The organism is Pseudomonas sp. P1_F1_2 (assembly GCF_056405815.1).
Map to the genome: position 1 here is coordinate 1 of NZ_JBFUBK010000007.1, position 115,343 is coordinate 115,343.

General features: G+C 59.8%; 97 protein-coding genes and 3 pseudogenes (1 of these 100 running past the window's edge). 51 read left to right on the forward strand and 49 right to left on the reverse strand.

All coding sequences use genetic code 11. The features are described 5' to 3' along the window. Positions 1-68 precede the first annotated feature (68 nt). The 6 genes from ntrC to glnA form a co-directional block, all read right to left on the reverse strand. Positions 69-1,505, reverse strand: coding sequence for a nitrogen regulation protein NR(I) (gene ntrC, locus AC1D2P_RS03240; RefSeq protein ID WP_046031231.1), 1,437 nt, complete (start codon positions 1,503-1,505; stop codon positions 69-71). Continuing rightward, positions 1,502-2,587 (reverse strand): nitrogen regulation protein NR(II), encoded by a 1,086-nt coding sequence (gene glnL, locus AC1D2P_RS03245; protein ID WP_046031230.1) that lies wholly within the window; start codon positions 2,585-2,587, stop codon positions 1,502-1,504. Before glnL ends, ntrC begins: the two co-directional genes overlap by 4 nt. A 230-nt stretch (positions 2,588-2,817) precedes the next feature. Beyond that, the gene (locus AC1D2P_RS03250; RefSeq protein ID WP_223524251.1) at positions 2,818-3,438 is read right to left on the reverse strand and encodes a DUF4124 domain-containing protein; all 621 of its coding nucleotides are present in this window, start codon (positions 3,436-3,438) and stop codon (positions 2,818-2,820) included. Further along, entirely contained in the window at positions 3,435-3,941 is a 507-nt protein-coding gene (locus tag AC1D2P_RS03255; RefSeq protein WP_109785346.1) for a DUF4124 domain-containing protein, read from the reverse strand. Before AC1D2P_RS03255 ends, AC1D2P_RS03250 begins: the two co-directional genes overlap by 4 nt. 25 nt (positions 3,942-3,966) lie before the next feature. After that, entirely contained in the window at positions 3,967-4,389 is a 423-nt protein-coding gene (locus AC1D2P_RS03260; protein ID WP_109785347.1) for a cupin domain-containing protein, read from the reverse strand. Positions 4,390-4,567: 178 nt separating this feature from the next. Continuing rightward, the gene (gene glnA / locus AC1D2P_RS03265; RefSeq protein WP_046031226.1) at positions 4,568-5,974 is read right to left on the reverse strand and encodes a glutamate--ammonia ligase; all 1,407 of its coding nucleotides are present in this window, start codon (positions 5,972-5,974) and stop codon (positions 4,568-4,570) included. A gap of 330 nt (positions 5,975-6,304) precedes the next feature. Here glnA and thiI point away from each other — a divergent pair, with 330 nt between their 5' ends. Together thiI and typA are read left to right on the forward strand one after the other, a co-directional pair. Further along, a complete protein-coding gene (thiI, locus tag AC1D2P_RS03270) occupies positions 6,305-7,759 on the forward strand; it encodes a tRNA uracil 4-sulfurtransferase ThiI (protein ID WP_046031225.1) in 1,455 nt (484 codons plus the stop codon). 139 nt (positions 7,760-7,898) lie between these two features. After that, entirely contained in the window at positions 7,899-9,719 is a 1,821-nt protein-coding gene (typA, locus tag AC1D2P_RS03275) for a translational GTPase TypA (RefSeq protein ID WP_477811307.1), read from the forward strand. A gap of 338 nt (positions 9,720-10,057) precedes the next feature. On the opposite strand, the gene AC1D2P_RS03280 is transcribed toward typA, so the two are convergent. Beyond that, entirely contained in the window at positions 10,058-10,498 is a 441-nt protein-coding gene (locus AC1D2P_RS03280) for a YkgJ family cysteine cluster protein (protein ID WP_090473876.1), read from the reverse strand. Between the two features lie 259 nt (positions 10,499-10,757). Here AC1D2P_RS03280 and AC1D2P_RS03285 point away from each other — a divergent pair, with 259 nt between their 5' ends. From AC1D2P_RS03285 to AC1D2P_RS03305, 5 genes are all read left to right on the forward strand, one after another. Continuing rightward, positions 10,758-13,208, forward strand: a complete 2,451-nt coding sequence (locus tag AC1D2P_RS03285) for a glycogen/starch/alpha-glucan phosphorylase (protein WP_109785348.1) — start codon at positions 10,758-10,760, stop codon at positions 13,206-13,208. A gap of 102 nt (positions 13,209-13,310) precedes the next feature. Then, positions 13,311-16,913, forward strand: a complete 3,603-nt coding sequence (locus AC1D2P_RS03290) for a DUF2339 domain-containing protein (RefSeq protein WP_109785349.1) — start codon at positions 13,311-13,313, stop codon at positions 16,911-16,913. Beyond that, positions 16,910-18,283, forward strand: coding sequence for a DUF3999 domain-containing protein (locus AC1D2P_RS03295; protein WP_109785350.1), 1,374 nt, complete (start codon positions 16,910-16,912; stop codon positions 18,281-18,283). The genes AC1D2P_RS03290 and AC1D2P_RS03295 overlap by 4 nt, the downstream gene beginning before the upstream one ends. Positions 18,284-18,576: 293 nt before the next feature. Next, entirely contained in the window at positions 18,577-19,587 is a 1,011-nt protein-coding gene (locus AC1D2P_RS03300) for a class 1 fructose-bisphosphatase (protein WP_046031220.1), read from the forward strand. 3 nt (positions 19,588-19,590) lie between these two features. Beyond that, the gene (locus AC1D2P_RS03305; protein ID WP_109785351.1) at positions 19,591-20,193 is read left to right on the forward strand and encodes a DUF924 family protein; all 603 of its coding nucleotides are present in this window, start codon (positions 19,591-19,593) and stop codon (positions 20,191-20,193) included. A 130-nt stretch (positions 20,194-20,323) separates the two neighbouring features. Here AC1D2P_RS03305 and AC1D2P_RS03310 read toward each other — a convergent pair whose 3' ends face one another. Next, positions 20,324-21,088: a methyl-accepting chemotaxis protein gene (locus AC1D2P_RS03310; protein WP_371916744.1), complete on the reverse strand. Its 765-nt coding sequence runs from the start codon at positions 21,086-21,088 to the stop codon at positions 20,324-20,326. Between the two features lie 93 nt (positions 21,089-21,181). After that, positions 21,182-22,225, reverse strand: a pseudogene (locus tag AC1D2P_RS03315) (HAMP domain-containing protein); the annotation flags it as partial. Between the two features lie 274 nt (positions 22,226-22,499). Between AC1D2P_RS03315 and AC1D2P_RS03320 the strand changes: the two are divergent. Continuing rightward, positions 22,500-22,754, forward strand: coding sequence for a lipoprotein (locus AC1D2P_RS03320; RefSeq protein WP_046031217.1), 255 nt, complete (start codon positions 22,500-22,502; stop codon positions 22,752-22,754). A gap of 31 nt (positions 22,755-22,785) precedes the next feature. Further along, the gene (locus AC1D2P_RS03325; RefSeq protein ID WP_477811308.1) at positions 22,786-23,355 is read left to right on the forward strand and encodes a lipocalin family protein; all 570 of its coding nucleotides are present in this window, start codon (positions 22,786-22,788) and stop codon (positions 23,353-23,355) included. Between the two features lie 113 nt (positions 23,356-23,468). Here AC1D2P_RS03325 and AC1D2P_RS03330 read toward each other — a convergent pair whose 3' ends face one another. Beyond that, a complete protein-coding gene (locus AC1D2P_RS03330) occupies positions 23,469-24,833 on the reverse strand; it encodes a formimidoylglutamate deiminase (protein ID WP_109785353.1) in 1,365 nt (454 codons plus the stop codon). 146 nt (positions 24,834-24,979) lie between these two features. Between AC1D2P_RS03330 and hutC the strand changes: the two genes are divergently transcribed. The 21 genes from hutC to AC1D2P_RS03435 all read left to right on the forward strand — a co-directional run bounded on the left by hutC (position 24,980) and on the right by AC1D2P_RS03435 (position 50,981). Further along, on the forward strand, positions 24,980-25,690 hold the full coding sequence (hutC, locus tag AC1D2P_RS03335; RefSeq protein WP_154505298.1) for a histidine utilization repressor: 711 nt from the start codon (positions 24,980-24,982) through the stop codon (positions 25,688-25,690). Then, positions 25,687-26,256: a HutD/Ves family protein gene (locus AC1D2P_RS03340; RefSeq protein ID WP_109785354.1), complete on the forward strand. Its 570-nt coding sequence runs from the start codon at positions 25,687-25,689 to the stop codon at positions 26,254-26,256. The genes hutC and AC1D2P_RS03340 overlap by 4 nt, the downstream gene beginning before the upstream one ends. A 528-nt stretch (positions 26,257-26,784) precedes the next feature. Next, positions 26,785-28,452 carry a urocanate hydratase gene (gene hutU / locus AC1D2P_RS03345; protein WP_046031213.1) on the forward strand — a complete coding sequence of 556 codons (1,668 nt, stop codon included), beginning with the start codon at positions 26,785-26,787 and terminating at the stop codon, positions 28,450-28,452. A gap of 155 nt (positions 28,453-28,607) precedes the next feature. Beyond that, positions 28,608-30,077, forward strand: a complete 1,470-nt coding sequence (locus AC1D2P_RS03350) for a purine-cytosine permease family protein (protein WP_477757265.1) — start codon at positions 28,608-28,610, stop codon at positions 30,075-30,077. A 69-nt stretch (positions 30,078-30,146) separates the two neighbouring features. After that, complete coding sequence (locus tag AC1D2P_RS03355; protein ID WP_046031211.1) at positions 30,147-31,115, forward strand: ABC transporter substrate-binding protein; 969 nt, start codon at positions 30,147-30,149, stop codon at positions 31,113-31,115. A 70-nt stretch (positions 31,116-31,185) separates the two neighbouring features. Continuing rightward, positions 31,186-32,037 carry an ABC transporter permease gene (locus AC1D2P_RS03360; protein WP_109785355.1) on the forward strand — a complete coding sequence of 284 codons (852 nt, stop codon included), beginning with the start codon at positions 31,186-31,188 and terminating at the stop codon, positions 32,035-32,037. Next, complete coding sequence (locus tag AC1D2P_RS03365) at positions 32,034-32,864, forward strand: quaternary amine ABC transporter ATP-binding protein (protein WP_052961897.1); 831 nt, start codon at positions 32,034-32,036, stop codon at positions 32,862-32,864. Before AC1D2P_RS03360 ends, AC1D2P_RS03365 begins: the two co-directional genes overlap by 4 nt. 168 nt (positions 32,865-33,032) lie before the next feature. After that, positions 33,033-34,556, forward strand: coding sequence for a histidine ammonia-lyase (gene hutH / locus AC1D2P_RS03370; RefSeq protein WP_109785356.1), 1,524 nt, complete (start codon positions 33,033-33,035; stop codon positions 34,554-34,556). A 131-nt stretch (positions 34,557-34,687) separates the two neighbouring features. Next, the gene (hutH, locus tag AC1D2P_RS03375; protein ID WP_077432301.1) at positions 34,688-36,220 is read left to right on the forward strand and encodes a histidine ammonia-lyase; all 1,533 of its coding nucleotides are present in this window, start codon (positions 34,688-34,690) and stop codon (positions 36,218-36,220) included. 110 nt (positions 36,221-36,330) lie between these two features. Next, positions 36,331-37,740, forward strand: coding sequence for an amino acid permease (locus AC1D2P_RS03380; RefSeq protein WP_077432302.1), 1,410 nt, complete (start codon positions 36,331-36,333; stop codon positions 37,738-37,740). A 17-nt stretch (positions 37,741-37,757) separates the two neighbouring features. After that, complete coding sequence (gene hutI, locus AC1D2P_RS03385) at positions 37,758-38,963, forward strand: imidazolonepropionase (protein ID WP_109785357.1); 1,206 nt, start codon at positions 37,758-37,760, stop codon at positions 38,961-38,963. A gap of 10 nt (positions 38,964-38,973) precedes the next feature. Next, positions 38,974-39,777, forward strand: coding sequence for an N-formylglutamate deformylase (gene hutG, locus AC1D2P_RS03390; RefSeq protein WP_109785358.1), 804 nt, complete (start codon positions 38,974-38,976; stop codon positions 39,775-39,777). A 265-nt stretch (positions 39,778-40,042) separates the two neighbouring features. Then, entirely contained in the window at positions 40,043-40,990 is a 948-nt protein-coding gene (locus AC1D2P_RS03395; RefSeq protein ID WP_109785359.1) for a choline ABC transporter substrate-binding protein, read from the forward strand. Positions 40,991-41,039: 49 nt separating this feature from the next. Further along, positions 41,040-41,957 (forward strand): alpha/beta hydrolase, encoded by a 918-nt coding sequence (locus AC1D2P_RS03400; protein WP_109785360.1) that lies wholly within the window; start codon positions 41,040-41,042, stop codon positions 41,955-41,957. Between the two features lie 105 nt (positions 41,958-42,062). Beyond that, complete coding sequence (gene pip, locus AC1D2P_RS03405; protein ID WP_046031201.1) at positions 42,063-43,034, forward strand: prolyl aminopeptidase; 972 nt, start codon at positions 42,063-42,065, stop codon at positions 43,032-43,034. Then, complete coding sequence (gene dtd, locus AC1D2P_RS03410; RefSeq protein WP_034148582.1) at positions 43,031-43,468, forward strand: D-aminoacyl-tRNA deacylase; 438 nt, start codon at positions 43,031-43,033, stop codon at positions 43,466-43,468. Before pip ends, dtd begins: the two co-directional genes overlap by 4 nt. Before the next feature lie 321 nt (positions 43,469-43,789). After that, complete coding sequence (locus AC1D2P_RS03415; protein WP_077432304.1) at positions 43,790-45,604, forward strand: glucan biosynthesis protein G; 1,815 nt, start codon at positions 43,790-43,792, stop codon at positions 45,602-45,604. Next, complete coding sequence (mdoH, locus tag AC1D2P_RS03420; RefSeq protein ID WP_077432305.1) at positions 45,597-48,167, forward strand: glucans biosynthesis glucosyltransferase MdoH; 2,571 nt, start codon at positions 45,597-45,599, stop codon at positions 48,165-48,167. The genes AC1D2P_RS03415 and mdoH overlap by 8 nt, the downstream gene beginning before the upstream one ends. A 190-nt stretch (positions 48,168-48,357) precedes the next feature. Next, positions 48,358-49,155 (forward strand): transporter substrate-binding domain-containing protein, encoded by a 798-nt coding sequence (locus AC1D2P_RS03425; protein WP_109785528.1) that lies wholly within the window; start codon positions 48,358-48,360, stop codon positions 49,153-49,155. A 139-nt stretch (positions 49,156-49,294) separates the two neighbouring features. Beyond that, on the forward strand, positions 49,295-50,254 hold the full coding sequence (locus AC1D2P_RS03430; protein ID WP_046031198.1) for an amino acid ABC transporter permease: 960 nt from the start codon (positions 49,295-49,297) through the stop codon (positions 50,252-50,254). Further along, positions 50,247-50,981 carry an amino acid ABC transporter ATP-binding protein gene (locus AC1D2P_RS03435; protein ID WP_046031197.1) on the forward strand — a complete coding sequence of 245 codons (735 nt, stop codon included), beginning with the start codon at positions 50,247-50,249 and terminating at the stop codon, positions 50,979-50,981. The genes AC1D2P_RS03430 and AC1D2P_RS03435 overlap by 8 nt, the downstream gene beginning before the upstream one ends. Before the next feature lie 157 nt (positions 50,982-51,138). On the opposite strand, the gene AC1D2P_RS03440 is transcribed toward AC1D2P_RS03435, so the two are convergent. The 11 genes and pseudogenes from AC1D2P_RS03440 to ubiE all read right to left on the reverse strand — a co-directional run bounded on the left by AC1D2P_RS03440 (position 51,139) and on the right by ubiE (position 59,367). Beyond that, positions 51,139-52,011 carry a methyl-accepting chemotaxis protein gene (locus tag AC1D2P_RS03440; RefSeq protein WP_371916745.1) on the reverse strand — a complete coding sequence of 291 codons (873 nt, stop codon included), beginning with the start codon at positions 52,009-52,011 and terminating at the stop codon, positions 51,139-51,141. Next, positions 51,997-53,055, reverse strand: a pseudogene (locus AC1D2P_RS03445) (methyl-accepting chemotaxis protein); the annotation flags it as partial. The gene AC1D2P_RS03440 and the pseudogene AC1D2P_RS03445, both read right to left, overlap by 15 nt. 247 nt (positions 53,056-53,302) lie before the next feature. Next, on the reverse strand, positions 53,303-54,010 hold the full coding sequence (locus AC1D2P_RS03450) for a 16S rRNA (uracil(1498)-N(3))-methyltransferase (RefSeq protein ID WP_109785362.1): 708 nt from the start codon (positions 54,008-54,010) through the stop codon (positions 53,303-53,305). Next, a complete protein-coding gene (tatC, locus tag AC1D2P_RS03455; protein WP_477811309.1) occupies positions 54,007-54,801 on the reverse strand; it encodes a twin-arginine translocase subunit TatC in 795 nt (264 codons plus the stop codon). The genes AC1D2P_RS03450 and tatC overlap by 4 nt, the downstream gene beginning before the upstream one ends. Then, positions 54,798-55,256: a Sec-independent protein translocase protein TatB gene (gene tatB, locus AC1D2P_RS03460; protein ID WP_109785364.1), complete on the reverse strand. Its 459-nt coding sequence runs from the start codon at positions 55,254-55,256 to the stop codon at positions 54,798-54,800. The genes tatC and tatB overlap by 4 nt, the downstream gene beginning before the upstream one ends. 10 nt (positions 55,257-55,266) lie before the next feature. Beyond that, positions 55,267-55,539, reverse strand: coding sequence for a twin-arginine translocase TatA/TatE family subunit (locus AC1D2P_RS03465; RefSeq protein ID WP_008005062.1), 273 nt, complete (start codon positions 55,537-55,539; stop codon positions 55,267-55,269). Between the two features lie 25 nt (positions 55,540-55,564). Then, positions 55,565-55,897 carry a phosphoribosyl-ATP diphosphatase gene (locus AC1D2P_RS03470; protein ID WP_003220849.1) on the reverse strand — a complete coding sequence of 111 codons (333 nt, stop codon included), beginning with the start codon at positions 55,895-55,897 and terminating at the stop codon, positions 55,565-55,567. Then, the gene (hisI, locus tag AC1D2P_RS03475) at positions 55,890-56,291 is read right to left on the reverse strand and encodes a phosphoribosyl-AMP cyclohydrolase (RefSeq protein WP_109785365.1); all 402 of its coding nucleotides are present in this window, start codon (positions 56,289-56,291) and stop codon (positions 55,890-55,892) included. Before hisI ends, AC1D2P_RS03470 begins: the two co-directional genes overlap by 8 nt. 81 nt (positions 56,292-56,372) lie before the next feature. Continuing rightward, on the reverse strand, positions 56,373-57,977 hold the full coding sequence (gene ubiB, locus AC1D2P_RS03480) for a ubiquinone biosynthesis regulatory protein kinase UbiB (protein ID WP_046031190.1): 1,605 nt from the start codon (positions 57,975-57,977) through the stop codon (positions 56,373-56,375). After that, positions 57,974-58,597 (reverse strand): ubiquinone biosynthesis accessory factor UbiJ, encoded by a 624-nt coding sequence (locus AC1D2P_RS03485; RefSeq protein WP_046031189.1) that lies wholly within the window; start codon positions 58,595-58,597, stop codon positions 57,974-57,976. Before AC1D2P_RS03485 ends, ubiB begins: the two co-directional genes overlap by 4 nt. Then, on the reverse strand, positions 58,597-59,367 hold the full coding sequence (gene ubiE / locus AC1D2P_RS03490; RefSeq protein WP_007948968.1) for a bifunctional demethylmenaquinone methyltransferase/2-methoxy-6-polyprenyl-1,4-benzoquinol methylase UbiE: 771 nt from the start codon (positions 59,365-59,367) through the stop codon (positions 58,597-58,599). The genes AC1D2P_RS03485 and ubiE overlap by 1 nt, the downstream gene beginning before the upstream one ends. A 155-nt stretch (positions 59,368-59,522) precedes the next feature. Here ubiE and AC1D2P_RS03495 point away from each other — a divergent pair, with 155 nt between their 5' ends. From AC1D2P_RS03495 to AC1D2P_RS03505, 3 genes are all read left to right on the forward strand, one after another. Continuing rightward, positions 59,523-59,798 carry a polyhydroxyalkanoic acid system family protein gene (locus AC1D2P_RS03495; RefSeq protein WP_027922116.1) on the forward strand — a complete coding sequence of 92 codons (276 nt, stop codon included), beginning with the start codon at positions 59,523-59,525 and terminating at the stop codon, positions 59,796-59,798. A gap of 250 nt (positions 59,799-60,048) precedes the next feature. Then, positions 60,049-60,471 carry a phasin family protein gene (locus AC1D2P_RS03500; RefSeq protein WP_046031188.1) on the forward strand — a complete coding sequence of 141 codons (423 nt, stop codon included), beginning with the start codon at positions 60,049-60,051 and terminating at the stop codon, positions 60,469-60,471. Positions 60,472-60,481: 10 nt separating this feature from the next. After that, a complete protein-coding gene (locus AC1D2P_RS03505) occupies positions 60,482-61,339 on the forward strand; it encodes a phasin family protein (protein WP_223525460.1) in 858 nt (285 codons plus the stop codon). A gap of 178 nt (positions 61,340-61,517) precedes the next feature. Here the strand turns inward: AC1D2P_RS03505 and AC1D2P_RS03510 are convergent, their stop codons facing one another. From AC1D2P_RS03510 to AC1D2P_RS03555, 10 genes are all read right to left on the reverse strand, one after another. Then, positions 61,518-62,138: a TetR/AcrR family transcriptional regulator gene (locus tag AC1D2P_RS03510; protein ID WP_477811310.1), complete on the reverse strand. Its 621-nt coding sequence runs from the start codon at positions 62,136-62,138 to the stop codon at positions 61,518-61,520. 59 nt (positions 62,139-62,197) lie between these two features. Continuing rightward, positions 62,198-63,880 (reverse strand): class II poly(R)-hydroxyalkanoic acid synthase, encoded by a 1,683-nt coding sequence (phaC, locus tag AC1D2P_RS03515; RefSeq protein WP_046031185.1) that lies wholly within the window; start codon positions 63,878-63,880, stop codon positions 62,198-62,200. A 125-nt stretch (positions 63,881-64,005) separates the two neighbouring features. Continuing rightward, on the reverse strand, positions 64,006-64,860 hold the full coding sequence (gene phaZ / locus AC1D2P_RS03520) for a poly(3-hydroxyalkanoate) depolymerase (protein ID WP_046031184.1): 855 nt from the start codon (positions 64,858-64,860) through the stop codon (positions 64,006-64,008). Positions 64,861-65,007: 147 nt separating this feature from the next. Further along, positions 65,008-66,687 (reverse strand): class II poly(R)-hydroxyalkanoic acid synthase, encoded by a 1,680-nt coding sequence (gene phaC / locus AC1D2P_RS03525; RefSeq protein WP_109785367.1) that lies wholly within the window; start codon positions 66,685-66,687, stop codon positions 65,008-65,010. Between the two features lie 258 nt (positions 66,688-66,945). Then, positions 66,946-67,317 (reverse strand): gamma-butyrobetaine hydroxylase family protein, encoded by a 372-nt coding sequence (locus AC1D2P_RS03530; protein ID WP_046031182.1) that lies wholly within the window; start codon positions 67,315-67,317, stop codon positions 66,946-66,948. A gap of 119 nt (positions 67,318-67,436) precedes the next feature. Next, positions 67,437-68,774 carry an HslU--HslV peptidase ATPase subunit gene (hslU, locus tag AC1D2P_RS03535; RefSeq protein WP_046031181.1) on the reverse strand — a complete coding sequence of 446 codons (1,338 nt, stop codon included), beginning with the start codon at positions 68,772-68,774 and terminating at the stop codon, positions 67,437-67,439. Positions 68,775-68,829: 55 nt separating this feature from the next. Further along, positions 68,830-69,360, reverse strand: a complete 531-nt coding sequence (gene hslV, locus AC1D2P_RS03540; protein WP_046031180.1) for an ATP-dependent protease subunit HslV — start codon at positions 69,358-69,360, stop codon at positions 68,830-68,832. Positions 69,361-69,608: 248 nt separating this feature from the next. Further along, entirely contained in the window at positions 69,609-70,319 is a 711-nt protein-coding gene (locus tag AC1D2P_RS03545; protein ID WP_109785368.1) for an SPOR domain-containing protein, read from the reverse strand. A 1-nt stretch (position 70,320) separates the two neighbouring features. Next, positions 70,321-72,057 (reverse strand): arginine--tRNA ligase, encoded by a 1,737-nt coding sequence (gene argS / locus AC1D2P_RS03550; RefSeq protein ID WP_109785369.1) that lies wholly within the window; start codon positions 72,055-72,057, stop codon positions 70,321-70,323. A 223-nt stretch (positions 72,058-72,280) separates the two neighbouring features. After that, positions 72,281-74,500: a primosomal protein N' gene (locus tag AC1D2P_RS03555; protein ID WP_477811311.1), complete on the reverse strand. Its 2,220-nt coding sequence runs from the start codon at positions 74,498-74,500 to the stop codon at positions 72,281-72,283. A gap of 201 nt (positions 74,501-74,701) precedes the next feature. Between AC1D2P_RS03555 and rpmE the strand changes: the two genes are divergently transcribed. The 3 genes from rpmE to AC1D2P_RS03570 all read left to right on the forward strand — a co-directional run bounded on the left by rpmE (position 74,702) and on the right by AC1D2P_RS03570 (position 77,197). Continuing rightward, on the forward strand, positions 74,702-74,932 hold the full coding sequence (gene rpmE / locus AC1D2P_RS03560; RefSeq protein ID WP_007899231.1) for a 50S ribosomal protein L31: 231 nt from the start codon (positions 74,702-74,704) through the stop codon (positions 74,930-74,932). 14 nt (positions 74,933-74,946) lie between these two features. Then, the gene (locus tag AC1D2P_RS03565; protein WP_477757266.1) at positions 74,947-75,750 is read left to right on the forward strand and encodes a thermonuclease family protein; all 804 of its coding nucleotides are present in this window, start codon (positions 74,947-74,949) and stop codon (positions 75,748-75,750) included. Positions 75,751-75,928: 178 nt separating this feature from the next. Further along, positions 75,929-77,197: a malic enzyme-like NAD(P)-binding protein gene (locus tag AC1D2P_RS03570; protein ID WP_046031175.1), complete on the forward strand. Its 1,269-nt coding sequence runs from the start codon at positions 75,929-75,931 to the stop codon at positions 77,195-77,197. A gap of 244 nt (positions 77,198-77,441) precedes the next feature. On the opposite strand, the gene AC1D2P_RS03575 is transcribed toward AC1D2P_RS03570, so the two are convergent. Further along, on the reverse strand, positions 77,442-79,883 hold the full coding sequence (locus tag AC1D2P_RS03575) for a penicillin-binding protein 1A (RefSeq protein WP_371916746.1): 2,442 nt from the start codon (positions 79,881-79,883) through the stop codon (positions 77,442-77,444). A gap of 216 nt (positions 79,884-80,099) precedes the next feature. On the opposite strand from AC1D2P_RS03575, the gene AC1D2P_RS03580 reads away from it, so the two are divergent. From AC1D2P_RS03580 to hemE, 11 genes are all read left to right on the forward strand, one after another. Continuing rightward, positions 80,100-81,164, forward strand: coding sequence for a pilus assembly protein PilM (locus AC1D2P_RS03580; RefSeq protein WP_109785372.1), 1,065 nt, complete (start codon positions 80,100-80,102; stop codon positions 81,162-81,164). Further along, entirely contained in the window at positions 81,164-81,730 is a 567-nt protein-coding gene (locus AC1D2P_RS03585) for a PilN domain-containing protein (RefSeq protein ID WP_477757267.1), read from the forward strand. The genes AC1D2P_RS03580 and AC1D2P_RS03585 overlap by 1 nt, the downstream gene beginning before the upstream one ends. Continuing rightward, positions 81,727-82,350 (forward strand): type 4a pilus biogenesis protein PilO, encoded by a 624-nt coding sequence (gene pilO, locus AC1D2P_RS03590; protein WP_109785373.1) that lies wholly within the window; start codon positions 81,727-81,729, stop codon positions 82,348-82,350. Before AC1D2P_RS03585 ends, pilO begins: the two co-directional genes overlap by 4 nt. Continuing rightward, on the forward strand, positions 82,347-82,874 hold the full coding sequence (locus AC1D2P_RS03595; RefSeq protein WP_477757268.1) for a pilus assembly protein PilP: 528 nt from the start codon (positions 82,347-82,349) through the stop codon (positions 82,872-82,874). Before pilO ends, AC1D2P_RS03595 begins: the two co-directional genes overlap by 4 nt. A gap of 13 nt (positions 82,875-82,887) precedes the next feature. Further along, positions 82,888-84,951 carry a type IV pilus secretin PilQ gene (locus AC1D2P_RS03600; protein WP_046031169.1) on the forward strand — a complete coding sequence of 688 codons (2,064 nt, stop codon included), beginning with the start codon at positions 82,888-82,890 and terminating at the stop codon, positions 84,949-84,951. Between the two features lie 4 nt (positions 84,952-84,955). Then, complete coding sequence (gene aroK / locus AC1D2P_RS03605) at positions 84,956-85,474, forward strand: shikimate kinase AroK (RefSeq protein ID WP_046031168.1); 519 nt, start codon at positions 84,956-84,958, stop codon at positions 85,472-85,474. A 150-nt stretch (positions 85,475-85,624) separates the two neighbouring features. Then, the gene (aroB, locus tag AC1D2P_RS03610) at positions 85,625-86,725 is read left to right on the forward strand and encodes a 3-dehydroquinate synthase (protein ID WP_046031167.1); all 1,101 of its coding nucleotides are present in this window, start codon (positions 85,625-85,627) and stop codon (positions 86,723-86,725) included. A 10-nt stretch (positions 86,726-86,735) separates the two neighbouring features. Continuing rightward, the gene (locus AC1D2P_RS03615; protein WP_109785374.1) at positions 86,736-88,325 is read left to right on the forward strand and encodes an AAA family ATPase; all 1,590 of its coding nucleotides are present in this window, start codon (positions 86,736-86,738) and stop codon (positions 88,323-88,325) included. 350 nt (positions 88,326-88,675) lie between these two features. Beyond that, positions 88,676-93,121, forward strand: coding sequence for a glutamate synthase large subunit (gene gltB / locus AC1D2P_RS03620; protein ID WP_477811312.1), 4,446 nt, complete (start codon positions 88,676-88,678; stop codon positions 93,119-93,121). A 33-nt stretch (positions 93,122-93,154) separates the two neighbouring features. Further along, positions 93,155-94,573, forward strand: a complete 1,419-nt coding sequence (locus AC1D2P_RS03625; RefSeq protein ID WP_477811313.1) for an FAD-dependent oxidoreductase — start codon at positions 93,155-93,157, stop codon at positions 94,571-94,573. Between the two features lie 244 nt (positions 94,574-94,817). Beyond that, a complete protein-coding gene (gene hemE / locus AC1D2P_RS03630; RefSeq protein ID WP_077432322.1) occupies positions 94,818-95,885 on the forward strand; it encodes a uroporphyrinogen decarboxylase in 1,068 nt (355 codons plus the stop codon). Between the two features lie 124 nt (positions 95,886-96,009). Here the strand turns inward: hemE and AC1D2P_RS03635 are convergent. Then, a pseudogene (locus AC1D2P_RS03635) lies at positions 96,010-97,095 on the reverse strand (MFS transporter); the annotation flags it as partial. Positions 97,096-97,214: 119 nt separating this feature from the next. Here AC1D2P_RS03635 and AC1D2P_RS03640 point away from each other — a divergent pair. Further along, positions 97,215-98,111: a LysR family transcriptional regulator gene (locus tag AC1D2P_RS03640; protein ID WP_109785378.1), complete on the forward strand. Its 897-nt coding sequence runs from the start codon at positions 97,215-97,217 to the stop codon at positions 98,109-98,111. Between the two features lie 305 nt (positions 98,112-98,416). Continuing rightward, positions 98,417-98,860, forward strand: coding sequence for a DUF2846 domain-containing protein (locus tag AC1D2P_RS03645; RefSeq protein ID WP_046031158.1), 444 nt, complete (start codon positions 98,417-98,419; stop codon positions 98,858-98,860). A gap of 81 nt (positions 98,861-98,941) precedes the next feature. Here the strand turns inward: AC1D2P_RS03645 and AC1D2P_RS03650 are convergent, their stop codons facing one another. Both AC1D2P_RS03650 and AC1D2P_RS03655 read right to left on the reverse strand, forming a co-directional pair. After that, positions 98,942-99,232, reverse strand: coding sequence for a hypothetical protein (locus AC1D2P_RS03650; RefSeq protein ID WP_046031157.1), 291 nt, complete (start codon positions 99,230-99,232; stop codon positions 98,942-98,944). Between the two features lie 37 nt (positions 99,233-99,269). Beyond that, positions 99,270-99,644 (reverse strand): DUF6124 family protein, encoded by a 375-nt coding sequence (locus AC1D2P_RS03655; protein WP_109785379.1) that lies wholly within the window; start codon positions 99,642-99,644, stop codon positions 99,270-99,272. Between the two features lie 459 nt (positions 99,645-100,103). On the opposite strand from AC1D2P_RS03655, the gene AC1D2P_RS03660 reads away from it, so the two are divergent. Then, entirely contained in the window at positions 100,104-100,694 is a 591-nt protein-coding gene (locus AC1D2P_RS03660; RefSeq protein WP_109785380.1) for a helix-turn-helix transcriptional regulator, read from the forward strand. Continuing rightward, positions 100,691-101,569 carry a queuosine precursor transporter gene (locus tag AC1D2P_RS03665; RefSeq protein ID WP_477757269.1) on the forward strand — a complete coding sequence of 293 codons (879 nt, stop codon included), beginning with the start codon at positions 100,691-100,693 and terminating at the stop codon, positions 101,567-101,569. Before AC1D2P_RS03660 ends, AC1D2P_RS03665 begins: the two co-directional genes overlap by 4 nt. Positions 101,570-101,616: 47 nt before the next feature. Here the strand turns inward: AC1D2P_RS03665 and queC are convergent, their stop codons facing one another. The 14 genes from queC to AC1D2P_RS03735 form a co-directional block, all read right to left on the reverse strand. Beyond that, positions 101,617-102,312: a 7-cyano-7-deazaguanine synthase QueC gene (queC, locus tag AC1D2P_RS03670; RefSeq protein WP_477811314.1), complete on the reverse strand. Its 696-nt coding sequence runs from the start codon at positions 102,310-102,312 to the stop codon at positions 101,617-101,619. A 160-nt stretch (positions 102,313-102,472) separates the two neighbouring features. After that, a complete protein-coding gene (locus tag AC1D2P_RS03675; protein ID WP_477811315.1) occupies positions 102,473-103,264 on the reverse strand; it encodes a hypothetical protein in 792 nt (263 codons plus the stop codon). A 26-nt stretch (positions 103,265-103,290) separates the two neighbouring features. After that, entirely contained in the window at positions 103,291-104,517 is a 1,227-nt protein-coding gene (locus AC1D2P_RS03680; RefSeq protein ID WP_046031151.1) for a beta-ketoacyl-ACP synthase, read from the reverse strand. Beyond that, on the reverse strand, positions 104,517-105,245 hold the full coding sequence (fabG, locus tag AC1D2P_RS03685; protein WP_046031150.1) for a 3-oxoacyl-ACP reductase FabG: 729 nt from the start codon (positions 105,243-105,245) through the stop codon (positions 104,517-104,519). The genes AC1D2P_RS03680 and fabG overlap by 1 nt, the downstream gene beginning before the upstream one ends. Further along, positions 105,242-105,703 carry a hotdog family protein gene (locus AC1D2P_RS03690; RefSeq protein ID WP_109785383.1) on the reverse strand — a complete coding sequence of 154 codons (462 nt, stop codon included), beginning with the start codon at positions 105,701-105,703 and terminating at the stop codon, positions 105,242-105,244. The genes fabG and AC1D2P_RS03690 overlap by 4 nt, the downstream gene beginning before the upstream one ends. Then, complete coding sequence (locus AC1D2P_RS03695) at positions 105,700-106,896, reverse strand: beta-ketoacyl-[acyl-carrier-protein] synthase family protein (protein WP_477811316.1); 1,197 nt, start codon at positions 106,894-106,896, stop codon at positions 105,700-105,702. Before AC1D2P_RS03695 ends, AC1D2P_RS03690 begins: the two co-directional genes overlap by 4 nt. Further along, positions 106,893-107,375 (reverse strand): hypothetical protein, encoded by a 483-nt coding sequence (locus tag AC1D2P_RS03700; RefSeq protein WP_046031147.1) that lies wholly within the window; start codon positions 107,373-107,375, stop codon positions 106,893-106,895. The genes AC1D2P_RS03695 and AC1D2P_RS03700 overlap by 4 nt, the downstream gene beginning before the upstream one ends. A gap of 49 nt (positions 107,376-107,424) precedes the next feature. Continuing rightward, on the reverse strand, positions 107,425-108,672 hold the full coding sequence (locus AC1D2P_RS03705; RefSeq protein WP_109785385.1) for an NAD(P)/FAD-dependent oxidoreductase: 1,248 nt from the start codon (positions 108,670-108,672) through the stop codon (positions 107,425-107,427). Beyond that, positions 108,659-109,819: a cation:proton antiporter gene (locus AC1D2P_RS03710; protein ID WP_109785386.1), complete on the reverse strand. Its 1,161-nt coding sequence runs from the start codon at positions 109,817-109,819 to the stop codon at positions 108,659-108,661. The genes AC1D2P_RS03705 and AC1D2P_RS03710 overlap by 14 nt, the downstream gene beginning before the upstream one ends. Next, positions 109,816-112,158, reverse strand: a complete 2,343-nt coding sequence (locus tag AC1D2P_RS03715; RefSeq protein ID WP_109785387.1) for an MMPL family transporter — start codon at positions 112,156-112,158, stop codon at positions 109,816-109,818. The genes AC1D2P_RS03710 and AC1D2P_RS03715 overlap by 4 nt, the downstream gene beginning before the upstream one ends. Continuing rightward, positions 112,142-112,720, reverse strand: coding sequence for an outer membrane lipoprotein carrier protein LolA (locus tag AC1D2P_RS03720; protein ID WP_109785530.1), 579 nt, complete (start codon positions 112,718-112,720; stop codon positions 112,142-112,144). The genes AC1D2P_RS03715 and AC1D2P_RS03720 overlap by 17 nt, the downstream gene beginning before the upstream one ends. A 167-nt stretch (positions 112,721-112,887) precedes the next feature. Next, complete coding sequence (locus tag AC1D2P_RS03725; protein WP_109785388.1) at positions 112,888-113,313, reverse strand: acyl-CoA thioesterase; 426 nt, start codon at positions 113,311-113,313, stop codon at positions 112,888-112,890. Beyond that, complete coding sequence (locus tag AC1D2P_RS03730; RefSeq protein WP_046031142.1) at positions 113,306-114,850, reverse strand: HAL/PAL/TAL family ammonia-lyase; 1,545 nt, start codon at positions 114,848-114,850, stop codon at positions 113,306-113,308. Before AC1D2P_RS03730 ends, AC1D2P_RS03725 begins: the two co-directional genes overlap by 8 nt. Beyond that, positions 114,831-115,343: the 3' portion of an LpxL/LpxP family acyltransferase gene (locus AC1D2P_RS03735; protein WP_109785389.1), read on the reverse strand. The gene runs 435 nt beyond the window's last position; only the last 513 of its 948 coding nucleotides appear in the window; its start codon lies beyond the right edge, outside the window — the gene reads right to left on this strand; the stop codon is at positions 114,831-114,833. The genes AC1D2P_RS03730 and AC1D2P_RS03735 overlap by 20 nt, the downstream gene beginning before the upstream one ends.

A 115,343-nucleotide genomic window follows, 5' to 3' on the forward strand; every position in this document is an offset into this window, starting at 1 on the left:
GCGTATGACCGGTAGGAGCAAGGCTTGCCCGCGATTGGATGTAACAGTCAGTGAAAAACTAAAGCTGCTTAGCCCTCATCCCCCTCGTCATCATCCCCGCCATCAACCTTCATTCCCAATTCCTTGATCTTGCGCGTCAGGGTATTGCGACCCCAGCCCAGCAAAACGGCAGCATCGCGGCGGCGGCCGGCGGTGTGTTTGAGCGCGGTTTCGATCATGATCCGTTCGAAGGCCGGCACGGCGCTGTCGAGCAGGCTTGACTGACCACGCGCCAGCGCCTGATCGGCCCACTGGCGAAGCGCTTGCTCCCAGTTGGTCACCGGCGCCGAATCTTGCGGCAGGCTCAGCAATTCCGGCGGCAGGTCGCTGATGTGCACTTCGCGACCGGAGGCCATCACCGTAATCCAGCGGCAGGTGTTCTCCAGCTGGCGCACGTTGCCGCCCCACGGCAGGTTCTTCAGGTATTCCTCGGTTTCGCTTTTCAGCAGCTTCGGCTCGACCGCCAGTTCTTGCGCGGCGCGGCTGAGGAAGTGCTTGGCCAGCGTCGGGATGTCTTCACGACGGTCCGACAGGCGCGGAATGTGGATGCGGATCACGTTGAGGCGATGGAACAAGTCCTCACGGAATTTCCCGGCATGCACCAGGGTTTCCAGATTCTGGTGAGTCGCGGCGATGATTCGCACATCGACCTTCACCGGCACATGACCGCCCACGCGATAGAACTCGCCGTCGGCCAATACACGCAGCAAGCGCGTCTGGGTGTCGGCCGGCATGTCGCCGATTTCATCAAGGAACAGCGTGCCGCCGTCAGCCTGCTCGAAACGGCCGCGACGCAAGTTGGCCGCGCCGGTGAACGCGCCTTTCTCGTGGCCGAACAGCTCTGATTCCATCAAGTCTTTTGGAATGGCCGCCATGTTCAGCGCGATAAACGGCGAGGCGGCCCGTGGGCTGTGGCGGTGCAGCGCGTGGGCTACCAGTTCTTTACCGGTACCGGATTCGCCATTGATCAACACGGTGATGTTGGAGTGGCTCAAGCGCCCGATGGCGCGAAACACTTCCTGCATGGCCGGCGCTTCACCGATGATTTCCGGGGTACGCGTCAGGGTTGGCGCGACTTCCAGGCCTTGCTGTTCCTGGGCGTGCTGATTGGCGCGCTTGACCAGGGAGACGGCTTCATCGACATCGAATGGCTTGGGCAGGTACTCAAAAGCGCCACCCTGATAGGACGCGACAGCGCTGTCCAGATCAGAGTGAGCCGTCATGATGATCACCGGCAGCCGTGGATGTTGCTCGCGGATCCGTGCCAGCAGGTCCAGGCCACTGGCACCCGGCATGCGGATGTCAGAGATGATCACATCCGGCTGCTGGCGCGCCAGGCGACTCATCACGCCATCGGCACTGTCAAAGCTTTGCGTAGTCATGCCTTCCTGTTGCAAGGCTTTTTCCAGGACCCAACGGATAGAACGGTCGTCATCGACGATCCACACGGTTTCACTACGGCTCATGTCGATGTGGCTCCTTGTTCCAGTGGCAGAAAGATCGAGAAAGTGGTGTGGCCTGGGTGGCTGTCACATTCGATCAAGCCCTGGTGCTGGCTGATGATGTTCTGGGTAATGGCCAGCCCCAGCCCGGTACCGTCCGGACGACCGCTGACCATGGGAAAGAAAATGGTTTCCTGAAGTTCCACAGGAATGCCCGGACCGTTGTCGATGATCTCGATCTTGGTCACCAGGCGATGGCGCACATGGCCGATGGTGAACTGGCGCATGGCGCGGGTGCGCAGGCTGATGCGACCCAGGCGCAGTTCGTTCTGGCTGCTGATGGCTTGCATCGCGTTGCGCACGATGTTCAGGACGGCCTGAATCATTTGTTCGCGGTCGATCAACACGTCGGGAATGCTCGGGTCGTAGTCGCGCACCAAGGTGATGCAACCCTGGCTTTCCGCTTCCACCAGATGACACACGCGCTCCAGCACTTCGTGGACGTTGCACATGGCCAGCGAGGGCAGCTTGTTCGAGCCGAGCATGCGGTCGACGAGGTTTCGCAGGCGATCGGCTTCTTCAATGATGACGTTGGTGTAGTCGCGCAGGCTTTCTTCCGGCAGTTCGCGGGCGAGCAATTGCGCCGCGCCGCGAATCCCGCCCAGCGGGTTCTTGATCTCGTGAGCGAGGCCGCGCACTAGCATCTTGCTGGTTTCCTGCTTCGACAACTGCGCCTCTTCCTTGGTGATGCGCAACAAGCGATCACGCGGGTGGACTTCCAGCAGCAGCAGGGTGGCGCCGTTGGCCAGGATCGGCGTTACGGCGTAGTCGACGGTCAATGTCTGGCCGGTGAGGGCGGTGAGCATCGCTTCGCGCTTGGTAAAGGGGTGCGCCTGCTCGACGGCCTGGCGCAGGGAATTCAACGCTTCGGTGGATTCGGTGAACAACTCGCTGATGAACTGCCCATGGCTACGCTGGCCGCTGATGGCCAGCAGCATCTCCGCCGCCGGGTTCATGTACTCAAGGCGCAGTTCGGCGTCGAGCAGGATGGTGGCAGTGGTGAGGTTGTCGAGTAGCAAACGGTGTAGTGCGTCGCTAATGGTCATCGGGACCTCTTCTGGGGCGGAGCGTGCGCACGAAACAAGCGCTGATGCGGGGAAAATGCAAAAACCAAACCAAGGCTCCGAAAAGAAGCGTTTAACCCCTGAAACGGACGTTTTAAGCTCGTTTGCGTGGCGTTCTGCCAGCTTTCGCGGGTACTTTCGAACCAAAATGGGTTGCGATGTGGGAACGGTGCAACCTATTGCACCAATATAGTGCGCAAACCTGAACGGCGTTAGAACAAACGCAAGAACGGATTTTTTTCTTCTGCCGGTTTGTCTTTGAGCGGGCATTCCGGTCGTTGGCCGTAGTCGGTGAGGGTGCAGGGTTTGACCTGGCGTTTTTGCGCGAGGGAGGTTCGCTGCATGTGAAATGGCTGGTTGGCCGTGCGTTCGACAGTGCGGCCTTGCTCATCGAGGATTTCCACGGACAGGTTGTGCGTGCCGCGATCGATATTGCTCAGCGGGAATACAGGGCTGAAGCCGGGTTCGGCAGTGGGTTGGCCATCAAGCAGCAGCCGGTAGCGATGACCCGGTTGCAGGCCGGGTTCGTTGGTGACACTGACGATGATTTCGCCGGCACTGCTACGGATCGTCGCGTCCGGTTCGGGCACCAGTATGCGCAGCATGTCGTAGTGAAACAGCGGCTGTTCTTCGGGCGGGTTCGCCGCCAACAACGGCTGTGCAGCGGTAGGGTGGGCGGCCATGCGGTTGCTGGTTGCCAGCGGCACACGTTTGGCGTTGCCGTGCGTTGGTTGGTCGGTGAAGGTGCGGTTGCCTTGGGCGTCGATGTAAGTGAACACCTCGGCCGACACAGGAAGGGCGATCAGCCAGGCCGCCAGCAGCCACCGACTCATGACTTATGCACCCTTTGTACGGTGAGCGTCACGGTCGGACTTTGCTGAAGCACGGTCTCTCCATTGAGTACCTGCACCGCCAGGCGGTGTTCGCCACGGTCGATGTTCACCAGCTGCAGGATCGGCACGTTGCTGGGTTGGCCGTAGGGTTGACCGTCCAGCAGCAGCCTCAACACATGCGGCGCCTGCAAGCGAGGCTTGATCAACACGGTGACGGTGAACGTGCCGTTGTTGGCGCGCAAGGCCTCGTCGGTGGGCAGGCCGGTCAACTGCAGCACCTCGTAGGCGCTGCGAGGCTGTTCGTCGCGGGTGACGTTCGACGTTGCGGGAGGCGTTTGGCGTTCCACACTATTGAGCGGTGGCAACTCAACCGGCTGCGCCTTGACGCCATCGGGCGGCTGATTGCTGTAAGCGGTGTTGCCGTCGACGTCGGTGTATTTGTAGATCTGGGCCATCACGGGAGAAACGAAAGACAGCAGCAGAAGCATAAAAAATGGCCGCATTCAGACTCCCTGTTAAAGCAAGGACTTACTCCGACAATGGAATACCTTCGCTGCCAGCATAGAACACAATAAGTTCTACCGGTTCATCACCGGTGACCCCTCGATGGGTGATATTGACCATTTCTGCGACGGCTTCGCCTTGTTTGACGCGTCTGGTCTGGCCGCTGTCCTTGCTCTCGATAATCAGCTCGCCGGAGAGGATATAACCCGCATTGGGAATCGCGTGGATGTGCCAGGGCAGTCGGGTGTTGGCCGGTATCTTGAGTTTGAGCACGGTCAGTTCGGGTGCGGCATCCGGGTAACGCATGTAAGGCGAGTTGTCCCACGACTGGCTGCTTTTGAGCAGGATTTCTCGTTCGATTTCTGTCGATTGAGGTTTTGTGGTGCAGCCTAGAAGGGTGAGGGCGGTGAAGGCGGCCAGTAGCGTCTTGAGTGGGAAAGTTTTCATCATTCCATCCATTGATTGCAGGTAGTGAACAGGCTACGAGTCATTCAACTGGGTTGATGCCGGACGATGCTGTGTGTGTGGGAGGAGAAATCGATATTCGTTGTCGGAAGCCGCCCACAAAAAAGGCCTCCCGAAGGAGGCCTCTTTTTGTCACGCTGCGTGCCGCAGCGCTACCGGATCAGCAGCTGTAGTACAGCTCRTATTCCAGTGGGTGTACGAAGGTACGTACCTTGATTTCTTCTTCGCTTTTCAGGGCGATGTAAGCGTCGATGAAGTCGTCGCTGAAAACGCCGCCTTTGGTCAGGAACGCACGACCTTTGTCCAGTTCTTCCAGGGCTTCTTTCAGGCTACCGCAAACTTGTGGGATCTCTTTCGCCTCTTCAGGCGGCAGGTCGTACAGGTTTTTGTCAGCTGCGTCGCCAGGGTGGATCTTGTTCTGGATGCCGTCCAGGCCAGCCATCAGCAGTGCGGCGAAGCACAGGTACGGGTTGGCAGCCGGATCCGGGAAACGTGCTTCGATACGGCGGGCTTTCGGGCTCGACACGTAAGGAATACGGATCGAAGCGGAACGGTTGCGAGCCGAGTAGGCCAGCATCACTGGAGCTTCGAAGCCTGGAACCAGACGCTTGTAGGAGTTGGTAGCCGGGTTGGTGAAGCCGTTCAGGGCCTTACCGTGCTTGATGATACCGCCGATGAAGTACAGGGCGGTGTCGGACAGGCCGGCATAACCTTCGCCAGCGAAGGTGTTCTTGCCATCTTTCCAGATGGACATGTGTACGTGCATACCCGAGCCGTTGTCGCCGTACAGAGGCTTAGGCATGAAGGTCGCGGTGCGGCCGTAGGCATCGGCAACGTTGTGCACGACGTACTTCAGGGTTTGGGTTTCGTCGGCTTTCTTCACCAGGGTGTTGAACTTGACGCCGATTTCGTTCTGGCCGGCAGTCGCCACTTCGTGGTGGTGAACTTCGACGGTCAGGCCCATTTCTTCCAGTGCGTTGCACATGGAGGTACGGATTTCGTGGTCGTGGTCGAACGGCGGAACCGGGAAATAGCCGCCTTTGACGCCTGGACGGTGGCCTTTGTTGCCGCCTTCGATGTCCTGGTCGGACATCCACGAACCTTGTTCAGAGTAGATCTTGAACATGGAGCCGGAAATGTCGGACTTGAATTTGACCTGGTCGAAGATGAAGAACTCTGGCTCTGGACCAGCGAACACGGTGTCACCGATACCGGTGGCTTTCAGGTGTTCTTCGGCGCGGCGGGCGATCGCACGTGGGTCGCGGTCGTAGCCTTGCATGCTCGAAGGTTCGATGATGTCGCAGACCAGGATCAGGGTCGGCTCTTCGGTGAACGGGTCGAGAACAGCGGTGGAGTCGTCCGGCATCAGGATCATGTCGGAGGCTTCGATGCCTTTCCAGCCAGCGATGGAGGAGCCATCGAACATTTTGCCGACTTCGAAGAAGTCGTCATCCAGCGCGTCGCGAGCCGGCATGGTCACGTGGTGCTGAGTGCCTTTGGTGTCTGTGAAGCGCAGATCAATCCACTTGACGTCATGATCTTTGATGAGTTGAACCGACTTCGACATAGTGTCCTCCGGGTGGCTTCGGGCTTAGTAGTGGATGCCCTTAGAATGTTGGTGATGCCGGCGCGAATACTCTGCCAAGGCAACCTGCCTCACAAGGGAGCAAATTGCATGCCAGTGCCCCACCATGGGTTTTTTGCCCCAAATACACGCTTATAAAGGCGCAAAGGCCCTYTAGGTGGGAAATCCCGCCCTACAATGTAGCGCTGAAATTCACAAATGACCCGTTTTGGTGCGCGCAAAACCTTCTGCACATTAATTGGTTAAACCTTGAGCAATTTCCGCTATAATCCGCGCCCCCCTTTTTCGGCAGGCCATGCGCGCGCTGTTTCCATGAAATTAATCGTAAAAGTCTTCCCTGAGATCACCATCAAGAGCCGCCCGGTACGGATGCGTTTCATCCGCCAATTGGCCAAGAACATCCGTGCCGTGCTCCGCGATCTGGACCCGGCCGTGGTGGTGAACGGCGTGTGGGACAACCTCGAGCTGGAAACCCGCGTCAGCGACCCCAAGGCCCTGAAGGAGATGGGCGAGCGCCTGAGCTGCATGCCGGGCGTCGCGCACTTCCTGCAGATCGATGAGTACCCGCTGGGGGATTTCGACGACATCGTTGAAAAATGCAAGCAGCACTACGGTGATGCGCTGGCCGGCAAGATTTTCTCGGTGCGTTGCAAACGCGCCGGCAAGCACCCATTTAGCTCGATAGATATTGAGAAGTACGTCGGCAGCCAGTTGCGCCGTCAGTGCGGTGCCGCCGGGATTGACCTGAAAAAGCCTGAAATCGAAGTCCGAATCGAAGTTCGCGACCAACGGTTGTTCGTGATCCACAGTCAGCACAACGGCATCGGCGGTTATCCGCTGGGTGCACTGGAACAGACACTTGTGTTGATGTCCGGCGGCTTCGACTCCACCGTGGCGGCCTACCAGATCATGCGTCGCGGCCTGATGGCCCACTTCTGCTTCTTCAATCTGGGCGGAAGGGCCCACGAGCTGGGCGTGATGGAAGTCGCGCACTTCATCTGGAAGAAGTACGGCAGCTCCCAGCGCGTGTTATTTGTCAGTGTGCCGTTCGAGGAAGTACTGGGAGAAATTCTCGGGAAAGTCGATAACAGTCATATGGGTGTAGTTTTGAAGCGTATGATGTTGCGCGCTGCTTCCCGTATTGCTGATCGACTGCAAATCGAAGCGCTGGTGACCGGCGAGGCGATCTCCCAGGTGTCGAGCCAGACTTTGCCGAACCTGAACGTGATCGACTGCGTGACCGAGAAGCTGGTGCTGCGTCCGCTGATCGCCAGTCACAAGCAGGACATCATCGACCTGGCCAACGAAATCGGGACGGCCGACTTCGCCAAGCACATGCCGGAATACTGCGGGGTCATCTCGGTTAATCCGAAGACGGCTGCCAAGCGCCACCGGGTGGAGCACGAAGAGAAAGAATTCGACATGGCGGTGCTCGAGCGTGCGCTCGAAAACGCCAAACTGGTGCCGATCGATCGCGTAATCGACGAATTGGGCCAGGACTTGCAGATTGAAGAAGTCAGCGAAGCGCTGGCGGGGCAAATCGTCATCGACATCCGTCACCCGGATGCCGCTGAGGATGACCCGCTGGACCTCGCTGGCATCGAGGTACAAACGATGCCGTTTTATGCATTGAACGCTCGTTTCAAGGAACTGGACCCTACTCGCCAGTACCTGCTGTATTGCGACAAAGGCGTGATGAGTCGCCTGCATGCCCACCATTTGCTCAGTGAGGGGCATGCCAATGTGCGCGTTTATCGACCGAGCTAAGAGCCCGGGGCTGTATGCCTGTGGCCTGCGTCACCGGCCCCCCGACTCTGCCGTCAAGCTGTAACGGCAAGGCCTGACTCTACTGTAAATCGCTGCCAAGACTTGTCAGCACACCGAATCCTCTGATCGAGATACACAAGTGATCGAAAATCTACGCAACATCGCCATCAKTGCTCACGTTGACCATGGTAAAACCACCCTGGTAGACAAACTCTTGCGTCAATCCGGCACCCTGGAGCGCAACGAGCTCAACGACGAGCGCGTGATGGACTCCAACGACCAGGAGAAAGAGCGCGGTATTACCATTCTGGCGAAAAACACCGCCATCAACTGGAACGGCTACCACATCAACATCGTGGACACCCCGGGCCACGCCGACTTCGGCGGTGAAGTTGAACGCGTAATGTCGATGGTTGACTCCGTTCTGCTGCTGGTTGACGCTCAAGACGGCCCTATGCCGCAAACCCGTTTCGTGACCAAGAAGGCTTTCGAAGCCGGCCTGCGTCCAATCGTGGTCATCAACAAGGTTGACCGTCCAGGCGCGCGTCCGGACTGGGTTCTGGACCAGATCTTCGACCTGTTCGACAACCTGGGTGCTACCGAAGAACAGCTGGRCTTCAAAGTCGTCTACGCCTCGGCCCTGAACGGTATTGCTGGTCTTGACCACACCGCCATGGCTGAAGACATGACCCCGCTGTACCAGTCGATCGTCGACGATGTACCAGCACCGAAAGTCGACCGTGACGGTCCGTTCCAGATGCAGATCTCCGCTCTGGACTACAACAGCTTCCTGGGTGTTATCGGCGTTGGCCGTATCGCTCGTGGTCGCGTCAAGCCGAACACCCCGGTTGTGGCAATCGATGCCGACGGCAAGCGCCGTAACGGTCGTATCCTGAAGCTGATGGGTCACCACGGTCTGCACCGCATCGACGTTGAAGAAGCAGCTGCCGGCGACATCGTCTGCGTTAGCGGCTTCGACCAACTGTTCATCTCCGACACTCTGTGCGACCCACTGAACGTCGAAGCGATGAAGCCGCTGACCGTTGACGAGCCAACCGTTTCGATGACCTTCCAGGTTAACGACTCGCCGTTCTGCGGCCGTGAAGGCAAGTTCGTGACCAGCCGTAACATCAAGGAACGTCTGGACAAAGAGCTGCTGTACAACGTTGCTCTGCGCGTTGAAGAAGGCGACTCGGCTGACAAGTTCAAAGTGTCCGGCCGTGGTGAGCTGCACCTCTCGGTACTGATCGAAACCATGCGTCGCGAAGGCTTCGAAATGGGTGTTGGTCGTCCGGAAGTGATCATCCGTATGGTTGACGGCGTTAAGCACGAACCGTACGAAAACGTGACCATCGACCTGCCGGAAGAATCCCAGGGCGCGATCATGGAGCAAATGGGCCTGCGTAAAGGCGACCTGACCAACATGGTTCCGGATGGCAAGGGCCGTGTGCGCCTTGAGTACAACATCCCGGCTCGTGGCTTGATCGGTTTCCGTAACGAGTTCCTGACCCTGACCTCCGGTGGCGGCATCCTGACCTCGATCTTCGACCGTTACGACGTGATGAAGTCCGGCGACATGTCCGGCCGTCAGAACGGTGTACTGGTGTCGGTAGCGACCGGTAAGGCTCTGACTTACTCGCTGGAAACCCTGCAGGCGCGTGGCAAGTTGTTCGTAGAACACGGCCAGGACATCTATGAAGGTCAAATCGTTGGCTTGAACAGCCGCGACAACGACCTGGGTGTTAACCCGACTAAAGGCAAGAAGCTCGACAACATGCGTGCTTCGGGTAAAGACGAAACCATCGCACTGGTTCCGCCTGTCAAGTTCACTCTGGAGCAAGCTCTGGAGTTCGTACAAGAAGACGAACTGTGTGAAGTCACTCCTAAGTCCATCCGTCTTCGCAAGAAGATCCTGGGCGAAAGCGAGCGTACCCGCGCTGCGAAGAAGTCCGGTAACTAAGTCATTTAGTTAGCTGGCAAAAAAACGCCCCCGACCGCAAGGTCGGGGGCGTTTTTGTTTGTCTGGCTGTAGCAGCTGCCGAGCTTGCGAGGCTGCGTTCGGCTGCGCAGCAGTCGTGAAATCAAACGCTGCGGTGCATCATTTCGACCTTGTCCCCGGACTGCGACTGCTGCGCAGCCGAACGCAGCCTCGCTGAGGCTCGACAGCTGCTACGGGGGATTGATCGTTCCCACGCTCTGCGTGGGAATGCCTCTATGGACGCTCCGCGTCCGCTTTAGTGCGGGGAGCATCTCGGGCTACATTCCCACGCCGAGCGTGGGAATGATCATGCGAAGGGGTTAAAACTTCTCGAGGGGCCGGCGACTGCTGCTGGTCTCGCGCGCCACTTCCTTGGGCTTGTAAGCGCAATACCCCGGGCGCGGCCCGATTTTCGGGTGGTTGCGGCACGTGTCAGGGCGCTTTTCATAAATAGTGCACAGACGGCTCTTACGATCCAGGTACAGGCAATCGTTGTTGCTCATGCGCTGGAGGGTAAAGATCTCGGTTTTCTGGCTGTAGCGCTCGACGATCCCTTCCTTCTGCAGGCGCTTGGCGATGTTTTTCGCCGGCTCGCCGCGCTCGAATTCGTCGACGATACCGATGCGGATCAGATCCTTGATCTTGACCTCGACCGGCAGCGTGCAGCAGCTGGACACGCAGGAACCGCACATCGGCGCAGAGTACTTGGCCCAGGTATCGAGGCGATCGATCTCAGCGGCGGCGATCAGGTTGGGCTTCATCATCGGTTGTTACCAGCACGTGCATCAGGGCGCGCGATCATACCGGGACTGGTGGATTTTTGAACAACCTTTCGCCAGATTTTTTTTGTATTGCCCAATCGGCACCGTTAATCCGGCACGGCCCCTGCATTGATTCAGGCACACGACAATGTAATGCCGACCGATCTCGCACTCTCAGGAAAAACTGCCGAACCAGAGCCCCCAGCGTCTGTCAGACCGTCTAGGCTCAACAACTCCACGCTCGCTCGAGGTCCTATCGATGACTCAAGAACCACTTGTTCGCGATGCAGAGGTGGCCGCATTCCGCGACGCCGTCTTGACCAAACTCACTTACGCGGTGGGTAAAGACCCGGATCACGCCTTCGACCACGACTGGTTCGAAGCCATCGCCCTGGCGGCACGAGATCACATGGTCGAGCACTGGATGGACCACACCCGGCAGATCTACCGCAAAGGGCAGAAACGGGTTTATTACCTTTCCCTGGAATTTCTTATTGGCCGGCTGCTCTACGACAGCCTGAGCAACCTTGGCCTGCTCGACGTCGCTCGCGAAGCCCTGACCGAACTCGGTGTCGACCTTGAACGCATCCGCCTGCTGGAACCCGATGCGGCGCTGGGCAACGGCGGCCTCGGTCGTCTGGCCGCGTGCTTTATGGAAAGCATGTCGACCCTCGGCATCGCCGGTCATGGTTATGGCATTCGTTACGAGCACGGTTTGTTTCGCCAGGCCATCGTCGACGGCTGGCAGCAGGAGCAGACCGAACACTGGCTGGACTTCGGCAACCCGTGGGAGTTTGAACGGCCAGAGGTTGTGTACCCGATTGGCTTTGGTGGCAGCGTCGAAACCTTCACCGATGAAAACGGCAAGACCAAGCAGGTCTGGACCCCGGTGGAAACCGTCCGCGCCATTGCGTATGACACGCCGGTGGTCGGTTGGCGCGGGGCGAGCGTCAACACCCTGCGTTTGTGGCGCGCCCGGGCCATGGAAGATTTGCACCTGGAACGTTTCAACGCTGGCGACCACTTGGGTGCGGTGGCCGAAGTGGCCCGGGCCGAAAGTATCTCCCGCGTGCTCTACCCGGCGGACAGCACCGAAGCCGGCCAGGAACTGCGTTTGCGTCAGGAATACTTCTTTGTCGCCGCCTCCCTGCAAGACTTGCTGCGCCGCCATCGCAACATGCACACCTCGGTCCTGACCCTGGGCGATCACGCGGCGATCCAACTCAACGACACCCATCCCTCGATTGCCGTGGCCGAATTGATGCGCCAACTGGTGGATGTCTACGACGTCGCCTGGGATGCGGCGTGGCAGGTTACCGTCGACACGCTTTCCTACACCAACCACACGCTGCTGCCGGAAGCGCTGGAAACCTGGCCGGTCGGTTTGATGGAGCGGATGTTGCCGCGACACATGCAGATCATTTACCTGATCAACGCCCATCACATCGATTCGCTACGCGCCAAAGGCGTGCACGATTTCGACGTGCTGCGTGCTGTGTCGCTGATCGAGGAAGACAACGGTCGGCGTGTGCGCATGGGTAACCTGGCGTTTCTCGGCTCCCACAGCGTCAACGGCGTGTCCGGCCTGCATACGCAATTGATGCGTAAAACGGTGTTCTCCGAACTGCACAAGCTCTACCCGAATAGGATCAATAACAAGACCAACGGCATCACCTTCCGCCGCTGGCTGTACCAGGCCAACCCCGAGCTGACGTCGATGATGGTCGATGCCCTCGGCCCTGATTTGCTGGACAACCCCGAAGGGCGCTTGCTTGATCTGGAACCGTTCGCCGAGAAATCCGCGTTCCGCAAGGCGTTCGCGGAGCAGCGGCTGCACAGCAAGAAAGCCCTGGCGCACCTGATTCACGAGCGGCTGGGGGTGGCGGTCAACCCGGCGGCGATGTTCGATGTGCAGGTCAAGCGGATCCACGAATACAAACGCCAGTTGCTCAACCTCATGCACACCGTGGCGTTGTATCAGGCGATTCGGGCGGAACCTGAAATCGACTGGGTACCGCGGGTGAAGATCTTCGCCGGCAAGGCGGCGGCCAGTTATCACCAGGCCAAGCTGATCATCAAACTGACCAATGACATCGCCCGGGTGGTGAACAACGACCCGACGGTGCGCGGCTTGCTCAAAGTGGTGTTCCTGCCCAACTACAACGTCAGCCTGGCGGAGAGCATTATTCCGGCGGCGGATTTGTCGGAGCAGATTTCCACCGCCGGCTTCGAAGCCTCCGGCACCAGCAACATGAAGTTCGGCCTCAACGGTGCATTGACCATCGGCACCCTTGATGGGGCCAACGTGGAAATGTGCGAGCGCATCGGCTCTGAGCACATGTTCATCTTCGGCCTCAGTGCGCAGCAGGTTGAAGCGCGCAAGCAGAACCATGAATTCAATGCGACGCCGGATATCGCCGCGTCTCATCGACTCAATGACGTGTTGCAAGCAATTCGTGGCGGGGTGTTTTCGCCGGATGATCCGTCCCGTTACACCGGGCTGATCGATTCGCTGGTGGATTACGACCGCTTCCTGGTGTGCGCCGATTTCGATTCTTACTGGAATGCGCAGATGCGCGTCGAAGCCCATTGGCACGACTCCAAGGAATGGTGGCGCTCGGCGGTGCTGAACACGGCGCGGATGGGCTGGTTCTCCTCGGACCGGACCATTCGCGAGTACGCCACGGATATCTGGAAGGCGCTGGAGTAACTTTTAGCAATAATTGCGTGCAAGGCCCGGCGATTGTTGGGCCTGACCGATATACTAAGCGCCAGTTCGCCGGATGGGTGACTGCGCTTAGGGATATCGACCATGCAATGGATTTTCATGCTGATAGGGCTGGTGCTCGGCTGGATACTCGACGAGTCGTTCAGTGATGCACTCTTGGGCGGCTTGCTCGGGTTGGGGATTGGCCAGGCCATTCGCATCGGCCGTCTGGATTCGCAAGCCACCGCGCAACGCCAATTACTGGCCCAGGCGCAGGTGGCGCTTGAGGCGGTGCAGCAACGTCTGGCGTTGCTGGAGGTGTCTGGCGTCCAGGTGCCTGATACCAGCGAGTCGGTTGCCAATGAATCGATTGCTAGTGAGCCGGCCCCGACTGCCGGGTTCTCACTCGACGAAATTGCGCTCCATACCCCGGAGCTGATCTGGGACCTGCCTCCCGAGCTCGAACCCATTACGGCGGCGGCCACTGAAACTAGTCGGCCACTGCCTGCCGATGCCTGGAAACCCGAACCGGTCACCCACGAACCGCAAGAACCCGTCACCCCGCGCGGCCCCAACTTCATCGACCGCGCCATCAGTGGCGCCCGAGCGTGGCTGTTCGGCGGCAACACCGTGCTGCGGGTCGGTGTGGTGCTGCTCTTCCTTGGTCTGGCCTTTCTGCTGCGCTACGCCACCGAAGGCATGGTGGTGCCGATCGAATTGCGTTACGCCGGCGTCGCAGCGGCGGCATTGGGGCTGCTCGGTTTGGGCTGGTGGCTGCGCCATCGCAATGCCAATTATGCGCTGATGCTGCAAGGCACCGGGATCGCCGTGCTGTACCTGACGGTGTTCGCGGCGATGCGTTTGCATCCATTGCTGGATCCGACGGCAGCCCTTGGCCTGTTGGTGGCGGTGACGGTGTTCTCGGCCATTCTGGCCATCACCCAGGACTCACTGGCGCTGGCGTGCGCCGCCGCGCTGGGCGGTTTTGCCGCGCCGATCCTCACGTCTACCGGCGCCGGCAACCACGTCGCGCTGTTCAGCTACTTCGCCTTGCTCAATGCCGGCATCCTCGCCATCGCCTGGTTCAAGGCCTGGCGGCTGCTCAACCTGATTGGCTTTGCCGGCACCTTCGGCATCGGTTTCGCCTGGGGGCTGCGTTCCTACGCGCCAGAATTGCTGTGGAGTACCGAGCCGTTTCTGATCCTGTTCTTCCTGATGTACCTGGCCATCGGCCTGCTGTTTGCCCGGCGCAAGTTGCTGGAAATGAGCGACGCCCCTGACGACGACAGCCGCGAGGCGCTACTGCGCTGGTCGGCGCGCAAGGGTGATTACGTCGACGGCACGATGCTGTTTGGGCCACCGCTGGTGGGCTTCGGCTTACAGTTCGCGCTGGTCCAGCATCTGGAATTCGCCGCTGCGTTCAGTGCGCTGGCGCTGGGCATGATCTACATGGGCCTTGCCCGTTTGCTGATGGGCGGACGGGCGCTGCTGTTGGCGGAAACCTGCCTGGCACTGGGCGTGATCTTCGCCAGCCTCGCGATTCCTTTGGGGCTCGATGCCCGTTGGACCGCCGCTGCCTGGGCCGTCGAAGGCGCCGGAATCTTCTGGCTCGGCCTGCGCCAGCAACGCCCATTGGCCCGAGCCTTTGCCTTGCTGTTGCAACTGGGTTCGGCGCTGGCGTTCCTCAGTGAACTGCGTATCGGTGAAGGCAGCCTGCTCGACGGCTCGCCGCTGGGCGCGATGATGCTCGGCATCGCATTGCTGTTCAGCTTCTATCAATTACGCAAGGCCTTGCCCGAGCTTACCTCGCAGTGGGAACGCCAAGGGCTGCCCGTACTGGCATGTCTCGGCCTGACCTTCCTCTATCTGCTGGCGCCGTTGTTCTTCCTCACCCAGGGCACGGCGATCAGTTGGGCGTTGGCGGGGTTGGCGACGTTGTTTGTCGGTCTGCGCCTGCAATCGCGCACGTTCCTGTTCACCGCGTTTGCCGTGCAGTTGCTCGGTGGCGCGTTGTTTCTGCTGCGGCTGCAAGGGGCGAGCGGCGAGTCGGCTGCGGTGTTCAGCGCCGGCTGGAGCGGATTGCTCAGCGCATCGTTGATCGGCCTGGCGTTGATCGCCGGCATGTTGCTGGCGGCGCGCGATGACATGGTGCGCAGCGACGTGAGATTGCTGCGCGGATTGTCGGTGGTGTTGCTGGCCGGTCTGGTGCTGATCAATCTGGCGGTGTTGTTCGTCTTGCCATGGCAAACCGCGAGTGCGGTGTGGGCGGCCAGCGGTCTGTTGATCATCTGGCTGAGCCTTTACCTGAAGCAGCGCGTGAGTTTTGTCTTCGGTCTGTTGTTGCAAGTGATCGGTGGCGCGGCGTTTCTGTTCGCCGGGCCGCAATTGCTCGGGCCGTTGGCCAGCGAAGGGTTGAAGCCGCTGGCGCACAGCGGTTTCTGGACGCCGCTGGTGCTGGGCCTGGCCGCGCTGGTCGGTGCCTGGCGCTTGCAACTGGGTAACCATGGCTCCGCGTTCGATGTCCTGAGTTTGCGGCGTTTGTCTGAAGTGTTGCTGGTGTGGGGCGCGGGGTGGTGGGCGCTGGCGTGGATCAGCGAAGTGCTGCGTTTTGCGCCGCAGAGTCTGCAAGCAACGTTGCTGTTGGCGGTCGCGGCGGTCAGCGTGGTGCTGTGGAGCGTGTTGGCGCTACGTCTGAACTGGTCGGCGCTGGGTTTGCTCTGCACATTGCTGATGCCTGCTGCCGGCGTCGTGCTGCTCGCGGCCTGGCAGTCGCGTTATCACCCGGCGGCCAGTTTCGGCTGGCTGGCCTGGGCTGCGGTGTTTGGGGTGCATTTCGTTTCACTGAAGCGTCTGGCGCCGATGTTGCCCGCCCGCGCCCTGAGCACCGCGCATGTGCTCGGCTGCTGGCTGTTGATCGGAGTGTTGGCGCTGGAACTGCGTTACGGCTTGCTGCTGTTGTCCGAGCAATACAACGCCTGGCGCTGGTTGGGTTGGGCGATTCTGCCGAGCCTGTATCTGGTGCTGATGGCGGCACCGCGCAACGGGCCGTGGCCGGTGTCGGCTTATCCTCGCGAATATCGCCTGTATGCGGCGGCGCCGCTGGCGTTGCTGATGCTCGGCTGGTTCTGGCTGGCAAACGTCGTCAGTGACGGCACCGCCGAACCACTGCCGTATGTGCCGTTGATCAATCCACTGGAGATGGGCCTGCTGTTTGCACTGTTCGGCGTCTACCTCTGGTCGCGCAGCGCCGTGACGCAACTGGCGATCCGCAAGGACTACGCCGCACACGCCACGCAACTGATCGCCGGGGTTTCGCTGTTCGTGTTCTTCACCGCGCTGGTCATGCGCACGGCTCATCATTGGGGTGGCGTGCCGTTCGAGTTCGACGCGTTGCTTGAATCGATGCTGGTGCAGGCCGGGCTGTCCATCGTCTGGACCCTGATGGCGCTGAGCCTGATGATCGGCGGTCATTTGCGTCATCGCCGCGAAGTCTGGCTGATCGGTGCGGCGTTGATCGGTGTGGTGGTGGCCAAGTTGTTCTTTGTTGAATTGAGTAACCGCGGCGGACTGGCGCGGATCGTCTCGTTTATCGGCGTTGGCGTGTTGCTGTTGGTCGTCGGTTATTTCGCACCGCTGCCGCCCAAGCGCGCCGAGGCAGTGCCGGAATCAGAAAAACCGGCCCCGGAAACCGAAGGAGTGTCGTCTTGAGTCAGAAGCTGAATCTGGGCTGGTTGAGCGTGGTTGCGCTGGGTGTGACGCTGTCGGTTGGCGCACAGGAACAACCCGCGGATTTCACCACTCAAGTGCCGTTGTCCGTGAGCGGCGAAGGCCCGTGGTATCGCCTCGATTTGCCGTTGAGCGTGCAGTTGAATGCGCGCCAAACCGACCTGAGCGATGTACGCGTGTTCAACGCTGCTGGCCAGGTTCAGGCGTATGCCTTGGCCCGAGAATCGGCCCAGACCCGCGAAAGTCGCGCGCTGACCGATGTGAAGTGGTTCCCGTTGTACAGCTCGGCGGATTCCACCGAGCGCGCGCCCAGCGTGCGGGTGCAATCAAGCGCCAACGGCACGTTGGTCGAGGTGCAGCCGTCCAGCCAGTTGGAGGCGGGCGAAGAAGAACTGCGCGGCTGGTTGCTCGATGCCAGTGGCATCAAGGCGCCGTTACAGCAATTGGTCCTCGACTGGACCACCGAGCACGACGGCTTCCAGCGATTCAGCATTGAAGCCAGTGACGACTTGCAGCATTGGCAGTCATGGGGCGACGGGCAGGTGGCGCGGTTGGCGTTTGCCGACGAACGGGTCGAGCAGCATGAGGTCGGCTTGCCGGGGCAATCGGCGCGTTATCTGCGCTTGCTGTGGACTTCACCACAATCGGCGCCAGTGCTGACGTCCGCGCAACTGGAAAGCGCGAGCAGCCGCAGCCTGCCACTGCCGTTGGTCTGGTCACAGGCCTTGGCCGGCAGCAGCTCGAAGGCGGGTGAATACACCTGGCAGTTGCCGATGGGGCTGAATGTCGAACGGGTGCAGATCGACCTGAGCCAACCCAATAGCCTGGCGCCGGTCACCTTGTCGGGTCGCCGGGAGAGCAGCTTGCCGTGGCAGCCACTGGGCAGCGGTTTGCTGTATCGCCTGACCCAGAATGGCCAGGACGTGGTGCAGAACGAATTGCAGTTGCCGGGGCAAACCGTGCAGCAGCTGAAGCTGGTGGTGGATGAGCGCGGCGGTGGCCTGGGCAGCGCCGCGCCGACGCTGAAATTTGCCGTGCGCTCGACGCAACTGGTATTCCTGGCGCGCGGCCCCGGCCCCTACACGCTGGCGCTGGGCAGTGCGACGGCGAAAGCGGTGAGCTTGCCATTGTCGACGCTGATTCCCGATTACAGCGCGCAGAAGGTGGCGACGTTGGGTAAGGCGACGGTGGACGGCGGAGCGGTGGTAACGCCGGTGTCTACATCGGCGGCCCCGGCGACGGGTGACACGAGCTGGAAGAAGCTCGGCCTGTGGGCCGTGTTGTTGCTCAGTGTGGTGTTCCTGGCGGCGATGGCGTTCAGTTTGCTGCGCAAACCACCGGTCAAACCCTGAGAACGGCTGGCGCTGCGCGCCAAATCGCGGGCAAGCCCGCTCCCACAGGTGACCGGGTTTCATTAGAGATACGCGGTCGAATGTGGGAGCGGGCTTGCCCGCGAAGGCGGACTGCCTGGCAAAGAAAATCTCGAATCTGCCCCCTGCCACCGGTCCACATCCGGCCCGTTTCGAACTACGCTCATCCCCGCGCATGAACTCTCTTGGGCGTATCACGTCTGATAGGAGGAAATGCGCCTCGACTCGCGTTAAACTGCGCGGGTTTTTAGCCCCCCATTCCACCGGAGCCTTCCATGTCCCGCGTTACCCTGAGTCGCTATTTGATTGAGCAGACCCGTAGCAACAACACTCCTGCCGATCTGCGTTTCCTGATCGAAGTGGTGGCGCGTGCTTGCAAAGAAATCAACCACGCCGTGTCCAAAGGCGCCCTGGGTGGTGTTCTGGGCAGCATGGGCACTGAAAACGTCCAGGGCGAAGTGCAGAAGAAGCTCGACGTGATCTCCAACGARATCCTGCTCGAAGCCAACGAATGGGGCGGTCACCTGGCCGGCATGGCGTCCGAAGAAATGGACAATGCCTACCAGATCCCGGGCAAATACCCGAAAGGCGCGTACCTGCTGGTATTCGACCCGCTGGACGGTTCGTCGAACATCGACATCAACGCCCCGGTCGGCACCATCTTCTCGGTACTGCGCTGCCCGAACGAATACCTGAGCCAGAACGAGCCCTTGAATGAAAAGGCCTTCCTGCAGCCAGGCACCCAGCAAGTAGCCGCCGGTTACGCGATCTACGGTCCACAGACCATGCTGATCCTGACCCTGGGCGACGGCGTGAAAGGTTTCACCCTGGACCGTGAAATGGGTAGTTTCGTACTGACCCACGAAAACATCACCATTCCTGAGTCCACCCAGGAATTCGCCATCAACGCGTCCAACCAGCGTCACTGGGAAGCACCGGTACAGCGTTACGTCGGCGAATTGCTGGCAGGCGATGAAGGTCCGCTGAAAAAGAACTACAACATGCGCTGGGTCGCCGCGATGGTGGCCGACGTGCACCGTATCCTGACCCGTGGCGGTCTGTTCATGTACCCACGCGACAGCCGCGAGCCGTCCAAGCCGGGCAAACTGCGCCTGATGTACGAAGCCAACCCGATGTCGTTCCTGGTCGAGCAAGCCGGCGGTGCTTCCACCGACGGTCACCAGCGCATTCTCGACATCAAGCCTGATGGCCTGCACCAGCGCGTGGCAGTGTTCCTCGGCTCGAAAGAAGAAGTCGAACGCGTTACGGCTTACCACAAGGCCTGATTCATGACCGCGCCCTGGCAGCCGTTGCTCGATTGGTGGTTTGGTTCTTTCCAATCCGCCAGCGAAATAGCGGCTGACAAGGGCAAGTTGTGGTTCGGCAAGCGCGACAGCCAGGACCTCGAAGCGCGCACGCGTTTCGGGGACTGGGTCGAGCAGGCACTGACCGGCGGTTTGACTGACTGGGCGCAACGCCCCGAAGGTTGGCTGGCTCTGGTGCTGTTGCTCGATCAACTCCCGCGAATGATCTACCGCGACACTCCCAAATCCTATTCCGGCGATCTCAGGGCTCAGGCACTGGTGGCGCAAGGCATTGCTGCGGATTTCGACCGGCAGTTGCGGCCGATTCAGCGGGTGTTCATCTATCTGGTGCTGGAGCACTGCGAACACCTGGTGGTGCAGAACGAGTGCATCTCGCGTTACATCGATTTGCTGGCGCAACAGCCGGAGGCGGATCGAACACTGTTTACCGACTATCTGGACTATGCCGAGAAACATCAGAGGGTGATTGCGCAGTTTGGGCGGTTTCCGCATCGCAATGCGGTGTTGGGGCGGGAGTCGACGGCTGAGGAGTTGGCGTTTCTGTCGAAGCCTGGCTCTCGTTTTTAGCCGATCGATCCCACGCTCTGCGTGGGAATGCAGCCCGGGACGCTCCGCGTCCCTTCCACAGCGGAACGCGGAGCGTCCGTTGAGGCATTCCCACGCGGAGCGTGGGAACGATCAGTAACGATCAAGCGCTTTAGATCCGGAAGCTGCCGACCAACTGCTTCAACCGCGCCGCCTGCTGTTCCAGGTCAGCGCAGGCGCGCAAGGTTGACTGCAGGTTTTCCACGCCTTCCTGGTTCAACGTGTTGATCTCGGTGATGTCGACGTTGATCGATTCCACCACGGCAGTCTGTTCCTCAGTCGCTGTCGCCACCGACTGATTCATCCCGTCGATTTCGCCAATGCGCTGCGTCACGCTGCCCAGGCGTTCGCCAGCCTGGTTGGCGATGCCGACGCTGCTTTCGCTCTGGCGCTGGCTGTCGGTCATGGTGCTCACCGCTTCGCGGGCGCCGACTTGCAATTCCTCGATCATCTTCTGCACTTGCTGCGCCGAATCCTGCGTGCGGTGCGCCAGGTTGCGCACCTCGTCCGCCACCACGGCAAAACCACGACCGGCTTCACCGGCGCGAGCCGCTTCGATGGCCGCGTTCAGGGCCAGCAAGTTGGTCTGCTGGGAGATGCTGGTGATCACTTCCAGAATCTGCCCGATGTTCACGGTGTTGCTGTTGAGCGTTTCAATGTTGCCGCACGAATCACTGATCTTCGCCGACAGCTGCTGCATCGCCGCGATGGTCTTGTCGACGACTTGCTGGCCATCTTCTGCCATGGCGCGGGCATCGCTCGAATGCTGGGAAGCGAGGGCGGCGTTCTGGGCGATTTCCTGGGCGGCGGCACCCAACTCGTTGATCGCCGCGGCCACGCTGCTGGTACGCGAGGCCTGTTGATCGGAGTTGAACATCGACGAGTTGGAAGCGGCCACCACACGCAGGGCGACTTCGTTGACTTGGCCGGTGGCCGACGACACTTCACGAATCGAGGTGTGAATACGCTCTACAAAGCGGTTGAAGGACGTGCCCAGTGCACCAAATTCGTCCTGGCCATGAATGGTCAGGCGCTTGGTCAGGTCACCTTCACCTTCGGCGATGTCATGCATCGCGCGGCCCATGGTCAGCAGCGGCTGCATCAGGACGCTGATCAACACGCCCAGCAACGCGATGATGATCACCACGGCAATCACCATGGCGATGATCGCCGAGGTGCGGAATTCGCTGAGCATCGAGAACGCGGTGTCCTGATCCAGCACCAGTGCCACGTACCAGTCTGCCGACGGCACACCGTTGACGTGGGTGAAGGACATGAACTGTTTCTTGCCGTCGATCTCGACTTCTTTCATGCCCGGGCTGACGTTCGGCGCGCCGTTCGGGTAGGCGTCGGCGAGGCCTTTGAGCACCAGTTTGTTGTCCGGGTGAATCAGGATCTTGCCGTCGGCACTGACGATGAACGCGTGGCCGTGGCCGCCGAAGTTCAGCGAGTTGATGATCGCGCTGACGCTGGACAGGTCAATGTCCGCGCCGGCAACGCCGATCATCTGGCCCTGATACTTCACTGGCGTGGCGACGGTGATCACCAGTTTGCCGGAGGATGCGGCAATGTATGGTTCGGTGACGATGGTCTGTTGTGCGCTGTTGGCCGCCTTGTACCAGCCGCGGGAACGAGGATCGTAGTCGGCGGCGCGATTGCCGGCTGGGACCGAGAACATCACGCCGTCAGTGCCACCGAAATAGCTCAGCTGGAAGTTGCTGGTGTAGGCCGGCAGGTCGATGGCGCGTTTCAGGCTGGCCTGGGCGCTGCCATCCACGGCGATCTGCTGGGACAGCGATTGCAGCAACTGGATGCGACTTTCCAGCCATGTCTGGATGTTGCTGGTGGTCAGGCTGCCGAGTTCCTGCATCGACGATTCGGTACTGCTGCGCAGGGTCTGGCGCTGGCGGTAGTCGTTGAACAGGATAAAGCAGGCGAACGCAACGGCGACCACGAGGGCGGCTGCCAACAGGATCTTGTGGCTGAACTTCATGTTTCTGGTCATTAAATGCATTACCGCGGAGGGGCTGGTCGGCGAGGGGCGTCAAATCGTCACAGTCGAGGGCTTGGCGCTGCCTCTATGTCGACTGGTCAGCGCCAAAGATTAGGCGCGTTTTTGCAAAAACCGACGAAATACTCAATGGCGCGAGAAAGTTACTGATTTTTCGAAAGAAGGCAGACGAGTGGCCCGATAAATAGCACAACAGTCGGGGAACCAGATGGGGGTTTGCTCTTCTAAGCTTCAGCTTGGCAGCCATGCCATTCCCCTTCGTTCCAGGAGTCTCACCATGTCGCTGCGTTCTATCGCCTTGCTCTCGTTCTGCGTGTTGTTGGCCGCATGCAGCAAGGTTAATCAGGAAAACTACTCGAAACTATCGACCGGCATGCCCAAGGCAGAGGTCGAGACGTTGCTGGGTACACCTGCTGATTGCTCGGGCGCGCTCGGCATGTCCAGTTGCACCTGGGGCGACAAAAACAGCTTTATCAGCGTGCAGTACGCCGGTGACAAAGTATTGATGTTTTCCGGCCAAGGCCTGAAGTAAACCGGGGCGCTGCGCCCGCGGGAGAAAAACAATGAAGCGGTTATTACTCGTACTTTTTGCCGGCCTGGTTTTGGCTGGCTGCGCCACTTCTGGCCAAGATCCGTTGGCGCCAAAAACCGTCAACAGCGTCAACCTCAAGCGCTACCAAGGGACCTGGTACGAGTTGGCTCGCATGCCCATGTATTTCCAGCGTGACTGCGCACAATCCGAAGCCCATTACACGCTCAAGCCGGACGGCAACCTGGCGGTCTTGAACCGCTGCCTGACGCCGCAGTGGCAGTGGGAAGAGGTCAAGGGCACGGCTTATCCACAGGTGCCGGGCAAAACCGACAAATTGTGGGTCAAGTTCGATACCTGGTTCTCTCGGTTGATCCCCGGCACGGCGAAGGGCGAATACTGGGTGCTGTACGTCAGCGACGACTACAAGACAGCCATTGTTGGCGACCCGAGCCGCAAGTATTTGTGGCTGCTGGCCCGCACGCCGACCGTCAATGGCGTCGTGCGCGAGGAGCTGCTGAGCAAGGCGCGTCAGCAGGGTTACGACACCTCGCGGMTGATCTGGCGTGCGTCCGAGCAGCAGATGGCCAAGACCTCGGACTAACTGCACATATACCTGTGGGAGCGAGCTCGCTCGCGATGAGGCCATCAGCTTCAACAGAAATGTTGACTGACAGGCCGCCATCGCGAGCAAGCTCGCTCCCACAGGTTTTTTTATCAGCCTAAAAGATCGCGCAGGACCTGGGTGAAAGCGCGGTTGCTTTCTTCCTCATCGGCATGACGCCCGTCACGCACAACCCACTGGCCATTGACCAGCACATCGCGCACCTGGCGATCACCACCGGCAAACAGCCAGCGATTCAAAATCCCGTCGCCACTGGCCGTCGCCAGGTACGGATCATTGCCATCGAGCACCAGCCAATCTGCCCGCTTGCCCACTTCCAGCGCGCCAATCGGCTGCCCCAGTGCCTGTGCGCCGCCGTCCAGTGCGGCGTCGTACAGCGTGCGGCCCACCATTGGCTGATCCGCGCCATACAAGCGGTTACGCCGCTGATCGCGCAGACGCTGGCCATATTCCAGCCAGCGCAATTCCTCCACCACGCTCAACGAGACATGGCTGTCAGAGCCGATGCCCATGCGTCCGCCCTGAGCGAGGAAATCCACCGCCGGGAAGATCCCGTCGCCCAGGTTGGCTTCAGTGGTCAGGCACAAGCCGGCGATGGCGCGACTCTTGGCCATCAGCGTGACCTCTTCGGCGTTGGCGTGGGTGGCGTGAACCAGGCACCAGCGCTGATCGACCTCGGTGTTTTCATACAGCCATTGCAGCGGACGGCGACCACTCCAGGTCAGGCAGTCATCGACTTCTTTCTGCTGCTCGGCGATATGGATGTGCACCGGGCATTGCTTGTCGCTGGCCGCCAGCACTTCGCTGATTTGCTGCGGCGTAACTGCGCGCAATGAGTGGAAACACAGACCCAGCGACTGCGCTGGTTGCTGCGCCAGGAGTGGTTGCAAGCGCGACTGAAGCTTGAGGTAGTTTTCGGTGCTGTTGATGAAGCGGCGCTGACCTTCGTTCGGGGTCTGGCCACCAAAACCGGAGTGGCTGTAGAGCACCGGCAGCAGGGTCAGGCCAATACCGGCGGAACTGGCGGCCTGGCTGACGCGCAGCGCCAACTCGGCCGGGTCCGCGTAAGGCTGGCCGTTGGTGTCGTGATGCACGTAATGAAATTCCGCCACCGATGTGTAACCGGCCTTGAGCATTTCGATGTACAACTGACGGGCGATGACGCCGAGTTGGTCCGGGCTGATTTTTCCGACGAGGCGATACATCAAATCGCGCCAGGTCCAGAAACTGTCGTTCGGATTGCCCGCCACTTCTGCCAGCCCGGCCATTGCTCGCTGGAAGGCATGGGAGTGCAGATTCGGCATTCCCGGCAGCAGTGGACCGCTCAGCCGTTCGGCGCCATCTGCATGGGAATCGGCCTGGATATGGGTCAAAACGCCCTCGGCATTGACCTCAAGACGTACATTGTTGGCCCATCCACTAGGCAGCAGCGCGCGTTCGGCAAAGAAGGCGGACATGGTTCAGCACCCCATCGTGTGTTATTTGTATATACATATACAGACGTTTGCCTGCCCGGTAAACTCCGGCAAGCTAGCGATATTCACTAAACGACCAAGGATTAACCGTGCCGACTCCGCCCCCAGTGTCACCRTTGGCCGCGAACATGGGCGACAGTCCGGCGCCCTTGTACGCCCGCGTCAAACAGATGATTACCCAGCAAATCGACAGTGGAAACTGGCCGCCGCACTACCGCGTTCCGTCGGAAAGCGAGCTGGTCAGCCAACTCGGTTTCAGCCGCATGACCATCAACCGTGCGCTGCGGGAGATGACTGCCGACGGTCTGTTGGTGCGCATGCAAGGCGTCGGCACGTTCGTCGCCGAGCCGAAAAGCCAGTCCGCGCTGTTTGAAGTGCACAACATTGCCGACGAAATCGCCTCCCGTGGTCATCGTCACACCTGCAAAGTGATTACCCTCGAAGAAGAAGCCGCCGGCTCCGAACGCGCTTTGGCGTTGGACATGCGCGAAGGGCAGCGGGTTTTCCACTCGCTGATCGTGCATTTCGAAAACGATATTCCGGTGCAAATCGAAGACCGTTTCGTCAACGCGCTGGTGGCCCCCGACTACCTCAAGCAGGACTTCACCCTGCAAACGCCTTACGCCTACCTGAACCAGGTCGCGCCGCTGACGGAGGGCGAGCATGTGGTCGAGGCGATTCTGGCCGAAGCCAGCGAATGCAAATTGCTGCAGATTGAAAAGGGCGAGCCGTGCCTGCTGATTCGCCGCCGCACCTGGTCGGGCCGTCAGCCAGTGACCGCCGCCCGTTTGATCCACCCCGGTTCCCGTCATCGTCTGGAAGGACGCTTTCATAAATGAATGCTTTGAAGGTTTTGCGCGCCCAGGATTACCCACGCATGCCGTGGAAAAACGGCGGTGGCAGCACAGAAGAAATCACCCGCGATGCAGGCACGGGCCTTGACGGTTTTGGCTGGCGCCTGTCGATTGCCGACATCGGCGAGTCGGGCGGCTTCTCGACGTTCACCGGGTACGAGCGCGTCATCACCGTGCTGCAAGGTGATGGCATGACCTTGCGGGTGGACGGTCAAGATACGCATCCGTTGTTACCGCTGACCCCGTTTGCCTTTAGCGGTGAGAGCGACGTGTCCTGCACATTGCTCGGCGGGCCGATTCGCGATTTCAACCTGATTTATGCGCCGCAGCGTTTTGATGCGCGCTTGCAGTGGCTTTCCGGCGAGCAGCGGTTTTTCAGCTCGGCGAGTACGGTGTTGGTGTTCAGCATCAGCGACACATTGGACGTGCAGACAGGTAACAGCGCTTCGCACCTTGGTCGCCATGATTGCCTGCAACTCGACGGTAACACCGGCCTGCTGGAAGTCTCGACCAACGGCCCCTGCTGTGTGATCGAACTGACGGCTCACTGAGTCAACGCTCACTTTGTAGCAGCTGGCGCAGCCTGCGTTCGGCTGCGCAGCAGTCGTGAAATCAGCCACTGCGGTCTCCAGGGCCATCTCATCTGATAGGCGACTGCTACGCAGCCGAACGCAGCCGAACGCAGGCTTCGCCAGCTGCTACAGATCGCAAGTTGCCCGATACTTCATATCTGTTCCCCAAAGCGCACCAACTTGTTACCGAACGCCCCAGCGTGGCGCAAAACCACGCTCTAGTAACACCATCGCAGCGCTGCAAAATATCCCCCCCCGAAAAATTTCATCTACGCCAGAACCCTTGATTCAGGCGCTCTCCAGCCATGCCAAAAGGTTTTCTTGAACATCCATCCAACAAGTTGGCCGCTTGATTGCATATGCTTGTATGTACAAGTAAAGACGTATGCGTATGAGTCACGAAGACTCAACCGTCGTCCACTGATTCGCCGGTGTGCACTGATGCCCATCGGCTTGCTCGCCCACTGCCTGGGTTGGTTTTGGATTGATTGCTGAGGAGTTTTTTTCGTGACTAAATTTCGTGACGTTGAAATCCGCGCTGCCCGCGGTAACAAGCTGACCGCCAAGAGCTGGCTGACCGAAGCGCCACTGCGCATGCTGATGAACAACCTCGACCCGGAAGTCGCCGAGAACCCTAAAGAACTGGTGGTTTACGGTGGTATCGGTCGTGCGGCACGTAACTGGGAATGCTACGACAAGATCGTTGAAAGCCTGACCAATCTGAACGACGACGAGACCCTGCTGGTGCAATCCGGCAAGCCGGTCGGCGTGTTCAAGACCCACAGCAACGCACCGCGTGTTCTGATCGCCAACTCCAACCTGGTTCCACACTGGGCAAGCTGGGAGCACTTCAACGAACTGGACGCCAAAGGCCTGGCCATGTACGGCCAGATGACCGCCGGCAGCTGGATCTACATCGGTAGCCAGGGCATCGTTCAAGGCACCTACGAAACCTTCGTCGAAGCCGGTCGTCAGCACTACAACGATGACCTGAAAGGTCGTTGGGTCCTGACCGCAGGCCTCGGTGGCATGGGCGGTGCCCAACCGCTGGCCGCGACCCTGGCCGGTGCCTGCTCGCTGAACATCGAATGCCAGCAGGTCAGCATCGATTTTCGCCTGAACAGCCGCTACGTCGACGAGCAAGCCAAAGACCTCGACGACGCGCTGGCCCGCATCGCCAAATACACCAAAGAAGGCAAGGCGATTTCCATCGCGCTGCTGGGTAACGCGGCTGAAATCCTGCCGGAACTGGTTCGTCGTGGCGTACGCCCGGACATGGTTACCGACCAGACCAGCGCCCACGACCCGCTCAACGGTTACCTGCCAGCCGGCTGGACCTGGGAAGAGTACCGCGCTCGCGCCCAGACCGAGCCTGCCGCCGTGGTCAAAGCCGCCAAGCAATCGATGGCCGTGCACGTTAAAGCGATGCTGGATTTCCAGAAAATGGGCATCCCGACCTTCGACTACGGCAACAACATCCGTCAGATGGCGCAGGAAGAAGGCGTGGAAAACGCATTCGACTTCCCAGGCTTCGTACCGGCTTACATCCGTCCACTGTTCTGCCGCGGCATCGGCCCATTCCGTTGGGCTGCACTGTCGGGCAACGCTGAAGACATCTACAAGACCGACGCCAAGGTCAAAGAGCTGATCCCGGACGACGCCCACCTGCACAACTGGCTGGACATGGCCCGCGAGCGCATCAGCTTCCAGGGTCTGCCGGCCCGTATCTGCTGGGTTGGCCTGGGCCTGCGCGCCAAGCTGGGTCTGGCGTTCAACGAAATGGTACGCAGCGGTGAATTGTCCGCGCCTATCGTCATCGGTCGCGACCACCTGGACTCCGGCTCGGTAGCCAGCCCGAACCGCGAAACCGAATCCATGCAGGACGGTTCCGACGCCGTGTCCGACTGGCCACTGCTCAACGCTCTGCTCAACACCGCGAGCGGCGCGACCTGGGTTTCCCTGCACCACGGCGGCGGCGTCGGCATGGGCTTCTCCCAGCACTCGGGCATGGTGATTGTCTGCGACGGTACTGACGAAGCGGCCGAGCGTATTGCTCGCGTCCTGCACAACGACCCGGCTACCGGCGTCATGCGGCACGCCGATGCGGGCTACCAGATCGCCATCGACTGCGCCAAGGAACAAGGGCTGAACCTGCCGATGATCACCGGCAAATAAACAAGCCATGTAGCAGCTGCCGCAGGCTGCGTTAAGGGCCGAAGGACCTTCGTTCCGCGTTGGAATGCCGGGGTCGCTTCGCAACCCGACGCCGCCTTCGGCAGCTGCTACAGAGATTGAGTGAAACCAGAATAACAATCCACAGAGGTTGAACCATGACTGTTAACAGCGAGCGTGCAGGTAACAAACCGTTGATCGAGAAACGCTCGATCGACTACATCCCGGAAGCGGAAAGACACGGTCGTCTGTTGAGTCAGTTCACCCTGTGGATGGGTGCCAACCTGCAAATCACCGCGATTGTCACCGGCGCATTGGCCGTGGTCCTTGGCGGTGACGTGTTCTGGTCGTTGATCGGTCTGTTGATCGGTCAACTGCTCGGCGGTGGTGTGATGGCGCTGCATGCCGCGCAAGGCCCCAAGCTTGGCCTGCCGCAGATGATCTCCAGTCGTGTGCAGTTCGGTGTTTACGGCGCGGCCATCCCGATCGTATTGGTCTGCTTGATGTATCTCGGTTTCACCGCAACGGGAACCGTACTGTCCGGCCAGGCGCTGGGCCAGTTGTTTGGTGTCAGCGATACCGTCGGTATCCTCATTTTCGCCAGCGTCATCGTGCTGGTCACGGTGCTTGGTTATCGGGTGATCCATTGGATCGGCCGTGTCGCCAGTGTCATTGGTGTGATTGCCTTTGTTTATCTGTTCAGCCGTCTGATGAGCCAGACTGACGTCGGCGCGCTGTTGCAAATCCGCCACTTCAGCTGGAGCAGCTTCTTGCTCGCGGTGTCGCTCGCGGCGTCGTGGCAGATCGCCTTCGGTCCGTACGTGGCTGACTATTCGCGCTACCTGCCGAGCAAGACTTCCTCGGTGAAAACCTTTTTCGCCGCAGGCGCCGGTTCGGTGATTGGTGCACAGGTGGCGATGGTCCTCGGCGTGTTCGCCGCCGCTTCGGCCAACGGACAATTCGCCGGCCACGAAGTGGCCTACATCGTGGGTCTGGGTGGTACCGGTGCCACCGCTGCGCTGCTGTACTTCAGCATTGCGTTCGGCAAAGTCACCATCTCCACGCTGAACTCCTACGGCAGCTTCATGTGCATTGCGACCATCATCAGCGGGTTCCGTGGTGACCTGAAGGTATCGCGCTTGCAGCGTCTGGTGTTCGTGCTGGTCATCGTCGGGGCTGCGACCCTGATGGCGTTGCTCGGCCAGCACTCGTTCCTCGGTGCGTTCAAGTCCTTCATCCTGTTCCTGCTGGCGTTCTTTACGCCATGGAGCGCGATCAACCTGGTGGACTACTACTGCATCACCCGCGAGCGCTATGACGTGCCGGCGCTGGCCGATCCGAACGGTCGCTATGGTCGTTGGAACGTCCTCGGTATCAGCATTTATGTCTTCGGTGTGCTGGTTCAACTGCCGTTCATTTCCACCAAGTTCTATACCGGTCCGCTGGTGGCGGCCCTGGGTGATGTGGATATTTCCTGGATCATCGGTCTGGTGATTCCCGCCGCCCTGTATTACGTGTGCGCAAAAAAATGGCACGGCACAGTGCCTGATCGTTTGATCCTGCCGGTCGAGCAGGACGCGATCACTGAACAAAAGCTGAATGTTGGTCGCGCTTCGGCGCAGGCCTGATTGGACGTGGACAGGGCTGGATGCCTCTTGACTGCCGTAAGCCAATTCATGATTAGGAGCGTCACAACAATGAAATCGAACAAGACCCTGCTGACCACATTGCTTTCCATGGGCCTGCTGGCCAGTGCCGGCGCCACTCAGGCAGCCGGTTGGTGCGAGTCGGGCAAACCGGTGAAATTTGCCGGCCTGAACTGGGAAAGCGCCATGCTGCTGACCGACGTGCTGCAAGTCGTGTTGGAGAAAGGCTACGACTGCAAGACCGACAGCCTGCCGGGCAACTCCATCACCATGGAAAACGCCCTGAGCAGCAACGACATTCAAGTGTTTGCCGAAGAGTGGGTCGGCCGCAGCGAAGTCTGGAACAAGGCCGAGAAGGCCGGCAAAGTCGTCGGTGTCGGCGCTCCGGTTGTTGGCGCGGTTGAAGGCTGGTACGTGCCGCGCTACGTGATCGAAGGCGACGCCAAGCGCAAACTGGAACCTAAAGCCCCGGACCTGAAAAACATTGCTGACCTGGGCAAATACTCGGCGATCTTCAAAGACGCTGAAGAGCCGTCCAAAGGCCGTTTCTACAATTGCCCGGCCGGCTGGACCTGTGAGCTGGACAACAGCGAAATGCTGAAAAGCTACGGTCTGGAAAGCACCTACACCAACTTCCGCCCAGGCACCGGCCCGGCGCTGGATGCCGCCGTGCTGTCGAGCTACAAGCGTGGCGAGCCGATCCTGTTCTACTACTGGTCGCCCACCCCGCTGATGGGCCAGGTCGATGTGGTGAAACTCGAAGAGAAGCCAGGCGTGAACAAGACCGTGGATATCAAGGTCGGCCTGTCCAAGACGTTCCACGAACAAGCCCCGGAACTGGTGGCTGTACTGGAAAAAGTCAATGTGCCGATCGACATCCTCAACCAGAACCTGGGGCGCATGACCAAAGAGCGGATCGAGTCGCCAAAACTGGCCAAGATCTTCTTGAAGGAACATCCTGAAGTCTGGCACGCCTGGGTGAGCGAAGACGCAGCCAAGAAAATCGACGCGGCCTTGTAGGTTGGGCCTCTCCGACTGCCGGTAGCGGCAGTCGGACGCTTGATCGCAACCCCTTGATTGAGAGTCTCTTATGTTTCCCGAAAGCTTTACCTTTTCCATCGCCGACTGGGTCAACGGTTGGGTCGACTCGTTGGTCACCAACTACGGCGACGTGTTTCGGCAGATCTCTGACACCCTGCTGTGGGCCATCGTCAATCTTGAAGGGCTGCTGCGCGCGGCGCCCTGGTGGCTGATGTTGGCCATCGTCGCAGGCGTTGCCTGGCACGCGACCCGCAAAGTCGTGACCACGGCCGTGATCGTCGGCTTGTTGTTCCTGGTGGGTGCCGTCGGCCTCTGGGACAAGCTGATGCAAACCCTGGCGTTGATGATGGTGGCGACGATCATTTCGGTGCTGATCGGCATTCCGCTGGGCATTCTCTCGGCGCGCAGCAACCGCCTGCGTTCGATACTGATGCCGCTGCTGGACATCATGCAGACCATGCCGAGTTTCGTGTACCTGATCCCGGTGCTGATGCTGTTCGGCCTGGGCAAGGTCCCGGCGATTTTCGCCACCGTGATTTACGCCGCGCCACCGCTGATCCGCTTGACCGATCTGGGCATTCGCCAGGTCGACGGTGAAGTGATGGAAGCGATCAACGCCTTCGGTGCCAACCGCTGGCAGCAACTGTTTGGCGTGCAACTGCCGCTGGCCCTGCCGAGCATCATGGCCGGGATCAACCAGACCACCATGATGGCGCTGTCGATGGTGGTCATTGCTTCGATGATCGGTGCCCGTGGCTTGGGTGAAGACGTGCTGGTGGGGATTCAGACCCTCAACGTCGGACGTGGCCTGGAAGCCGGTCTGGCGATCGTGATTCTGGCTGTGGTGATCGACCGTATTACTCAGGCGTACGGTCGGGCCCGGCATGAGGTGAGCAAATGAACAACGCGACCGTAAGCAAGATCGAAGTCAAAAACGTCTTCAAGATTTTTGGCAACCGTTCCAAAGATGCACTGGCGATGATTGGCCAGGGCAAAACCAAGGACCAGGTGCTGGCCGAAACCGGCTGCGTGGTCGGCGTGAACGATCTGTCGCTGAGCATCGGCAGCGGCGAGATCTTCGTGATCATGGGCCTGTCGGGCTCCGGCAAGTCGACTTTGGTACGCCACTTCAATCGCCTGATCGACCCGACCAGCGGCGCGATCCTGGTGGATGGCGTGGACATCCTGCAATACGACATGGAAGCCCTGCGCGAATTTCGTCGACGCAAGATCAGCATGGTGTTCCAGAGCTTCGGCCTGTTGCCGCACAAGAGCGTGCTGGACAACGTCGCCTACGGCTTGAAAATTCGTGGCGAGAGCAAAGCCATGTGCGCCGAGCGTGCGCTGCACTGGATCAACACCGTGGGCCTCAAGGGCTACGAAAACAAATACCCGCATCAGCTTTCCGGCGGTATGCGCCAGCGTGTGGGCCTGGCCCGTGCCCTGGCGGCGGACACCGACATCATCCTGATGGACGAAGCGTTCAGCGCCCTCGACCCGCTGATCCGCGCCGAGATGCAGGACCAGTTGCTGGAGCTGCAAAAGACCCTGCACAAGACCATCGTCTTCATCACCCACGACCTCGACGAGGCCGTGCGCATCGGCAACCGCATCGCGATCCTCAAGGACGGCCGCCTGATCCAGGTCGGCACCCCGAGAGAGATCCTGCATTCGCCGGCGGATGAGTATGTCGACCGGTTTGTGCAACGTCGGGCGGCGGTGGTTTAAAGGTCGATCGTTCCCACGCTCTGCGTGGGAATGCATCCCGTGACGCTCCGCGTCACACATGCGCAGGGCTTGAGCCTTGCACTGGCAACGGGACGCGGAGCGTCCCAGGCAGCATTCCCACGCAGAGCGTGGGAACGATCAATTCAGGTTGTACGCACGAGGTTGAAGATGTCCCAGGCTGAAAAAATCGTTATCGCCGATGCCCCCGTGCGTTGGCAGGATGTGGTGGCCGTCGCCCGTGATGGCGCGCAGCTTGAGCTGTCGGCGCAGGTCTGGGCACGGATTGAAAACGCGCAAGGCATCGTCCAGCGTATCGTCACCAGCGGTGAGCGCGCTTACGGCATCAACACCGGGCTGGGGGCGTTGTGCAACGTCTCGCTGGCGGATGAACAACTCAGCCAGTTGTCGCGCAATACCTTGCTCAGCCATGCCTGTGGCGTTGGCGCGCCCCTGACCGACGAGCAGACTCGCTCGATCATGTGCGCTGCTGTCGTCAACTACAGCCATGGCAAATCCGGCCTGCACCGCCAGGTGGTCGAAGCCTTGCTGGCGTTGCTCAACCGTGGCATTACCCCGCAAGTGCCTTCCCAGGGTTCCGTGGGTTACCTGACCCACATGGCGCACATCGGCATTGCGCTGCTGGGTGTCGGCAATGTCAGCTATCGCGGGCAGGTCGTTTCCGCTCAGCAAGCCCTGGCCGAAGAAGGCCTGCAACCGGTCAAGCTCGGCGCCAAGGACGGTTTGTGCCTGGTCAACGGCACGCCGTGCATGACCGGCCTGAGCTGCCTGGCCATTGCCGATGCCACGCGCCTGCTGCAATGGGCCGACGTGATCGGTGCCATGAGTTTCGAGGCCCAGCGCGGTCAGATCGATGCGTTCGATGCCGAGATCATTGCACTCAAGCCGCACCCGGGCATGCAGCAAGTGGGGATCAATCTGCGTGCGGTGCTCGACGGTAGCGAAGTGATCGCCAGCAGCAAGGGCATTCGCACCCAGGATGCCTTGAGCATTCGTTCGATCCCGCAGGTTCACGGCGCGGCGCGCGATCAACTGGTTCACGCGACCCGACAGATCGAAACCGAACTCAACAGCGCCACCGACAACCCGCTGGTGCTGGGCACGCCGGACAACTACCGCGTGGTGTCCCAGGCCAACCCGCACGGTCAGTCCGTGGCATTGGCAGCAGACCTGCTGGCCATCGCCATGGCCGAAATCGGCTCCATCGCCGAGCGTCGCCTGGACCGCTTGATCAACCCTCACGTCAGTGGTCTGCCGGCATTTCTGGTGGCCAACCCGGGGGTGAACTCCGGGATGATGATCGTCCAGTACGTCGCCGCGTCCCTGTGCGCGGAAAACCGCCAATTGGCGCAACCGGCGGTGCTCGACAACTACGTCACGTCGGGCCTTCAGGAAGACCACCTGAGCCTGGGCACCAACGCCGCGCTGAAGCTGCACCGCGCACTGGAAAACTGCACGCAGATCCTCGCCATCGAGTACCTGCTGGCGTCTCAGGCGTTTGAATTCTTGAAAGAGCAACGCTTCGGCGCCGGTACCGATGCGGCCTGGCGTCTGCTGCGTGAGCGCGTTCCTGCCTACGATCAGGACCGCTGGCTGGCACCGGACATTGCCGCCGCTGCCGGTGTATTGAAAGACCCGAACTTGCTGCAAAAGGCTTTACCGAATCTGAACTGATTTCCCAATAAAACCAGCGTGCCAAGGCGCGTCTCCCCAAGAGGCAGACGCGACGGACAACGGACATTTCCGGAGCGTCTGGTCTGCCTCTCTAAATAGAGAGCATTTACAACTCTCAAAAGGAGCACAAAATGACTGCGCTAAACCTGATTCCCGGCCAACTGAGCCTCGCCCAACTGCGTGATGTCTATCAGCAGCCGGTGAAATTGACCCTCGACAACAGCGCCTCGGCACAAATTGAAGCCAGCGTTGCCTGCGTGGAACAGATCCTCGCCGAGAACCGCACCGCCTATGGCATCAACACCGGTTTCGGCCTGCTGGCCTCGACCCGCATCGCCAGCGAAGACCTGGAAAACCTTCAGCGCTCGCTGGTGCTGTCTCACGCCGCCGGTGTCGGCGAGCCGATCAGCGACGCCTTGGTGCGCCTGGTCATGGTGCTCAAGGTCAACAGCCTGAGCCGTGGTTTCTCCGGTATCCGTCGCGTGGTCATCGACGCGCTGATCGCCCTGATCAACGCTGAGGTTTACCCGCACATTCCATTGAAAGGCTCGGTCGGTGCTTCCGGCGATTTGGCGCCGTTGGCCCATATGTCGCTGGTGCTGCTGGGTGAAGGCAAGGCGCGCTACAAGGGCGAGTGGATGGAGGCGACCGAAGCGCTGAAAGTCGCCGGCCTGACGCCGCTGACCCTGGCCGCGAAAGAAGGCCTGGCGCTGCTCAACGGCACTCAAGTGTCGACCGCTTACGCACTGCGCGGTTTGTTCGAAGGCGAAGACCTGTTCGCTGGCGCTGTCGCGCTGGGCGCGCTGACCGTTGAAGCGGTATTGGGCTCGCGCTCGCCGTTCGATGCTCGCATCCATGCCGCCCGTGGCCAGAAAGGCCAGATCGACGCCGCTGCCGCTTACCGCGACCTGCTGGGCGAGCGCAGTGAAGTGTCCGACTCGCACGAAAACTGCGAAAAGGTCCAGGACCCGTACTCCCTGCGCTGCCAGCCACAAGTCATGGGCGCCTGCCTGACTCAGTTCCGTCAGGCCGCTGAAGTGCTCGCTATCGAGGCCAACGCCGTCTCCGATAACCCGCTGGTATTCGCCGCTGAAGGCGATGTGATTTCCGGCGGTAACTTCCACGCCGAACCAGTGGCCATGGCCGCTGACAACATGGCGCTGGCCATCGCTGAAATCGGTTCTCTGAGCGAACGCCGCATCTCGCTGATGATGGACAAGCACATGTCGCAACTGCCGCCATTCCTGGTGGCAAACGGCGGCGTGAACTCTGGCTTCATGATCGCCCAAGTGACCGCTGCCGCATTGGCCAGCGAGAACAAGGCCCTGTCACATCCGCATTCGGTAGACAGCCTGCCGACGTCGGCGAACCAGGAAGACCACGTGTCCATGGCCCCGGCTGCAGGCAAGCGCCTGTGGGAAATGGCGGAAAACACCCGCGGTGTTCTGGCCGTGGAATGGTTGGCGGCGGCTCAAGGCCTGGACTTGCGCGAAGGCCTGAAGAGCTCGGCAAAACTGGAAAAGGCCCGTGCCATCCTGCGTAAGGAAGTGCCGTTCTATGAGAAGGACCGTTTCTTTGCGCCGGACATCAATGCGGCGACTGAGTTGTTGGCCTCGCGTTGCCTGAACGAGCTGGTAATGGCGAAGTTGCTGCCGAGCCTGTAATGGCCTATTCGCGAGCAGGCTCGCTCCCACAGTGGATTGTGTAAACCCTGTGGGAGCGAGCCTGCTCGCGATTCGATTTTGCGTCGAATAAGAATAATTAAGGACGAGAAATGCAACAGCCAGCAAAAGGTTTGAAACGCGGGCTTTCTGCCCGACATATTCGCTTCATGGCGCTGGGGTCGGCGATCGGCACCGGGCTGTTTTACGGTTCTGCCTCGGCCATTCAAATGGCCGGCCCCGCGGTATTGCTCGCCTACCTGATCGGTGGCGCAGCGGTGTTCATGGTCATGCGCGCCCTCGGTGAGATGGCAGTGCACAACCCGGTGGCCGGCTCTTTCGGTCAGTACGCCAGCACCTATCTGGGGCCGATGGCGGGCTTCATCCTCGGTTGGACCTACGCGTTCGAAATGGTCATCGTCGGCATGGCCGACGTCACCGCGTTCGGTATTTACATGGGCTTCTGGTTCCCGGAAGTCTCCCGCTGGATCTGGGTGCTGGGCATCGTTTCGGTGGTCGGCGGCTTGAACCTGTGTAACGTCAAGGTCTTCGGTGAAATGGAGTTCTGGCTGTCACTGCTCAAGGTCGCAGCCATCGTCGCGATGATTCTGGGTGGCTTCGGCATCATGCTGTTCGGCATCAGCACGGCGCCCGGCGCCCAAGCGACCGATATCAGCAACCTCTGGAGCCATGGCGGTTTCATGCCCAATGGCGTGGGTGGCCTGATCGCTTCGTTCGCGGTGGTGATGTTCGCATTCGGCGGGATTGAAATCATCGGCGTGACCGCCGGTGAGGCCAAAGATCCGCAGCATGTGCTGCCTAGAGCGATCAATGCCGTACCGTTGCGTATTTTGCTGTTCTATGTGCTGACCATGTTCGTACTGATGTCGATCTTTCCATGGCAGCAGATCGGCAGCCAAGGCAGTCCGTTCGTGCAGATTTTCGACAATCTGGGCATCAGCTCGGCGGCGACCATCCTCAATATTGTGGTGATCTCGGCGGCGATCTCGGCCATCAACAGCGACATCTTCGGCGCTGGCCGCATGATGTACGGTCTGGCCCAGCAAGGGCACGCACCTAAGGGCTTCGCCCGTTTGTCGCGTAATGGCGTGCCATGGATGACCGTGGTGGTGATGAGTGCCGCRCTGCTGCTGGGTGTGCTGTTGAACTACCTGATTCCGGAAAACGTGTTTCTGTTGATCGCCTCCATCGCGACCTTTGCCACGGTATGGGTCTGGCTGATGATTCTGTGTACCCAGGTGGCCATGCGTCGCTCCATGAGTGCCGAGCAGGTCGCACAACTGAAGTTCCCTGTACCGTTCTGGCCCTATGCGCCGATGGCGGCGATTGCCTTCATGCTGTTCATTTTCGGCGTGCTGGGTTATTTCCCGGACACCCAGGCGGCGCTGATCGTCGGTGTGGTCTGGATCGTGCTGCTGGTGCTGGCCTACCTGACGTGGGTGAAACCGGCGGCGGGCCAGGCGGCACTGGTAGAGCAGGAACCTTCTTTTTCACATCAATAACCTAACGGAGGCCACGGATGAAAACTCTCTGGCAACACTGCCACGTCGCAACCATGGCACAAGGCGTCTACTCGATCATCGAGGACGCGGCCATCGTGACGTCAGGTGCGCTCATTGAGTGGATCGGCCCGCGCGCTGACCTGCCCGCGGGCGAGTACCCGGCCGTCAACGATTTGCAAGGGGCCTGGGTAACGCCGGGTCTGATCGACTGCCACACCCACACGGTGTTTGGCGGTAATCGTAGCGGCGAATTCGAACAGCGCCTGCAAGGCGTCAGCTACGCAGAAATCGCAGCGGCCGGTGGTGGCATCGCCAGCACCGTACGCGCGACCCGCGCAGCCTCTGAAGACGAGCTGTTCGCCAGCGCCGCCAAGCGTCTTAAAAGCCTGATGCGTGATGGCGTGACCACGGTCGAAATGAAATCCGGCTACGGCCTCGACCTGGCCAGCGAGCGCAAGATCCTTCGAGTCATTCGCCGCCTCGGCGCCGAATTGCCGATCAGCGTGCGCAGCACGTGCCTGGCCGCTCACGCGTTGCCGCCGGAATACGCCGACCGCGCCGACGACTACATCGATCACATCTGCGCCGAAATGCTCCCGGCCCTGGCCGCCGAAGGGTTGGTGGATGCGGTGGATGCATTCTGCGAATACCTGGCGTTCTCGCCGGCGCAGGTTGAACGGGTGTTCATCACCGCACAGGAACTCGGTTTGCCGGTGAAGCTGCACGCAGAACAACTGTCGTCGCTGCACGGTTCGAGCCTGGCGGCGCGTTATCACGCACTGTCGGCCGATCATCTGGAATTCATGACCGAGGACGATGCCATCGCCATGGCCAAGTCCGGAACCGTCGCGGTGCTGCTGCCGGGCGCGTTCTACTTCCTGCGGGAAACTCAGTTGCCGCCGATGGACGCGCTGCGCAAGCACGGTGTGAAAATAGCCATCGCCAGCGACCTCAACCCGGGCACCTCGCCTGCGCTGTCGTTGCGCTTGATGCTGAACATGGCCTGCACCTGTTTCCGCATGACCCCGGAAGAGGCGCTGGCGGGCGCGACGATTCATGCCGCCACCGCGCTGGGCATGGCCGATACCCACGGCTCGCTGGAAGCCGGAAAAGTCGCGGATTTTGTCGCCTGGCAAATCGATCGTCCGGCCGATCTGTCGTACTGGCTGGGCGGTGACCTGGAAAAACGCGTCGTGCGTCACGGCGTCGAGACAAGTGTTTAGGAGAACAGCTGTGGATAAGGTTCTGAACTTCAAACAAGGCCGTGTGCCGCTGCTGATCAGCATGCCTCACGCGGGCGTGCGCCTGACCCCGGCGGTCGAAGCCGGGTTGATTCCCGACGCCCGCAGTCTGCCGGATACCGACTGGCACATCCCGAAGCTTTATGAATTTGCCACGGAACTGGGCGCCAGCACCCTGGCCGCCGAGTACTCGCGGTTTGTCATCGACCTGAACCGTCCCTCCGACGACAAGCCTTTGTATGTCGGCGCGACCACGGGCCTGTACCCGGCGACGCTGTTCGATGGCATTCCCTTGTTCCGCGAAGGCCTGGAACCGTCGAAAGAAGAGCGCACGACCTGGCTGGAACAGATCTGGACGCCGTATCACACGACATTGCAAAACGAGCTGGCACGGCTGAAAGCCGAGTTCGGTTTTGCGTTGCTGTTCGACGCGCACTCGATCCGCTCGATCATCCCGCACTTGTTCGACGGCAAGCTGCCGGACTTCAACCTCGGCACCTTCAATGGCGCCAGTTGCGATCCTGAGTTGGCCACTCAACTGGAAGCCATTTGCGCGCGCCACGGCGATTACAGCCATGTGCTGAACGGCCGCTTCAAGGGCGGCCACATCACCCGGCATTACGGCAATCCGGCCGAGAATATCCATGCCGTGCAACTGGAGTTGGGTCAGTGCACATATATGGAAGAGTTCGAACCGTTCCGCTATCGCCCGGATCTGGCTGCGCCGACGCAAGTGGTGCTCAAGGAGCTGCTGCAAGGTTTGCTCGATTGGGGCCAAAACCACTACAAACGCTAGAGCCTGGCGCATAACCCTGTGGGAGCGCGCTTGCTCGCGATGGCGGACTAACAGGCAACATCTATGTTGAATGTTATGGCCTCATCGCGAGCAAGCTCGCTCCCACAGGTTTTTCATTGGCCTTCATAGCTGATTGGAACTGTCGCCTCTGTGCAAAACACAGTCGCCACAGGTCGCTTTTACCCGCTCGACGCTGCGTAATGTGCAGGGCACGGTGCACGAAGACACCGGCCCTCACAATAATCTGCCGCACGAGACTCTCCCGATGAAAAGACTGTTCACCCGCTGTCTCTCAATCCTCTGCGGCACGGCTCTTCTGAGCACCAGCGTCCTGGCCAGCGACGATGCTTCCTGCAAAGCCGTGCGCATGGGCGTGGTCAACTGGACCGATGTGATCGCCACCAGTGGCATGGCCGATGTGTTACTCAATGGCCTGGGCTACGAAAGCAAGCAAACCAGCGCTGTGCAGCAAATCATCTTCGCCGGCATCCGCGACAAGCGCCTGGACATTTTCCTGGGTTACTGGAAACCGGCGATGGACAAAAACATCGCGCCGTTCGTGGCGGCCAACCAAGTGAAAGTCATGGAGAAACCGAGCCTGGCCGATGCTCAGGCCACCCTCGCGGTTCCGGACTACGTGGCCGCCGCCGGTTTGAAAACCTTTGCCGACATCGCCCGATTCAAAGACCAGCTCGGCGGCAAGATCTACGGCATCGAGCCCGGCAGCGGCGCCAACACCACGATCAAAACCATGATCGAGACCAATCACTTTGGCTTGAAGGATTTCAAACTGATTGAATCCGGCGAGGCCGGCATGCTCGCCGCCGTACAGCGTGCAGTGAATCGCAAGGAGTTCGTGGTGTTCGTCGGCTGGACCCCGCACCCGATGAACATCAACATGAAGATCGACTACCTGACCGGCAGTGAAGACGTCTACGGACCGAACGAAGGTGCGGCGACGGTCTCTACGGTCACTTCGCCGGATTACGCTGAACGTTGCCCGAATGTAAATCGCCTGCTGGAGAACCTGACTTTCAGCGCCTCGCAGGAAAGTCAGTTGATGGTGCCGATCATGGAGCGCAAGACGCCGCAGGATGTCGCCAGGCAGTGGTTGCGCGATCACCCGGAAGATATGCAGCGTTGGTTGGCGGGTGTCAGCAGTTTTGATGGTAAGGATGGCGTTGCCACCGTTCAGGCCAGTTTGAAAAACTGAATTCAAATGTTGCTCTCCTTAAACCGCTGAACGGACTGGCACCAGGCTCATGGCTCCTTACCCGCTTTCCGAACAGATGACGGCATTCGTCGAGACAACCGTCAGCTTCAACAGCACCGACAGCAGCCTCGAGGGTTTGCGTCGGGCCTACAGCGAGATGTGCCGGGCGTTTACTCCGCCACGTCCTGAAGGGCTTTATGTGCTTGATGTCGAGCTGGCGGGCGTGGCGATCAGGTCCTACCAGCCGCACGCCTCATCGTCGTCCGAGGCTTGCCCGTGCATTGTGTATCTGCACGGTGGTGGGTGGGTGGTGGGGGATCTGGATTCCCACGACTTCATCTGCGCCGAGCTCGCATCAACCCTCGGTGTATTGGTCATCGCGGTTGATTACCGCCTGGCGCCGGAGCATCCGTTTCCGGCGGCGTTCGATGATTGCATCAAGGTCTGGCGGGCGTTGCGTACGGGGCCATTCCGGCTTGATCCTGCGCGGACGCTGGTGATGGGGGACAGCGCGGGCGGCAACCTGGCCGCTGCATTATGTCTGGCGCTGCGGGATGCTCGCGAGCCATTGCCTGCTGCGCAGATTCTGGTCTATCCGGGACTGGGTGGCGGTGATCAGTTGCCATCGCGCGGCGAATGCATCGACGCGCCGTTGCTCAGCAGCAGCGATGTGGATTGTTATCACGCGCTGTACCTGCATGGCACCCGACATCCGGGGGCCTATGCCATGCCACTGCTCGCCGGACACTTCAGTGGTCTACCACCGGCATTGATCGCCGTTGCGCAGTTCGATCCGCTGCGCGATGACGGCGTGCTCTACGCCGAGCAACTGGAAGCCGCCGGTGTGGACACCACGCTGTACTACGGCGAGGGGCTGGTTCATGGTTGTTTGCGCGCGCGCGCTCAAGTCGCCGAGGTCGATGCGCTCTATGAAACACTGCTCGGGTTTTTGGCTGACAAGTTGTGACGCTGCACGGGGCATGCTCATTGACGTAATTCGGGTTTATGATGCCGGACGGCAGAATAATAGAAGTCCCCCCAGGGATGACCTCGACCCCTTACGGAGCGCGCAATGCAGACTTTGTACCCGCAGATCAAACCCCACGCCCGGCACGATCTGGCCGTCGATGACACCCACACCCTCTACGTCGACGAAAGCGGTTCACCGGAAGGTTTACCGGTGGTGTTTATCCACGGCGGCCCCGGTGCCGGGTGTGATGCCCAAAGCCGTCGGTATTTCGATCCAAACCTGTATCGCATCGTTACCTTTGACCAGCGCGGCTGCGGTCGCTCCACCCCCCACGCCAGCCTCGAAAACAACACCACCTGGGATCTGGTCGCCGACCTTGAGCGAATTCGCCAGCATCTGGGCATCGACAAGTGGGTGCTGTTTGGCGGCTCCTGGGGGTCGACCCTGGCGTTGGCCTACGCGCAAACCCACCCAGAGCGTGTACACGGTCTGATCCTGCGCGGGATTTTTCTCTGCCGCCCACAGGAAATCGAGTGGTTCTACCAGGCGGGCGCCAGCCGTCTGTTCCCGGACTACTGGCAGGACTACGTTGCGCCGATCCCGATGGACGAGCGCGACGATTTGCTCAGCGCTTTCCACAAGCGCCTGACCGGCAATGACCAGATTGCCCAGATGCACGCGGCCAAGGCCTGGTCCCTCTGGGAAGGCCGGACCGCCACCCTGCGTCCGAACCCGCTGGTGGTCGATCGCTTCTCGGAGCCGCAGCGTGCATTGTCGATTGCTCGCATCGAATGTCATTACTTCACCAACAATGCGTTCCTTGAGCCTAACCAGTTGATTCGTGACATGGGCAAGATTGCCCATTTGCCCGGCGTGATCGTTCACGGTCGCTACGATGTGATCTGTCCGTTGGATAACGCTTGGGAATTGCACCAGAATTGGCCGAACAGTGAATTGCAGGTCATCCGGGACGCCGGCCATGCTGCCTCCGAACCGGGTATCACTGATGCGCTGGTGCGAGCCGCCAACCAGATGGCGCGCCGCTTGCTCGACCTGCCGCCTGAAGAAGCATGAAGGGTTTGCTCCAGCGCGTACGGGGTGCGCGAGTCGAGGTCGCGGGCGAGGTGGTGGGAGCGGTCGACCAGGGGTTGCTGGTGCTGGTCGCGGTTGAGCCCGAGGACACTCGGGCCAGCGCCGACAAACTTCTTAATAAGCTGCTTAACTATCGGGTGTTCAGCGACGCCGAGGGCAAGATGAATCTGTCCCTGGCGGATGTCGGCGGCGGGTTGCTGCTGGTCTCACAGTTCACCTTGGCTGCCGACACCAAAAGCGGGTTGCGCCCGAGTTTTTCGACCGCGGCGCCTCCGGCCTTGGGCGAGGAGCTTTTCGACTATCTATTAGGCAAAGCGAAACAGGTGCATGGCACAGTGGCATCAGGTAGATTCGGCGCGGATATGCAGGTGCACCTGGTCAACGATGGCCCGGTCACCTTCCTGTTACAGACCTGAAAGCGCTTGAAACAACTTTTTAAGGGCTTTTCGACTGAAAACAGGCGTTTTACGCGAGAAATACTTTGTTGCGCCTGATGCGTTGTAACGCGGCCTACTAGATAATCGCGCGCTACGGGGATCGGCGTTCGTTGGTCCATTTTGACTTAGGTAGAGACTTGTCCTGGACCGTTTGGGGAATCATTTAGCCCCATCGGAGTCGGAACAATGCTCGCCAACTTGGCAAGAGTGGTTTGCAAGATCGGTTTTTTCAGGCCGTTGATCGTGCAAATCCTTTAACTGGCCGTTGGTTTTTTGATCTGTTTTCGGCGAGGGTTGCTCGTGATTGTTAGTCCCTGTAATGCACCAAAATTGACTGCCAAACGGTTCCGAAGCGCTCTGGTAGCGGGCTCTGCACTGCTCTGCCTGTTCAGCGCCGGCCAGCTTTGGGCATTCAATCTGGATGACGTGTCGGTCAAGGCAAAAGAGTTGGCCGCGCAAAAATACGAAGCTCCGCGCAGTAACCTGCCGAACGAGTTCCGCGATATGAAATTCGCGGACTATCAGAAAATTCGTTTCCTGACCGAAAAAGCCGAATGGGCGGATCAGAAAACCCCGTTCAAGTTGTCGTTCTATCACCAGGGTATGCATTTCGATACGCCGGTGAAAATCAACGAAATCACAGCTAACTCCGTCGAAGAGATCAAGTACGACCCGACTCGTTTCGATTTTGGCGATGTGAAATTCGATCCWAAAGCCACCGAACAACTGGGTTATGCCGGTTTCCGGGTGCTGTACCCGATCAACAAGGCTGACAAGCAAGACGAAATCATGACCATGCTCGGCGCGAGCTACTTCCGCGTCGTCGGCAAGGGTCACGTCTATGGCTTGTCCGCGCGCGGCATGGCGATTGATACCGCATTGCCATCGGGCGAAGAGTTCCCGCGTTTCACCGAATTCTGGATTCAACAGCCGAAGCCGGGCGACAAGCACCTGGTGATTTTCGCCCTGCTGGATTCGCCGCGTGCCACCGGCGCCTATCGCCTGACCCTGCGTCCGGGCAGCGACACCATTGTCGACGTCAAGGCGCAGATGTTCCTGCGTGACAAGGTCGGCAAGCTGGGTATCGCTCCATTGACCAGCATGTATCTGTTCGGCGCCAACCAGCCATCGAAAGTGCTGAACTATCGTCGCGAATTGCACGATTCCAGCGGCCTGGCGATTCATGCCGGCAACGGCGAATGGATCTGGCGTCCATTGAACAACCCCAAGCACCTGTCGGTGAGCAACTTCTCGGTCGAGAACCCGCGTGGCTTCGGTCTGCTGCAGCGTGGCCGCGACTTCAGTCACTACGAAGACCTCGACGACCGCTACGACAAGCGCCCAAGCGCCTGGATCGAGCCGAAGGGTGACTGGGGTAAAGGTACCGTGGATCTGGTTGAGATTCCGACCGCCGACGAAACCAACGACAATATCGTTGCTTTCTGGAACCCGGAAAAACTGCCAGAACCTGGCCAGCCGCTCGATGTTGCCTATCGCCTGCACTGGACCATGGATGAATCCGCAATCCACGCCCCCGACAGCGCCTGGGTCAGCCAGACCCTGCGCTCCACCGGTGACGTTAAACAGTCCAACCTGATTCGTCAGCCGGACGGTAGCGTGGCTTATCTGGTGGACTTCGAAGGCCCGTCCCTGGCGGCATTGCCTCCGGAAGCGGACGTTCGCAGCCAGGTCAGCGTTGGCGACAATGCCGAACTGGTCGAAAACAGCGTGCGTTACAACCCTGAAACCAAGGGCTGGCGCCTGACGCTGCGCATGAAGATCAAGGACCCGGGCAAGGCCACCGAAATGCGTGCGGCCCTGGTCCAGAACATCGTGCCGGCTGACCTGGCCAAAACGTCGCTTCCAGCGTCGAATTCGTCTGTCGCCAAGGCCGACAAGGTTGCCGCCAAGCAACAAGAGAAAGCGGACAAGGAAGCCAAGCAAGCAGAAGCCAAGCAGGCTGATGCCAAGCCAGTTGCAGATGCCAAGGACAAGGCCAACAAAGACGCCAAGCAGCCTGTTGCTGCCGACGCGGCCCCAGCCACACCGGAATCGGCGCCGACTGAAGAAGTCCTGACCGAGACCTGGAGCTACCAGTTGCCTGCCGATGAGTAATTCTCAAGTACAGCCAGAGTCGCTTTCCGAGTATCTGGCGCATTTACCGATGACCGACGAGCAGCGCGCGGAACTTGCGGGCTGCCAGTCCTTCAGCGAGTTGCACCAGCGTCTGTCGTCCTCCACGTTCGACGCACCGACCGAAGCAGCTCAAGCTTCGGTAGGCCGCCGCTTGACTCTGAACACCGCTGAAGAGCTGGAAGAAGCGGAAATGCTGGCGGTCGACGCCAGTGGCCGGGTATGCCTCAAGGCCACCCCGCCGATCCGCCGGACCAAAGTTGTGCCGGAGCCTTGGCGCACCAACATTCTGGTGCGTGGCTGGCGGCGTCTGACCGGTCGCACCAATCCGCCGGCTCCGCCGAAAGATGAGCGCGTGTTGCCGGCTGCCCGCTGGCGGACCGTTGGTTCGATCCGTCGCTACATTCTGCTGGTGCTGATGCTCGGCCAGACCATCGTTGCCGGTTGGTACATGAAAGGCATCATGCCGTACCAGGGCTGGTCGTTCGTCGACCTCAACGAAGTGTTGCATCAACCGCTGCTGCAAACGGCCACGCAAGTGCTGCCGTATGCACTGCAAACCAGCATCCTGATTCTGTTCGGGATTCTGTTCTGCTGGGTATCGGCCGGTTTCTGGACCGCGCTGATGGGTTTCCTCGAGCTGCTCACCGGTCACGACAAATACCGCATTTCCGGCGCCAGCGCCGGCAATGAACCGATTCCGAAGGATGCGCGCACCGCACTGGTGATGCCGATCTGCAACGAAGACGTGCCACGGGTGTTTGCCGGTTTGCGCGCGACGTTCGAGTCGGTCGCGGCCACGGGTGACCTGGATCGCTTCGACTTCTTCGTCCTCAGCGACAGTAACGACGCCGACATTTGCGTCGCCGAGCAGCAAGCCTGGCTGGACGTTTGTCGCGAAGCCAAAGGCTTCGGCAAGATCTTCTATCGTCGCCGTCGCCGTCGCGTCAAACGCAAGAGCGGCAACCTTGACGACTTCTGCCGTCGCTGGGGCGGTGACTACAAGTACATGGTCGTGCTCGACGCTGACTCCGTCATGAGCGGCGAGTGCCTGACCAGTCTGGTGCGCTTGATGGAAGCCACGCCGGACGCCGGGATCATCCAGACCGCGCCGCGTGCGTCGGGCATGGACACCCTGTATGCGCGCATGCAGCAGTTTGCGACTCGCGTGTATGGCCCGTTGTTCACGGCTGGCCTGCACTTCTGGCAGTTGGGCGAATCCCACTACTGGGGTCACAACGCGATCATCCGCATGAAGCCGTTCATCGAGCACTGCGCCTTGGCGCCGTTGCCTGGTAAAGGGGCTTTCGCCGGTGCAATTCTGTCCCACGACTTCGTTGAAGCCGCGCTGATGCGCCGTGCTGGCTGGGGCGTGTGGATTGCCTACGATTTGCCGGGCAGTTACGAAGAGTTGCCACCGAACCTGCTGGACGAACTCAAGCGTGACCGTCGCTGGTGCCACGGTAACCTGATGAACTTCCGTCTGTTCCTGGTCAAAGGCATGCACCCGGTTCACCGGGCGGTATTCCTGACCGGTGTGATGTCTTATCTGTCGGCGCCGTTGTGGTTCTTCTTCCTCGTGCTGTCGACAGCGCTGCTGGCGGTCAACACGTTGATGGAGCCGCAGTACTTCATGGAGCCGCGACAGCTGTATCCGCTGTGGCCGCAATGGCATCCGGACAAGGCCGTGGCGCTGTTCTCCACGACCGTCGTGTTGCTGTTCCTGCCGAAGCTGCTGAGCATCATCCTGATCTGGGCCAAAGGCGCGAAAGAGTTCGGCGGCAAGTTCAAGGTGACCCTGTCGATGCTGCTGGAGATGTTGTTCTCCATGTTGCTGGCGCCGGTGCGGATGATTTTCCACACCCGTTTCGTTCTTGCGGCGTTCCTCGGCTGGGCGGCGACCTGGAACTCGCCACAACGTGACGACGACTCCACGCCGTGGAGCGAAGCGGTCAAGCGCCATGGTCCGCAAACCTTGCTGGGCTTCTTCTGGGCCTTGCTGGTGATCTGGCTGAACCCGAGCTTCCTGTGGTGGCTGGTGCCAATCGTGGGTTCGTTGATGCTGTCGATCCCGGTGTCCGTGATCTCCAGCCGTGTTGGCCTGGGCCTGAAGTCCCGTGACGAGAGCCTGTTCCTGATCCCTGAGGAATACAATCCGCCACAGGCGCTGCTGGCCACAGACCAGTACACCCACGAAAACCGTTATCACGCACTCAAAGACGGCTTCATCCGGTCAGTGGTCGACCCGCAGCAGAACGCCCTGGCGTGCTCGCTGGCGACGTCGCGTCACGGCCAGGCCGAGCCGATCGAGTGGCTGCGGATCGAGCGGGTGCGTCATGCATTGAAAGTCGGGCCTGACGGCCTGAACAACAATGAGCGCGTGCAACTGCTGAGCGACCCGGTGGCATTGGCTCGTCTGCATGAGCAGATCTGGAGTGAAGGTCACGCAGAGTGGTTGCAAGCCTGGCGTACATCGGTGAAATCCGATCCCCATGCGCCGCTGCTGCCGCTCAAGCCGCTGAGCGCACAGCCTCAGTTGGCATAACAAAAAACCCCGCTCATCAAGCGGGGTTTTTTTTGCCTGATCGTTTGCAAGCCCTTGTGCAAACGGACGAGTACGTTAGGATCCGTCCCCGAATTGGTGCGCCCGGATAATTTTTGTCCACATGGCTACGTTTCCTGAGGGAGACGGCCGTTTGCGCGCCTCACACCGCAATGGTTTTGGGGACATGATGATGAAGAAGTATCTCTCGATGCTGCTGGTCGGCGTCACGGCATTGGTTGCAGTCAGCACGGCGCAGGCCGGCGCCATTGATGACGCGGTCAAGCGCGGCACGCTGAAAGTCGGCATGGACCCGACCTACATGCCGTTCGAGATGACCAACAAGCGCGGCGAGATCATCGGTTTCGAAGTCGACATCCTCAAAGCCATGACCAAGGCCATGGGCGTGAAACTGGAGCTGGTGTCCACCGGCTACGACGGCATCATCCCGGCCCTGATGACCGACAAGTTCGACCTGATCGGCAGCGGCATGACGCTGACCCAAGAGCGCAACCTGCGCCTGAACTTCAGCGAACCGTTCATTGTGGTCGGTCAGACGCTGCTGATCCGCAAAGAGCTGGAAGGCACTATCAAGTCCTATAAAGACTTGAACACCGACGAGTACCGCATCACCTCCAAGCTCGGCACCACCGGCGAAATGGTCGCGAAAAAACTGATCTCCAAAGCCAAATACCACGGCTACGACAACGAGCAGGAAGCGGTGCTCGACGTGGTCAACGGCAAGGCGGATGCCTTCATCTACGACGCGCCTTACAACGTGGTGGCGGTGAACAAGGTCGGCGCCGGCAAGCTGGTGTTCCTCGATAAGCCGTTCACCTACGAACCGCTTGCCTTCGGTCTGAAGAAGGGTGACTACGACAGTATCAACTTCATCAACAACTTCCTGCACCAGATCCACGAAGACGGCACCTACGATCGCATCCATGACAAGTGGTTCAAAGACACCGCTTGGCAGAAAGACATGGAATAAGGCTTACCGCTGATCGTTCCCTCGCTCTGCGTGGGAACGCATCCTGTGACGCTCTGCGTCACGCTTGAGAAGGGACGCGGAGCGTCCCGGGCGGCATTCCCACGCAGAGCGTGGGAACGATCAAATTCCGGAACCCGTAATGAAACAAAAAAAATCCCAATGGCCCTGGCACGTATTAACCGTGCTGGTGCTGATCGGCCTGGCTGGTGCGTTGTACTACGCCACCTCGCTGATGTCCTACGAATGGCGCTGGAATCGCGTGCCGCAATACTTCGCCTACCACGCCGAAGAATCCCAGCGCGCCACTGATATCTCCACTGTCAGCGAACTGGTGCGCAAAGGCGATAAAGCTGAAGTCACGCTGCGCAACGACGCAGGCGATGAGCAACGCGTGACCGTCGACGACAACAGCCTGCAAGTCGCCCAAGGCGATGATGTGGCCGAAGGCGATGTGATTGGCGTGACCCGTCATTGGGCCGCCGGGCCGCTGCTTTGGGGGCTGTGGACAACTTTGTGGTTGTCGGTAGTGTCCGGTGTGCTCGGGCTGTTGATTGGTCTCGCCACGGGCCTGTGCCGGCTCTCGAACAACCCGACGCTGCGCGATCTCTCGACGATCTATGTCGAGCTGGTCCGTGGTACGCCGCTGCTGGTGCAGATCTTCATTTTCTACTTCTTCATCGGCACCGTGATGAACCTGTCCCGTGAATTCGCCGGGATCGCTGCACTGTCGTTGTTTACCGGGGCCTACGTCGCGGAAATCATCCGTTCCGGCGTGCAGTCCATCGCCCGGGGGCAAAACGAAGCGGCGCGCTCGTTGGGGCTGAGTGCTGGCCAGTCGATGCGCCACGTGGTGATGCCGCAAGCCTTGAAGCGCGTACTGCCGCCCTTGGCCGGGCAGTTCATCAGCCTGGTCAAGGACACGTCGCTGGTCTCGGTGATTGCGATTACCGAACTGCTCAAAAGTGGTCGTGAAGTTATTACCACCTCGTTTTCGCCGTTCGAAATCCTGTTCTGCGTGGCCGGGTTGTACCTGTTGATCAACCTGCCACTGTCGAAAATCGCCAGTCGGCTTGAACGGAGGCTCGCGCAAAGTGATTGAAGTCCGCGATCTGGTAAAAGTCTTCGACACCCGTGGCCAAGTGGTTCGCGCGGTGGATAACGTCACCACGCAAGTGGCCAAGGGCGAAGTGCTGGTGGTGATCGGTCCGTCCGGTTCCGGCAAGTCGACCTTCTTGCGCTGCCTCAACGGCCTGGAAGAATTCGATTCGGGTTCGGTGAGCATCGATGGCCTGCAACTGGCCGACCCGAAAACCGACGTGAATGCCTACCGCCGCGAAGTCGGCATGGTGTTCCAGCATTTCAACCTGTTCCCGCACATGACCGTGCTGGAAAACCTCTGCCTGGCGCAAAAAGTCGTGCGCAAGCGCGGCAAGAAGGAGCGCGAGGCCAAGGCCTTGGCGCTGCTGGAAAAAGTCGGGATCGCGCAGAAGGCCCACGAGTTTCCATCGCGCTTGTCCGGTGGCCAGCAGCAGCGTGTGGCGATTGCCCGCGCATTGGCCATGGAACCCAAGGTCATGCTGTTCGATGAACCGACGTCGGCCCTGGACCCGGAAATGGTCGGCGAAGTGCTGGATGTGATGAAGACCCTGGCCTTGGAGGGCATGACCATGGTCTGTGTCACCCACGAAATGGGTTTTGCGCGGGAAGTGGCGGATCGGGTGTTGTTCTTCGATCACGGCAAATTGCTGGAAGATGCTTCGCCGGCCGAATTCTTCGATGCGCCGAAGGATCCACGGGCGCAGGCGTTTTTGCGTCAGGTCCTCTGACGGCGGCGACCTTGCGATCGCCATCGCGGGCAAGCCCGCTCCCACAATGGATTGCGCTGTTCATGCTATTTGCGTAACACCGCTTATCCCTGTGGGAGCGGGCTTGCCCGCGATTGCATCACCTCGGTCCTGAGTGAACCGAGGTCAAAACACCCCCTCAAACCTTGAACTTGCCCACCAGCATCTGCAGATGCGTCCCCAGCCGTGCCAGCTCAATGCTGGAGGCCGCGGTCTCTTCGCTGGCGGCCGAGGTTTGTTCGGACACGTCGCGCACGTTAAGCACGCTGCGGTTGATCTCCTCGGCCACGGCGGTTTGCTGCTCGGCAGCGGCGGCAATCTGCTGGTTCATCGTCTGAATGGCCGACACGGTGCGGGTGATGCTTTCCAGTGAGCCGCCGGCGCGGCGGGTCAGTTCGACGCTGCTGTCGGTCAGGGTGCGGCTGTTGTCCATGATGGTCGCGACTTGCTGGGTGCCGGCTTGCAGGCCGACGATCAGCTCTTCGATTTCTTCGGTGGACTTCTGGGTGCGTTGCGCCAGGCTRCGAACTTCATCGGCCACCACCGCAAAACCCCGTCCGGCCTCACCGGCACGGGCAGCTTCGATGGCGGCGTTGAGGGCCAGCAGGTTGGTTTGCTGGGCCACGGATTTGATCACGTCGAGCACGCTGCCGATCTTGTCACTTTCGCGCTTGAGGTCGCCCATCGCGGCAGTGGAGTTGCCGACTTCGAGGGCCAGGCGTTCGATCTGGGCGATGGCTTCGCCGACCACTTTGTCACCTTCGCGGGCTTGCTGATCGGCGGCGACAGCGGCTTCGCTGGCTTCCTCGGCGTTGCGCGCCACTTCTTGCACGGTCGCGGTCATTTCGTTCATGGCGGTGGCCACCTGGTCGGTTTCGACCTTCTGGCTGTTGACCCCGGCACTGGTCTGCTCGGTGACGGCCGACAACTCTTCGGCGGCGCTGGCGATTTGCGTGACGCCGTCGCTGATGCCGCCGATCAGTTCGCGCAGGCCCAGAATCATGCTCTGCATGGCGCGCTGGAGCTGGCCGAGTTCGTCGCGACGTTTGGAGGTCAGGTTGTGAGTCAGGTCGCCTGCTGCGACGCGCTCAGCGACTTTCAGGGTCTGGCTCAGCGGGATAACGATCTGACGGGTGATCGCCCAAGCGGCAATCATGCCAAAGACCAGGGCCAGAGCCGTGGCCAGCAGCAGCATGTTCTTGGCGTGTGCGGCATCGGTATCGCGAACAATGGTTTGCGACACGGTGAGTTTTTTGCTGACGTCGAGCAGGATGTCACCTTGCGCAGCCATGGTTTTGAGCGCGGCAGCGCTGGCGACCTGTGAGTCGCGGTACTGGCTGACGGCGGCGCGGTAGGCCTTGAGCGAGTCGGTGGCCTGTTGCAGGTTGGCGATGTGCTGCTCCGGCAATTTGGACGGCAGGCTTTCGAGGTTTTTCAGGGCGTTGTCGATGGCATCCAGTGCTGGCTGTTCAGCTTCGGCCTTGCCGCTATAGGTGTAGCCGCGGACCTGGAAGCGCGCTTGCTGGATCAGTTTGCTCAGATCAATCACGCTATTGAAGTCGGCAACACTATCGCCCTGTAACAGGGACTTCTCGACTTCAGCGACGCGGGCCACGGCATTATCGGCCGTGGCGCCGAGTTTGCTGCGGGCGTCTTCGCGGTTGGCGCCTGCCTGAGTCATGGCGGCGAACGCTTGTTTGTACTGGCTGACGGCGGCCAGTTGCTGGTCGACCATCGCTGCATCAGCCGGTTGTTCGATCATTTTGCGGGCGCTTTGCAGGCCGGTATCGAGTTGCGCAAGCTTGTCGTTAACCGCCCCCGGGCCTTGTTCTCCGCGGCGCATCTCATAGTCCAGGCGGGCGATGCGCAGGTCTTTGGTCAGGTCATTGAGGCTGGCAATGAACCCAAGCTTGTCGCCGCGGCTCGTCACATCACTCAGGCCGGTCCAGCCGGTGACGGTGATCGATAGGGTAAGCAGCAGCACCAGGCCGAAACCGATTCCCAGTTTGCGATTGACGCTGACGTTTCCCAGATTCTCGGCTAGCCATTGGTACATGCTGCAACTCCCTGGACCACTGATTTTGGTTTTGTGGGAACTGTATCGGCAGGCGAAAGAGAATCTGTAGGGCGGAAAAGGACTTGCGACGATCACAGTCCCTGTAGCAGCTGGCGAAGCCTGCGTTCGGCTGCGAAGCAGTCGTGAAATCAGACACCGCGGTGTTTCAGGTAGTCCGAGTTGTCCGGATTGACGACTGCTTCGCAGCCGAACGCAGGCTTCGCCAGCTGCTACAAGGTAGTCGGGGTTAGAAGAGGCGGGCGAGCAGCGCGGTGACGGCGGTTTCGACACGCAGGATGCGCTCGCCGAGTTGCACCGGTTGCAGGCCGGCCTTGCCCAGCAGGTCGATCTCGTAGGGGATCCAGCCACCTTCGGGGCCGATGGCCAGCGTCACCGGTTCGTCTAGCCCACGGGGGCAGGGCGGGTAATTGCCGGGGTGGCCAACGAGGCCAAGGGTGCCCTCGGTGATTGCCGGCAAACGGTCCTCAACGAACGGCTTGAAGCGCTTTTCGATGACGATTTCCGGCAGCACACTGTCCCGGGCCTGTTCGAGGCCGAGGATCAGTTGCTCACGAATCGCTTCGGGCTCCAGAAACGGGGTTTGCCAGAAGCTCTTCTCGACGCGATAGCTGTTCACCAGGACGATGCGCGGCACACCCATGGCGGCCACGGTCTGAAACACCCTGCGCAGCATTTTCGGGCGTGGCAGGGCCAATACCAGGGTCAACGGCAGCTTGGTCGGGGGCGATTGGTCCAGCGTGACACGCAACTCGGCTTCATTGGCGTCCAGGCGCAGCACTTCGGCTGCCCCCATCAAACCGCCGATCCGTCCGACGCGCATGTTGTCACCGACTTCACAGCGGTGGACTTCCTGCATGTGCGTCAACCGGCGATCACGCAGGATCACCCGGTCGGCCGCAATGAAATCGGCTTCTTCGAGCAGCAGCAGGTTCACGGTTGGGTTGCTGGCGGCTGGTCGTTGTTGTCGTCAGCCGGTTGATCGTCCGGGTGCTCGCCGCGCTTGCTGACCAGGCTGCCAAACAGGATGCCGATCTCGAACAGCAGCCACATCGGAACTGCCAACAGCGTCTGCGAGAAGATGTCCGGCGGCGTCAGGATCATGYCGACCACGAAGCAGCCAATGACCACGTATGGGCGGATTTTCTTCAGGTATTTGACGTCGACCACGCCGATCCACACCAACAGCACCACGGCCACCGGGATTTCGAATGCCACGCCAAAGGCGAAGAACAGCGTCATGACGAAATCGAGGTAACTGGTGATGTCGGTCATCATTTCCACGCCGGCCGGGGTGGCGGCAGCGAAGAACTTGAAGATCAGCGGGAAGACCAGGTAATAGGCGAACGCCATGCCGGTGTAGAACAGCAGGATGCTGGACACCAGCAATGGCACGGCAATGCGCTTTTCATGCTTGTACAGGCCCGGTGCGATGAAGCCCCAGATCTGATGCAGGATCACCGGGATCGCCAGGAACAGCGAGACCATCATGGTCAGCTTCAGCGGCGTCAGGAACGGCGACGACACGTCGGTGGCAATCATCGTCGCGCCAGCAGGCAGGTACGCGCGCAGCGGCGTGGAGACGAAGGTGTAGATCTGCTGGGTGAAGGCAAACAACCCGGCGAAGATGATGAAAATCGCCGCTACGCAACGCAGCAGGCGGGTACGCAACTCGGTGAGGTGCGAAACCAGCGGCATGTGCTGGTCGTTTTCGGGGAGATCGCTCATGGGGCTCGCGGCGGCAGTGTGGGGTCATGAGGGGCCGGCGCTGTCGGCGCGACGGCATGAGCAACCGGTTCAACCGGCGTCGCTGGTGCAGCGGGCGCGGGTTGTGCGGTCGCTACAGCCGGTGCAGGCGCGGGTGTGGGTTCGAGGGCGGCGGCAGGGGCATGAATCGTCTGCTCTCCCACGTGCTCCACCGGCGTCGGCTCCTGCTGGGTCGGCGTGAAGATCTTCCGCGCCTCCTGTTCCAGCGACAGAATGTGCTCGTTGTGCAGTTGCCGACGAATTTCGTCGGCACCGATTTCACGCTCAACTTCCTGTTTGATTGCATTGAAACTGCGCTTCAAGCGCCCAACCCACAGGCCGGCGGTGCGCGCAGCACCCGGCAGGCGCTCAGGACCCAGCACGAGCAGGGCAACGAGGCCGACGAGCAGCAGTTCAGAGAAGCTGATACCAAACATTAGTCTGTGCTCACACGTCTTTGCGGATCGGCTCTTCGACTTTTTGCGCCTGCACATCGATGGTGTGCGGCTGGTTTACCGAGGCCTGTGGCTGCACCGGCGGTACTGGTTGAGACGGCGTGGCGGTCGGATCGGCCGGTTTTTCGTCGTCGTTCATGGCTTTCTTGAAGCCCTTGATCGACTCGCCAACGTCCGTGCCGAGGTTCTTCAGTTTCTTGGTGCCGAATACCAACACGACAACAACCAGGATGACGATCCAGTGTTTCCAGTCAAAAATGCCCATGTTGCAGCTCCTCTCTAATAGTTATTCAGGCGGACGGACGCGAGGCTTTCTCGACGTGTCCGGAGAGACCGAAACGACGGTCCAGTTCATCGAGTACAGCCTGTGGATGCTGCCCCAGTTGGGCGAGCATGACCATGCTGTGGAACCACAAATCGGCGGTCTCGTAGATCACATCGCTGCAGTCACCGCTGATGGCGGCATCCTTGGCGGCAATGATGGTCTCGACCGACTCTTCGCCGACTTTTTCCAGAATCTTGTTCAAGCCCTTGTGGTACAGGCTGGCGACATACGAGCTGTCGGCGGCGGCGCCTTTGCGCTCTTCCAGCACTTGGGCCAGACGGGTCAGAGTGTCACTCATGTGCGTGTCCTGCGGAATAGATGGCGTGCGGATCTTTCAGAACCGGGTCGACGGTTGTCCAGTCGCCGTTTTCGTATACGCGGTAGAAGCAGCTCTGGCGACCGGTGTGGCACGCGATGTCGCCGATCTGCTCGACCATCAGGATGATCACGTCGGCGTCACAGTCCAGACGCATCTCGTGCAGGGTTTGTACGTGGCCGGACTCTTCGCCCTTGCGCCACAGCTTGCCACGCGAGCGCGACCAGTAGATGGCGCGGTTCTCGGCAGCGGTCAGTTCCAGCGCTTCGCGGTTCATCCAGGCCATCATCAGGACGCGCCCGGTCTTGTGATCCTGGGCAATCGCGGGCACCAGGCCGTCGGCGTCCCACTTGATCTCGTCCAGCCAGTTTTTCATCTTCGACTCCGACAGCGGGCTCCACACTTCAATAGTCAAGCCCAGGCGTTGAAACAGTGTGCCAGTGCGTAACACAACTGGCTATCGGCGAACGACCAGATACAAACCGACGGCCATCATGATTCCCGCCGGCCAGTAGGCCAACTGGTTCAGTGGCCCGCCAGCGGCGAGTATCGCGCCACCGGCCAGATGGGCCGTACCGAGCAACCGCAGGAACCAGTCGTCGCGGCGTCGATGCCACGGTGGCGGCGGGTCGTACGCGTGGGGTTGAGACATGCGCTCCAGCAGGTCGCGGGCCATATTGGCCAGGTGCGGCAGCTGTTCAAACTGGCTCTGCACGTTGCCGAGCAAGGCTTTGGGGCTGACGCGCTCGCGCATCCAGCGCTCGAGGAACGGCTGCGCGGTGTTCCACAGATCGAGGTCCGGGTACAACTGGCGGCCCAGGCCTTCGATGTTCAACAGGGTCTTTTGCAGCAGAACGAGTTGCGGCTGCACTTCCATGTTGAAGCGTCGGGCGGTCTGGAACAGGCGCATCAACACCTGACCGAAGGAAATATCCTTTAACGGTTTTTCGAAAATCGGCTCGCACACCGTACGGATCGCYGCTTCGAATTCGTTGAGTTTGGTTTCCGCCGGCACCCAGCCCGAATCGATGTGCAACTGCGCCACGCGCCGGTAATCACGCTTGAAGAAGGCGAACAGGTTGCGCGCCAGGTAATCCTGGTCTTCCGGGGTCAGGCTGCCGACGATGCCGCAGTCGATCGCGATGTATTGCGGGCTCCACGGGTTCACGGTGCTGACGAAGATGTTGCCGGGGTGCATGTCGGCATGGAAGAAACTGTCGCGGAACACTTGCGTGAAGAAGATCTCCACACCGCGTTCGGCGAGCATTTTCATGTCGGTACGCTGGTCGGCCAGGGTCGTCAGGTCGGTGACCTGGATGCCGTAGATGCGCTCCATCACCAACACTTTCGGCCGGCACCAGTCCCAATAGACTTGCGGCACGTACAGCAGCGGCGAGCCTTCGAAGTTGCGCTTCAACTGGCTGGCGTTCGCCGCCTCGCGCAGCAGATCGAGTTCGTCGTAGATGGTTTTTTCGTAGTCCTGGACCACGTCCACCGGGTGCAGCAAACGCGCGTCGGCCGAGAGCTTTTCAGCGGCGCGGGCGAGAATGAACAGCCACGCCAGATCCTGGGCGATGACCGGTTTGAGGCCCGGGCGAATTACCTTGACCACCACTTCTTCGCCGGTTTTCAACTGCGCGGCATGCACCTGCGCCACCGAGGCGGAAGCCAGTGGCTCGACATCGAAGCGGCTGAACACTTCACTGATCTTTTTGCCGAGCTGTTCTTCGATCAGTTTGACCGACACTTGCGAGTCGAACGGCGGCACGCGGTCCTGCAGCTTCATCAGCTCATCGGCGATGTCTTCCGGCAGCAGGTCACGGCGGGTGGACAGAATCTGCCCGAACTTGATGAAAATCGGCCCGAGGTCCTGCAGCGCCAGGCGCAATCGCGCGCCGCGGCTCAAGTCCAGCGTCTTGCGCGGGAACCAGCGCCATGGCAACGCGTAACGCAGCGCCAGCAGGAACCAGGGCAGCGGCAGGGCGAACAGCAGGTCATCGAGACGGTAACGAATCACAACGCGCTGGATGCGCAACAAACGGCGGACGGCAAGCAGCTTCATGCGTTATCGCTTGGGTCGAGGGATCGGGAAAGGCGCTCGAAGCGCGCCTCGAGACGTTCCAGATCGAGTTTGATCTGGTCCAGTTCACTGAAACGGGCTTCGGCTTCGCGCTGACCGACGAGGGTTCGCGATTCTTCAGCCAGGTATTCGCCCAGGTTTTGCCCCAGGCTGATGAACCCTTGCTGATACCAGCGAGCGCGACTGCGCAGGTGACCACCGATCAGTTGCGTCGCCACCGGGCCGAGCCAGCGCGAGAGTTCATACTCCCAATCCAGCTCGAGGTCCTGAAGGATCGCCGCCAGTTCCAGCAGCACGCCGCTGTCTCCGTCGAGTTCGACTTCAGGGCCATGCAGGACCGAGGTCTTGTCCTTGCTCATCGCCAGTTTCAGCAGGCTTGAGGCCGGTGCACGCAAGGTGCAATCAACGCCGGTTTCCCAGTGGGAAGCGAGCATCAGGCCTTCGTCGCTGGGCAGGATGAACAGCTGCAATGCCGGGCTGCGGCAATCGATGGCTATCACCCGGCCGCTCAAATGCGCCAGCCGTGGCAGCGCCGTGCTGTCGAGACGCAGCACCCGGTTCAGGCCGAGTTCAACGCTGGCGAGCAGGCCGGCCAGCAACATCAGGGTTTGATGCCGCGGTGCAGGGCGACGATGCCTGCGGTCATGTTGTGGTAGGTCACGCGGTCGAAACCGGCCTCGACCATCATCGATTTCAGGGTTTCCTGATTCGGGTGCATGCGGATCGATTCGGCCAGGTAGCGATAGCTTTCCGAGTCGTTGGTGATCAGCTTGCCCATCAACGGCATGAAGGCGAACGAGTAAGCATCGTAGGCTTTGGACATCAGCGCGTTGGTCGGTTTGGAGAACTCCAGCACCAACAGGCGACCGCCAGGCTTGAGTACGCGCAGCATCGAACGCAGGGCGTCTTCTTTGTGCGTCACGTTGCGCAGGCCGAAGGCGATGGTCACGCAGTCGAAGTGATTGTCCGGGAACGGCAGTTTTTCAGCGTCGGCCTGAACGAATTCGACGTTGCCGGCGACACCGAGGTCCAGCAGGCGATCACGTCCGACCTTGAGCATCGATTCGTTGATGTCGGCCAGCACGACCTGGCCCGTCGGGCCAACGAGGTGCGAGAATTTTTTGGTCAGGTCGCCTGTGCCGCCGGCGATGTCCAACACGCGATTACCGGTGCGCACGCCCGAAAGCTCGATTGCGAAACGCTTCCACAAGCGGTGCATGCCGCCCGACAGGAGGTCGTTCATCAAGTCGTACTTGGCGGCTACCGAATGGAAAACCTCAGCGACTTTTTCCGCTTTTTGGCTTTCCGGAACGTTTTTGAAACCGAAGTGCGTGGTGGGTTCGGCATCGCTGCCTTTGCGCTGATCAGTCATATCGCTGTCACCAGAAGAGAATGCGGGACATTCTAATCCCCAAGGGATGCTTTGTCTTGGCAAGGCTGAAGGTAAGATGGATCACCCTCGGGACGTTTTGCCGCACCCGCGGTCAGGATTTACCGACCAAGCATTCATAAAGCAGGAGTCATTTGATGGCCCGTATTAGTGTTGAACGCGCCCACGGCCTGGGTAAGGAAGCGGCTCGCGAGAAGGCCGACAAGCTGGCGCAGAAATTGTCCGATCAATATGGCCTGGAGCCGCAGTGGTCGGGTGACACCTTGAACCTCAAGCGCTCCGGCGTGAAAGGCGCGGTGCATGTCAGCGAAGATTCGATCCGCGTCGATGTCGAGCTGGGCCTGATGATGTCGGCCATGAGCGGYATGATTAAATCGGAAATCGAGAAGGCGCTGGATAAAGCGTTGGTGTGACCTGCATCGATTTTTGAAGGCAGTCCCTGTAGGAGCCGAGCTTGCTCGCGATGGCGGTGTGTCAGTCCACATCCATTTTGAATGATGAGGGGCTATCGCGAGCAAGCTCGGCTCCTACAGGTCGAGGTGTGTGGCACCACTGGTTTATGTCAGTTGTTAGGGTGCCGTTTCTAATTTTTCTCCCTACTTTGTGCCTGAGCCCGACACTTATCCGGGCAGTTCCTCAAACCTTCTGCGCGTGAGGTGCACCATGGCCAAAGTTATTCTGAAGAAAAAAATCGACGCATCGACCACTGCTCTGGGCGACGTCAAATCCTATGCCCGCAAGATCTGGCTGGCAGGCCTGGGTGCCTACGCCAAGGTCGGCCAAGAGGGCAGCGATTACTTTCAAGAGTTGATCAAGGCTGGTCAAACTGTTGAAAAGAAAGGCAAAAAAGTAGTGGCTGAGAAACTTGAAGCCGCTAATGCCGAGATCGATGAAGCCAAGAGTGAAGTGAGCACTTTCAAAGGCAAGGTCGAAGTTCAACTCGACAAGGTCGAGAAGGCTTTTGACTCGCGTGTCGCAAGTGCCTTGAATCGTATCGGCATTCCGTCTAAACATGACGTTGAGACACTCTCTGCTAAGCTCGATGAGCTGACGGCATTGCTCGAAAACGTCGCGCGTAAATCTTAAGGAGAACGGGATGGCTGTTAAAAAGAACACCGAAAAAGAAGGCAGCTCGTGGATCGGGAAAGTCGAAGACTACTCCCGCAAAATCTGGCTGGCTGGTTTAGGCGTGTACTCGAAGATTGACACTGACGGCAGCAAGCTCTTCGATACATTGGTCAAAGACGGCGAGAAAGCCGAGAAGCTCACCAAGAGCGCTGTTGGCAAGAAAGTCGACGCCGCCAAGGATTCTGCTTCGTCGGCCAAGTCGCGCATCAGCGGCGTGAAAGATCGTGCGCTGGGCAAGTGGGATGAACTGGAAGGGGCTTTCGACAAGCGTCTGAACAGCGCCATTTCGCGCCTCGGTGTCCCGAGCCGCAACGAAGTCAAAGCACTGCACAGCAAGGTCGACACCCTGACCAAGCAAATCGAAAAACTCACCGGTGCCAAGGTTGCGCCTGTTGCGGCGAAAACCGCGGCGGCCAAACCGGCTGCTAAATCGGCTGCCAAGCCACTGGCCAAAGCTGCCGCTAAACCGGCTGCCAAACCAGCCGCGAAAGCAGCGGCCAAGCCAGCTGCCAAGACTGCCGCCGCCAAACCTGCAGCAGCCAAGCCAGCGGCCAAGCCGGTCGCCGCCAAAGCGGCCGCTAAGCCAGCGGCTAAACCGGCTGTCAAAACCGCAGCCGCCAAACCGGCAGCAAAACCTGCTGCAGCGAAGAAGCCGGCAGTGAAAAAACCGGCCGCACCGAAAGCCGTTGCAAAACCAGCCGTTGCGGCTGCCAAACCGGCAACCCCGACAGCACCGGTCAGCGCATCGAACTCCGCGACTGCGCCAACCCCAGCTGTTACCCCGACTGTCGCGCCAGCTCCATCGACGCCAACCAGTCAGTCCTGATAACCCGGGGCTCAAAAAAACGCCCGGCCTGCCAAGGTCGGGCGTTTTTGTTTGTGCACGGTTCAATGAGCGACGCAGCCCTTGGTAGGAGCCGAGCTTGCTCGCGATGGCGGTGTGTCAGCCCAATTTAATATCGACTGACACGACGCCATCGCGAGCAAGCTCGGCTCCTACAAGGTTAGTCGTGGACTTCGAGATATTGCAGGGCCATCTGCTCCGTCGCGACCTTGATCGGCGGCAGCAAGTGCGGCGCCACCAGCATCATGATCTGGTACACCACCAGCCGCACTTCACCTTCACCCTCCAGAATCCGTTGGTAATCCAGCGAGAACAGCAGCGTCATGGTGATCTGTTCCACCAACTGCCCTAACGCCTGGGTGTCACTGACCAACTGCCCTTGAGCCTTCAACCGCGCCAGCAATGAAGCCAGTGTGCGCTTCAGCGCATTGAGCAAATTGCGTATGCCCTTGGCCAGTTTCGGCAGGCGCCCGGCGAGATTCGACRGGTCCTGGAACAGAAACCGGTAGTGCGCCAGCCGTTCGACGATCAAGTGCAGGAACAGCCAGTAATCGTCTGGTCCCAGTTCCACATCGGCGGGTGGGTCGAGCAGCGGCGCCAGCTCGGTCTGGAAACGCTCGAACAACCCGAGAATCAGCGGTTCCTTGCCGTGAAAGTGGTAGTAGAGATTGCCGGGGCTGATGCCCATCTCGTTGGCAACTTCCATGGTGGAGACGTTCGGTTCGCCTTTGTGATTGAACAACTGCAAGGCACATTCGAGAATCCGGTCGCGGGTTTTCATCCAGTCTTCTTAATGGTCGAGTCAGGCCACGGCCGGCGTCGGCCGTGGTGGGTTGAACGTCAGCGCACACGCACGTAGGTACCGGGTGCTGCCTCCTGCGGGGGGTAGTTCTGATTGCCGAGGGGCATGTGAGTTTCTTTTTGTGCCCCGGAACGTTGCTGAATCCACTCCAGCCACTGCGACCACCAACTGCCGTCGACTTGCTTGGCGTCGTAGTACCAGGCCCGCGGATCGCTGCTCAGTTTTGCGCTCTCGACGTAGTTGGCTTTCGGATTGCTTGGCGGGTTGAGAATGCTCTGTACGTGACCGCTGTTGGACAAGACGAAGCGTCGTTCGCCACCCAGCAGCAGGGTCGAGCGATACACCGCATCCCACGGCGTGATGTGGTCGTTGATGCCCGCGACGCTGAAGCTGTCGACGGTGACTTTCTGCAAATCGATGGGGGTGCCGCACACTTCAAGGCCGCCCGGATGACTCAGCGGGTTGTGCTTGAAGAAGTCCAGCAGATCACCATGAAAGGCTGCCGGCAGCCGAGTGTTGTCGTTGTTCCAGTAGAGGATGTCGAACGCTGGCGGTTCTTTGCCGAGCAGGTAGTTATTGACGAAGTAGCTCCAGATCAAGTCATTGGGACGCATCCAGGCGAACACCTTCGCCATGTCGCGACCTTCCAGCACGCCTTTTTGATACGACTTTCGCTTGGCCGCCTCAAGGGTCTGTTCGTCGGCAAACAGCGTTGCCGGGGAGTCCATTTGACTGTCGAGCAAGCTCACCAGATAGGTCGCGCTGGACACTCGCCGCAGCTGTCGCTTGGCCTGCAAGTGACCTTGCAGCGCGGCGATGGTCAGCCCGCCGGCGCAGGCACCCATCAGGTTCACCTCGCGGGCGCCGGTGATCGCCCGGCAGACATTCATCGCTTCTTCCACGGCTTCAACGTACGTCGACAGCCCCCATTCGCGATGACGCACATCCGGATTGCGCCAACTGATCATGAAGGTTTGCAAGCCATTCTTCAGGGCGTACTGGACGAAACTGTTATGCGGGCTGAGGTCGAAAATGTAGTACTTGTTGATCTGCGGCGGCACCACCAGCAGTGGTTTGGAATACTGTTTTTCACTCATCGGCTTGTACTGGATCAGTTCCAGCAGCTCGTTGCGAAACACCACGGCGCCAGTCGTGGTGGCCACGGTTTTGCCCACTTCGAACGCTTGCTTGGTGACTTGCCGAGGCAGGCCGTCATTGTGCAAGAGGTCGTCGACCAGATGGCTGATACCACGCACCAGGCTGTTGCCGCCGGAATTGAAGATCTCCTTGATCGCCAATGGATTGAGCAACGTGTTGGTTGGCGACACCGCGTCATTGAGCAAGGCAAACGCAAAGTGCGCGCGGGCACGATCGTCAGGCGACATCGCGCTGTCGTCGATCCAGCTTTTCACCTGTTTCTGCCAGCTCAGGTAGGCCTGCAGGCTGCGTCGGTAAAAAGGGTTGAGGCTCCACGCAGGGTCGTTGAAACGACTGTCCTGCGGGTTGGTCGGGTGCAAGGTTTCACCCAGCAATACGCGACCTAGCTGGCCGCCCAGCTTCAAGGCGTGGCGGGCGCTGTGCACCGGGTTGCGCAAGCCATGGGCCGCGACACTGCGCAGGGTCGAAATCAGATCCCGGCCGCGCAGGCCGGTAATCGCACTCTGTGCGTTGATGAACGCGGCGGGAGTGGGCAAAGCGTCTCTCGCTGGTTTTTCGCGCATGTCTCAACACTCCTTCGTCTTCAAGCCAAAAACAAACAAACAGAACCAGATCACCATAGTCGCTGTTGTGGGTTGTTGCGCGGCGTGGCGTCCTGCCTGCCTGTTTGGGTAAACAAATTCCCGAATTAACCGCTCAATGGCGACGGATGTGGGTGCATGACGGCGCGCTGACGTTCCTCTTCGAGGAATTTCATGATGATCGGTGCCACCGCCTCGGCGCGGGTAATCAGGAACAAATGCCCGTCATCGATGATGTGCAACTGGGCGTTGGGAATACGCCAGGCGAGCATGCGCATGTTGATCAACGGGATCAGTGGGTCGTCGTCGCCGGCCAATACCAGGGTCGGCTGGTTGATCTTGTGCAGCCAGTGAATGCTGGTCCAGCCAAGACCGGCAAACAGCTGCCAGTAATACCCGAGCTTGCCTGCCGAACGGACTTTCGCCGCGTGGCTGGCCGCCAGGGTGGGATCGCGACGGAACGAGCCGCCATAGATCATCGGAGCAATGCGGATGACATGAGACGGCTGGATGTAGCGCCGTGGGCTGGCCATCATCCACAGTACTTTCGGTTTGCCCGGCACCATCACCGCGCCGGCCGCCGTGGCCGCCAACACGAGTTTCTTGCAGCGCTCGGGGTAGTCATACGCGAACTGCTGGGCGAGGGCGCCACCCCAGGACACACCGATGACGTTGACTTGTCCGTAGTCAAGATAGTCGAGCATCCGTGCCGTGAGTTTCGCCAGGCCCGGGAAACGATAAGGCCGGTTCGGCGTGGATGAACCGCCGACACCGGGTACGTCGAAAGCAATGACTTCCAGGTCCGGGTCCAGTGCCGCGACGAACGGAAACACCAGCTCCAGGTTGGCGCCGATGCCGTTGAAAATCAGCAAGGGCGTCAAGTGAGGCTTGCCGGGGCGTACTGCCGTGCGGAGGGTCTGGCCATCCAGGTCGACGGTACGAAAGATGAACGGTTGCGGCATGCTTCAAGCCCTGTGGGTTAATTCATCCCCGATCCTCTGTAGGCGTTGAGCTTGCTCACGATAGCGGTGGGGCAGGCTCAGCAATATTGACTGTGCTGCCGCCTTCGCGAGCAAGCTCGGCTCCTACAGGGGCGCGAGGTGTGTCAGTTACCGCTCATGCACATAAGTGCCCGGTGCCGCTTCCGCCGCGACATAGGTTTTGTTGCCCAGAATCGTCGGGGATTTTTTCAGCTTGCCCGAACGTTCGGCTTGCCATGCCTGCCAGTGCAGCCACCAGGAATCGGTGTGTTTGGTGGAGTTTTCTTGCCAGTCTTCGGCCTTGACCGGCATTTCGGTGCTGGTCATGTAGCGCGATTTCGGGTTGCCCGGCGGGTTCAGAATGCTCTGGATATGCCCGCTGCTCGACAGCACGAACTCGACCTTGCCACCGAACAGTTGCGCTGACTTGTAGCAGGACTTCCACGGGGTGATGTGGTCGCTGGTGCCAGCCAGGCAATAGATGTCGGCGGTGACTTGCTTGAGGTCAATCGGCGTACCGCACACTTCCAGTGCATTGGAGCGGATCAGTGGATTACTTTTGAACATCTCGATCAGGTCGCCGTGGAACGCGGCCGGCAATCGTGTGGTGTCGTTGTTCCAGAACAGGATGTCGAACACCGGCGGCTCGTTGCCCAGCAGGTAGTTGTTGACCCAGTAGTTCCAGATCAAATCGTTGGGGCGCATCCAGGCGAAGACTTTCGCCATGTCGCGGCCTTCCAGAACCCCGGCCTGATAGGACTGGCGCTTGGCGGATTCCAGGGTTTGCTCGTCGACGAACAGGGCGACGTCGCTGTCCAGGGTGGTGTCCAGCACGCTGACCAGCAGCGTCAGGGCGTTGACCTTTTTCTCGCCGATTGCCGCGTAATGGCCCAGCAACGCGGTGCAGGTGATGCCTCCGGAGCAGGCGCCGAGCATGTTGATGTCTTTACTGCCGGTGATAGCGCTGACTACGTCGACCGCTTCCTTGAGCGCCTCGATGTAGGTCGACAGACCCCACTCGCGCTGTTCCTTGGTCGGGTTGCGCCAACTGACGATAAAGGTCTGCACATTGCTGCGCAGGCAGTAGCGCGCCAGGCTCTTCTCCGGGCTCAAGTCGAACACGTAGAACTTGTTGATCTGGGGTGGCACCACCAGCAATGGGCGTTCGTGCACCTGCTCGGTGGTGGGCTTGTACTGGATCAGTTCCAGCACGTCATTGCGGAACACCACCGCGCCTTCGGTCACGCCTAGGGTCTTGCCGACTTCGAATGCGCCCATGTTGACCTGGCTCGGCATGCCGCCGTTGTTCACCATGTCCTTGGCCAGGTGCGAGAGGCCGTCGAGCAGGCTCTTGCCACCGGTTTCGAAGAAGCGTTTGACCGCCGCCGGGTTGGCCGCCGTATTGGTCGGGGCCATGGCTTCGGTCATGAGGTTGATCACGAAATGCCCGCGAGCGACATCTTTGGGTGGCAGATTACTGTCATCGATCCAGTCGTGGAGCTCCTTGCGCCACGCCAGGTAAGTTTGCAAATAACGTTTGTAGAGCGGGTTTTGGCTCCAGGCCGGATCGGCAAAACGACGGTCATCGGTGGACGGTTGAAGTTCGGATTTGCCGAACAACACGTTCTTCAGTTCAAGGCCGAAATGGGCGACATGCCTGGCACTGTGAATCGGTTGTTTGATGGCCTGCCTGAGCACCATGCGAGCAGAAGCCAATAGATCTTTTCCACGCAGCCCAATGACAGGATTCAGCCCCAAGGTGTTTTCCGAGGCTTGAGTCTTCAAGTCATCGTTATTTTTGTTACTCATCTACGACGCTCCATTGTCCTGAGACGAGTACCTGATACCAGCGGTGTAGTCACACAGCCAATGCCAGGTACTACTGCTCGGGTGACCGTTAATACTGCATCGCTGCTTTTTAGTTCAGAGAGCACTGCAGGGAACTTGCCAGCTCCATTGGTTACCCGAGTTTAATTTTTTTCGCAAGCAGGCCAATCATTGACCCAGAAGCGGAGCATTCAAACAGATGAAATTAGAAAATGCCCTCTAAAGAGCAAGAGGCCTGACTTAGAGCATCAGCTTGACGACGGATTCATTCGGGTCGCGGGTTTTTCCGGCCGCTTTGAGCTCGGCAAGATAATCCGCCCAAAGTGCGTCATAACGTCGCGCCAATTCATAGAGGTATTCCCAGGTGAACAGGCCGCTGTCGTGGCCGTCATCGAAGGTCAATTTCAGTGCGTACTGACCGGCCGGTTCTACCTTGCTCAGGCCTACGTTGATCTTGCCAAATTGCAGGACAGGTTTGCCGTGGCCCTGGACCTCGGCGGAGGGAGAGTGCACGCGAAGAAATTCGGCGGGCAGGGTGTATTCCTCGCCCGACGCGTATTTCAGCGACAGGGTTTTCGAGGCTTTGTGCAGTTTGATGTCGGTGGGGATCATGACCGGGTATCCGTCTGTAGGCGTGTGGTCAGCCCCCTGTAGGAGCACGGCTTGCCGGCGATGGCGATTTCAAGTGCGCCATCGCCAGCAAGCTGTGCTCCTACAGGAGGTCACATGGCTTACAGGATATAACGGGACAGGTCTTCGTTCTGCGCCAATTCACCCAGGTGGCTGTTGACGTAGTCGGCGTCGATCAGGATCACCTTGTCGTCATGGGCACTGGCCAGATCACCGGCGCTGAACGACACCTCTTCAAGCAGTCGCTCAAGCAAGGTGTGCAGGCGACGGGCACCGATGTTCTCGGTCTTCTCGTTAACCTGCCAGGCGATCTCGGCAATGCGCTTGATGCCGCTCGGCTGGAACTCGATGCCCAGGCCTTCAGTCTTCAGCAGCGCACAATATTGCTCGGTGAGCGAGGCATGCGGCTCGCTGAGAATGCGCTCGAAGTCTTCAGGCGTCAGCGCCTTGAGCTCGACACGAATCGGCAGGCGGCCTTGCAGCTCTGGCACCAGGTCGCTCGGCTTGCTCAGGTGGAACGCACCGGAGGCAATGAACAGGATGTGGTCGGTCTTGACCATGCCCAGCTTGGTATTGACGGTGCAGCCTTCGATCAGCGGCAGCAAATCGCGCTGTACGCCTTCGCGGGACACATCGACACCGCCGGAATTGCCGCGCTTGGCCACCTTGTCGATTTCGTCGATGAACACGATGCCGTGCTGCTCGACCGCTTCCAGTGCCTTGGCTTTCAGCTCTTCATCGTTGACCAGGCGGCTGGCTTCTTCGTCGCGCACCAGTTTCAGCGCTTCCTTGACCTTGAGCTTGCGGCTCTTGCGTTTGCCCTTGCCCATGTTGGCGAACAGGCTTTGCAGCTGGTTGGTCATTTCTTCCATGCCAGGTGGCGCGGAGATGTCGACGCCGGACACTTCGGCGACTTCGATTTCAATTTCCTTGTCGTCCAACTGACCTTCACGCAGACGCTTGCGGAACAGCTGGCGGGTGTTGGAATCGGCCGAGGGTGCTTCGTCGTTGTTGAAACCCATGCGTGCCGGTGGCAGCAGGGCGTCGAGAATGCGCTCTTCGGCAGCGTCTTCGGCGCGGTGGCGCACCTTGGTCATTTCCTGTTCGCGCAGCAGTTTGATGGCTGCGTCAGCCAGGTCACGAATGATCGATTCCACATCGCGGCCGACATAGCCGACTTCGGTGAACTTGGTCGCTTCAACTTTGATGAAGGGCGCGTTGGCGAGTTTGGCCAGGCGACGAGCGATCTCGGTTTTGCCGACACCGGTCGGGCCGATCATCAGGATGTTCTTGGGGGTGACTTCAACGCGCAGCTCTTCAGGCAGCTGCATCCGGCGCCAGCGGTTGCGCAGCGCAATGGCGACGGCGCGCTTGGCATCGTCCTGGCCGATGATATGGCGATTGAGTTCGTGGACGATTTCACGGGGAGTCATGGACATAGTATTTAGCGGACCTCAAGCAAGAATGAGCCGTGGCACGATGGCCAACACGGGCTTACTCGGCGCAGTCCTGCTCCTCAATGGTCTGGGTGTGATTGGTGAATACGCAGATATCGGCAGCGATGCCGAGGGCGGTTTCGACGATTTCCCGGGCCGACAGATCGGTCTTCTTGAGCAGTGCGCTGGCCGCGGCCTGGGCGTAGCCGCCGCCGGAACCCATGGCGATCAAGCCTTCTTCGGGTTCTACGACATCGCCATTGCCGGTAATGATCAGGGAGGCGTCTTTGTTGGCAACGGCGAGCATGGCTTCGAGACGGCTCAGGGAGCGGTCGGTGCGCCATTCTTTGGCGAGCTCGACGGCTGCGCGAACCAGGTGACCTTGATGTTTCTCAAGCTGGCCTTCGAAACGTTCGAAGAGGGTGAAGGCGTCAGCGGTGGCACCGGCGAAACCGGCGATGACCTGGCCGTGGTACAGGCGGCGAACTTTCTTCGCGTTGCCTTTCATCACGGTATTGCCGAGAGAAACCTGGCCGTCGCCGCCCATGACGACTTTGCCGTGGCGGCGAACTGAAACGATGGTGGTCAAGGGAAGAGTCTCCACGCAGCGGGGCGAAAATGCCTTATGCCAACTCATATGGGGGTGGTGGCGCATTTTTCAACTGCGGGGCGGGAGAGGGGACGAGTGGTTTGAGTCAGATGGGATGTGTGGTGTTTATCAGAACGCTTTCGCGGGCAAGCCCGCTCCCACAGGGATAGCGCATATCCTGTGGGAGCGGCGGTGCGACGATTCGACTTGCCCGCGATGAACGATGACGCACAGATCCTGCCGGGAAATCAGCGGCTTTGGCGTTGTTGTAACAACAGGTTGCTAAAGCCTGCGCCGGCCAGTTGTTTCTGCGCGGTGGTCAGTTGTTCGCGGTTGCTGAACGGCCCGACCAGAACGCGATACCAGGTCTCATCCTTCACCGTGCCGGACTCAACCGCCACGGCCTGGCCCAGCAGAATGATCTGCGCACGAACCTTGTCCGCATCAGCCTCTTTGCGGAACGAGCCCGCCTGCAGGAAGAACTTGGTCACCGGCGCGGCTTTGGTGACGGGCGGCGGTGGCGGTGGTGTTATCCCGGCCAGGGCAGCCTGCGCGCGTGCCGTGTCGATCTTCGCCGCTTCCGCCGGTGTCACCGGTGTGGTCGGAATGGCTGGCACCTGTGGCGTCGGCAGGGTTTTTTCCGGCACGGCATCCGGCGGTACGATCACTTCCGATTCCGGCAGCAAGGTGTAGAAGTCGTATTTCGGCTTCACCGGTTGCGTCGGGCTCGGCGGGGTCTTGTTGGCCTCGGCGATCTTGGTGGCTTTCTGTTGCTGCTCCACCTTCTCGCGCTTGACCGTGTCGCTGCCCTTGCCCGGTTCCAGTTTCATCAGGAAAACGATGAACGCGCCGACCGTCAGGCCGATGGCCATCCACAACCAACCCGGGATCGGTTGCTTTGCTGGAGCTTGGTATCGGCTGGCGCCACGCTTGGGTGCAGGTTTTTTCTTGGCAGCCAACTTACATACGCTCCAGAGTTTCCAGACCCAAGAGTTCCAGGCCTTGCTTGAGTGTGCGACCGGTCAGTGCGGCGAGGCGCAGACGGCTTTGCATTTGCGCCGGGGTGTCGGCGCTCAGGATCGGGCAGTTCTCGTAGAAACTGGAGAACAGGCCGGCCACATCGTACAGGTAGGTGCACAGGATGTGCGGCGTCCCTTTGTCGGAAACGTTGTTCAGTACTTCGCCGAACTGCGCCAGTTTGGCGGCCAGTTCGTGTTCGTGCGCGGCTTCCAGCACGATCTGGCCTTCGACTTCGGTGAAGTCCTTGCCCAGCTTGCGGAACACGCCGGCAACGCGGGTGTAGGCGTACAGCAAGTAAGGCGCGGTGTTGCCTTCGAAGTTCAGCATCAGCTCGAAGTTGAAGCTGTAGTCGCTGGTGCGGTGCTTGGACAGGTCGGCGTATTTGACCGCTGCAATGCCCACCACTTTGGCGATATTGCGCAGTTCCTCTTCAGCCAGGTCAGGATTCTTTTCCTTCACCAGCGTATAGGCGCGCTCTTGCGCTTCGACCAGCAGATCGATCAGCTTCACGGTGCCGCCGTCGCGGGTCTTGAACGGCCGGCCGTCCGGGCCGTTCATGGTGCCGAAGCCCATGTGTTCCATTTCCATCGGGTGCGTCACGAAGCCGGCCTTGCGCGCCACGGCGAACACTTGCTGGAAGTGCAGGGCCTGGCGCTGGTCGACGAAGTACAGTGCGCGATCAGCCTTGAGCTTACCGCTGCGGTAACGCACGGCCGCCAGGTCGGTGGTGGCGTAGAGGTAGCCGCCGTCCGCTTTCACGATGATGACTGGCAGCGGATCGCCGTCGGCGTTCTTGAACTCGTCGAGGAACACGCACTGGGCGCCGTTGCTTTCGACCAGCATGCCGGCGGCCTTGAGGTCGTTGACCACGTTGATCAGGTCGTCGTTGTAGGCACTTTCGCCCATGACGTCGGCCATGGTCAGTTTGACGTTCAGCAGTTCGTAGATTTTCTGGCAGTGCGACAGGGAAATGTCTTTGAACTTGGTCCACAGCGCCAGGCAGTCCGGGTCGCCGGCCTGCAGCTTGACCACCAGGCCTCGGGCGCGATCAGCAAACTCTTCGGATTCGTCGAAGCGCTGCTTGGCGGCACGGTAGAAGTTTTCCAGGTCCGACAGCTCGTCGCTGGTGATCGGGTTTTCCTGGAGGTACGCCATCAACATGCCGAACTGAGTGCCCCAGTCGCCCACGTGGTTCTGACGGATCACTTCGTCGCCGAGGAATTCCAGGACTCGCGCGACACCGTCACCGATGATGGTCGAGCGCAAATGGCCGACGTGCATTTCCTTGGCGAGGTTCGGTGCCGACAAGTCGATGACCGTGCGCTGTGCCGGGCCGGCCTTGCGCACGCCAATCTGACTGTCGGCCAGCGCGGCATCCAGGCGCGAGGCCAGGGCCTGGGTGTTCTGGAAGAAGTTCAGGAAGCCCGGGCCGGCGATTTCGGTTTTGGTGATGTTTTCATCAGCCGGCAGCGCGGCGATGATTTTCTCGGCCAGGTCGCGCGGCTTCATGCCGGCCAGTTTGGCCAGCATCATGGCGATGTTGCTGGCGAAGTCGCCGTTCTTCTTGTCGCGGGAGTTTTCCACCTGGATCGCCGGCGACAGGCCTTCAGGCAACACACCTTCGTTGACGAGTTGGGTGATGGCTTGTTGGATCAGCTGGCGAATGGTGTCTTTCATGGTCTTCTCTTTCGACCGCAAGCGCGGCGGCGCTTCGATGCGCTGGTGGAAAAACTGGGCATTATCCGTTGCGAAGGCGGGCTTGCCAACCTTAGCAGGCAGGATGTGGATATGTGGTGACAAATGTCTTCGTTTGTAGGAGCAAGGCTTGCCTGCGATGGCGCCCTTGAGATCGCTATCGCGGGCAAGCCTTGCTCCTACACATTCAACGACGATCTTCAGGTCAATACAAATCGACAGGATCGACATCCAGCGACCAGCGCACCGCCCGTCCGCTCGGCATCTGCTCCAGCACCAGCAACCAACTGGCCAGCAACCGATGCAGCGGCGCCCGCGCCGTGGCCTGCAATAATAGCTGTGCACGATAACGTCCGGCGCGGCGTTCCATCGGCGCAGGCACCGGCCCCAGCAGTTCGATTCCGCCAAGATTCTGTTCGTCCACCAAACGTTCGGCCTCGCTGCATGCTTCATCCAGGAAACTTTCGGCCTGCCCCGGCTTGTGCGCTTCGGCCCGCAGCAGCGCCAGGTGTGCGAAGGGCGGCAGGCCCGCCGAGCGACGTTCGCTCAAGGCCTGTTCGGCGAATGCGAAATAGCCCTGCTCCGTCAACTGCACCAGCAGCGGGTGGTCTGCCAGGTGCGTCTGGATGATGACTTTGCCCGGCTCTTCCGCCCGCCCGGCCCGCCCGGCCACTTGAACAATCAACTGCGCCATGCGTTCGCTGGCGCGGAAGTCACCGGAGTACAACCCGCCGTCGGCGTCGAGAATCGACACCAGCGTCACCCGTGGAAAGTGATGCCCTTTGGCAAGCATTTGCGTGCCGACCAAAATGCACGGCTGGCCCTTTTGGATGGTGGCAAATAGCTGATTCATCGCGTCTTTGCGCGACGTGCTGTCGCGGTCGACCCTCAGCACCGGGTAGTCCGGGAACAGAATCGCCAGGCGTTCCTCGGCGCGCTCGGTGCCAGCACCCACGGGGCGCAAATCGACTTTGCTGCATTTCGGGCAGCGCCGGGGCACGCGTTCGACGTAGCCGCAATGGTGGCAGCGCAACTCACCGGAGCGCTGGTGCACGGTCATCMGCGCATCGCAGCGCTGGCATTCAGACATCCAGCCGCAGTCGTGACACAACAAAGTCGGCGCAAAGCCACGACGGTTGAGGAACACCAATACTTGCTGGCCGGCTGCCAGTGTCTGACCGATGGCTTGCTGCATCGGCCCGGAAATGCCGCTATCCAGCGGGCGACTTTTTACATCCAGGCGCAGGAAACGCGGCTGCTTGGCACCACCCGCCCGCTCGTTCAGGCGTAGGAGGCCGTAACGGCCGGTGTAGGCGTTGTGCAGGCTTTCCAGTGAAGGTGTGGCGGATCCAAGGACAATAGGGATGTTTTCCTGCCGGGCGCGGACCAACGCCAGGTCACGGGCGTGATAACGCAAGCCTTCCTGCTGTTTATAGGAGCCGTCGTGCTCTTCGTCGATGATGATCAGGCCGGGGTTTTTCATCGGCGTGAACAGCGCCGAGCGCGTGCCGATAATAATGTCGGCGTCACCGTCCCGAGCGGCGAGCCAGGCTTCGAGCCGCTCGCGATCATTGACCGCCGAGTGAATCAACGCGATGCGTGCATTGAAGCGCTGCTCGAAGCGCGCCAGGGTCTGCGGGCCGAGGTTGATCTCCGGGATCAGCACCAGCGCTTGTTTACCGGCTTCGAGGGTTTCGCGGATCAGCTGCAAATAGACTTCGGTCTTGCCGCTGCCCGTGACACCGGCGAGCAGAAAGGCGTGATAACTGTCGAAGCCGGCGCGAATGGCTTCATAGGCTGCGCGCTGTTCCGGGTTGAGCGGCAATTCCGGTTGCGCCAGCCAGTGTTCGTGGCGTGCGCCGGGGGCGTGCTTGCGAATCTCCACTTGCACCAGATCCTTGGCCAGCAGCAAGTCCAGACTGTCTTTGCTCAACATCAGTTTGCTCAACAACTGATGGGCGACGCCGTGGGGATGCTGGGCCAGTGTCGCCAAGGCTTCGCGTTGGCGCGGGGCGCGGGCGATGCGAGGGTCATCGAGGCTGGCGCCGGTCGCCGCGGACCAGAAGCGTTCCTGGCGCGCCTCGGCCAATTCACCCTGACGCAACAATACCGGCAACGCCCAGCTCAAGGTGTCGCCGAGGCTGTGCTGGTAATACTGGGACGTCCATAAACACAGTTTGAACAGCGCCGCCGGTAGCGGTGGCGTGGCGTCCAGCAAGGCCAGGGCCGGTTTGAGTTTTTCCACCGGCACTTCGCTGGTGTCGGTAACTTCCACCAGTATCCCGATCATTTCCCGACGACCGAACGGCACCCGCAAGCGCATGCCCGGTTGCAGCTGGGCGCGCAGGACCCCGGCCGGGGCGCGGTAATCGAACAGACGGCGCAGGGGCGAAGGCAGGGCGAGGCGCAAAATGGCATCGGGCACGCGGGGGGATCTCGATCAACTAACAAAAAAGGGCTTGGTACATACATCTGTAGGGGTCGCGTAATGGGTCGGGAGCCTAGCAGACGGTCGGTAGAAGCGACAGCTTGCGCGATTGCAAAGGTCTGGTAGAATCCGCGGCCTAATTACGTGCGGTATTCAACAATAGTGTTGAGTGGCGGCACGCTAGCCTGAGGAATCATCATGAAAGCCGATATCCATCCAACATACGAAATCACCGCAGTTACCTGCAGCTGTGGCAACAAGTTCGAAACTCGTTCGAACCTGGCCAAGCCTCTGGCGATCGACGTATGCAACGAGTGCCACCCGTTCTACACCGGTAAGCAGAAGACTCTGGATACTGGCGGTCGTGTACAGCGCTTCGCAGACCGTTTCGGCGCTTTCGGCAAGAAAGCTCCAGCTGCTGCAGAGTAAGGTTGAAGGGCCCGATGGGCTTTTCCTTGCTGTTGAAAAAGGCGTCCCTCGCGGGCGCCTTTTTTGTGTCCGCGATTTGGCTGTCAGGCGCCCAGGCGTTCTGCCCGGCGCCGATCGAGCTGGAGTCGGTCACCGTACAGCGGGTCGTGGATGGCGACACCTTGCGCCTGAGCGATGGCCGCAGTGTGCGCATGATTGGTTTGAATACGCCTGAGCTGGGCAAACAGGGCCGCTCCGACGAGCCGTTTGCCGTGGTTGCGCGCAAACGCCTTGAAGCGCTGGTGGCTGCCAGCGATGGACGCGTCGGTTTGCTGCCGGGTAAAGAAAGCAAGGACCATTACGGTCGCACGCTGGCCCATGTCTATGGCGCCGACGGTGCCAATCTCGAAGCACAGATGCTCGCCGAAGGCCTCGGTTTTCAAGTGGCGGTGGCACCCAATGTTGATTTGGTCAGCTGTCAGCAAGCTGCTGAACGCAGTGCACGTCAGGCCGGGCTTGGTATATGGCGGCAATCCCCTGTACTGAAAGCGGAGCAGATCGAGGCTTCCGGGTTCGCCGTGCTCAGCGGTCGTGTGAGCAAGGTTCAGCGCAATCGCGGCGGGGTTTGGATCGAGTTGCAGGATTCGGTTGTATTGCGCGTTGCACCCAATATGCTCAACAGGTTCGATGTCGCGGCGCTGGAAACGCTTCAAGGCGCGCAAATTGAGGCGCGTGGCTGGGTCCAGGACCGCTCGCGTCGCGGTGGATTGAAACCCGGGCAAGCACGCTGGCTTCTGCCGCTGACGGATCCTTCGATGCTGCAAGTGACGCCACAATAAAAATTGTAGACATTTTTTCTAGCGATTGTGAACAGTCTACCCCTTGTGTTCCGTGGCTCTTGGCCCAAAGTCTTAGGGCAGGGCGCTTGACAGGGGTGACCGGTCAGTCTTGTGGGGATTTTGCGAGGCGCGTATCCTCGCTGACCAGTCTGTCCAACAGTAAAAGCGGAATGCCAAAATGTCTGATCTGAAAACTGCCGCTCTCGAATATCATGCCCATCCTCGTCCAGGTAAGCTGAGTGTCGAGCTCACCAAGGCCACCGCTACCGCCCGCGACCTGTCGCTGGCCTACAGCCCCGGCGTAGCCGAACCAGTACGCGAAATCGCCCGCGATCCTGAACTGGCCTACAAATACACCGGTAAGGGCAACCTGGTTGCAGTCATTTCCGATGGCACCGCCATTCTTGGCCTGGGTAACCTCGGCCCATTGGCTTCCAAGCCAGTAATGGAAGGTAAAGGCGTGCTGTTCAAGCGCTTCGCCGGCATCGACGTTTTCGACATCGAAGTCGATTCCGAAAGCCCGCAAGCCTTCATCGACACCGTCAAGCGTATCTCCATCACCTTCGGTGGCATCAACCTGGAAGACATCAAGGCACCAGAGTGCTTTGAGATCGAGCGCGCTCTGATCGAGCAGTGCGACATTCCGGTGTTCCACGATGACCAGCACGGCACTGCGATCGTTACCGCAGCCGGCATGATCAACGCCCTGGAAATCGCTGGCAAAACCCTCGCTGACGCCAAGATCGTCTGCCTGGGCGCCGGTGCTGCCGCCATCTCCTGCATGAAATTGCTGGTGAGCATGGGTGCCAACATCGAAAACATCTTCATGGTTGACCGTACCGGCGTGATCCACTCCGGCCGTGACGACCTGAACCAGTACAAGGCTGTCTTCGCTCACGCGACTGACAAGCGCACCCTGGCTGACGCGCTGACCGGTGCTGACGTGTTCGTAGGCCTGTCCGGCCCGAACCTGTTGAGCGCTGAAGGCCTGAAGTCCATGGCGGCCAACCCGATCGTGTTCGCGTGCTCCAACCCGGATCCGGAAATCTCCCCGGAACTGGCCCATGCCACCCGTGACGACGTGATCATGGCGACCGGCCGTTCGGACTACCCGAACCAGGTCAACAACGTACTGGGCTTCCCGTTCATCTTCCGTGGTGCCCTGGACGTTCGCGCCAAGCGCATCAACGAAGAAATGAAAGTGGCTGCCGCCAACGCCCTGCGCGAACTGGCCAAACTGCCAGTGCCTCAGGAAGTGTGCGACGCCTACGGCGGCATCAAGCTGGAATTCGGTCGTGAGTACATCATTCCGAAACCAATGGATGCCCGTCTGATCACCCTGATCTCCGATGCCGTGGCCAAGGCTGCGATCGAGACCGGCGTAGCGACCCTGCCGTATCCGAAGAACTACCCGCTCAAAAGCGTGGATGACGTGTTCAACGGCTAAGCCGTTGTAGCGCTTCAACCGAAAGCCCTGGCTCGTGAGAGTCGGGGCTTTTTTTTGCCTGTAGGTGATCGTGGTGATCGTTCCCACGCTCCGCGTGGGAATGCCTCTACGGACGTTCTGCGTTCGGCTCTGGATGGGACGCGGAGCGTCCTGGGCGGCATTCCCACGCAGAGCATGGGAACGATCAGTGCAACAAAAAGCCCCGCGCTTCTCACGAAGGCGGGGCTTTCTGTTGGCGCTGCGATCAGAACAAATCGATCGGCGCCGCTTCGTCCGCTGGCAGTGGGCTGCCCGGCGCATTGCCGTTACCCAGTTCATTCATCGACGGAGGTGTGTCCTCGGCCTTGAACAGTTCGAAGTAAGCGCCTGGCGTGCCTGGCGTCGCCGCACGACCGCTGATCGGGTCAACCCGCAGGCTCAGGATGCCTTCGGGCTCTGGCTGCGTATGCGGCGGCTTGTCTTTGAGGGCGGCGGCCATGTAGTTCATCCAGATCGGCAGCGCGACAGTGCCCCCGAATTCCTTGCGGCCCAGGCTTTCAGGCTGGTCGAAACCGGTCCAGACCGTGGTCACGTAGTCCGCGTTATAGCCGGAGAACCACGCGTCCTTGGATTCGTTGGTCGTGCCGGTCTTGCCCGCAATATCGCTACGGCCCAGGGCCAGCGCGCGACGGCCGGTCCCGAGTTTGATCACGTCCTCCAGCATGCTGTTGAGGATGAAAGTCGTGCGGCCATCGACGATGCGTTCGGCTACGGCTGGCGCTTGCGGCGCAGTGCCTGGCGCGGCTGGAACCTCACCCGGGGTGGCGTTGACCGTGAAGGTTTGCGCGGCAGGTGCGGCAATACCGTCGGTGGCCGTATCGCCTTTTGGAACGCTCGCCGGGTTGGCGACGAACAGCGTGTCACCGTTGCGGCTTTCGATCTTGTCGATGATGTACGGGGTGATCTTGTAGCCGCCGTTGGCGAACGTGCTCCAGCCGGTGGCGATCTCCATTGGCGTCAGGGTCGCGGTGCCCAGTGCCAGCGACAAGTTGGGCGGCAGGTCCTGCTTGTTGAAGCCAAAGCGGGTGATGTAGTCGATGGTCTTGCCAACGCCCATCGCTTGCAACAGGCGGATCGACACCAGGTTGCGCGACTTGTAGAGCGCCTCGCGCAGTCGGATCGGGCCGAGGAAGGTGTTGGTGTCGTTCTTCGGACGCCAGACCTTGTCCAGGTATTCGTCGACAAACACGATCGGTGCGTCGTTCACCAGGCTGGACGCGGTGTAGCCGCTATCCAGCGCGGCACTGTAGACGAAGGGCTTGAAGCTCGACCCCGGCTGACGCTTGGCCTGCAAGGCGCGGTTGTAGTTGCTCTGTTCGAAGGCGAAACCGCCGACCAGCGAGCGAATGGCGCCATTCTGCGGGTCCAGTGAAACCAGCGCGCCTTGTGCTTGCGGGATTTGGCTGAATTTCAGCGAGTTGTCCGGTTGACGCTGCACGCGAATCAAGTCACCTACCTGAGCCACGTCCGAAGGCTGTTTCGGGTTGGCGCCCATGCTGTTGGTGTTCAGGAATGGGCGCGCCCATTTCATGCTGTCCCAACTGATGTGCCCGTCACCGGTGCGGGTCATCACCTGCAGGCCGTTTTTATCGACCTGAGTGACGATGGCGGGCTCAAGGCCGCTGATGGTGCGTTGTTTGGTCAGCTCGGCGGCCCAGGCTTCGCGCGTCTTGCCCGGCAGGCGTGACTCAGGGCCGCGATAACCGTGGCGCTGGTCATACGTCATCAAGCCTTCGTGGACCGCTGTGTTAGCCATTTCCTGCAGGTTGCTCGGCACGGTCGTGGTAACGCGGAAACCTTCGGTGTAAGCATCGGCGCCATAGCGACCGACCATTTCGGCCCGGGCCATTTCGGCGATGTACGGCGCGTTCACTTCCGGCGTTGGCACGTGATAGCTGGCATTCAGCGGCTCGTTGATCGCCGTGGTGTAGTCCGCTTCGGTGATTTTCCCGAGTTTGTACATACGCCCCAGGATCCAGTCGCGGCGCTCTTTGCTGCGGGCCGGATTGGCCAGCGGATTGAAGCGCGACGGTGCTTTCGGCAGGCCGGCGATCATTGCCATCTGGGCAAGGCTGACATCGCGAATCGATTTTCCGTAATAAACCTGCGCCGCCGCCTCGATACCGTAGGCGCGGTTGCCCAGGTAGATCTTGTTGACGTACAGCTCAAGGATTTCGTCCTTGGTCAGCTGCCGTTCGATTTGCAAGGCCAGGAGAATTTCGGTGGTTTTGCGCGAGAAGCTGCGTTCGCTGGTCAGGAAGAAGTTCTTCGCCACCTGCATGGTGATGGTGCTGCCGCCGGACTGAATGTGCCCGCTTTTGACCAATTGGGTGGCGGCACGCATCAGGCTGCTGGGGTCGACGCCGTAGTGGTTGGCGAAGTTGTCGTCTTCAGCACTTAGTAACGCATTAATGAAATTGGGGGGAATGTCGGCGAAACGGATCGGTGTGCGGCGCATTTCGCCAAATTCTGCGATCAACTTGTTGTCGCTGCTGTAGACCCGCAATGGAATCTGCAACTGGATGCTTCTGAGAGCCTCCACGGACGGTAATCCGGGACTAAGGTAAAGATACGCGCCACTCAGACCCAGAAGCAGTCCGCAGAAAACGGCGACGATGGACCAACCGAAAAATTTCAGCAGACGAATCAAGGCTTTTGGACATCCAGGGCAAAGAATGAATTAGGCATCAGGGTTCAGAAACAGGGAACGACCCGCGCTTGAAGTAAAAACCGGAAAAAAACGCTGGGCATTATAAGCATTTTTCGGCGAGGAGCGTCATTGGCGCTTCTGTCAAGACGGGGTGAATGAACGCAATGGATATTACAGAGTCCGTAAGACACGGATAGTCATAGGGAATTGGTAGTGCTAGGACTCTTCAATAAAAAATCCAACTCGTTGTTGGGGATCGACATCAGCTCGACATCGGTAAAGCTTCTGGAACTCAGCCGCCAGGGCGATCGCTATCGGGTCGAGGCCTACGCGGTAGAGCCGTTGCCTGCCAATGCCGTGGTCGAGAAAAATATCGCCGAACTCGAAGGCGTCGGGTTGGCGCTCTCGCGAGTGCTGCTCAAGGCCCGGACCAGCCTCAAGAGCGTGGCGGTGGCCGTGGCCGGTTCGGCGGTGATCACTAAGACCATCGAGATGGACGGCGGACTTTCCGACGACGAGTTGGAAAACCAGCTGAAGATCGAGGCCGATCAGTACATCCCCTATCCGCTGGATGAAGTCGCCATCGACTTCGAAGTCCAGGGCGTCTCTGCGCGTAACCCCGAGCGCGTCAGTGTATTGCTGGCGGCCTGCCGCAAGGAAAACGTCGAGGTCCGTGAAGCGGCGCTGGCCCTGGCCGGCCTGACTGCGCGCGTAGTCGATGTCGAGGCCTACGCACTGGAGCGTTCTTTCAGTTTGCTGTCGACGCAACTGCCCGCCCCTCGGGAGCACCTGACGGTCGCGGTGGTGGACATCGGCGCGACCATGACCACCCTCAGCGTGTTGTACGACGGGAAGATCATCTATACCCGCGAGCAATTGTTCGGCGGTCGGCAACTGACTGAGGAAATTCAGCGACGTTATGGTCTGACGGTCGAGCAGGCAGGGCTGGCGAAGAAGCAGGGCGGTTTGCCGGACGACTACGTCAGCGAAGTCTTGCAACCGTTTCGCGAGGCGCTGGTGCAACAGGTTTCACGCTCGTTGCAGTTCTTTTTTGCCTCCGGTCAGTACAACGCGGTCGACCACATTCTACTGGCCGGTGGCACGGCGTCGGTGCCGGGGCTTGACCGGTTGATCGAGCAGCGCCTGGGCACTTCCACTCAGGTGGCCAACCCGTTTTTGAACATGACCTTGAGCAGCAAAGTTAACGCCGGTGCCCTGCTCAGTGATGCGCCAGCCCTGATGATTGCGTGCGGGCTCGCCCTCAGGAGTTTCGACTGATGGCGCGGATCAATCTTTTACCCTGGCGCGAAGAACAGCGAGAAGAGCGTCGCAAACGCTTTTTGCTGGCGTTGGTCGGTGTGCTGGTTTACTCCGTAGGGGGGGTACTGGTCGCGGACCAGGTCATTAGCGGCGCCATCGATCGGCAAGCTGCCCGTAATGGGTATATCGCCAAACAGATTGCAGTAGTCGACGAGCGGATCGCCCAGATCAGTGACCTCAAAGCCCGCCGTCAGCAACTGGTCGAACGCATGCGAATCATTCAGGACCTGCAGGGCAACCGACCGATCAGTGGCCGGATCTTCGATCAATTGGCTCGCGCGCTGCCGGACGGCGTGTATTTCACCGAAGTGAAAATGGTCGGCAAAACCTTGTCCATCACCGGCGCTGCCGAGTCAAACAATCGCGTGTCGGATCTGATGCGCAATCTGGATGCGTCCGACTGGTTCGATGCCCCAAGCCTCACCGAGGTCAAAGCGACAACCGCCGGTCAGCTGGATCAGGCCAACGTTTTTCAACTGACCGTTCGTCAGACGCAGCCCGCAGCCGTGGAGGGCGATCAATGAGTCCGTCCCAATGGTTTGCAGGCCTGCGCAATGTTGATCTCAACGATCTGGACACCAGCAACATGGGGTCCTGGCCTCCGGCGATCAAGGTGTTGGTGGGTGTTCTGTTGATGCTGCTGGTGTTGGCACTCGGGTACACCTTTTACCTCAGTGACCTGCAAGACCAGCTCCATCTCAAGCGCGAGGAAGAACTGACCCTCAAGGAGCAGTTCGCCACCAAAGCCCGCATGGCCGCGAATCTGGAACTGTACACCCAGCAAATGAAGGAAATGGAGACCTCCTTCGGGGTGCTGCTGCGGCAATTGCCCAGCGATACCGAGGTCCCGGGTCTGCTGGAGGACATCACCCGCACCGGGCTCGGCAGTGGTCTGGAGTTTGAAGAGATCAAACTGTTGCCGGAAGTCACCCAGCCGTTCTACATCGAGCTGCCGATCCAGATCACGGTGACCGGTGCCTATCACGACCTGGCGACCTTCGTCAGTGGCGTGGCCGGGCTGCCCCGGATCGTTACGCTGCATGATTTCGACCTTGCTCCGGCCAATCCCGAAGGCGGTGCGAAGTTGCGCATGAGCATCCTGGCCAAGACCTATCGCTATAACGACAACGGGGCACAGAAATGAGCCCGGTTCGTTGTTTGTCGATGGTTGTTTTGTTTGCCAGCCTGACCGCATGTGACAACAGCAACGATGTCGGCGACCTGGATGCCTACCTGAACGAAGTGCGTCTGCGGGCTCCGGGCAAGATTGAACCAACGCCGACGTTTCGGTCTTATCCAACGTTCACCTACAGCGCTGCCAACCTGCGCAGTCCGTTTTTCCGGCAGGTCAGAGTGGACCTGGCTGGCCAGAAGCGCGGCTCGCGGAACGTCACGCCCGACCTCAATCGGGTCAAGCAGTACCTCGAAGGCTTCAACATCGAGCAGTTTGAAATGGTCGGCACGATTTCCAATGCCACCGGCTCCTTTGCGCTGTTGCGCGGGGCGGGCGGGGTGCATCGGCTGAAAGTCGGCGATTACCTGGGGCGTAACGATGGACGGATCGTCGCCATCAGCGGCTCCCAAGTCGATGTGATCGAAATCGTTCCCGATGGCGAGGGTGCCTGGCTGGAACGACCTCGGACCCTCCCTTTGAAAGAGCACTCATAGTGGAACTCGAATAATGAACAGGATTTTCTCAACCCTCGGTATTTCGCTATGGATAGCGTTGTTGCCGCCGATGGTGCTTGCGACCAACCTCAAAGCGCTGGATGTCGCCGCGCTACCGGGTGATCGCGTCGAGTTGAAGTTGTCTTTCGACGGGCCGCCACCAGCGCCCCACGGGTATACGACCGAACAACCGGCGCGGATTGCCCTGGACCTGCCCGGYGTGGTCAGTCAGCTGGCGAGCAAGAGTCGTGACCTGGGCGGCGGCAATGCCCGCAGTGCAACGGTGGTGGAGGCCCAGGACCGGACGCGGCTCATCATTAACCTGACGCAGTTGATGCCGTATAGCGCGAAGGTCGAAGGCAACAATCTGTTGGTGGTGGTCGGGCAGGGGGCCAATAGCAAGGCATTGAAACCGGCGGCGAGCGCCCCTCGCGTTGCGATGACAACGCCAGCACCGGCAAAAACCTACGCCCCGGCGAGCAAGGCTATTCGCGGCGTCGACTTCCAGCGCGGCACTCAGGGCGAAGGAAATGTGGTTATCGATCTGTCCGATCCGTCCATCGCACCAGACATCCGGGAACTCGACGGCAAAATTATCCTGGGTTTTGCCAGGACCCAATTGCCCGAGCAATTGCGCGTGCGGTTGGACGTCAAGGATTTCGGCACCCCGGTGCAGTTCGTCAACGCCAGCGCCACCGGCGACCGGGCCACAATCAGCATCGAGCCCGGCGGTACCTTCGACTACTCAACTTATCAGACGGACAACAAGCTGACTGTCAGCATCCGGGCGATGAGCGTCGAGGATCTGCAAAAACGCAACGCCGAGCGCATGGCCTATATCGGTGAAAAACTTTCGCTGAACTTCCAGGACATCGATGTGCGCTCGGTGCTGCAACTGATCGCCGACTTCACCAACCTCAATCTCGTGGCCAGCGATACCGTGCAGGGCGGTATCACCTTGCGGTTGCAGAATGTGCCGTGGGACCAGGCGCTGGATCTGGTGCTGAAAACCAAGGGGCTGGACAAACGCAAGATCGGCAATGTCCTGTTGGTGGCGCCTGCCGATGAAATCGCCGCCCGAGAGCGTCAGGAACTGGAATCGCAGAAGCAGATCGCCGAACTGGCGCCGTTGCGTCGGGAGCTATTGCAGGTCAATTACGCCAAGGCTGCTGATATCGCCAAGCTGTTTCAATCGGTGACCAGCGCCGACGCGAAAGCCGACGAGCGGGGCTCGATCACGGTGGATGAGCGGACCAACAACATCATTGCCTACCAGCCTCAGGATCGCCTCGATGAACTTCGGCGCATTGTTACGCAGCTGGATATCCCGGTGCGCCAGGTCATGATCGAAGCGCGAATCGTCGAAGCCAACGTCGATTACGACAAAAGCCTCGGCGCGCGCTGGGGTGGTTCGGTGCGCAATCAGGGTAACTGGAACACGTCCGGGGTCTCCAATGGTTCGTCGACTACCCCCAGCACCAACTCACCGTTTGTCGACCTGGGCGCGGCTGGCAATACGTCGGGCATCGGCATCGCATTCATCACCGACAATGTGTTGCTGGATCTGGAGCTGACGGCGATGGAGAAAACCGGCAACGGCGAAATTGTCTCGCAGCCCAAGGTTGTTACCTCCGACAAGGAAACCGCCAAAATCCTCAAGGGCACGGAGATTCCCTATCAGGAGGCCAGTTCCAGTGGCGCGACCTCGGTGTCATTCAAGGAGGCCTCGCTGTCTCTGGAAGTGACACCGCAGATCACGCCGGACAACCGGATCATCATGGAGGTCAAGGTCACCAAGGACGAACCGGACTACCTGAACAAAGTGCAGGATGTACCGCCGATCAAGAAAAACGAGGTCAATGCCAAGGTCCTGGTCAACGACGGCGAGACCATCGTTATTGGCGGCGTTTTCTCAAATACTCAAAGCAAGGTAGTAGATAAGGTGCCATTTCTTGGTGATGTGCCGTATCTTGGCCGCCTTTTCCGGCGTGACGTGGTTTCGGAGAAAAAATCCGAGCTGCTGGTATTTCTCACTCCGCGTATCATGAACAATCAGGCGATTGCTGTGAGTCATTGATTCTGTGCGAAATTTGATTCTTGTTGGACCGATGGGCGCTGGTAAAAGCACCATCGGCCGGTTGCTGGCCAAAGAGCTGCGCCTGCCGTTCAAAGATTCCGATAAGGAAATTGAATTGCGCACGGGCGCCAATATCCCGTGGATTTTCGATAAAGAAGGCGAGCCGGGCTTTCGTGACCGCGAGCAGGCGATGATTGCCGAGCTGTGCGGCTGCGACGGCGTGGTGTTGGCGACCGGTGGCGGCGCGGTGATGCGCGAAGCCAATCGTCGGGCGTTGCATGCCGGTGGTCGGGTGGTCTACTTGCATGCTTCTGTCGAGCAGCAAGTGGGTCGTACGGCCCGTGATCGCAATCGACCCTTGTTGCGTACCGCCGATCCAGCCAAGACCCTGCGGGATCTCTTGGCGATCCGCGATCCGCTTTATCGGGAAATCGCCGACCTGGTGATTGAAACCGATGAGCGGCCGCCGCGAATGGTGGTGCTCGACATTCTCGAGCGCTTGCAGCAGCTGCCGCCCCGTTAAAGCAGAGCGCGAAATGCGCTATCCTCGGCGTCCTGTCATGATCGCCCAAGGTTGTGGCGGAGGCTACCGAACGGCGTCGCACCAGCAGACGCCGTGGACATTCGATAACTCAAGGCAGGACGCCTGATTCCATCTTCACTGTGGGGACACATGCAGACACTCAAGGTCGATCTAGGCGAGCGCAGCTACCCGATTCACATTGGCGAAGGTTTGTTGGATCAACCCGAGCTGCTGGTCCCGCATATTCGTGGTCGGCAAGTAGCGATCATCTCCAACGAGACCGTAGCACCGCTCTACCTCGAGCGTCTGACCCGCAGTCTGGCGCAGTTCTCGGTGATTTCCGTGGTGCTGCCCGATGGCGAAGCCTTCAAGACCTGGGAAACCCTGCAACTGATTTTCGACGGTCTGCTGACCGCACGGCACGACCGCCGCACCACGGTGATCGCGCTCGGTGGCGGTGTGATTGGTGACATGGCCGGCTTTGCTGCCGCCTGCTACCAGCGCGGCGTCGATTTCATCCAGGTGCCGACCACGCTGCTGTCGCAAGTCGACTCTTCGGTCGGTGGCAAGACCGGTATCAACCATCCGCTGGGCAAGAACATGGTCGGCGCGTTCTATCAGCCGAACGTGGTGCTGATCGATACCGCGACCCTCAATACCCTGCCGGCCCGCGAACTGTCCGCCGGGCTTGCCGAAGTCATCAAGTACGGGCTGATCTGCGACGAGCCGTTCCTGACCTGGCTCGAAGAAAACGTTGATCGCCTGCGCGCCCTGGATCAAGTCGCCCTGACCTACGCCATCGAGCGCTCTTGCGCGGCCAAGGCGGCGGTGGTCGGTGCCGACGAGAAAGAGACCGGCGTGCGTGCCACATTGAACCTCGGTCATACGTTCGGTCACGCCATCGAAACCCATATGGGCTATGGTGTCTGGCTTCACGGTGAAGCGGTCGCTGCTGGCACCGTAATGGCGTTGGAAATGTCGGCGCGTCTGGGCTGGATCAGCGAGCAAGAGCGTGATCGTGGCATCCGCCTGTTCCAGCGTGCCGGACTGCCGGTCATTCCGCCTGAGGAAATGACCGAAGCCGATTTCCTTGAACACATGGCAATTGACAAGAAAGTGATCGACGGTCGTTTGCGCCTGGTGCTGCTGCGCCACATGGGCGAAGCGGTGGTGACCGACGATTATCCGAAAGAGATTTTACAGGCCACGCTGGGAGCGGATTACCGCGCCCTGGCTCAGCTTAAAGGTTAATAAGATCCCGATGACTAGTTTGCATGCCGACGAGGCTTTCCTCGGCCATTACCAGTTAAGTCATGACCCTTTTGCTCCACGGGTGCCTGGCTTCAAATTTTTCCCGGCCCAGCGCAAACCGGTGCTGGGGCAACTGCATCACCTGGCGCGTTACAGCCAGTTGCTGCTGGTGGTCACCGGTCCGCAAGGCAGTGGCAAGACCCTGTTGCGCCAGGCCCTGGTAGCCAGCACCAATAAGCAGTCGGTGCAGAGTGTTGTGGTTTCCGCTCGCGGTGCTGGCGATTCGGCGGGCATCTTGCGCCAGGTGGCTCAAGCGCTGAACGTCGAGCAAGCCGAGATCGGTGCAATCCTGGCGCAGGTGGTCCAACTGGCGTTGACCGGCCAGGAAGTCTATTTGCTGGTGGATGACGCCGAGCATCTCGACGAGTCCGCGCTGGAGGCCCTGATGGCCCTGGCCGCTGGCGCACCGGAAGGTCGTCCGCACGTTTTCCTGTTTGGCGAGTCGTCGCTGATCGCTCAACTTGAGGCGCTGAGCCTTGAGGAAGAGCGTTTTCACGTCATCGAATTGCAGCCTTACACCGAAGAAGAAACCCGCGAATACCTGGAGCAACGCCTCGAAGGCGCCGGCCGGGGTATCGAACTTTTCACCGCGGATCAGATCTCTGATATTCACGAAAGCTCCGACGGTTGGCCTGGCAACATCAACCAGGTCGCCCGCGATGCAATGATCGAAGCCATGATTGCCAGCCGCTCAGCGGTGAAGCGTCCAAGTATGGGGTTCAACATGCCGAAGAAACACGTGTTGGCGATTTCCGCCGTTGTCGTGGTCGCGGTAGCCGCCGCCTGGTTGATGCCGGGCCGCAGCAAAGCACCGACCACCGGCGCACCTGCCAACGAACAGGCACAACTGCCACTGGGTCAGGGGTCGCCACAACCTGGCGGCGGTGCGCCATCCGTCGAATTCGCCGGTAACTCGCAGCCGATGCCATTGCCGCTGGTCGGCAACTCGCAACCGGTCATGCGCGGTCCGTTGGCCGAAGCGGCCGGGGGCATCACTGAGGGCGACGACGGCGTGCCGGTCGAGGGTTCCAGCGCTACACCGCCAACCGTGACCACCGTCGCCCCGCCAGCGGGCATTCAGCCAGGGCCCGCACCGACGCCAGCCGCCAAACCGGTGCCTGCGCCGACCCAGGTAGCAACGGCCAAGCCTGCGCCAGTGCCTGTTGCCAAGCCTGCCGCGGCATCGGCGCCAGCCAAGCCCGCTGTAGCCGCCAAGCCTGCCGAGAAACCAGCCCCCGCTGCCAAGGCTGCTGGCGGCACGTGGTATGCCGGGCAACCGACGAGCAACTACGTGGTACAGATCCTCGGCACCAGCTCCGAAACGACTGCGCAAAACTTCGTGAAAGAACAGGGTGGCGAGTACCGTTATTTCAAGAAAGTCCTCAACGGCAAGCCGTTGTATGTCATCACCTACGGTAACTTCGCCAACCGCGATGCAGCCGTTACCGCTATCAAGGCCTTGCCAGCGAAGGTTCAGGCTGGTAAACCTTGGCCTCGCACTGTCGCCAGCGTCCAACAGGAACTGGCAACAACTCGCTGAAGATTCGGCGGCCTTACCCAGGCCGCCTCTCCAAGCACCTCAAAATTTCTACAAGTGCGCGCCGTCTCTACAGACTGCGTGCCTTGTGGTGTCTGCGTCACAGTAGTCTTTGAGTCGTTGCAGTCAAAATTAAAAAAGTTTTGACTAGCACAGCAGATCGCTTTAAACCTTTCACAAATGCGACATAGATTTGCGACATTTCGTCGTCAAATTTGTGAGCGTTAGTGTCGGTGTGTACAATGACCTCCCTTTTGCCCCCGCAAAGCTGGCATACGTTCGGCGCGGACGGTAACTGATTGAATTGAAAAGAAATTTGCCTCGGTAAGAGGCAGCCTGGTGAGAAAGTGTCTATGAAAGCAGGTCTGTACCAACCAGATGAATTCAAGGATAACTGCGGTTTCGGCCTGATAGCCCATATGCAGGGCGAGCCCAGTCATACCCTTTTGCAAACGGCCATCGAGGCCCTGACCTGCATGACCCACCGCGGTGGGATCAACGCCGACGGCAAGACCGGTGACGGTTGCGGTCTGCTGATTCAAAAGCCGGACGTGTTCCTGCGAGCGATCGCCCAGGAAACCTTCGGCGTCGAACTGCCCAAGCAATATGCGGTGGGCATGGTCTTCTTCAACCGGGACCCGGTCAAAGCCCAAGCCGCTCGCGAGAACATGAACCGCGAGATCCTGGCCGCTGGCCTGCAGCTCGTCGGCTGGCGCAAAGTGCCGATCGACACCAGCGTCCTCGGCCGCCTGGCCCTCGAGCGCCTGCCGCAGATCGAGCAGGTGTTCATCGGCGGTGAAGGCCTGAGCGATCAGGACATGGCCGTAAAGCTGTTCACGTCCCGTCGTCGCTCGTCCGTGGCCAACGCCGCCGACGTTGATCACTACGTTTGCAGCTTTTCGCACAAGACCATCATTTACAAAGGCCTGATGATGCCGGCGGATTTGACCGCCTTCTATCCAGACCTCAGTGACGAGCGCCTGCAAACCTCGATTTGCGTGTTCCACCAGCGCTTCTCCACCAACACCCTGCCGAAATGGCCGCTGGCTCAACCGTTCCGCTTCCTGGCGCACAACGGCGAGATCAACACCATCACCGGCAACCGCAACTGGGCCGTGGCCCGTCGCACCAAGTTCACCAACGACTTGATGGACCTGGAAGAACTCGGCCCACTGGTCAACCGCGTCGGTTCCGACTCCTCGAGCATGGACAACATGCTGGAGCTGATGGTCACCGGTGGCATCGACCTGTTCCGTGGCGTGCGGATGATCATTCCGCCAGCGTGGCAGAACGTCGAAACCATGGACCCGGACCTGCGTGCGTTCTACGAGTACAACTCGATGCACATGGAGCCGTGGGACGGCCCGGCCGGCGTGGTAATGACCGACGGTCGCTACGCGGTGTGCCTGCTCGACCGTAACGGTCTGCGTCCGGCGCGTTGGGTCACCACCAAGAACGGTTTCATCACCCTGGCCTCGGAAATCGGTGTCTGGAACTACCAGCCTGAAGACGTGATTGCCAAGGGCCGCGTTGGCCCGGGTCAGATCTTTGCCGTGGACACCGAAACCGGTCAGATCCTCGACACCGACGCGATCGACAACCGCTTGAAGTCCCGTCATCCATACAAGCAATGGCTGCGCAAGAATGCCCTGCGCATCCAGGCGACCATGGAAGACAACGACCACGGATCGGCGTTCTATGATGTCGACCAGCTCAAGCAGTACATGAAGATGTATCAGGTCACGTTCGAAGAGCGTGATCAGGTGCTGCGTCCGCTCGGCGAGCAAGGCTACGAAGCCGTGGGCTCGATGGGCGACGATACGCCGATGGCCGTGCTGTCCCAGCGCGTGCGCACGCCGTACGACTATTTCCGCCAGCAGTTCGCGCAGGTCACCAACCCGCCGATCGACCCGCTGCGTGAAGCCATCGTCATGTCGCTGGAGATCTGCCTTGGTGCCGAGCGCAACATCTTCCAGGAGTCGCCGGAACACGCTTCGCGCGTAATCCTCAGCTCGCCGGTCATTTCTCCGGCCAAGTGGCGCTCGCTGATGAACCTCGATCGTCCGGGCTTCGAGCGCGCGATCATTGACCTGAACTACGACGAAAGCGTCGGCCTCGAAGCGGCCATCCGCAACGTCGCCGATCAGGCTGAAGAAGCCGTGCGCTCCGGTCGTACCCAGGTCGTGCTGAGTGATCGTCACATTGCCCCGGGCAAGTTGCCGATCCACGCTTCGCTCGCCACCGGCGCGGTGCACCACCGCTTGACCGAAAAAGGCCTGCGTTGCGACTCCAACATCCTCGTGGAAACCGCGACCGCTCGCGACCCGCATCACTTCGCCGTGTTGATCGGTTTCGGCGCCTCCGCCGTCTATCCGTTCCTGGCCTACGAAGTGCTGGGCGACCTGATCCGTACCGGTGAAGTACTGGGCGACCTCTATGAGGTGTTCAAGAACTACCGTAAAGGCATCACTAAAGGTCTGCTGAAGATCCTGTCGAAGATGGGCATCTCGACCATCACCTCGTACCGCGGTGCGCAGTTGTTCGAGGCCATCGGCCTGTCTGAAGAAGTCTGCGAGCTGAGCTTCCGTGGCGTTCCGAGCCGCATCAAAGGTGCGCGTTTCGTCGACATCGAAGCCGAGCAGAAAGCCCTGGCCACTGAAGCCTGGAGCCCGCGCAAGCCAATCCAGCAAGGCGGCCTGCTGAAGTTCGTCCACGGTGGCGAATATCACGCGTACAACCCAGACGTGGTCAACACCCTGCAAGCCGCTGTGCAGCAAGGCGACTACAGCAAGTTCAAGGAATACACGTCGCTGGTGGACAACCGCCCGGTGTCGATGATCCGTGACATGTTCAAGGTCAAAACCCTGGACACACCGCTGGACATGAGCGAGATCGAACCGCTGGAATCGGTGCTCAAGCGCTTTGACTCCGCGGGCATTTCCCTCGGCGCCTTGTCGCCGGAAGCTCACGAAGCCCTGGCCGAAGCCATGAACCGCCTCGGTGCGCGTTCCAACTCCGGCGAAGGCGGCGAAGACCCGGCGCGCTACGGCACCATCAAGAGCTCGAAAATCAAGCAAGTGGCGACTGGCCGTTTCGGTGTGACCCCGGAATACCTGGTCAACGCTGAAGTGCTGCAGATCAAAGTCGCCCAGGGCGCCAAGCCCGGCGAAGGTGGTCAGTTGCCAGGTGGCAAGGTCAACGGTCTGATCGCCAAGCTGCGTTACGCGGTGCCGGGTGTGACCCTGATCTCGCCGCCACCGCACCACGACATCTATTCGATCGAAGACTTGTCGCAGCTGATTTTCGACCTGAAACAAGTCAACCCGAAGGCGCTGGTCTCGGTGAAGCTGGTGGCAGAAGCGGGCGTCGGCACCATCGCCGCCGGTGTGGCCAAGGCCTACGCGGACTTGATCACCATCTCGGGCTACGACGGCGGCACCGGTGCATCGCCGCTGACGTCGATCAAATACGCGGGCGCTCCGTGGGAACTCGGCCTGGCCGAAACCCACCAGACCCTGCGTGGCAACGACCTGCGTGGCAAAGTCCGGGTGCAGACCGACGGCGGCCTGAAAACCGGCCTCGACGTGATCAAGGCAGCGATCCTCGGCGCTGAAAGCTTCGGTTTCGGCACCGCGCCAATGATCGCGCTGGGTTGCAAATACCTGCGTATTTGCCACCTGAACAACTGCGCCACCGGCGTCGCGACTCAAAACGAGAAGCTGCGTAAAGATCACTACATCGGCACCGTCGACATGGTGGTGAATTTCTTCACCTACGTCGCCGAAGAAACCCGTGAGTGGCTGGCCAAGCTGGGCGTGCGCTCCCTCGAAGAGCTGATCGGTCGTACCGATCTGCTGGAAATCCTCGAAGGCCAGACCGCCAAGCAAAACCATCTGGACCTGACCCCGTTGCTTGGCAGCGATCACATCCCGGCAGACAAGCCACAATTCTGCCAGGTTGACCGCAACCCGCCGTTCGACAAGGGCTTGCTGGCCGAGAAAATGGTCGACCTGGCCACCTCGGCCATCAACGACATGAGCGGCGCCGATTTCGCCCTGGATATCTGCAACTGCGACCGTTCGATCGGCGCGCGGATCTCCGGTGAAATCGCTCGCAAACACGGCAACCAGGGCATGGCGAATGCGCCGATCACCTTCCGCTTCAAAGGGACGGCCGGTCAGAGCTTCGGTGTGTGGAACGCTGGCGGCCTGAACATGTACCTGGAAGGCGACGCCAACGACTACGTCGGCAAAGGCATGACCGGCGGCAAACTGGTCATCGTTCCGCCCAAGGGCAGCGTCTACAAGACTCAGGACAGTGCGATCATCGGTAACACCTGCCTGTACGGCGCCACAGGCGGCAAGCTGTTCGCCGCCGGCACCGCGGGCGAGCGTTTTGCCGTGCGTAACTCCGGTGCCCACACGGTTGTGGAAGGCACTGGCGATCACTGCTGCGAGTACATGACCGGTGGTTTCGTCTGCGTATTGGGCAAGACCGGTTACAACTTCGGCTCTGGCATGACCGGCGGTTTCGCCTACGTGCTCGACCAAGACAACACCTTTGTTGACCGGGTCAACCACGAACTGGTGGAAATCCAGCGGATCAGCGGCGAAGCGATGGAAGCCTATCGCAGCCACCTGCAACGCGTGCTGAACGAGTACGTSGMKGAAACCGACAGYGARTGGGGTCGTAACCTCGCTGAAAACCTCGATGACTACCTGCGTCGTTTCTGGTTGGTCAAGCCTAAGGCTGCCAACCTGAAATCGTTGCTYTCCAGCACTCGTGCCAACCCGCAGTGATATGCGCCTGAAGAGTTTGATGAGGTTTTAACAATGGCTGAACGTCTGAATAACGACTTCCAGTTCATCGATGTCGGGCGCAAAGATCCGAAGAAGAAACTGTTGCGTCAACGCAAGAAAGAGTTCGTGGAGATCTACGAACCGTTCAAACCCCAGCAGTCGGCCGACCAGGCCCACCGCTGCCTGGGTTGCGGTAACCCGTATTGCGAATGGAAGTGCCCGGTGCACAACTTCATTCCCAACTGGCTSAARCTGGTGGCCGAGGGCAAYATCCTCCMGGCCGCSGAGCTGTCSCACCAGACCAACACCCTGCCGGAAGTCTGCGGCCGGGTGTGCCCGCARGATCGYCTGTGCGARGGTGCCTGCACSCTSAACGACGGCTTYGGYGCGGTGACCATCGGTTCGGTCGAGAAGTACATCACCGACACCGCATTCGCCATGGGCTGGCGCCCGGACATGTCCAAGGTCAAACCGACCGGCAAACGTGTTGCCGTCATCGGCGCAGGCCCGGCGGGCCTGGGTTGTGCCGACGTGCTGGTGCGCGGTGGCGTGACCCCGGTGGTGTTCGACAAGAACCCGGAAATCGGCGGCTTGCTGACCTTCGGCATCCCCGAGTTCAAGCTGGAAAAGACCGTGCTGAGCAATCGCCGCGAAGTCTTCACCGGCATGGGCATCGAGTTCCGCCTGAACACCGAAGTGGGCAAGGACGTGACCATCGAGCAACTGCTCGAAGAATACGATGCCGTGTTCATGGGCATGGGCACCTACACCTACATGAAGGGCGGTTTTGCCGGTGAGGACCTGCCGGGCGTGTATGACGCGCTGGACTTCCTGATCGCCAACGTCAACCGCAACCTGGGCTTTGAAAAGTCGCCGGAAGATTTCGTCGACATGAAAGGCAAGAAGGTCGTGGTACTGGGCGGCGGCGACACGGCGATGGACTGCAACCGTACCTCTATCCGTCAGGGCGCCAAGTCGGTGACCTGTGCGTACCGTCGGGACGAAGCGAACATGCCGGGCTCGCGCAAAGAGGTGAAGAACGCCAAGGAAGAAGGCGTGAAATTCCTCTACAACCGCCAGCCGATTGCCATCGTTGGTGAAGACCGCGTAGAAGGTGTGAAAGTGGTCGAGACCCGTCTCGGCGAACCGGACGCCCGTGGCCGTCGCAGCCCTGAGCCGATCCCGGGCTCCGAAGAGATCATCCCGGCCGACGCCGTGGTCATCGCGTTCGGTTTCCGTCCAAGCCCGGCGCCGTGGTTCGAACAGTTCGACATCCAGACCGATAGCCAGGGCCGCGTTGTGGCGCCGGAGCAAGGTAAGTACAAGCACCAGACCAGCAACCCGAAAATCTTCGCCGGTGGCGACATGGTTCGTGGTTCTGACCTGGTGGTGACGGCGATCTTCGAAGGCCGCAATGCGGCTGAAGGGATCCTGGATTACCTGGGCGTCTAACACCGATCGCGGGCAACCTCACTCCTGTAGGAGCTGAGCTTGCTCGCGATAGCATCACCGCAGAAATCAGGTTAACCGAGGCGCCTGCATCGCGAGCAAGCTCAGCTCCTACAGGGATTGAGGTTGTTTCGCGACGTGGTTCCCCCCGCGACAAATTGACCCGATAGACAAAAGGTGCGGCACTTGCCGTGCCTTTTGCGTCCGGCTCTGAGAAAATGCCCGCACTTTTTTTCCGGATGCCGACATGACTGCCCTGAAGAACGACCGTTTCCTTCGCGCCCTGCTCAAGCAACCCGTAGACGTCACCCCTGTGTGGATGATGCGTCAGGCCGGTCGCTACCTGCCTGAATACCGCGCCAGCCGTGCCAAGGCCGGCGACTTCATGAGCCTGTGCATGAACCCGGAGTTCGCTTGCGAAGTCACGCTGCAGCCGCTTGACCGCTATCCACAACTGGACGCGGCGATCCTGTTCTCCGACATCCTGACCATCCCCGATGCTATGGGCCAAGGCCTGTACTTCGAAACCGGTGAAGGTCCACGCTTCAAGAAAGTCGTCAGCACCATGGCCGACATCGAAGCCTTGCCGATTCCTGATCCGCACAAAGACCTCGGCTACGTGATGGACGCGGTCAGCACCATCCGCCGCGAACTCAATGGCCGCGTGCCGCTGATCGGCTTTGCCGGCAGCCCATGGACCCTGGCCACCTATATGGTCGAAGGCGGCTCGTCGAAAGACTACCGCAAGACCAAAACCATGCTCTACGACAACCCGCAAGCCTTGCACCTGCTGCTGGACAAGCTCGCGCAGACGGTCACCAGCTACCTCAACGGCCAGATCATGGCCGGCGCGCAAGCGGTGCAGATCTTCGACAGCTGGGGCGGCAGCCTCTCGGCGGCGGCGTACCAGGAATTCTCCCTGGCCTACATGAAAAAAATCGTCAGCGGCCTGATCCGCGAGCACGAAGGCCGCAAGGTTCCGGTCATCCTGTTCACCAAGAACGGTGGCCTGTGGCTGGAAAGCATCGCCGACGCTGGCGCGGATGCATTGGGCCTGGACTGGACCTGCGACATCGGCAGCGCCCGTGATCGCGTCGGCAGCAAAGTCGCGTTGCAAGGCAACATGGACCCGACCGTGCTCTACGCCAAACCAGAAGCCATCCGCACCGAAGTCGGCCGCATCCTCGCCAGCTACGGCAAAGGCAGTGGCCACGTGTTCAACCTCGGCCATGGCATCACCCCGGAAGTTGATCCGGAGCATGCTGGCGCCTTCCTGCGCGCGGTGCATGAGTTGTCGGCGCAATATCACGAGTGATCGTCGCCCAATAGAAAACGCCCGGCTTATGCCGGGCGTTTTTGTTTTTAATGTAGGAGTGAGCCTGCTCGCGATAGCGGTGAATCAGTCGCCGAATGTATTGGCTGATACTCCGCTATCGCGAGCCCCTGGCCTTGATCGCCCGGCGCCCGATCCAGCTGCTCGCCACCGAATGCGCGCCAAAGAAACCAAAGGTAAAGATCAGCATGCCAATGATCACCAGGGGCAATGGTGTGAACATCGTCAGGGCAAGGCCGGCGAGCATCAGCACAATCGTCGCCCAGAGCACTTTGCGCCGACCCAGCTTGTCAGCCAGCGAACCGATTTTCGCCGAGCTGTAAATCCCCGACAGGTACACCACCGAGAGCAGTCCGACGAAGGCTTGTTCCATGTGGTACGGCTCGGCCAGCAAGCGGTAACCGATGTAGTTGAACAGTGTGACGAACGCGCCCATCAACACAAAGGCTTCAAGGAACAATAACGGCAAACCAGCATCGCGAAAGTGCATGGTGAAACCGTCGAGCAAGCTGCGCGGGTGCAGCGAGCGGGCGCGGAAGTTGCGCGACTCGGGAAGGATTTTCCAGAACACCGCTGCAGCGATCAGGGCCAGGCCGCCGATCACCAGCATCGCCGTGTGCCAGCTGACGAAGTCGATCAACACGCCGGTGATCAAGCGCCCGCACATCCCGCCAATCGCATTGCCGCCGATGTACAAACCCATCGCCAGGCCTAGATGCTGCGGGTGGATCTCTTCGCTCAAGTACGTCATCGCGACTGCCGCCAGGCCACTCAACGACAACCCGATCAGCGCGCGCATCAGCAACACGCCGTGCCAGCTCGGCATCATCGAACTGGCGACGGTGCACAGCGCCGCGGCGAACAGCGCGGTGACCATCACCGACTTGCGGCCGACACGGTCGGAGATGGGCCCGGTGATCAACAGGCCAATGGCGAGCATGCCGGTGGCGACCGACAGGATCAGGCTGCTCTGCGCCGCGTTGATCGAATACTCGTGAGACAGCAGCGGCATCATCGGCTGCACGCAGTAGAGCAGGGCGAAGGTGGCGAAGCCACCGCAAAACAGCGCCAGCACCGTGCGCATGAACGCCGGCGTGCCTTTCTCGATGTAAATCTCTTTGAGCTCGGCGACGACGTCGTCCGCTGCGGCGGGCGGAACTTCATGGGCGAGTGGAGCGACAGCAGTCTTCACGTTGGACCTCGGAGGGGCGCAGTCAGGCAGGCAGTGAAAAAATCATATAGCTGGCTAATGATTCAATCCAATATATTGTTCGACCTGTTTAAGAGGTTTTACGACCTAATGGGGTTTTCATGGAATTGCGTCACTTGCGCTACTTCATTGCCGTCGCCGAAGAACTGCACTTCGGCCGCGCCGCTCAGGTGTTGGGCATCTCGCAGCCACCGCTGAGCCAGCAGATTCAGGCGCTTGAGCAAGAGGTTGGCGCACGGTTGTTCGAACGAACCAATCGTCGGGTCGAGCTCAGCGAAGCGGGGCGGTTGTTCCTGCAAGAAGCGCGGCTGGCGCTGGCGCAGGTCGACAAAGCCGCCGATGTGGCGCGGCGTGCGCAACTGGGTGAGCTCGGAGAACTGAAGATCGGCTTCACCTCATCGGCGCCGTTCAACTCGACCATTCCCCAGGCGATTTTTTCATTCCGCCAGCGCTTCCCGGCGGTGCACCTGAACCTGCGGGAGATGAGCAGCACCCAGGTCGCCGAAGCATTGGTCGACGAGTCGATCGAGGTCGGCATCATGCGGCCATTGGGGTTGCCGGATTCGCTCAGTGTGGTGGAACTGATGCGCGAGCCACTGGTGGCAGTGCTGAGTTCCAAGCATCCGCTGGTCAACGACAGCGAAGACGGACTGTTCCTGTCGGCACTCGCCTTGGAGCCGTTCGTATTTTTCCCACGCAGCTACGGCAGCGGTCTCTACGCACAATTGCTCAGCCTGGCCCGCGATGCCGGTTTCAGTCCGCACTTTGCGCAGGAGGCGGGCGAGGCGATGACGATTATTGGCTTGGTGGCGGCAGGGCTCGGGGTGTCGGTGCTGCCGGCGTCGTATCAGCGGATGCGCATCGACGGTGTGGTGTATAGACCGTTACTGGATCCGGCGGCGGTGTCGGCGGTGTGGCTGGTGCAGCGCAAGGATCAGAAGTCGCCGATGGCCAAGGCGTTTGTTGAGTTGTTGACGCGTAAGGTTGAAGGGGCTTGAGAGCAAAGACATTTCGCGTAACGGATCCGCTTTAGGGATTCACCCTGGTACAGGGCGATGACAAGCCGACCTGTTTGTGAAGGGGCGCCGAAAGGCACCCTTTGTCGTTTTAGCATGACCCTCCTCAGTCAATCTGTACCTGATCCCCACGCAACACCACCCCTGACGCTGTCGCCTTCAGCACTTCTGATAGCGCGCAAACTCGCGCCCTGGGGGCTTGCCATGTTTTTTTGGTACATCCCTTCGCCTTTTTTCTGATCAGCCGATAACAGTTTCGGACTCATCACAAACAATGGAGATACAGGATGTTCAAGCAGCTAACCCTCACCGCTTTGCTGGCCGTAGCCGCACTCACCGGTGGTTGCGCTTCGGTAAAAATGGCGGATGACACGCAGGACGCTCAGGCGAAGACCTTCCAGGTCGCCCCGGACAAAGCCAATATTTATGTTTATCGCAACGAGAGCATGGGCGCCGGGGTGAAAATGCCGGTGACGCTCAACGGTAAACCGGTCGGCCAGACCGTCGCCAAGTCGTACCTGATGTTGGCCGTTCCGGCCGGTCAGCAGACTCTGGTGTCCTCGGCGGAAAACGATTCCGAACTGAAACTCACCGCAGAAGCCGGCAAGAACTACTTTGTCTGGCAGGAAGTGAAAGTGGGCTTCATCAAGGCACGCAACAGCCTGCAAGTGGTTGATGACCACACCGGTCGTGCTGGCGTTGCTGAAAGCAAGTTGATCCAGGCTCAGTAAGTGTTGGAACGGCCTCTGCGCCAAGCGCAGGGGCCGTTTTCACACGTGTTGGAAACCCGTCCGTCCACACCGCTAACGCCGTTACGACTCGGCCGGCGCTGGTCTTGATTTGCTTTGCTGCGCCGAAACTTGCTCCTGCAATCGTCGCCCGACGACATCCAGCAAATCACAACCATCACGCAATGACGTCACCAACACCCGCGCCAGCTCACTGTAAACGCCCTCACCAAACGCAAAACTCTCAAGCAGCTGAGTCGCAGTGCGGATGCGGTAAGCCGCTGTTTCGTGCAACACGTCCAGCGGTGCTTCGGTGTCGATCACCAGCGAAGCGATGGTGCAATCGATACCTGTGATAGGCATGTATCTATCCATGACAAAAAACCTCCATTGCGTAAGAGAGCGCGATTACTTATTGGTGACTGTTGGATGACGCCATAGACAACCCGCTGGGAGGGTCAAGAATATCCAGGGCCCGGTTGACCATCAGCTCGGCCAGCACGACCAGTTGCTGAATGGCCAATGCCTCGTTGCGGAGCGAGCCTTCGAGCTCGCAGGCGAGGTCAGTGGTCATCACATTCAGCGAGGCAAGGGTTTCAGTGGCGTGACAGAGCAAGGACTCTGTATCGACGTTCGGGTTGATGCTGAACACATGRCTGACGGGGTCGGGGCGGTTTGGATTGCGCAGGCGGGCGCTGACGGTGCGCTCGGTGGTTTCGGAGAGTTTGGCTAGATCGGCGGATGAAATGTCTGCTGATTCCGGGGAGGTAGGTTTGTTTTTTTTCATGATGATGCTCCCTGCAAGATTTAAGAAAGTGCCGGCTCAATTGTTTGAAATGGAACTGGTTGGTCACTGTACTCAAGTTTACTAACTGGTAAAGCTGTTCGTTATAAATTTCAATTAGTTAACCAAACTATTAAACATTTGCTTAATTAAATGATTCTTTTAGGGGTGGCGTGACTTTTCGCAAAATACAATGTTGAAATCTTGCAATTTTGGTTGCGATGGATATACCGGCTATGCACATACTGTCTTCCTTGTTTCTGTAAGAAAATTCTTTAGCATGCCAGCAGTCCAGCTGGGTTTTTAACTGCGAAACATTATCTAACGAATGTTTGTCTTTTTTGCGGTGTTGCCATTTTTACAGCGGCTAGGATGTATAGGACTGATTTCGAGTAAGGCATGACTGCAGATACTCAGCTCTGATACGGCTCTTTGGGGTTGTAAAAAAATGGTGGCTGTTGAATGTACAAGAAAGAAAAAACAGAAAATTTGAAAAATAACATTAAGTATTTAATAAAAAGCCGAGGAGAGACGCAGCTTTCATTATGTAATTCCAGTGGGTTGACCAGGACGACGATATATAACATTTTGGAAGGGAGAGTGGTGAATGTACAGCAATCTACCATTCGAAAAATATCGGACTTTTTTGGGGTCTCTTATAAAGAAATAGAAAGTGTCGATTTCGAAGAGAGGGAACTGATAGAGAGCAGTATCTCTCTGCAAGGAAATATGAATCCAGCGGCAGTTCCGATAATTAAAGAAAGCTCATTAATTAGGAGTCTTGATAAAAGAATCGGCGAGTTGGCCACTACTCATCCTCTAACTTATTATTTTGGGGAGGCCTGTAATTTAATAGGTGTGCTTTTGGAGGTTGATATTGTTGGTTCAAATGAGGCGGGCGATTTGTTAATCGTTAAGAAAGGTCCGTCGAATAGAGGTGGAGAGATACTGGCATACGATAAGGCTACAAAAAAATTATTTATAGCTGATGCGGAGTCTTTTGATTCTGAAGGTATCTGCGTTGTCGGAAAAATAGTGGAGGAAAGATTTTGAAATCCGACAATAGTGATCTAGAAAACAGAAAATACAAACTATTAGGGTTTGAGAGAGGCAAAAATCTCGCCGTTATTATGGTCACGTCTACAGGGACGGGGAAGGTTATAAAAATTAAGGTAAGCGAATTATTGAGAAGTGAAATCATCGACGACTTAAGTAGGGATGAAATAAAAAGCATATACAAAAAGTTCTACTCGCGGGGAGCGGTGTTGACTGCATATGATATAACTGACAGGCATGAGAAATCATGGGTGATTTATGTTGCTTTGAATTTATTGCTTTTTGCGTTGTATATGTTCACAAATATTGCTGCGACCAAACTTGTATACATAGATTGGCTTGATATTGTTGTCACTCCAGGAGTTTTTCTGTATCCGCTGACATTTTTGATAGTTGATATGTTGAACGAGTTTTATGGGCTTGGCCTTGCGAGAAAAGCCATTTTATTTACTTTTGTAACTAATGTTTTTATTGTCGTTTCGCTTGGCGCTACAATCTATCTTCCCGGTTTGTCAGGTTGGGATCTTAATGTGGCATATGGAGAGGTCATGAGTCATATATTGTCCGTGCTGGTGGCATCCTCGATATCTTTTATTTTTTCAGAATACGTGAACTCTTATTTGTTGAGTGAAATAAAGCAGCTTACAAATTCCAGATTTTTATTTTTACGGGTGTTTTTTAGTACGTTTTTTGCGTCGATAATAGACAGTTTCATTTTTTGCTTTATTGCATTTTACGGTTCGATGGCTAATGCTGAAATACTTGATATTGTTTATGTCCAGATTGCCATAAAAATGTGTTTTGCTATTTTTAATATTTTGCCCGCCTATGGAGCCAGGTCTCTATTTAAAAGGTATGTGGTTAGTGTCTGAGACGTGGAAAAGGGGAAGCGGCATGGCTTCCCCTGGATTCTTGCTGTTTAATTTTTTTGTTTGCTTAMCAGACTTTTCATAACCGTAGACTTGTTCTCCAGAAACTCATTCAGCCCTTTCGCGCGGAGATTGCACGCGTCGCAATTCGCGCATCCAGTTCCAATTATTCCGTTGTAGCAAGTCAGTGTCTGGTGTTGAACCAATTCAAGCTTTCCATGCTGTTCGGCAAGCGCCCATGTTTTCGCCTTGTTCAACCACATGAGCGGCGTTTCAATGCGCAGCTTGTAGTCCATGCCCAGTTCAATGGCTTTGTGCAGACTCGTGACAAATTCATCACGGCAATCCGGGTAGCCAGAGAAATCTATTTCGCCAACACCTGTGATGACTGCCTCGGCCTGTACTTGATAGGCATAAATAGCAGCTAAGGTTAAAAACAGAATATTCCGGCCAGGCACGAAGGTGCTTGGCAGACTTTCTCCTGAGCTATCCACGCCGGGTACTGGAATGTCATCGCGCGTCAAACTACTGCTTGCCAGTTCATTCAACAACGTAGTGTCCAGCACCTTGTGCACGGTCACGCCAAGCTCTTTCGACAGCTGCTGCGCGACCTCGATTTCCGCGCGGTGGCGCTGGCCATAGTCGAACGTAATGCAGTGGATTTCATCGTAGAGCGGCAACGCGTGGATCAAGCAGGTGGTGGAGTCCTGCCCACCGCTGAAAACGATAACGGCCTTTTTAGTCATGGTTCGTTCGTCCTTGTGATGCCCCGACATATCACGGGGCATTGAACCTAGCGCAAAGCCTCAATTCTGGTTGTGGGACGTTTCCGAAATGATGTATTCCAGCTTCCCTTTATTTCATTCCTATCCTCGGAATGGACGTGTGTTGAGCCCATTCTCCACCTCACTCAATCCGCACCAACTCCCCACGCAACACCACGCCAGACACTTGCACCTTCGGCAAACACTGATAGCTCCCGCTGTCGCTGCTCAAATCGCGTTTGCCAGCCCCCGCAATATTGATCACCGCATTGGCCCCGGCCTTTTTCGCCTTGCTCTGCAACGTCGCCAGCGTCGATTGCAGTGCCCAGAAGCAGGCGTCTTCATCCGACACTTCTTCGTTATGGGTGATTCGACTGCTGCTCACGGTGTTCAGCTTGCTGACGTTGGCCGGTAGCGCTTCTCCTGCCAGGTAGAACTTGACGCTGCCGTCCAGCAAGCCGATCTCGGTGGCGCGTTTCACGCCTTCACGGAAGTTCTGGAAGGTGGGTTCGTAGGCATTTTGCAGGGCGACGAGCTGGTCGCGGTCCGGGTCGGCGGCCAGTTGCTGGATCACGTCATCGCGCAGATAGGTGATCCAGCGGTTGTAGGTGCCGTGGATCCGGCCGTCCTGGTAGTCCAGGCCGCGGCTGTCGCGGTAGTCGATTTCGAACGAATTCGATGTGTAAGGGATGTCGATTTCGGCGTGGTGTTTGTCACGCACGGTGACGGCCGCTTTGATCATGCCGGGACGCGCCGACTGCACTACCCATTGGCGTTCGATCAACGCGGTGACGATGGCGCGGCTCATGCGGTCGTTGGTCAAGCCTCGGTCACTGGGGAAGTGTTCCTTGGYGGTGTACACCGGATTGCCGGTGCAACCGCCCAGCGCAACGGCCACGGCGAACAACGCGACGATGCGCTGGGACAGAGTCATTCCTTTTACTCCAAACGTGTTTCAGGTCAGTGCCAGCGACGGAAGATCAACGAGGTGTTGACGCCACCAAAAGCGAAATTGTTGTTCATCACGTATTCGTTGCTCATCTGCCGGAACTCGCCTCGCAGGTAATCCAGTTTGCCGCAGTGCGGGTCGACCTCGTCGAGGTTGAAAGTGTGTGCGTACAGGTCGCTGTTCATCATTTCAATGCTGAACCAGGACTCCAGCGCACCGCAGGCGCCCAGGGTGTGGCCGAGGAAGCTTTTTTGCGAACTGATCGGCATGTGCTCGCCGAACAATGCGCTGGTAGCCAGTGTTTCGGCGATGTCGCCCTGTTCTGTCGCGGTGCCGTGACCGTTCACGTAGCCGATGTCCGAAGGCTGAAGCCCGGCGTCTTCGAGGGCGAGTTCCATGGCCCGGCGCATGGTGAGTTGCTCCGGACGTGTGGTGTGTTGGCCATCGGCGTTGCTGCCGAAACCGACGAGTTCAGCATGAATGCGTGCACCGCGTGCCAAGGCATGTTCCAGCTCTTCCAGCACCAGCATGCCGCCGCCTTCACCGATCACCAGGCCGTCGCGACCCTTGTCATAAGGACGCGGGGTGGTTTGCGGGGCGTCGTTTTTCAGGCTGGTGGCGTAGAGCGCGTCGAAGACCATCGCTTCGGTCGGGCACAGCTCTTCGGCGCCGCCGGCGAGCATCAGTGGCAATCGGCCGAACTTGATCGCCTCGTAGGCATAACCAATGCCCTGGCTGCCGCTGGTGCAGGCGCTCGACGTCGGGATCAACCGACCGGTGAGGCCGAAGAAGATGCTGATGTTGGCAGCCGTGGTGTGCGGCATCATCCGCACATAGGAGTTGGCGTTCAGGCCTTCGGCCACCGAGTTGAGCAGCATGTTGCCGAACGCCTTGATCTCGTCGGTGCTGCCGGTAGATGAGCCGCAAGCGACGCCCATGCGCCCGTCCTTGATCGACTCGTCGCCCAGTAATCCGGCGTCGGCCAGTGCTTGCTCGGCAGCGCCCACAGCAAGCCGCGACACACGGCCCATGCTGCGCAGTTGCTTGCGGGTCCAGTGGCTCGGGACTTTGAAGTCATCGATGGGGCCGGCCAGGCGTGTATTGAGTTCGGTAAAGCGATCCCATTCGTCCATGCGCCGGATGCCGCTGCGGTTGGCCGCGAAGTTGCCGGCGATGGTTGCCCAGTCGCTGCCCAGTGAGGTGATGCCGGCCATGCCGGTGACGACAACGCGCTTCATCAGCACAGGCCTCCATTGACGGCCAGAACCTGCCGGGTGATGTACGACGCTTCCGCCGACATCAGGAAATTCACCGCGCCGGCCACCTCTTCAGGGGTGCCCATGCGCTGTGCGGGGATCATTTTCATCAGTTCTTCCACGGGCACGTTTTCATCGAGCATGGCGGTGTCGATCAGGCCGGGTGCGACGCAATTGACGGTGATTTTGCGTTTGCCCAATTCAATCGCCAGCGCCTTGGCCGCACCGATCAGACCGGCCTTGGAGGCACTGTAGTTGACCTGGCCACGATTGCCGATCAACCCCGACACCGAAGTGATGCAGACAATCCGCCCGGCAGCGCGACGACGAATCATCGGCATCATTACCGGGTGCAGCACGTTGTAGAAACCATCGAGGTTGGTGCGCATCACCACGTCCCAATCATCCTCGCTCAGCGCCGGAAAAGCACCGTCACGGGTCAGGCCGGCATTGAGCACCACGCCGTAATAGGCGCCGTGGGTGTCTACGTCGGCTTCGAGAATGGCTTTGCAGCTGGCGCGGTCGGAGACGTCAAATTGCAGGACACGCGCGTTGCGGCCCAAGGCTTCGATTTCGGCTTTGACGGCAATAGCGTCCGTCAGACCGCTTCGGCAATGCAGCACGATGTCATGCCCGGCCTGGGCCAGACGCAAAGCGATGGCGCGGCCGATGCCGCGGCTGGAACCGGTGACCAGTACGGATTCAGTCATGACTGGACTCCTTGGGATTCATGAAGATATTGAGCGGCCTGAGGCGGACGAAACACGTTCAGGCGTGCGGTGGCGTGGATGCCGGGGGCGTTGATATGGCATTCGAACACGCCCATGCCGTTGTCGTCTTCCAGTGACCGAATGCCATGGATGGTCAGTTCGGTGCCGACCGGGAAGTGCTCGACGTTGCATTCGAATTTGCGGCTGCCGAGCAGAAAACCCAGCTCCACCTCATCGCCGCGCTGGCGCGCATGGCAACCGGCATAGGCGGCGACACTCTGGGCCATTATTTCAATGCCGACCCAGGCCGGCAGGCTGCCGTCGGGACGGTTGAACAGACCGCCGGGCCTGACGGTCATGCGGGTGTGAATCTGCTCCTCGTCGAATGCAAGGATCTGCTCGATGAGGATCATGTCGCCAGCGTGTGGCAGCAACTCGGCGAGCGGCCAGTCAATCATGGTGCGTCTCCGATAATCAGGCTGACGTTGTTGCCACCGAAGGCAAAGGAATTGCTCATCAAATAGCGAGGTGCAATGGACGTCAGGCGATCCACCGGGGTCACCCAATGCAAGGCGGGCAACAGCGGGTCGGGCTGGCYGTCCCAGACGTGGGGCGCCAGGCTGTGGTCGAGGTTGTCCGGGCCCAGGCTCAGCCAGCAGAACGCGGCTTCCAGGGCACCGGCGGCGCCGAGGGTGTGACCGGTCATCGGCTTGGTCGACGAGCAGGGCACGCCTTGCGGGAACAGCGCGGCCACGGCAAGGCTTTCCATGGCGTCGTTGTGCTGGGTCGCGGTGCCGTGCAAGTTCAGGTAATGGATTTGCTGCGGTTGCAGGTTTGCGCGGTTCAGGGCTTTGCTCATGGCTTGCAGCGCACCACGGCCGCTCGGCTCTGGCGCCGAGATGTGGTGGGCATCGGAACTGGCGCCGCTGCCGAGCAGGGCGATGGCGTGGTCATCGCCAGCGGTTTTGCTCATCAAAAACAACGCGGCCGCCTCGCCAATGTTGATGCCGTTGCGGTTGACCGAAAACGGATTGCAGCGCTGCGCGGACACCGCTTCCAGGGCCGAAAAGCCGTTAAGGGTCAGTTTGCACAAGCTGTCGACGCCGCCGCATAACACCGCGTCGCACAGGCCCAGATCCAATAGACGCTGGGCACTCATCAGCGCCCGTGCGCTGGAGGTACAGGCGGTGGAAATCACATAGGCCGGGCCACTCAATTGCAGCCAGTCGGCGAGAAAACTGGCCGGTGCGCCGAGTTCTTGCTGCTGATAGTCGTATTCAGCGGGAAATTCGTCTTCGCGGATGTAATGGGCCAACCCACGGCTGGCCTCATCGATACCCGAGGTGCTGGTGCCCAGGATCACGCCGATACGATCGCGGCCGTAGGTCTGGATCGCCTGATCGATCTCTTCGCGAATTTGCAGGGCGGCTTCCAGCAACAATTGGTTGTTGCGGGTGTTTTGCTTTTTCAGCTCAACGGGGATCGGTGCCAAGTCGCCGCTGACCGCCGCCACCGGCAACGAGCGCTCTGGCACCCAGCCGGTTTCGACGCGCAGGCCTGAGCAATCGCCGGCAAACAGATTGGCGGCGACTTCGCGTTTGCCACGACCCAATGCGCAGATCACCCCGAGGGCATTCAAATAGGCGGTCATGGTGCCTCCCCGCTCAGCGGCGTGACTTCATACCGGGGCCCCTTGGGCAGGTTCAACTCAAAGGTCATGGGTTGTGAATAAAGGACATCCCAGTGTGTTGGCAGGGACCGTTGCCTGCCGTGTTGCCAAGCGGTGGGGTAGTTGCCCGACAGCTCATCTTTGGGGGTCAGGGCAAACAGTAACGCGGCGAACAACTCCCGGGCTTCCGGGTTGGGCGGCAACAGACCGTCGGCCTGCCACTTTCCATCGGTCAATATCTGCCGCGCCTGCGGAATGCCCAGCAAATCCATCATCGACCAGCGAAGCCCCGCTTCTTCATGCTGGATCACCAAAACCCAGTCCTGACGTTGCGCGGCTTCCAGGCGCTGGATGTGCAATTGCAGCGGCAACGACAGCTTCGGGATGTGCTCGGGCAGCGGTGCCTGGCTGGCGCAAGCACTCAGCAACAGCAGGCAGCCCAGGAGCAGAAAACGGATCATCAGGCATTACCTTCAAAGGATGTGCGCCGCACACTAGCGGTCCTGTCATTCATGTGACATCTCTTGCGCAGAGTTCTGACAACACCCGCAGCCGGCGCTTGGGTTCACTGACGAACGGGTTGCGTTCGTCCCAGGCATAACCGGCGAGAATCGCGCTGATCATGCGGCGGATGTCCGGTGAGCTGCCTGGATGGTAGATCACATCCTGGAACGTCCCGGCGTACCAGCCTTCGACGTAGCAGCGGAAAGTGTCGACGCCGCGCTTGAGTGGTTCGGCGAACTCGGTTTGCCAGTCGACGCGTTCACCTTGCAGTTGGCGATGCAGAACCCCGGCGGCCATGCTCGCCGAGCGCATGGCGATGGTTACCCCGGAAGAGAACACCGGGTCGAGGAACTCCGCTGCGTTGCCGAGCAGCGCAAAGCCGGGGCCGTGCAGGGTTTTGACGTTGGCCGAGTAACCGCCGATGGTGCGCGCAGGCGTATCCCATCGCGCATGTTCAAGCACGCCGGCCAGGCTCGGCGTTTCAGCGATGAACCCGCGCAGGCATTCATCCAGATCCTCCATGCGCCCTTCGAAATGTTCGGCGGCGGCCACTACCCCCACCGAGCAACGACCATTGCTGAACGGGATGGTCCAGAACCAGATGTCGCGATGGATCGGGTGGGTGGTAATGAGGATTTTTTCCCGCTCGAAGGCCGGGCTGTCGATGTTGTCTTCGATGTGGGTAAACACGGCCTGGCGCACCGGGAAGTTCGACGGCGCTTCAAGGTCCAGCAGGCGTGGAAGCACACGGCCGTAACCGCTGGCATCGAGCACGAAATCGGCTTCGATGCGGTACTCGCTGCCGTCCTCGCGGCGCACGTCGAGCTGCGGTTTTGGCAAACTGAAATCCACGCTGACGATGGCTTCGCCGTAACGAACGTCCACGCCTTGCAGTGCGGCCTGGTCGGCCAGCAGCTTGTCGAAATCGGCGCGCTGGACCTGGAACGTGGTCGGTTTGCCGTGGCTGAACGTATCGCCGAAATCAAAGGCGCTGTACTGCTCGCCCCAGGCGAACGCGGCTCCGTTCTTGAGCTGGAATCCCGCAGCGTTCACGGCATCGAGCATGCCGGCTTCTTCAACGAAATCCAGGCAATGCGACAACAGACTTTCGCCGATGGAAAACCGGGGAAAGTGTTGGCGCTCGATCATCAGCACATCGTGACCGTTGCGCTTGAGCAGCGCGGCCGCGATCGCCCCTGAGGGCCCCGCGCCGATGACGACGACTTGTCGACGTTCCATTTCAACTGTTGGCACGGGGGCTCCTTGCCGGGGCGGCGATATTCAAAGGGGGGCTATGCAGGCCGGCGAGTGCCGGCAGCAGGGTCGCGATCAGACCCATCACCATCAACGCAAAGTACAGCGCCGGGCTGATGAGCTGTTGTTGCAGCAGCAGATTGAGAAAGACGATCTCGCTCAAACCGCGAATATTCAGCAGCAGGCTTTCCCGCCAGCGGCTGGCACCCTCAAAGGAGGCGCCGGCCCAACGGAGTCCCAGCCAGTTGCCCAGCAGCTTGCTGCCAATCGGCAACAGCAACAGTGCCGCCAATTGGACCCAGCCGAGGCTGGCCATGGCCGCGTGAACGTTAATCTGCACGATGCCGAACGTCAGGATCAGCGGAATAGCGATCCATGTTTGCAGGCGGCTCATCCAGATCGCGGGGACGGGCAACACCAACGGTACTTTCAGCATGGCCATGCACAGCAGATAGCCAATGCCGAAAATCAGCGCATTGAGTTTGAAGTGCTCGGCGACCACCAGCAGCGCAAAGAAGCCGCCGCTGTGCAGCAATGGCTGGCGCAAACCAATCAGACGCAGCAGCAACGGCAGGCAAGCGCCGGCCAGCGGCAGCAGCAGGCTGCTGACGTGCAGACTGCCTTGGGCAAAACCGAACAACGTCCAGCAGGTCAGGTCGATGAGGATCGCGGTCTGCACCAGACGCCGGGTGGCCGTGGGCGGGTAGTTGATGTGCCGCAGGTAAAGGTACAACACCGGGATCGCGGTGATGGCGAACACCAGCCCCACTGCCAATGAACTGATCCACGGTTGCGCCGGCAGCAGCCATGCCGCCGTCGCCAGCCCGCCAGCGAACGGAATGGCAAAACTCGGCAGGGCAATTTTCAGGCTCTGGCGGTCCAGCCGCAGATCGATCACGTCGCTGAGAATGTTCCCCAGCAGCAAGGCAAAGCTCAGGCTGTAGAGATTCTTCAGCCATGCCGGCGAGATCAGTTCGGCGCCGCTGAGCTGCCAACCGGGTTCGATCCACAAATACATCAGCAATGGCAGGCCGAAGGTGGCCAGCAGCAACTGGCTGACGATTGGAATCAGCCCGAAACGGCGACCCACACGCGTCGCCACCGCAAACATCACGAGGGCCATCAGCCAAAACAGGACGATCATCATGCTGCCGGCTCCGCAACCGCAACGTCGTGGGCCTGGCGACCGGCCCACGGCGCCAGGATGAAGCTGAACGCCAGGCCAAGGCTCACCGCCAGCCCGAAGTTGCTCACCGCCGGTGTGCTGGACACCGCGAGCAGACCGAACGACAGCCATGTGGTCAGCGCCGCCAGCAAGGTGCCCAGCAGGCTCACCGCTGCGCCACCGACCTGTTCACGCATGAGGATTGCGTAATCGACGCTGATCGCCGTCACCAGCAACAGGCCGAACAGGCTGAACAGCGTCAACGGTTGCCCCAACCAGCCGAGGCTGGCCAGGCTGCACAGCGCGGCCAGCAACGGCAGCGCGACGATTCGCAGGGCGCCGCCGAGACCAAAGGGCAGGATCAATACCAGCACGATCAACACGCAGGAAGCGAGCTTGAGTTCCGCGGCGCTGATCTGGGTCGCCGCAAACACGTCGTTCAATTCACCGAGACGATCGACCAGTTCGACCCCCGGCAAGTCCAGCGCCTGCACGCGCAGCAGCGCCGGGTTGTTCAGGCCTTGCAAGCTGACCATCGCCGCCACATCACCGTCATCGGTCACGCCCAGCCACAGTGGGCGGTAGGGCTCGGCCAGCGGCCCGGTCAGCGCAGCGTCGATGTCTTCGGTGGGCAATGCCTGCAGTGTTGTCAGCTCTTCTTGCAGTGCTTGCACCGGTACGCCGATGTCGAGCAGTGGTTGCCAGTATTGCGGCAACCGGGTCAACGCCTCACGCACTTGCAGCTGGTCACTTGGCTGGCTGACCAGTTGATTCAGTGACAGGTAGCCCTTGAGTTTTTCCAGGCTGACCAACTGATCCAGGCGCTCGCTCAACGCCGTTTGGCGTTCCAGCAGCTCCTGCTGATTGGCACCGCGCACCAGGAAAAACTGGCTGGTCGGTTGAAAACCGGTGATCCGCGCAATGGTCCGGGCTTCGTCAGTCAGTTGCTGCGGTGCACCGATCCACTGGCGGATGTCATTGCGGCTTTCGAGTTGCACCAGGCCACCCACGCAGAAGGCAATCAGCAGGGCCAGCAACACGGGTGTGCTGGCATGTTTGAGTAGCGCTTCACGCAGGTTCAGCAAAAATTCACAGACCCGTAGCGGCCATTGCGCCGGACGGATATCCGCGCCCTTGAGCAGCGCCGGAAGCAGGCAGACGGCGGACAGATAAGCACCGAGCAGGCCGGCGGCGGAAAACACGGCGATCTGGGTCAGGGCCGGAAATGGCGTCCAGGCCAACGCGAGGTAGCCGATGCAACTGGTGATCAGGCTCAATGTCAGGCCCGGCAGCGTCAGGCGCAATGCAGGCCAACTGTGCCAGGGTTTCAGGCTCCAGCTTTTCGACAGGTAATGCAGCGGGTAGTCGACGGCTACGCCGATCAGGCTGGAGCCGAGTACCAACGTCATCACATGCATATGGCCAAACAGCGCCACGCAAGCCACCGCGCCAAACAGCATGCCCACCACGACCGGCACGAACGCCAGCAACACCCGCCAACGCCGGAAGGCCAGTAACAGCAGCAACAGAATGCCGAGGGTGGCGCCGCCACCGACCCAGGTCATCTCGCGGGAGGCTTGTTGCTGACCGTTGGCGGCGTAGAGCAATCCGCTGGCGGCCAGCAATTGCACGTCAGACTGAGCCGCTTGTTCGCGGCTGTGTTTGAGAAGGTCTGCCACTTGCAACGGCAGGTTCATGTCAAACGCATTGCCTGTGGCTTTTGCCCGCAGCAACACCCAGCTCATGCCGTCGGCATCGGCGATCAAGGCGCCACTGCCGATGTCCAGTTGCACGGTGCCGCGTTGCGGCTGGCTGTTCTGGATGCGCCCGGTCAGGCCCAGCCAGTCATCCTGGCTCGGCACCAGGCTGAAACTGGTGAACGGGTCGAACAATGCTTGTACCCGCTGCTGGATGAAGGTGTCGGGGTGCTCAACCAGTTGCTTGCGATCCGCCTCGGACAGCATCGCCAATCGGCCTTTGAGCAGTTGTGTACGCAGGGCGGGCAAGTCGGCCTGCAACGTCCACTGGACCTTCTCGAACAATCCGCTGGCCTGCCATTGCTCACCCAGTTTCTGCGCCATGGCGATAGCGTGTCCGCGATCCTTGTGGCCGACCAGCATCAGCATTTCGCGGTTCAGCGGTTCTTGCATGCGTTGTTCGGCGCGCAGTTCCAGTGCGTCCGGCGCCGTGCCCGGCACCAGGTCCATCAGGTTGGCCGACAGGGGCGCGCCGCCACGCCATTGCCAGCCGGCGAGCGCGAGCACTGCCAGCAGCAGGATCAGGAACAGCCATGGCAGTCTGCGTTCACTCGGCAAAGTCATGTTGCTCCGCGGTACTCAACGGTTCGGCGCTGGTGGTGTCCTGCATGCGCAATAGCGTGCTGTCGCCCTGGGTTTCCAGCAGTTCGATGCTGTGCACCAATTCTCCGCCAGTGATGTTGATCTGGTTGAACACCTGCTTGAGCAGCAATGAGCGCGGGGTCAATGTCAGTGTCCAGTTCTGTGCCTCGCCAGTCAGGGACAGCTCGAAATCCCGTTGCAGACCGCTGCTGTCGCCTTGCAGGACGGCGAGGAACAAGCGGTTTTGCTCGGCACCGGCGCTTTTGCCCGGCAGCATTTGCCAACCGTTGGCGTCTCGCCGGGCTATGCCCTTGGTGGTGATGCGGTAATCCTGCTGCAACGGCGTTTTCAACAACCACAACAGGCCATTGTTTTTCGCGAGTACGAAGGTGCCCTTGCTGGTCAGCGGCTGGGGCAGGGCGCGCAGGTGTTTTTCCTGGATGAAATGGCCGTGGATCACATCGGGCCTGGCCAGTTGATCGCTGAGCTGTTGCAGGTCGAAAGCCTGCGCCCACGAAGAAAAGCCAAGCACCACCACAAACATGTAGCAGCTGCCGAGCCCGCGAGGCTGCGTCCGGCGGCGAAGCCGTCGCAAAACCTGAGCATTCGGTGCATCAAGCGAAACGCCAGGCGTCTGCTGCGCAGCCGGACGCAGGCTTCGCCAGCTGCTACAGGTCGAACGCAGGCTGCTACAGAGGGTCTTCAGCAGGTTCATGCGAGCCTCCTTTCGACAGCGTCGATGAAAACCTTCGGCGAGGCCAATTGCATTTCGCGGCTGGCCATGTCGACGGCGACTTGCACGGAGCTGGCGCGGGTCAGGCGTTCGCCGGTGTCCAGGTCACTGATCAGGTAGTTGATCTTCAACCGGTTCTCCCACTCCACCAGATTCGCCCGCACGTTCAGCTTCTGCCCGAACACCGCGCCGCGCACGTAGCGCAGTTGCAAGTCGATGACCGGCCAGGCGTAACCCGACTCGGACATCGCCGTGTAGTTGTGGCCGATCTTGTCCAGCAGTGCGCAGCGGGCCACTTCCAGGTATTTGACGTAATGGCCGTGCCAGACCACCTGCATGGTGTCGACGTCAAAGAACGGCACGAGGATTTCCGTATCGGTGTGAAGCACTCCCTTGCTACGCATGCAGCCTCCAGTGTTGCTCGGCAATTCGTTTCAGGCACAGGCGCAATTCGCCTTCCAGAGCGCGATCTTCGATGACCGGCGGGAAGTCTTTGGCCAGCTCGAAGTGCATGGCGGCAAGGGCCGGCGGCAACGGGCGCGCGTCTTCAGCCTTGCTGCGCAGCCAGACGCCCTGATTGGCGGCAAGCAGGGTCGCAGCGGCGACCTGTTCGGTCAGCTCCAGCACGCGAATCGCATCGCGGGCGGCGATGGTGCCCATGCTCACTTTGTCCTGGTTGTGGCATTCGGTGGAACGGGAGAACACGCTGGCCGGCATCGTATTTTTCAGCGCTTCGGCCGTCCAGGCGCTGGTGCCAATCTGCACGGCTTTGAAACCGTGATTGAGCATCGCCCGATCTGCGCTGGCGCCGGACAGATTGCTCGGCAAGCCATGGTTGTATCGCTCATCCACCAGCAGCGCGAGCTGGCGATCCAGCAGGTCGGCGACGTTGGCCACCAGGTTCTTCAGGCTGTCCATGGCGAACGCGATGTGGCCGCCGTAGAAGTGACCGCCGTGCAGCACGCGCTCGGCTTCGGCGTCGATGATCGGGTTGTCGTTGGCGCTGTTGAGTTCGATTTCGATGAACGAACGCAGCCAGTTCAGGCTGTCGGCCAATACGCCGAGGACGTGGGGGGCGCAACGCAGTGAGTAGCGATCCTGCAGGCGATGCAGCGGTGCGGTCGGCGCGTCGATCGCCAGATCCTTGCGCAGCCACGCGGCAACTTGCATCTGCCCCGGGTGCGGTTTGGTGGCGAACAGGCGCTCGTCAAAGTGTTCCGGGTTGCCCTGCAAGGCGACGACGTTCAGCGCGGTGATGCGCGTCGCCAGTTGCAGCAGGTAGTCGGCGCGGGCGAAGGCCAGGCAGGCAAGGCCGGTCATCACGGCGGTGCCGTTCATCAGCGCCAGGGCTTCCTTGGGGCGCAAGACCAGCGGCTGCCAGCCGAGTTCGCGGTGGACGTCGGCCGCCTGTCGGCGTTCGCCACGGAACATCACTTCGCGCTCGCCCGACAGGGTCGCAGCCACATAGGACAACGGCGTCAGATCACCGCTGGCACCCACCGAGCCTTCCTCCGGGATCAGCGGCAGAATGTCGTGTTCGAGGAACGCTTGCAGGCGTTCCAGCAGCTCTACGCGAACCCCGGATACGCCGTGGCACAGTGACTGCAAACGCGCGGCGAGCACTGCGCGGGTAGCCTGTTCGTCGAGCAATTTGCCCAGGCCGCAGCCGTGGAAGGTATACAGATGACGGGGCAACGCCTCGACGTGATGCAGCGGCACCGCGACTACGCAGGAGTCGCCATAACCGGTGGTCACGCCATAGATCACCCCTTCCTTGTCCAGCAGGGAGTCGAGGAATCGCGCGCCCTTGGCAATACGCTCGCGGTACGCGGGATCGCCCTGCAACTGCGTCGGCACCTGACGGTTGGCCAGGGCCAGCACGTCTTCGATGCGCAAAGGGAGTTCGCCGAAGGTTACCGGCTCATGCATTGGCGTCGTCATCGGTCTTCCAGAAAGGGTAAAAGTTGAACCATTGTTGGGGCGCTTCAAGGCAATAGTGACCCAGGCACGCGGCGTAGCGGGATGCCCACTGATGAATGACCTGCTCGCGGTCGCTGCGTTTCCACGTCACGGCCTCGGCGAAGGGTTCGAGGGTCACTCGATATTGGCCTGTCGGTTTCTTCAGGCACATCAACAGATTGATCGGGCACTTCAGCAAACCGGCCAGCAGCCATGGGCCTTGAGGGAATGCTGCCTGATGGCCGAGAAAGTCCACGGTCACTGTGCGTGCGCCGTGCAGTGGCACGCGGTCGCCGGCAATCGCCAGCCATTCGCCGCGCTCAAGGCGCTCATGCAATTGCAGCATGATGACCGGGTCCAGCTCACTGACCTGGATCAGCCGCAGATTGGTCGCGCCGGCCTCGCCCAGCAAGCGGTTGAACTGCTCGGCGTGCTTGGTGTGTACGAGGACGTTCATCGTGACTTTTTCGCCGAT

What these genes read in the sequence shown, in the direction of transcription:
- ntrC (WP_046031231.1), bottom strand. Translation starts at nt 1,505, where the DNA reads ATGAGCCGTAGTGAAACCGTGTGGATCGTCGATGACGACCGTTCTATC.
- glnL (WP_046031230.1), bottom strand. Translation starts at nt 2,587, where the DNA reads ATGACCATTAGCGACGCACTACACCGTTTGCTACTCGACAACCTCACC.
- AC1D2P_RS03250 (WP_223524251.1), bottom strand. Translation starts at nt 3,438, where the DNA reads ATGAGTCGGTGGCTGCTGGCGGCCTGGCTGATCGCCCTTCCTGTGTCG.
- AC1D2P_RS03255 (WP_109785346.1), bottom strand. Translation starts at nt 3,941, where the DNA reads ATGCGGCCATTTTTTATGCTTCTGCTGCTGTCTTTCGTTTCTCCCGTG.
- AC1D2P_RS03260 (WP_109785347.1), bottom strand. Translation starts at nt 4,389, where the DNA reads ATGAAAACTTTCCCACTCAAGACGCTACTGGCCGCCTTCACCGCCCTC.
- thiI (WP_046031225.1), top strand. Translation starts at nt 6,305, where the DNA reads ATGAAATTAATCGTAAAAGTCTTCCCTGAGATCACCATCAAGAGCCGC.
- AC1D2P_RS03280 (WP_090473876.1), bottom strand. Translation starts at nt 10,498, where the DNA reads ATGAAGCCCAACCTGATCGCCGCCGCTGAGATCGATCGCCTCGATACC.
- AC1D2P_RS03285 (WP_109785348.1), top strand. Translation starts at nt 10,758, where the DNA reads ATGACTCAAGAACCACTTGTTCGCGATGCAGAGGTGGCCGCATTCCGC.
- AC1D2P_RS03290 (WP_109785349.1), top strand. Translation starts at nt 13,311, where the DNA reads ATGCAATGGATTTTCATGCTGATAGGGCTGGTGCTCGGCTGGATACTC.
- AC1D2P_RS03305 (WP_109785351.1), top strand. Translation starts at nt 19,591, where the DNA reads ATGACCGCGCCCTGGCAGCCGTTGCTCGATTGGTGGTTTGGTTCTTTC.
- AC1D2P_RS03310 (WP_371916744.1), bottom strand. Translation starts at nt 21,088, where the DNA reads ATGTTCAACTCCGATCAACAGGCCTCGCGTACCAGCAGCGTGGCCGCG.
- AC1D2P_RS03320 (WP_046031217.1), top strand. Translation starts at nt 22,500, where the DNA reads ATGTCGCTGCGTTCTATCGCCTTGCTCTCGTTCTGCGTGTTGTTGGCC.
- AC1D2P_RS03330 (WP_109785353.1), bottom strand. Translation starts at nt 24,833, where the DNA reads ATGTCCGCCTTCTTTGCCGAACGCGCGCTGCTGCCTAGTGGATGGGCC.
- hutC (WP_154505298.1), top strand. Translation starts at nt 24,980, where the DNA reads ATGGGCGACAGTCCGGCGCCCTTGTACGCCCGCGTCAAACAGATGATT.
- AC1D2P_RS03340 (WP_109785354.1), top strand. Translation starts at nt 25,687, where the DNA reads ATGAATGCTTTGAAGGTTTTGCGCGCCCAGGATTACCCACGCATGCCG.
- AC1D2P_RS03350 (WP_477757265.1), top strand. Translation starts at nt 28,608, where the DNA reads ATGACTGTTAACAGCGAGCGTGCAGGTAACAAACCGTTGATCGAGAAA.
- AC1D2P_RS03355 (WP_046031211.1), top strand. Translation starts at nt 30,147, where the DNA reads ATGAAATCGAACAAGACCCTGCTGACCACATTGCTTTCCATGGGCCTG.
- AC1D2P_RS03360 (WP_109785355.1), top strand. Translation starts at nt 31,186, where the DNA reads ATGTTTCCCGAAAGCTTTACCTTTTCCATCGCCGACTGGGTCAACGGT.
- AC1D2P_RS03365 (WP_052961897.1), top strand. Translation starts at nt 32,034, where the DNA reads ATGAACAACGCGACCGTAAGCAAGATCGAAGTCAAAAACGTCTTCAAG.
- hutH (WP_109785356.1), top strand. Translation starts at nt 33,033, where the DNA reads ATGTCCCAGGCTGAAAAAATCGTTATCGCCGATGCCCCCGTGCGTTGG.
- hutH (WP_077432301.1), top strand. Translation starts at nt 34,688, where the DNA reads ATGACTGCGCTAAACCTGATTCCCGGCCAACTGAGCCTCGCCCAACTG.
- hutI (WP_109785357.1), top strand. Translation starts at nt 37,758, where the DNA reads ATGAAAACTCTCTGGCAACACTGCCACGTCGCAACCATGGCACAAGGC.
- AC1D2P_RS03395 (WP_109785359.1), top strand. Translation starts at nt 40,043, where the DNA reads ATGAAAAGACTGTTCACCCGCTGTCTCTCAATCCTCTGCGGCACGGCT.
- AC1D2P_RS03400 (WP_109785360.1), top strand. Translation starts at nt 41,040, where the DNA reads ATGGCTCCTTACCCGCTTTCCGAACAGATGACGGCATTCGTCGAGACA.
- pip (WP_046031201.1), top strand. Translation starts at nt 42,063, where the DNA reads ATGCAGACTTTGTACCCGCAGATCAAACCCCACGCCCGGCACGATCTG.
- dtd (WP_034148582.1), top strand. Translation starts at nt 43,031, where the DNA reads ATGAAGGGTTTGCTCCAGCGCGTACGGGGTGCGCGAGTCGAGGTCGCG.
- mdoH (WP_077432305.1), top strand. Translation starts at nt 45,597, where the DNA reads ATGAGTAATTCTCAAGTACAGCCAGAGTCGCTTTCCGAGTATCTGGCG.
- AC1D2P_RS03425 (WP_109785528.1), top strand. Translation starts at nt 48,358, where the DNA reads ATGAAGAAGTATCTCTCGATGCTGCTGGTCGGCGTCACGGCATTGGTT.
- AC1D2P_RS03430 (WP_046031198.1), top strand. Translation starts at nt 49,295, where the DNA reads ATGAAACAAAAAAAATCCCAATGGCCCTGGCACGTATTAACCGTGCTG.
- tatB (WP_109785364.1), bottom strand. Translation starts at nt 55,256, where the DNA reads ATGTTTGGTATCAGCTTCTCTGAACTGCTGCTCGTCGGCCTCGTTGCC.
- AC1D2P_RS03465 (WP_008005062.1), bottom strand. Translation starts at nt 55,539, where the DNA reads ATGGGCATTTTTGACTGGAAACACTGGATCGTCATCCTGGTTGTTGTC.
- AC1D2P_RS03470 (WP_003220849.1), bottom strand. Translation starts at nt 55,897, where the DNA reads ATGAGTGACACTCTGACCCGTCTGGCCCAAGTGCTGGAAGAGCGCAAA.
- hisI (WP_109785365.1), bottom strand. Translation starts at nt 56,291, where the DNA reads ATGAAAAACTGGCTGGACGAGATCAAGTGGGACGCCGACGGCCTGGTG.
- AC1D2P_RS03485 (WP_046031189.1), bottom strand. Translation starts at nt 58,597, where the DNA reads ATGTTGCTGGCCGGCCTGCTCGCCAGCGTTGAACTCGGCCTGAACCGG.
- ubiE (WP_007948968.1), bottom strand. Translation starts at nt 59,367, where the DNA reads ATGACTGATCAGCGCAAAGGCAGCGATGCCGAACCCACCACGCACTTC.
- AC1D2P_RS03500 (WP_046031188.1), top strand. Translation starts at nt 60,049, where the DNA reads ATGGCCAAAGTTATTCTGAAGAAAAAAATCGACGCATCGACCACTGCT.
- AC1D2P_RS03505 (WP_223525460.1), top strand. Translation starts at nt 60,482, where the DNA reads ATGGCTGTTAAAAAGAACACCGAAAAAGAAGGCAGCTCGTGGATCGGG.
- phaC (WP_046031185.1), bottom strand. Translation starts at nt 63,880, where the DNA reads ATGCGCGAAAAACCAGCGAGAGACGCTTTGCCCACTCCCGCCGCGTTC.
- phaZ (WP_046031184.1), bottom strand. Translation starts at nt 64,860, where the DNA reads ATGCCGCAACCGTTCATCTTTCGTACCGTCGACCTGGATGGCCAGACC.
- phaC (WP_109785367.1), bottom strand. Translation starts at nt 66,687, where the DNA reads ATGAGTAACAAAAATAACGATGACTTGAAGACTCAAGCCTCGGAAAAC.
- AC1D2P_RS03530 (WP_046031182.1), bottom strand. Translation starts at nt 67,317, where the DNA reads ATGATCCCCACCGACATCAAACTGCACAAAGCCTCGAAAACCCTGTCG.
- hslU (WP_046031181.1), bottom strand. Translation starts at nt 68,774, where the DNA reads ATGTCCATGACTCCCCGTGAAATCGTCCACGAACTCAATCGCCATATC.
- argS (WP_109785369.1), bottom strand. Translation starts at nt 72,057, where the DNA reads ATGAAAGACACCATTCGCCAGCTGATCCAACAAGCCATCACCCAACTC.
- rpmE (WP_007899231.1), top strand. Translation starts at nt 74,702, where the DNA reads ATGAAAGCCGATATCCATCCAACATACGAAATCACCGCAGTTACCTGC.
- AC1D2P_RS03565 (WP_477757266.1), top strand. Translation starts at nt 74,947, where the DNA reads ATGGGCTTTTCCTTGCTGTTGAAAAAGGCGTCCCTCGCGGGCGCCTTT.
- AC1D2P_RS03570 (WP_046031175.1), top strand. Translation starts at nt 75,929, where the DNA reads ATGTCTGATCTGAAAACTGCCGCTCTCGAATATCATGCCCATCCTCGT.
- AC1D2P_RS03585 (WP_477757267.1), top strand. Translation starts at nt 81,164, where the DNA reads ATGGCGCGGATCAATCTTTTACCCTGGCGCGAAGAACAGCGAGAAGAG.
- pilO (WP_109785373.1), top strand. Translation starts at nt 81,727, where the DNA reads ATGAGTCCGTCCCAATGGTTTGCAGGCCTGCGCAATGTTGATCTCAAC.
- AC1D2P_RS03595 (WP_477757268.1), top strand. Translation starts at nt 82,347, where the DNA reads ATGAGCCCGGTTCGTTGTTTGTCGATGGTTGTTTTGTTTGCCAGCCTG.
- aroB (WP_046031167.1), top strand. Translation starts at nt 85,625, where the DNA reads ATGCAGACACTCAAGGTCGATCTAGGCGAGCGCAGCTACCCGATTCAC.
- AC1D2P_RS03615 (WP_109785374.1), top strand. Translation starts at nt 86,736, where the DNA reads ATGACTAGTTTGCATGCCGACGAGGCTTTCCTCGGCCATTACCAGTTA.
- hemE (WP_077432322.1), top strand. Translation starts at nt 94,818, where the DNA reads ATGACTGCCCTGAAGAACGACCGTTTCCTTCGCGCCCTGCTCAAGCAA.
- AC1D2P_RS03640 (WP_109785378.1), top strand. Translation starts at nt 97,215, where the DNA reads ATGGAATTGCGTCACTTGCGCTACTTCATTGCCGTCGCCGAAGAACTG.
- AC1D2P_RS03645 (WP_046031158.1), top strand. Translation starts at nt 98,417, where the DNA reads ATGTTCAAGCAGCTAACCCTCACCGCTTTGCTGGCCGTAGCCGCACTC.
- AC1D2P_RS03650 (WP_046031157.1), bottom strand. Translation starts at nt 99,232, where the DNA reads ATGGATAGATACATGCCTATCACAGGTATCGATTGCACCATCGCTTCG.
- AC1D2P_RS03660 (WP_109785380.1), top strand. Translation starts at nt 100,104, where the DNA reads ATGTACAAGAAAGAAAAAACAGAAAATTTGAAAAATAACATTAAGTAT.
- AC1D2P_RS03680 (WP_046031151.1), bottom strand. Translation starts at nt 104,517, where the DNA reads ATGAAGCGCGTTGTCGTCACCGGCATGGCCGGCATCACCTCACTGGGC.
- fabG (WP_046031150.1), bottom strand. Translation starts at nt 105,245, where the DNA reads ATGACTGAATCCGTACTGGTCACCGGTTCCAGCCGCGGCATCGGCCGC.
- AC1D2P_RS03690 (WP_109785383.1), bottom strand. Translation starts at nt 105,703, where the DNA reads ATGATTGACTGGCCGCTCGCCGAGTTGCTGCCACACGCTGGCGACATG.
- AC1D2P_RS03700 (WP_046031147.1), bottom strand. Translation starts at nt 107,375, where the DNA reads ATGATCCGTTTTCTGCTCCTGGGCTGCCTGCTGTTGCTGAGTGCTTGC.
- AC1D2P_RS03710 (WP_109785386.1), bottom strand. Translation starts at nt 109,819, where the DNA reads ATGATGATCGTCCTGTTTTGGCTGATGGCCCTCGTGATGTTTGCGGTG.
- AC1D2P_RS03715 (WP_109785387.1), bottom strand. Translation starts at nt 112,158, where the DNA reads ATGACTTTGCCGAGTGAACGCAGACTGCCATGGCTGTTCCTGATCCTG.
- AC1D2P_RS03720 (WP_109785530.1), bottom strand. Translation starts at nt 112,720, where the DNA reads ATGTTTGTGGTGGTGCTTGGCTTTTCTTCGTGGGCGCAGGCTTTCGAC.
- AC1D2P_RS03725 (WP_109785388.1), bottom strand. Translation starts at nt 113,313, where the DNA reads ATGCGTAGCAAGGGAGTGCTTCACACCGATACGGAAATCCTCGTGCCG.
- AC1D2P_RS03730 (WP_046031142.1), bottom strand. Translation starts at nt 114,850, where the DNA reads ATGACGACGCCAATGCATGAGCCGGTAACCTTCGGCGAACTCCCTTTG.